This window comes from Streptomyces sp. NBC_01669, from assembly GCF_026339735.1.
GTDB classification, from domain to species: Bacteria; Actinomycetota; Actinomycetes; order Streptomycetales; family Streptomycetaceae; genus Streptomyces; species Streptomyces yanii.
On sequence record NZ_JAPEQG010000001.1, the window covers coordinates 7,850,654 to 7,965,996 of the forward strand.

95 protein-coding genes and 9 pseudogenes (1 of these 104 cut by a window edge) are annotated in these 115,343 nt (G+C 69.6%); 52 read left to right on the forward strand and 52 right to left on the reverse strand.

The window, feature by feature from the left end; all coding sequences use genetic code 11:
* Window positions 1–7: 7 nt before the first annotated feature.
* The gene (locus tag OG972_RS35245) at window positions 8–190 is read left to right on the forward strand and encodes a hypothetical protein (RefSeq protein WP_266991066.1); all 183 of its coding nucleotides are present in this window, start codon (window positions 8–10) and stop codon (window positions 188–190) included.
* A gap of 66 nt (window positions 191–256) precedes the next feature.
* On the opposite strand, the gene OG972_RS35250 is transcribed toward OG972_RS35245, so the two are convergent.
* From OG972_RS35250 to OG972_RS35270, 5 genes are all read right to left on the reverse strand, one after another.
* Window positions 257–415, reverse strand: a complete 159-nt coding sequence (locus OG972_RS35250; RefSeq protein WP_266988512.1) for a hypothetical protein — start codon at window positions 413–415, stop codon at window positions 257–259.
* A gap of 66 nt (window positions 416–481) precedes the next feature.
* Window positions 482–1,432 (reverse strand): cytochrome c oxidase assembly protein, encoded by a 951-nt coding sequence (locus tag OG972_RS35255; protein ID WP_266988514.1) that lies wholly within the window; start codon window positions 1,430–1,432, stop codon window positions 482–484.
* 111 nt (window positions 1,433–1,543) lie between these two features.
* Window positions 1,544–2,569: a 6-phosphofructokinase gene (locus tag OG972_RS35260; protein WP_266988516.1), complete on the reverse strand. Its 1,026-nt coding sequence runs from the start codon at window positions 2,567–2,569 to the stop codon at window positions 1,544–1,546.
* Window positions 2,570–2,727: 158 nt separating this feature from the next.
* Window positions 2,728–3,456 (reverse strand): type 1 glutamine amidotransferase, encoded by a 729-nt coding sequence (locus OG972_RS35265; RefSeq protein ID WP_266988518.1) that lies wholly within the window; start codon window positions 3,454–3,456, stop codon window positions 2,728–2,730.
* 34 nt (window positions 3,457–3,490) lie between these two features.
* On the reverse strand, window positions 3,491–4,729 hold the full coding sequence (locus OG972_RS35270; RefSeq protein WP_266988520.1) for a MurT ligase domain-containing protein: 1,239 nt from the start codon (window positions 4,727–4,729) through the stop codon (window positions 3,491–3,493).
* 114 nt (window positions 4,730–4,843) lie between these two features.
* Here OG972_RS35270 and def point away from each other — a divergent pair, with 114 nt between their 5' ends.
* Window positions 4,844–5,389 carry a peptide deformylase gene (gene def / locus OG972_RS35275; protein ID WP_266988522.1) on the forward strand — a complete coding sequence of 182 codons (546 nt, stop codon included), beginning with the start codon at window positions 4,844–4,846 and terminating at the stop codon, window positions 5,387–5,389.
* Between the two features lie 16 nt (window positions 5,390–5,405).
* Here def and OG972_RS35280 read toward each other — a convergent pair whose 3' ends face one another.
* Window positions 5,406–6,056, reverse strand: a complete 651-nt coding sequence (locus tag OG972_RS35280) for a TetR family transcriptional regulator (RefSeq protein ID WP_266988524.1) — start codon at window positions 6,054–6,056, stop codon at window positions 5,406–5,408.
* Between the two features lie 183 nt (window positions 6,057–6,239).
* Between OG972_RS35280 and OG972_RS35285 the strand changes: the two genes are divergently transcribed.
* Window positions 6,240–7,466 (forward strand): acyl-CoA dehydrogenase family protein, encoded by a 1,227-nt coding sequence (locus OG972_RS35285; protein WP_266988526.1) that lies wholly within the window; start codon window positions 6,240–6,242, stop codon window positions 7,464–7,466.
* A 162-nt stretch (window positions 7,467–7,628) separates the two neighbouring features.
* On the opposite strand, the gene OG972_RS35290 is transcribed toward OG972_RS35285, so the two are convergent.
* Window positions 7,629–8,117, reverse strand: a complete 489-nt coding sequence (locus tag OG972_RS35290) for a glutathione peroxidase (protein ID WP_266988528.1) — start codon at window positions 8,115–8,117, stop codon at window positions 7,629–7,631.
* Window positions 8,118–8,237: 120 nt separating this feature from the next.
* On the opposite strand from OG972_RS35290, the gene OG972_RS35295 reads away from it, so the two are divergent.
* Window positions 8,238–8,414, forward strand: a complete 177-nt coding sequence (locus tag OG972_RS35295; protein WP_266988530.1) for a hypothetical protein — start codon at window positions 8,238–8,240, stop codon at window positions 8,412–8,414.
* Here OG972_RS35295 and OG972_RS35300 read toward each other — a convergent pair.
* Together OG972_RS35300 and OG972_RS35305 are read right to left on the reverse strand one after the other, a co-directional pair.
* Window positions 8,345–8,914: a GNAT family N-acetyltransferase gene (locus tag OG972_RS35300; protein ID WP_266988532.1), complete on the reverse strand. Its 570-nt coding sequence runs from the start codon at window positions 8,912–8,914 to the stop codon at window positions 8,345–8,347. The genes OG972_RS35295 and OG972_RS35300 overlap by 70 nt on opposite strands.
* A gap of 12 nt (window positions 8,915–8,926) precedes the next feature.
* Window positions 8,927–9,481: a helix-turn-helix domain-containing protein gene (locus OG972_RS35305; protein WP_266990904.1), complete on the reverse strand. Its 555-nt coding sequence runs from the start codon at window positions 9,479–9,481 to the stop codon at window positions 8,927–8,929.
* Between the two features lie 272 nt (window positions 9,482–9,753).
* On the opposite strand from OG972_RS35305, the gene OG972_RS35310 reads away from it, so the two are divergent.
* The 3 genes from OG972_RS35310 to OG972_RS35320 all read left to right on the forward strand — a co-directional run bounded on the left by OG972_RS35310 (window position 9,754) and on the right by OG972_RS35320 (window position 12,739).
* Window positions 9,754–10,104, forward strand: a complete 351-nt coding sequence (locus tag OG972_RS35310; RefSeq protein ID WP_266990906.1) for a hypothetical protein — start codon at window positions 9,754–9,756, stop codon at window positions 10,102–10,104.
* Window positions 10,105–10,218: 114 nt separating this feature from the next.
* On the forward strand, window positions 10,219–11,745 hold the full coding sequence (locus OG972_RS35315) for an MFS transporter (protein WP_266988534.1): 1,527 nt from the start codon (window positions 10,219–10,221) through the stop codon (window positions 11,743–11,745).
* Entirely contained in the window at window positions 11,723–12,739 is a 1,017-nt protein-coding gene (locus OG972_RS35320; RefSeq protein ID WP_266988536.1) for a glutathione S-transferase family protein, read from the forward strand. The genes OG972_RS35315 and OG972_RS35320 overlap by 23 nt, the downstream gene beginning before the upstream one ends.
* 30 nt (window positions 12,740–12,769) lie before the next feature.
* On the opposite strand, the gene OG972_RS35325 is transcribed toward OG972_RS35320, so the two are convergent.
* The 3 genes from OG972_RS35325 to OG972_RS35335 form a co-directional block, all read right to left on the reverse strand.
* A complete protein-coding gene (locus OG972_RS35325) occupies window positions 12,770–14,119 on the reverse strand; it encodes a chloride channel protein (RefSeq protein WP_266988538.1) in 1,350 nt (449 codons plus the stop codon).
* 2 nt (window positions 14,120–14,121) lie between these two features.
* Window positions 14,122–15,597 (reverse strand): DUF2252 domain-containing protein, encoded by a 1,476-nt coding sequence (locus OG972_RS35330; protein ID WP_266988540.1) that lies wholly within the window; start codon window positions 15,595–15,597, stop codon window positions 14,122–14,124.
* A gap of 389 nt (window positions 15,598–15,986) precedes the next feature.
* Complete coding sequence (locus tag OG972_RS35335; protein ID WP_266988542.1) at window positions 15,987–16,670, reverse strand: hypothetical protein; 684 nt, start codon at window positions 16,668–16,670, stop codon at window positions 15,987–15,989.
* Window positions 16,671–16,772: 102 nt separating this feature from the next.
* On the opposite strand from OG972_RS35335, the gene OG972_RS35340 reads away from it, so the two are divergent.
* On the forward strand, window positions 16,773–16,970 hold the full coding sequence (locus OG972_RS35340) for a DUF6011 domain-containing protein (RefSeq protein ID WP_266990908.1): 198 nt from the start codon (window positions 16,773–16,775) through the stop codon (window positions 16,968–16,970).
* A gap of 6 nt (window positions 16,971–16,976) precedes the next feature.
* Here the strand turns inward: OG972_RS35340 and OG972_RS35345 are convergent, their stop codons facing one another.
* Together OG972_RS35345 and OG972_RS35350 are read right to left on the reverse strand one after the other, a co-directional pair.
* Complete coding sequence (locus tag OG972_RS35345) at window positions 16,977–17,849, reverse strand: acyl-CoA thioesterase II (RefSeq protein WP_266988544.1); 873 nt, start codon at window positions 17,847–17,849, stop codon at window positions 16,977–16,979.
* Window positions 17,850–17,895: 46 nt separating this feature from the next.
* A complete protein-coding gene (locus OG972_RS35350; RefSeq protein ID WP_266988546.1) occupies window positions 17,896–20,409 on the reverse strand; it encodes an RNA helicase in 2,514 nt (837 codons plus the stop codon).
* A 138-nt stretch (window positions 20,410–20,547) separates the two neighbouring features.
* Between OG972_RS35350 and OG972_RS35355 the strand changes: the two genes are divergently transcribed.
* Window positions 20,548–21,339 (forward strand): metal-dependent hydrolase, encoded by a 792-nt coding sequence (locus OG972_RS35355; protein ID WP_266988548.1) that lies wholly within the window; start codon window positions 20,548–20,550, stop codon window positions 21,337–21,339.
* 24 nt (window positions 21,340–21,363) lie between these two features.
* On the opposite strand, the gene OG972_RS35360 is transcribed toward OG972_RS35355, so the two are convergent.
* Window positions 21,364–22,422 (reverse strand): LacI family DNA-binding transcriptional regulator, encoded by a 1,059-nt coding sequence (locus tag OG972_RS35360; protein ID WP_266988550.1) that lies wholly within the window; start codon window positions 22,420–22,422, stop codon window positions 21,364–21,366.
* Between the two features lie 117 nt (window positions 22,423–22,539).
* On the opposite strand from OG972_RS35360, the gene OG972_RS35365 reads away from it, so the two are divergent.
* The 7 genes and pseudogenes from OG972_RS35365 to OG972_RS35395 all read left to right on the forward strand — a co-directional run bounded on the left by OG972_RS35365 (window position 22,540) and on the right by OG972_RS35395 (window position 27,524).
* Window positions 22,540–23,835, forward strand: coding sequence for a sugar ABC transporter substrate-binding protein (locus OG972_RS35365; RefSeq protein WP_266988551.1), 1,296 nt, complete (start codon window positions 22,540–22,542; stop codon window positions 23,833–23,835).
* Entirely contained in the window at window positions 23,832–24,740 is a 909-nt protein-coding gene (locus OG972_RS35370; protein WP_266988553.1) for a carbohydrate ABC transporter permease, read from the forward strand. Before OG972_RS35365 ends, OG972_RS35370 begins: the two co-directional genes overlap by 4 nt.
* Before the next feature lie 4 nt (window positions 24,741–24,744).
* Complete coding sequence (locus tag OG972_RS35375; protein ID WP_266988555.1) at window positions 24,745–25,611, forward strand: carbohydrate ABC transporter permease; 867 nt, start codon at window positions 24,745–24,747, stop codon at window positions 25,609–25,611.
* Between the two features lie 35 nt (window positions 25,612–25,646).
* Window positions 25,647–26,528 (forward strand): nucleoside hydrolase, encoded by an 882-nt coding sequence (locus OG972_RS35380; RefSeq protein WP_266988557.1) that lies wholly within the window; start codon window positions 25,647–25,649, stop codon window positions 26,526–26,528.
* A gap of 71 nt (window positions 26,529–26,599) precedes the next feature.
* A pseudogene (locus tag OG972_RS49315) lies at window positions 26,600–26,712 on the forward strand (ribokinase); the annotation flags it as partial.
* 50 nt (window positions 26,713–26,762) lie between these two features.
* Window positions 26,763–26,825 (forward strand): annotated as a pseudogene (locus OG972_RS35390) (hypothetical protein); the annotation flags it as partial.
* A 165-nt stretch (window positions 26,826–26,990) separates the two neighbouring features.
* Entirely contained in the window at window positions 26,991–27,524 is a 534-nt protein-coding gene (locus tag OG972_RS35395; protein WP_266990910.1) for an HAD domain-containing protein, read from the forward strand.
* Between the two features lie 30 nt (window positions 27,525–27,554).
* On the opposite strand, the gene OG972_RS35400 is transcribed toward OG972_RS35395, so the two are convergent.
* The 5 genes from OG972_RS35400 to OG972_RS35420 all read right to left on the reverse strand — a co-directional run bounded on the left by OG972_RS35400 (window position 27,555) and on the right by OG972_RS35420 (window position 36,633).
* Window positions 27,555–29,336, reverse strand: coding sequence for an ABC transporter ATP-binding protein (locus OG972_RS35400; RefSeq protein ID WP_266988559.1), 1,782 nt, complete (start codon window positions 29,334–29,336; stop codon window positions 27,555–27,557).
* Window positions 29,333–31,216, reverse strand: a complete 1,884-nt coding sequence (locus tag OG972_RS35405; protein WP_266988561.1) for an ABC transporter ATP-binding protein — start codon at window positions 31,214–31,216, stop codon at window positions 29,333–29,335. The genes OG972_RS35400 and OG972_RS35405 overlap by 4 nt, the downstream gene beginning before the upstream one ends.
* A 199-nt stretch (window positions 31,217–31,415) precedes the next feature.
* The gene (locus tag OG972_RS35410) at window positions 31,416–32,876 is read right to left on the reverse strand and encodes a Gfo/Idh/MocA family protein (protein WP_266988563.1); all 1,461 of its coding nucleotides are present in this window, start codon (window positions 32,874–32,876) and stop codon (window positions 31,416–31,418) included.
* A 223-nt stretch (window positions 32,877–33,099) separates the two neighbouring features.
* Window positions 33,100–36,024, reverse strand: coding sequence for an FAD-binding and (Fe-S)-binding domain-containing protein (locus tag OG972_RS35415; protein ID WP_266988565.1), 2,925 nt, complete (start codon window positions 36,022–36,024; stop codon window positions 33,100–33,102).
* Between the two features lie 165 nt (window positions 36,025–36,189).
* The gene (locus tag OG972_RS35420; protein WP_266988567.1) at window positions 36,190–36,633 is read right to left on the reverse strand and encodes a MarR family winged helix-turn-helix transcriptional regulator; all 444 of its coding nucleotides are present in this window, start codon (window positions 36,631–36,633) and stop codon (window positions 36,190–36,192) included.
* 117 nt (window positions 36,634–36,750) lie between these two features.
* Between OG972_RS35420 and OG972_RS35425 the strand changes: the two genes are divergently transcribed.
* The 3 genes from OG972_RS35425 to mltG all read left to right on the forward strand — a co-directional run bounded on the left by OG972_RS35425 (window position 36,751) and on the right by mltG (window position 40,437).
* Complete coding sequence (locus OG972_RS35425) at window positions 36,751–38,556, forward strand: ABC transporter ATP-binding protein (RefSeq protein ID WP_266988569.1); 1,806 nt, start codon at window positions 36,751–36,753, stop codon at window positions 38,554–38,556.
* A 66-nt stretch (window positions 38,557–38,622) separates the two neighbouring features.
* Window positions 38,623–39,231, forward strand: a complete 609-nt coding sequence (locus tag OG972_RS35430; protein WP_266988571.1) for a hypothetical protein — start codon at window positions 38,623–38,625, stop codon at window positions 39,229–39,231.
* A gap of 357 nt (window positions 39,232–39,588) precedes the next feature.
* Complete coding sequence (gene mltG / locus OG972_RS35435) at window positions 39,589–40,437, forward strand: endolytic transglycosylase MltG (RefSeq protein ID WP_266988573.1); 849 nt, start codon at window positions 39,589–39,591, stop codon at window positions 40,435–40,437.
* A 9-nt stretch (window positions 40,438–40,446) separates the two neighbouring features.
* On the opposite strand, the gene OG972_RS35440 is transcribed toward mltG, so the two are convergent.
* From OG972_RS35440 to OG972_RS49625, 6 genes and pseudogenes are all read right to left on the reverse strand, one after another.
* The gene (locus OG972_RS35440) at window positions 40,447–41,574 is read right to left on the reverse strand and encodes an NAD(P)-binding domain-containing protein (RefSeq protein WP_266988575.1); all 1,128 of its coding nucleotides are present in this window, start codon (window positions 41,572–41,574) and stop codon (window positions 40,447–40,449) included.
* 38 nt (window positions 41,575–41,612) lie between these two features.
* A complete protein-coding gene (locus OG972_RS35445) occupies window positions 41,613–42,821 on the reverse strand; it encodes an LLM class flavin-dependent oxidoreductase (RefSeq protein ID WP_266990912.1) in 1,209 nt (402 codons plus the stop codon).
* Window positions 42,822–42,835: 14 nt separating this feature from the next.
* Window positions 42,836–43,047 (reverse strand): annotated as a pseudogene (locus tag OG972_RS35450) (ABC transporter substrate-binding protein); the annotation flags it as partial.
* A gap of 1 nt (window position 43,048) precedes the next feature.
* Window positions 43,049–43,404: pseudogene (locus OG972_RS35455) on the reverse strand (ATP-binding cassette domain-containing protein); the annotation flags it as partial.
* Window positions 43,398–43,649: pseudogene (locus OG972_RS35460) on the reverse strand (ABC transporter permease); the annotation flags it as partial. The pseudogenes OG972_RS35455 and OG972_RS35460, both read right to left, overlap by 7 nt.
* Before the next feature lie 209 nt (window positions 43,650–43,858).
* Window positions 43,859–43,942, reverse strand: a complete 84-nt coding sequence (locus OG972_RS49625) for a putative leader peptide (protein WP_353961654.1) — start codon at window positions 43,940–43,942, stop codon at window positions 43,859–43,861.
* A gap of 92 nt (window positions 43,943–44,034) precedes the next feature.
* On the opposite strand from OG972_RS49625, the gene OG972_RS35465 reads away from it, so the two are divergent.
* Window positions 44,035–44,460, forward strand: a complete 426-nt coding sequence (locus OG972_RS35465) for a secondary thiamine-phosphate synthase enzyme YjbQ (RefSeq protein WP_266988577.1) — start codon at window positions 44,035–44,037, stop codon at window positions 44,458–44,460.
* Between the two features lie 631 nt (window positions 44,461–45,091).
* Here the strand turns inward: OG972_RS35465 and OG972_RS35470 are convergent.
* A complete protein-coding gene (locus OG972_RS35470; RefSeq protein ID WP_266988579.1) occupies window positions 45,092–46,312 on the reverse strand; it encodes a metallophosphoesterase in 1,221 nt (406 codons plus the stop codon).
* Between OG972_RS35470 and OG972_RS35475 the strand changes: the two genes are divergently transcribed.
* The 3 genes and pseudogenes from OG972_RS35475 to OG972_RS35485 form a co-directional block, all read left to right on the forward strand.
* A complete protein-coding gene (locus OG972_RS35475) occupies window positions 46,244–46,681 on the forward strand; it encodes a hypothetical protein (protein ID WP_266988581.1) in 438 nt (145 codons plus the stop codon). The genes OG972_RS35470 and OG972_RS35475 overlap by 69 nt on opposite strands.
* A complete protein-coding gene (gene dmpG / locus OG972_RS35480; RefSeq protein WP_266988583.1) occupies window positions 46,678–47,688 on the forward strand; it encodes a 4-hydroxy-2-oxovalerate aldolase in 1,011 nt (336 codons plus the stop codon). Before OG972_RS35475 ends, dmpG begins: the two co-directional genes overlap by 4 nt.
* 389 nt (window positions 47,689–48,077) lie before the next feature.
* Window positions 48,078–48,473, forward strand: a pseudogene (locus OG972_RS35485) (transposase); the annotation flags it as partial.
* 15 nt (window positions 48,474–48,488) lie between these two features.
* On the opposite strand, the gene OG972_RS35490 reads toward OG972_RS35485, so the two are convergent.
* Entirely contained in the window at window positions 48,489–48,677 is a 189-nt protein-coding gene (locus OG972_RS35490) for a hypothetical protein (protein WP_266988585.1), read from the reverse strand.
* 506 nt (window positions 48,678–49,183) lie between these two features.
* Between OG972_RS35490 and OG972_RS35495 the strand changes: the two genes are divergently transcribed.
* The 3 genes from OG972_RS35495 to OG972_RS35505 all read left to right on the forward strand — a co-directional run bounded on the left by OG972_RS35495 (window position 49,184) and on the right by OG972_RS35505 (window position 55,472).
* Window positions 49,184–51,061, forward strand: a complete 1,878-nt coding sequence (locus tag OG972_RS35495) for a CocE/NonD family hydrolase (protein ID WP_266988587.1) — start codon at window positions 49,184–49,186, stop codon at window positions 51,059–51,061.
* 649 nt (window positions 51,062–51,710) lie between these two features.
* Complete coding sequence (locus OG972_RS35500; RefSeq protein WP_266988589.1) at window positions 51,711–53,954, forward strand: serine/threonine-protein kinase; 2,244 nt, start codon at window positions 51,711–51,713, stop codon at window positions 53,952–53,954.
* A gap of 495 nt (window positions 53,955–54,449) precedes the next feature.
* Window positions 54,450–55,472 carry a glycoside hydrolase family 3 N-terminal domain-containing protein gene (locus OG972_RS35505; RefSeq protein WP_266988591.1) on the forward strand — a complete coding sequence of 341 codons (1,023 nt, stop codon included), beginning with the start codon at window positions 54,450–54,452 and terminating at the stop codon, window positions 55,470–55,472.
* A 469-nt stretch (window positions 55,473–55,941) separates the two neighbouring features.
* Here the strand turns inward: OG972_RS35505 and OG972_RS35510 are convergent, their stop codons facing one another.
* Window positions 55,942–56,502 (reverse strand): nucleoside-triphosphatase, encoded by a 561-nt coding sequence (locus OG972_RS35510; RefSeq protein ID WP_266988593.1) that lies wholly within the window; start codon window positions 56,500–56,502, stop codon window positions 55,942–55,944.
* 110 nt (window positions 56,503–56,612) lie between these two features.
* Between OG972_RS35510 and OG972_RS35515 the strand changes: the two genes are divergently transcribed.
* Window positions 56,613–57,065, forward strand: coding sequence for a YbhB/YbcL family Raf kinase inhibitor-like protein (locus OG972_RS35515; protein ID WP_266988595.1), 453 nt, complete (start codon window positions 56,613–56,615; stop codon window positions 57,063–57,065).
* A 141-nt stretch (window positions 57,066–57,206) separates the two neighbouring features.
* On the opposite strand, the gene OG972_RS35520 is transcribed toward OG972_RS35515, so the two are convergent.
* From OG972_RS35520 to OG972_RS35545, 6 genes are all read right to left on the reverse strand, one after another.
* Window positions 57,207–57,398, reverse strand: a complete 192-nt coding sequence (locus OG972_RS35520; RefSeq protein WP_266988597.1) for a hypothetical protein — start codon at window positions 57,396–57,398, stop codon at window positions 57,207–57,209.
* A 130-nt stretch (window positions 57,399–57,528) separates the two neighbouring features.
* A complete protein-coding gene (locus OG972_RS35525; protein ID WP_266988599.1) occupies window positions 57,529–58,626 on the reverse strand; it encodes a hypothetical protein in 1,098 nt (365 codons plus the stop codon).
* A gap of 492 nt (window positions 58,627–59,118) precedes the next feature.
* Window positions 59,119–60,681: a DUF4139 domain-containing protein gene (locus OG972_RS35530; RefSeq protein ID WP_266988601.1), complete on the reverse strand. Its 1,563-nt coding sequence runs from the start codon at window positions 60,679–60,681 to the stop codon at window positions 59,119–59,121.
* An 8-nt stretch (window positions 60,682–60,689) separates the two neighbouring features.
* Complete coding sequence (locus OG972_RS35535) at window positions 60,690–62,774, reverse strand: DUF4139 domain-containing protein (RefSeq protein WP_266988603.1); 2,085 nt, start codon at window positions 62,772–62,774, stop codon at window positions 60,690–60,692.
* A 132-nt stretch (window positions 62,775–62,906) separates the two neighbouring features.
* On the reverse strand, window positions 62,907–63,452 hold the full coding sequence (locus OG972_RS35540) for a YceI family protein (RefSeq protein WP_266988605.1): 546 nt from the start codon (window positions 63,450–63,452) through the stop codon (window positions 62,907–62,909).
* Window positions 63,453–63,505: 53 nt separating this feature from the next.
* Window positions 63,506–63,970: a nuclear transport factor 2 family protein gene (locus OG972_RS35545; RefSeq protein ID WP_266988607.1), complete on the reverse strand. Its 465-nt coding sequence runs from the start codon at window positions 63,968–63,970 to the stop codon at window positions 63,506–63,508.
* Between the two features lie 159 nt (window positions 63,971–64,129).
* Here OG972_RS35545 and sigJ point away from each other — a divergent pair, with 159 nt between their 5' ends.
* The 3 genes and pseudogenes from sigJ to OG972_RS35560 all read left to right on the forward strand — a co-directional run.
* Window positions 64,130–65,071 (forward strand): RNA polymerase sigma factor SigJ, encoded by a 942-nt coding sequence (gene sigJ, locus OG972_RS35550; RefSeq protein WP_266988609.1) that lies wholly within the window; start codon window positions 64,130–64,132, stop codon window positions 65,069–65,071.
* A 552-nt stretch (window positions 65,072–65,623) separates the two neighbouring features.
* Window positions 65,624–65,986 carry an NAD(P)-dependent oxidoreductase gene (locus OG972_RS35555; protein ID WP_266988611.1) on the forward strand — a complete coding sequence of 121 codons (363 nt, stop codon included), beginning with the start codon at window positions 65,624–65,626 and terminating at the stop codon, window positions 65,984–65,986.
* Window positions 65,983–66,333 (forward strand): annotated as a pseudogene (locus OG972_RS35560) (sigma factor); the annotation flags it as partial. The gene OG972_RS35555 and the pseudogene OG972_RS35560, both read left to right, overlap by 4 nt.
* A gap of 217 nt (window positions 66,334–66,550) precedes the next feature.
* Here OG972_RS35560 and OG972_RS35565 read toward each other — a convergent pair.
* A complete protein-coding gene (locus tag OG972_RS35565; protein ID WP_266988613.1) occupies window positions 66,551–66,925 on the reverse strand; it encodes a peptidoglycan-binding protein in 375 nt (124 codons plus the stop codon).
* A gap of 379 nt (window positions 66,926–67,304) precedes the next feature.
* Here OG972_RS35565 and OG972_RS35570 point away from each other — a divergent pair, with 379 nt between their 5' ends.
* Window positions 67,305–67,676 carry a trehalase family glycosidase gene (locus OG972_RS35570; RefSeq protein WP_266990914.1) on the forward strand — a complete coding sequence of 124 codons (372 nt, stop codon included), beginning with the start codon at window positions 67,305–67,307 and terminating at the stop codon, window positions 67,674–67,676.
* 136 nt (window positions 67,677–67,812) lie between these two features.
* On the opposite strand, the gene OG972_RS35575 is transcribed toward OG972_RS35570, so the two are convergent.
* Together OG972_RS35575 and OG972_RS35580 are read right to left on the reverse strand one after the other, a co-directional pair.
* Window positions 67,813–68,037 carry a hypothetical protein gene (locus OG972_RS35575; RefSeq protein ID WP_323135914.1) on the reverse strand — a complete coding sequence of 75 codons (225 nt, stop codon included), beginning with the start codon at window positions 68,035–68,037 and terminating at the stop codon, window positions 67,813–67,815.
* A gap of 206 nt (window positions 68,038–68,243) precedes the next feature.
* On the reverse strand, window positions 68,244–68,615 hold the full coding sequence (locus OG972_RS35580; RefSeq protein WP_266988615.1) for a VOC family protein: 372 nt from the start codon (window positions 68,613–68,615) through the stop codon (window positions 68,244–68,246).
* A 171-nt stretch (window positions 68,616–68,786) separates the two neighbouring features.
* Between OG972_RS35580 and OG972_RS35585 the strand changes: the two genes are divergently transcribed.
* From OG972_RS35585 to OG972_RS35600, 3 genes are all read left to right on the forward strand, one after another.
* The gene (locus OG972_RS35585) at window positions 68,787–68,921 is read left to right on the forward strand and encodes a hypothetical protein (protein ID WP_266988617.1); all 135 of its coding nucleotides are present in this window, start codon (window positions 68,787–68,789) and stop codon (window positions 68,919–68,921) included.
* A 428-nt stretch (window positions 68,922–69,349) separates the two neighbouring features.
* Window positions 69,350–70,465 (forward strand): hypothetical protein, encoded by a 1,116-nt coding sequence (locus tag OG972_RS35590; RefSeq protein ID WP_266988619.1) that lies wholly within the window; start codon window positions 69,350–69,352, stop codon window positions 70,463–70,465.
* Between the two features lie 221 nt (window positions 70,466–70,686).
* Window positions 70,687–70,857, forward strand: coding sequence for a hypothetical protein (locus tag OG972_RS35600; RefSeq protein WP_266988621.1), 171 nt, complete (start codon window positions 70,687–70,689; stop codon window positions 70,855–70,857).
* Window positions 70,858–71,091: 234 nt separating this feature from the next.
* Here OG972_RS35600 and OG972_RS35605 read toward each other — a convergent pair whose 3' ends face one another.
* Window positions 71,092–72,075 (reverse strand): LuxR family transcriptional regulator, encoded by a 984-nt coding sequence (locus OG972_RS35605; RefSeq protein WP_266988623.1) that lies wholly within the window; start codon window positions 72,073–72,075, stop codon window positions 71,092–71,094.
* 241 nt (window positions 72,076–72,316) lie between these two features.
* Between OG972_RS35605 and OG972_RS35610 the strand changes: the two genes are divergently transcribed.
* From OG972_RS35610 to OG972_RS35620, 3 genes are all read left to right on the forward strand, one after another.
* On the forward strand, window positions 72,317–73,729 hold the full coding sequence (locus OG972_RS35610; protein WP_266988625.1) for an aminopeptidase P family protein: 1,413 nt from the start codon (window positions 72,317–72,319) through the stop codon (window positions 73,727–73,729).
* A 1,082-nt stretch (window positions 73,730–74,811) separates the two neighbouring features.
* Window positions 74,812–78,186, forward strand: a complete 3,375-nt coding sequence (locus tag OG972_RS35615; protein ID WP_266988627.1) for a pyruvate carboxylase — start codon at window positions 74,812–74,814, stop codon at window positions 78,184–78,186.
* A gap of 119 nt (window positions 78,187–78,305) precedes the next feature.
* Window positions 78,306–78,665: a hypothetical protein gene (locus tag OG972_RS35620; RefSeq protein WP_266988629.1), complete on the forward strand. Its 360-nt coding sequence runs from the start codon at window positions 78,306–78,308 to the stop codon at window positions 78,663–78,665.
* Between the two features lie 11 nt (window positions 78,666–78,676).
* Here OG972_RS35620 and OG972_RS35625 read toward each other — a convergent pair whose 3' ends face one another.
* Entirely contained in the window at window positions 78,677–79,897 is a 1,221-nt protein-coding gene (locus OG972_RS35625; protein WP_266988631.1) for a saccharopine dehydrogenase family protein, read from the reverse strand.
* Window positions 79,898–80,034: 137 nt separating this feature from the next.
* Here OG972_RS35625 and OG972_RS35630 point away from each other — a divergent pair, with 137 nt between their 5' ends.
* A complete protein-coding gene (locus OG972_RS35630) occupies window positions 80,035–80,748 on the forward strand; it encodes a TetR/AcrR family transcriptional regulator (protein ID WP_266988633.1) in 714 nt (237 codons plus the stop codon).
* A 349-nt stretch (window positions 80,749–81,097) separates the two neighbouring features.
* Here OG972_RS35630 and OG972_RS35635 read toward each other — a convergent pair whose 3' ends face one another.
* Window positions 81,098–81,520: an Hsp20/alpha crystallin family protein gene (locus OG972_RS35635; RefSeq protein ID WP_266988635.1), complete on the reverse strand. Its 423-nt coding sequence runs from the start codon at window positions 81,518–81,520 to the stop codon at window positions 81,098–81,100.
* 280 nt (window positions 81,521–81,800) lie between these two features.
* On the opposite strand from OG972_RS35635, the gene OG972_RS35640 reads away from it, so the two are divergent.
* Window positions 81,801–82,649 (forward strand): universal stress protein, encoded by an 849-nt coding sequence (locus OG972_RS35640; RefSeq protein ID WP_266988637.1) that lies wholly within the window; start codon window positions 81,801–81,803, stop codon window positions 82,647–82,649.
* Window positions 82,650–83,737: 1,088 nt separating this feature from the next.
* Entirely contained in the window at window positions 83,738–84,784 is a 1,047-nt protein-coding gene (locus tag OG972_RS35645) for a M4 family metallopeptidase (RefSeq protein WP_266988639.1), read from the forward strand.
* A gap of 154 nt (window positions 84,785–84,938) precedes the next feature.
* Here OG972_RS35645 and OG972_RS35650 read toward each other — a convergent pair whose 3' ends face one another.
* Window positions 84,939–86,465: a hypothetical protein gene (locus tag OG972_RS35650; protein WP_266988641.1), complete on the reverse strand. Its 1,527-nt coding sequence runs from the start codon at window positions 86,463–86,465 to the stop codon at window positions 84,939–84,941.
* A 607-nt stretch (window positions 86,466–87,072) separates the two neighbouring features.
* Between OG972_RS35650 and OG972_RS35655 the strand changes: the two genes are divergently transcribed.
* Entirely contained in the window at window positions 87,073–87,567 is a 495-nt protein-coding gene (locus tag OG972_RS35655) for a lamin tail domain-containing protein (protein WP_266988643.1), read from the forward strand.
* Window positions 87,568–88,226: 659 nt separating this feature from the next.
* On the opposite strand, the gene OG972_RS35660 is transcribed toward OG972_RS35655, so the two are convergent.
* Window positions 88,227–89,060, reverse strand: coding sequence for a pentapeptide repeat-containing protein (locus tag OG972_RS35660; RefSeq protein WP_266988645.1), 834 nt, complete (start codon window positions 89,058–89,060; stop codon window positions 88,227–88,229).
* A 474-nt stretch (window positions 89,061–89,534) separates the two neighbouring features.
* Here OG972_RS35660 and OG972_RS35670 point away from each other — a divergent pair, with 474 nt between their 5' ends.
* The 6 genes and pseudogenes from OG972_RS35670 to OG972_RS35695 form a co-directional block, all read left to right on the forward strand.
* Window positions 89,535–90,791, forward strand: coding sequence for a sensor histidine kinase (locus OG972_RS35670; protein WP_266988647.1), 1,257 nt, complete (start codon window positions 89,535–89,537; stop codon window positions 90,789–90,791).
* On the forward strand, window positions 90,763–91,458 hold the full coding sequence (locus OG972_RS35675) for a response regulator transcription factor (RefSeq protein WP_266988648.1): 696 nt from the start codon (window positions 90,763–90,765) through the stop codon (window positions 91,456–91,458). Before OG972_RS35670 ends, OG972_RS35675 begins: the two co-directional genes overlap by 29 nt.
* Window positions 91,459–91,607: 149 nt before the next feature.
* Window positions 91,608–92,546 carry an ABC transporter ATP-binding protein gene (locus tag OG972_RS35680; RefSeq protein ID WP_266988649.1) on the forward strand — a complete coding sequence of 313 codons (939 nt, stop codon included), beginning with the start codon at window positions 91,608–91,610 and terminating at the stop codon, window positions 92,544–92,546.
* Window positions 92,543–93,361, forward strand: a complete 819-nt coding sequence (locus OG972_RS35685) for an ABC transporter permease (protein WP_266988650.1) — start codon at window positions 92,543–92,545, stop codon at window positions 93,359–93,361. Before OG972_RS35680 ends, OG972_RS35685 begins: the two co-directional genes overlap by 4 nt.
* Before the next feature lie 455 nt (window positions 93,362–93,816).
* Window positions 93,817–94,287, forward strand: coding sequence for a zf-HC2 domain-containing protein (locus OG972_RS35690; RefSeq protein WP_266988652.1), 471 nt, complete (start codon window positions 93,817–93,819; stop codon window positions 94,285–94,287).
* A gap of 32 nt (window positions 94,288–94,319) precedes the next feature.
* A pseudogene (locus OG972_RS35695) lies at window positions 94,320–94,442 on the forward strand (undecaprenyl-diphosphatase); the annotation flags it as partial.
* Between the two features lie 3 nt (window positions 94,443–94,445).
* Here OG972_RS35695 and OG972_RS35700 read toward each other — a convergent pair.
* Window positions 94,446–94,964: a histidine phosphatase family protein gene (locus tag OG972_RS35700; RefSeq protein WP_266988654.1), complete on the reverse strand. Its 519-nt coding sequence runs from the start codon at window positions 94,962–94,964 to the stop codon at window positions 94,446–94,448.
* A gap of 338 nt (window positions 94,965–95,302) precedes the next feature.
* Here OG972_RS35700 and OG972_RS35705 point away from each other — a divergent pair, with 338 nt between their 5' ends.
* Entirely contained in the window at window positions 95,303–95,446 is a 144-nt protein-coding gene (locus OG972_RS35705; protein ID WP_266988656.1) for a hypothetical protein, read from the forward strand.
* A gap of 379 nt (window positions 95,447–95,825) precedes the next feature.
* Entirely contained in the window at window positions 95,826–96,932 is a 1,107-nt protein-coding gene (locus OG972_RS35710; protein ID WP_266988657.1) for an AI-2E family transporter, read from the forward strand.
* Window positions 96,933–97,039: 107 nt separating this feature from the next.
* Here OG972_RS35710 and OG972_RS35715 read toward each other — a convergent pair whose 3' ends face one another.
* Window positions 97,040–97,978, reverse strand: coding sequence for an oxidoreductase (locus tag OG972_RS35715; protein ID WP_266988658.1), 939 nt, complete (start codon window positions 97,976–97,978; stop codon window positions 97,040–97,042).
* 80 nt (window positions 97,979–98,058) lie between these two features.
* On the opposite strand from OG972_RS35715, the gene OG972_RS35720 reads away from it, so the two are divergent.
* Window positions 98,059–98,703 (forward strand): TetR family transcriptional regulator, encoded by a 645-nt coding sequence (locus tag OG972_RS35720; RefSeq protein ID WP_266988659.1) that lies wholly within the window; start codon window positions 98,059–98,061, stop codon window positions 98,701–98,703.
* A 537-nt stretch (window positions 98,704–99,240) separates the two neighbouring features.
* Here OG972_RS35720 and OG972_RS35725 read toward each other — a convergent pair.
* The 4 genes from OG972_RS35725 to OG972_RS35740 form a co-directional block, all read right to left on the reverse strand.
* On the reverse strand, window positions 99,241–99,408 hold the full coding sequence (locus OG972_RS35725; RefSeq protein WP_323135915.1) for a hypothetical protein: 168 nt from the start codon (window positions 99,406–99,408) through the stop codon (window positions 99,241–99,243).
* On the reverse strand, window positions 99,408–100,298 hold the full coding sequence (locus tag OG972_RS35730; protein WP_266988660.1) for an alpha/beta hydrolase: 891 nt from the start codon (window positions 100,296–100,298) through the stop codon (window positions 99,408–99,410). Before OG972_RS35730 ends, OG972_RS35725 begins: the two co-directional genes overlap by 1 nt.
* A 95-nt stretch (window positions 100,299–100,393) precedes the next feature.
* A complete protein-coding gene (locus OG972_RS35735; RefSeq protein WP_266988661.1) occupies window positions 100,394–101,206 on the reverse strand; it encodes an AraC family transcriptional regulator in 813 nt (270 codons plus the stop codon).
* A gap of 346 nt (window positions 101,207–101,552) precedes the next feature.
* Window positions 101,553–101,693, reverse strand: a complete 141-nt coding sequence (locus tag OG972_RS35740; protein ID WP_266988662.1) for a hypothetical protein — start codon at window positions 101,691–101,693, stop codon at window positions 101,553–101,555.
* A 1,331-nt stretch (window positions 101,694–103,024) separates the two neighbouring features.
* On the opposite strand from OG972_RS35740, the gene OG972_RS35745 reads away from it, so the two are divergent.
* Both OG972_RS35745 and OG972_RS35750 read left to right on the forward strand, forming a co-directional pair.
* A complete protein-coding gene (locus OG972_RS35745) occupies window positions 103,025–110,692 on the forward strand; it encodes a DNRLRE domain-containing protein (RefSeq protein WP_266990918.1) in 7,668 nt (2,555 codons plus the stop codon).
* Between the two features lie 31 nt (window positions 110,693–110,723).
* Complete coding sequence (locus OG972_RS35750; RefSeq protein WP_266988663.1) at window positions 110,724–111,371, forward strand: hypothetical protein; 648 nt, start codon at window positions 110,724–110,726, stop codon at window positions 111,369–111,371.
* A gap of 218 nt (window positions 111,372–111,589) precedes the next feature.
* Here the strand turns inward: OG972_RS35750 and OG972_RS35755 are convergent, their stop codons facing one another.
* From OG972_RS35755 to OG972_RS35765, 3 genes and pseudogenes are all read right to left on the reverse strand, one after another.
* Window positions 111,590–112,555 (reverse strand): aldo/keto reductase, encoded by a 966-nt coding sequence (locus tag OG972_RS35755; protein WP_266990920.1) that lies wholly within the window; start codon window positions 112,553–112,555, stop codon window positions 111,590–111,592.
* Window positions 112,556–113,272: 717 nt separating this feature from the next.
* Window positions 113,273–113,740: a DUF5709 domain-containing protein gene (locus tag OG972_RS35760; protein WP_266988664.1), complete on the reverse strand. Its 468-nt coding sequence runs from the start codon at window positions 113,738–113,740 to the stop codon at window positions 113,273–113,275.
* A 219-nt stretch (window positions 113,741–113,959) separates the two neighbouring features.
* Window positions 113,960–115,343, reverse strand: a pseudogene (locus tag OG972_RS35765) (amino acid transporter) (it continues 585 nt past the right edge of the window).

The following is a 115,343-nucleotide window of genomic DNA, read 5'->3' on the forward strand; positions in this document are numbered from 1 at the left end:
GGAACCCGTGCCGTCGACCGTGCGCGCCACACTGGAACTCCCTCGCGGCGCCCAGGGCACATACCGGATCGGACTCGCTCTGCCCGACGCCCGCTTCGATGGGGTGGCCGGCGCGGTGCGCTGCGCGAACGCGACGACGCGCTGGGTGAACGGGGTGAACGTTCTGGCCGAAGTCCCGATCGGGCGCTGAAACCCGGTCGACGGGTGGGCCCGCGACCGGCCGGGCCCGCTCGTCGTACCGGGAAAAGGGCCCCGCTCAGGTGTCGCGCGTGGCGACCATTCCCAGAGTGATCAGCCCGAGCACCACCCAGCCGAACCAGAGCCAGCCGTTGCTCCCCAGCGCCACCGTGTAGGCGGTGACCGCCACCAGGGCCCCGACGGTGAGCATCCCCATCGTCTTCGTCGATCCGGACATGCGCGCACCCTCCTCGTCGGCCGCGCGGCCGTGGACCCCATCGTCACCCGGAAGGTGTCTCCACCGCTACTGTCCGCGCGCCTGCAGCGAGGCGAGATAGGCGTTGTACGCCTTCAGCTCCTGGTCCCCGTCGCGGTCCGCGGCGCGGTCCGCACGCTTCGCGGTCCGCTGCTCGGAGCGGTACCACTGGAAGACCAGCGCGATCAGCACCAGCACCGACGGGATCTCGCTGAACGCCCAGGCGATGCCGCCCGCCCAGTTCTGGTCGCTCAGCGCGTCGATGCCCAGCGAGGCCGGCGGATGCTTGTACGTCTCCACCATCGGAGAGGTCGCCATCATCAGCGCGATACCGAAGAACGCGTGGAACGGCATCCCCGCGAACAGCTCCAGCATCCGGATCACATAGCCGGGCCGGTGTGGTCCCGGGTCGACGCCCATGATCGGCCAGAAGAAGACCAGTCCGACGGCGAGGAAGTGCACCATCATCGCGAGGTGACCGGTCCTCGAGCCCATGAGGAAGTCGAAGAGCGGGGTGAAGTACAGCGCGTACAGGCTGGCGATGAAGAGCGGGATGGTGAAGACCGGATGCGTGATGATCTTCATGTACCGGCTGTGCAGCAGCAGGAGCAGCAACTCGCGCGGGCCCGTACGGTCACGGCCCGCGACCGGCAGTGCGCGCAGCGCCAGGGTCACGGGGGCACCCAGCAACAGCAGGATCGGCGACAGCATGCTGATCACCATGTGCTGCACCATGTGCACGCTGAACATGACCATGCCGTAGTCGTTGAGCTTCGTGCACATCACCAACGCGATGCTCAGCACGCCGACCGTGAAGAAGATGACCCGGTTGACCGGCCAGCCGTCCCCGCGGCTGCGCAGGCGCAGCACCGCGTAGCCGTACAGGCCGAGCGCGAGGACGCAGCCGATCAGGAATACGGGGTCCGCGGAGAAGTGGAGCCCACGTCCCAGCGTGAACGGCGGCAGATCCATGTTCATGCCGTGCCCGCTGTGATCCATCTGTTCACTCCCGATGGGGACGTCCCCGTTTCGCGCCGGTTGTCCCGACCAGAGTAGAACTGCCCCCGGCCGCAGCTGCGGCCGGGGGCAGTTCTCAGGTGCTGGTGTTGCTCAGAGCACGCACTCGGCCTCGGCGTACCGCTCGGCCGGGACCGTCTTCAGGGTCTCCACGGCCTGGGCCAGCGGCACCATGGTGATGTCCGTGCCGCGCAGCGCCGTCATCATGCCGAACTCGCTACGGTGCGCCGCCTCGACCGCGTGCCAGCCGAAGCGGGTCGCCAGGACCCGGTCGTACGCGGTCGGGGTGCCGCCGCGCTGGACATGGCCGAGTATCACCGGGCGGGCCTCCTTGCCCAGGCGCTGCTCCAGCTCGATGGAGAGCTGCGTGGCGATCCCGGTGAACCGCTCGTGGCCGTAGATGTCCTTGGTGCCCTGCTCGAACTCCATGGAGCCCGCGCGCGGCTTGGCGCCCTCGGCGACGACGACGATCGCGAACTTCTTGCCCGCCGAGAAGCGCTTGCCGACCAGCTCGGTCAGCTCGTCCATGTCGAAGGGGCGCTCCGGCACGACGATGGCGTGCGCACCGGCCGCCATGCCCGAGTGGAGTGCGATCCAGCCGGTGTGGCGGCCCATGACCTCGACGATCAGGACCCGCTGGTGCGACTCGGCGGTGGTCTTCAGCCGGTCGAGGGCCTCGGTGGCCACGCCGACCGCGGTGTCGAAGCCGAAGGTCACATCGGTCGACGCGATGTCGTTGTCGATGGTCTTCGGCACGCCGACGATCGGCAGCCCCGCCTCGGAGAGCAGATGAGCCGCCTTCAGCGTGCCCTCGCCGCCGATCGGGATGATCGCGTCGAGACCGAGATCGGCGACATGGCCCTTGGCCTGTTCGACGCCGCCCCGCAGGTGTGCGGGCTGGACCCGGGACGAGCCGAGGATCGTACCGCCGCGGGCGAGAATGCCGCCGACCGCGTCGAGGTCGAGCTTCCGGTAGTCGCACTCGAGGAGGCCCTTCCACCCGTCGTGGAAGCCGATGACCTCGTCGCCGTGGTCGACCACCGCGCGGTGCACGACGGAACGGATGACGGCATTGAGGCCGGGGCAGTCGCCGCCGGAGGTGAGCACACCAATACGCATTGCCCGGGAAACCTTTGCAACGTGGGCCGACGACCGGACCACGTCGTCCGGTTGGATCCCTGCCACCCTACCGGCGCAGGGTGGCGGGACCGAACCAGGCGTCCGCCTGCTGGACTCCGCTCAGTTGAGCGAAATATGCGTCATGCGGGCCATGCGGGTCACGCGGGCTGGGTGGCCGACGCGATGCGCTCGGCGCGCAGCGCCTCGTACCAGCGGTCGTCCGTCGGCGGCAGCGCGTTGACGTCCAGGGCCAGCTTCAGGAGCAGGTCCGCGATCATCGGGTTACGGGCCATCACGGGCCCGTGCATGTACGTACCGAAGACCGTGTCGTTGTACGCACCCTCGGTGCCGTCACCCGTGCCGTTGCCCCGGCCGAGCTTCACCCGGGCGAACGGCCGCGCCGTCGGGCCGAGATGAGTGACGCCCTGGTGGTTCTCGAAACCGGTGAGCGGCGGCAGGCCCAGCTGCGGATCGATGTCGGCCAGTACGTCACCGACGCACCGGGCACCCTCGCCACGCGTGGAGACCACGTCGAGCAGACCGAGACCGGGCTCGCGCTCACCGAGGTCGTTGATGAACTCGTGGCCGAGGATCTGGTATCCGGCGCAGACCGAGAAGATGATCGCGCCGTTGGACGCGGCCCGGCTGAGGCCGCCGTCACGGCGCAGCCGCTCCGCGGCGAGGCGCTGCGGCCGGTCCTCACCGCCGCCGATCAGATAGATGTCGCCGGACGTCGGGATCGGCTGGTCGCTGCGGACGTCGACGCGCTGCACGTCGAGACCGCGCTGCCGCGCCCGGCGCTCCACCACCAGGGCGTTGCCCTGGTCGCCGTAGGTGCTCAGCAGGTCGGGGTAGACCCAGACCAGACGCAGACCGTTGTTGCTCATGCTTCGTCCTCTCCGGAGGTGGCCGGGGCCGGGGTCAGTTGCCGACACGACGGCGCAGATCCTGGAAGGCGGTGTAGTTGGCGATGACCTCGATACGGCCGGGCGGGGCCTGCTGCACGGCCTCGTCGAGGTTCTCGCAGACCCGGAAGTCGAGACCGGCCACTTCGAGGCGGACCGCGAGGTCCAGCTTGCGGTCGCCGAGCACGAAGATCGGGTGGCCCGCGAGCTGGGTGTAGTCGACGTCCCACAGCCAGGAGGTGTCCGTGCCGTCCGCGCCCCGGGCGTTGACGGAGAGGATCACCGGCGTGGGCGGCGGGTCGATCAGGGAAAACGTTTCGAGCCAGCCCGCCGGGTTCTTCGCCAGCAGGAGCCGCAGCTCACGGCCGAGGAAGGAGACCACGTCGTAGCGGCCGGCGACGGCCTGCACCTGATACATGCGCTCCAGGGCGACCTGCGGCGGCACACCGAAGACGGCCGCGACGGCGGCCGAGCTGGTGGCGTTCGCCTTGTTCGCGCGGCCGGGGAGCTGCAGGTGGATCGGCCACGCCGAGCCGTGCGGGTCCAGGACGTAGTCGCCGTGCAGCACCCAGCTCGGGGTGGGACGGCGGAAACCGCATTCGCCGCAGAACCAGTCGTCTCCGGGGCGCTGCATCACACCGCCGCAGGACGGGCAGGACCAGGCGTCGTCCTTCCACGCCTGCCCGGCCGCGACCCACACCACGTTGGGGGAGGAGGACGCCGCCCAGACGATCAGCGGGTCGTCGGCGTTGGCGACGATCACGGCCTTCGAGCCAGTCAGCCCCTCACGCCACTTCTCGGCCAGCATCCGGGTTTCCGCGGCGCGGTCCAGCTGGTCGCGCGAGAGGTTGAGCAGCGCGATCACCTTGGGTGTGGTGTCCCGCGCGACGCCGGCGAGGTATTTCTCGTCGACCTCGATCACGCCGTACTTCGCGTCCGAGCCACCGGCCAGGGCCGAGGTGATACCCGCGGGCATGTTGGCGCCGAGCGCGTTCGACACGACCGGGCCGGCGGCCCGCAGTGCCTCGGCGATCAGCCGGGTCGTCGTGGTCTTGCCGTTCGTCGCCGACACGAGGATCACGTCCAGGTGCTGCGCCAGCCGCCCCAGCAGGTCGGGGTCGAGCTTGAGCGCCACCCGGCCGCCGATCACCGATCCGCTGCCGCGCCCCGCAGCGCGCGACACCGCCGCTGCGGCCTTGCCCGCCGTCACCGCCAGCTTGGCCCGCGGCGACAACGGCTCCGTGTTGCCTGCCATCGTCCTAGATCCTCCTTGCATCGGTCCGTGCCCAGCCTATCGATGTCCGGCGCGGCGACCGCACCACGGCACCACCAGGAAGGCGGAGGTCACGTGGAACGTACGATGGCGGCCATGCGAAACCGCCCGATCCCCGGCAGTTCCGGACTCGTCCGCGCCATGACTCTGCTCGGTGACCCGGTGCTCCACGGCGCCTGCGAGGACGTCACCGACTTCGGTCCGTCGCTCGCCCGGCTCGTCGAGGACATGTTCGCCACGATGTATGCGGCGCAGGGGGTCGGTTTCGCTGCCAATCAGATCGGCATACCGCTGCGGGTGTTCGTTTACGACTGTCCCGACGACGACGACGTCCGTCACCTCGGCCATCTCGTCAATCCGAAGCTGGTCGAGGCGGACGGCATCACGGTACGCGGACCGGAGGGCTGCCTCTCGCTTCCCGGCCTGGAAGCCGGTACCCCACGCTTCGACCATGCGGTGGTGGAGGGCGTGACCGTCGACGGGGAGCCGGTGCGGGTCGACGGCACGGGCTGGTTCGCGCGCTGTCTCCAGCACGAGTGCGACCACCTCGAAGGAACCGTCTACACGGACCGGCTGACCGGGCTGCGCCGGGCGAGGGCACTGCGCGCGGCCCGCCGGGCGCCCTGGGGACGTACCGACTGACCACGCTCTCCCGCCGTCAGAAGCCGGGCCCGCCCGGAAGGTCGCCCGCGGCGGCCAGCCTGCCCCACAGCAGATCGGCCAGGCTGCGTACCAACTGGGCGCGTGAGCAGGGGCGTTCGCCCAGCCACCAGTCGCCCGCCGCGTGCATCATGCCGACGATGCCATGGCCCCAGATGCGGGCCATCTCCTCGCTGTCCGGGCCCAGGTCCACCCGCTCGGCGATGACCAGGGCGAGCTCTTCGCCGAGCCGGCGCAACAGCGGGGCGGAGTGGCGCCCGACGTCGAAGCCCTGCTCGGGGGAGGGGGCGGCGTCGTCGGACGGGTGCATCAGGAAGCGGTAGACCTGCGGGCGGGCCTCGATGGCCGCGAGATAGGTGTCGAGCGTCGCCTCCACCCTCTGGCGGCGCTCGGCGGGGGCGTCGAGTGCGGCCCGCAGCGCGCTCAGCAGCGCGTCGGTGTGGCGCTTGGCGAGCGCGCGGTAGAGGCCGCCCTTGTCGCCGAAGTGCCGGTACAGGATGGGCTTGGTGATCCCGGCCTCCGCCGCGATGGCGTTCATCGAGGCCTTGGGCCCGTCTCTGAGCACCACGCGGTCGGCGGCCTCCAGCAGCTCCCGGCGGCGCTGCTCGGCCGCGGTCCGCTGTCTTTCGGCCTGTCGTGTGGTCTCCATGTCGCCTCTCCCCACCCTGGCCGTGCAATTGGCCATGCAAGTCCGTTACGCCTGCGCAACGTAACACCCTGACCATCGGTGGTGCCGATCGGAGTCTGACCGGTTGACAGAGGCTACTTGTCGGTAACAGACTTCGGTTACCGCAAGTAACGGTGATTTTTACGGTAGTGCATGGAGGGGAACATGACCGAGTTCACGCTCGATCTCAACGACGACCAGAAGCAGGTCCGTGACTGGCTTCACGGCTTCGCCGCGGATGTGATCCGTCCGGCTGCTTCGGAGTGGGACGAGCGTGAGGAAACGCCCTGGCCCGTCATTCAGGAGGCGGCCAAGGTCGGCATCTACTCCCTCGACTTCTACGCCCAGCAGTTCTTCGACCCGACGGGGCTCGGCATCCCGATGGCGATGGAGGAACTGTTCTGGGGCGACGCGGGCATCGCCCTGTCGATCGTGGGTACGGGCCTGGCGGCCGTCGGCGTCCTCGCCAACGGCACCGAGGAGCAGATCGGCACCTGGATCCCCCAGATGTACGGCGATGCGAACGATGTGAAGGTCGCCGCCTTCTGCTCCTCGGAGCCGGACGCCGGCTCCGACGTCGCCTCGATGCGGACCCGTGCGGTGTACGACCAGGCCAAGGACGAGTGGGTGCTGAACGGCACCAAGACCTGGGCGACCAACGGCGGCATCGCCAATGTCCACGTCGTCGTCGCCGTGGTCGACTCGGAGCTCGGATCCAAGGGCCACGCCTCCTTCATCGTGCCGCCGAACACCCCGGGGCTCTCGCAGGGCCAGAAGTTCAAGAAGCACGGCATCAGGGCCTCTCACACGGCCGAGGTCGTTCTGGAGGACGTCCGTGTCCCGGGTCACTGCCTGCTCGGCGGCAAGGAGAAGTTGGACCAGCGCCTGGCCCGGGCCCGCGAGCGCGCCCAGTCCGGTGGCGAGCGCGTGAAGAACGCGGCGATGGCCACGTTCGAGGCGTCCCGCCCGGCGGTCGGCGCGATGGCGGTCGGCACCGCGCGCGCCGCGTACGAGGTCGCGCTGGACTACGCGATGACCCGGACCCAGTTCGGCCGTCCGATCATCGACAACCAGGGCGTCGCGTTCCAGCTCGCGGACATGCGGACGCAGATCGACGCGGCCAGGCTGCTCGTCTGGCGGGCGTCCTGGATGGCGACCACAGGGAAGCCGTTCGAGTCGGCCGAGGGCTCCATGTCCAAGCTGTACGCGAGCGAAACGGCGAAGAAGGTCACCGCGCAGGCGATCCAGATCCTCGGCGGCAACGGCTTCACCCGTGAATACCCGGTGGAGCGGATGCACCGGGACGCGGCCATCTACACGATCTTCGAGGGTACGAGCGAGATTCAGCGGCTGGTGATTGCGCGCACGCTGTCGGGCATGCCGATTCGCTAGCGCTGTGCCGCGGGGGTTGGGTGTGCGGGGGCGCCGGAGCGGTTGCGGTGCCTCCGGCGCCGCTTTGTCCTCAATCGCCGGACGGGCTTGATCGTGTGTCCGGCCGGGGTGAGGTCGTGCCGGGCGGGCCGGCCATCAGGCCGCCCGGCACAACACCGCCCGTCAGGCGGGCAGCAGGGCCTCGATTGCCGCAACGAGCTCCGGCGCCTCCGGTTCCGTGCGGGGGCGGATGCGGGCCACCGGCTCGCCGGACGGGGAGATCAGGAACTTCTCGAAGTTCCACTGCACGTCACCCGCCTCGCCGTCCGCGTCCGCGAGCTGCGTCAGCTCCGCATACAGCGGGTGCCGTCCGTCACCGTTGACGTCGACCTTCTCCAGGAGCGGGAAGCTGACTCCGTACGTCGTCGAGCAGAACGTCTGGATCTCCTCCGCGCTGCCCGGCTCCTGGCCCGCGAACTGGTTGCACGGAACACCGAGCACGGTGAAGCCCCGGTCCCCGTACTCCTTCTGCAGCCGCTCCAGGCCCGCGTACTGCGGGGTGAGCCCGCACTTGGAGGCGACGTTCACCAGCAGGACCGCCTGGCCGCGGTAGGCGCCGAGGGTGGTCGGCTCGCCGGTGAGCGTGTGGAGCGGAATGTCGTACAGCGTCATGAGGGTCTCCTTGTAAGTCGCTTCCGACGCCATTCTTACGCCCACAGGTTCATCGGCACGAAGCCGACGGCCCGATCGCGACATCCGTCCGGTCTCGCCGATCGACGTCACCAGATCGGCGTGCTCGGCCGCGCCGATGTCGTCATCGCCCGCGGCAACCCGCTCACCGACGTCCACGCACTCGGCGACCCGGCGAACATCCTGCTCGTCATGAAGGACGGCGTCGCCTACAAGGACGTCGAAGGACTCGTTGCCCGACCGTCCGTACCGGCGCCCGCCGCGCCGATCACCTTGTAGTAGAAGGTGGTCGGCTTCAGAACCCCGGCGGGGTCTCCGGCGTAGTCCGGAATGGACCCGCACTCCATCCAGCCCGCCGAGCGGTAGAGCCGCTCGGCGGGGCTGCCGGTTTCGGTGTCCAGGACGAGCAGCGTCAGACCGGTGCTTGCTGCCGCCTGCTCGGCGGTGGCCAGCAGCGCCCGGCCCAGCCCCCGGCCGCGCACCGAGGGGCGCACCATCACCTTCGTCACCTCGGCGCGATGCCGGGCGTTCGGCAGCGGAGCCAGGTTCAGGCCGATGGTCCCGGCCAGCCGCTCGCCGTCGCGGGCGAGCCAGACGCGCTGATGTCCGGCATCGACGGCCGCGGCACGCCCCCGCCACCAGGCGGCGGCCGCATCGCGGTCCAGGGGCGCAAGGAACCCCACCGACGCACCGCCCTCCACCGTCTCCACCAGGAGAGCGGCGAGCTCATCGGCGTATGTGACCAGCTCGGGGCCGGACACGGGGACGATCTCGGTCATGACAGGGTCCTCTCACGGCAGAACGATCATCAGGGCATAGCGGACCGGGTTCGGGCCCGGGCAGTGGAAATGCGAGGGTCCGCGCAGCCGGAACCGCAGACAGTCGCCCTGGTGCACGGTGTGCACGGTGTTCTCGACGGTGATCTCGACCGTCCCGTGCAGCACCCAGATGTGCTGCTCAAGACCGGGCACGGGGGCGTCGTCGTAGGCGATGGCGGCGCCCGCGTCGAGCGTTCCCTCGATGATCTCGGCGCGCAGTCCGGCGTGCGGCGGTGAGACCGAGCGGCGGACGAATCCCGACGCCTCGTCCCGCCACACCGGCTGGCGCTCGGCCGGCACCAGCTGCGGCGGTTCCGCCTCCACCTCCGTCAGCAGCCTCGACATCGTCCGCCCGTACACCGTGCACAGCCGTCCCAGCTGGGCGGCGGTCGGACTCAGCTCGCCGCGCTCCAGGCGCGACAGTGTCGAGCGGCTGACGCCGCTGCGCCGGGACAGTTCGTCCAGCGACCAGCCGCGCTCGGTGCGGAGCTCACCCAGCCGGGCGGCAAGCCGGGCATCGACGGACATCGGCTCCACCACGTCAGACTGTCTCACATGAGAGATCTTATCCCTGATGTGAGAGGAGCTGGGCGTCGTCGGCCGAAGTGCCTACGGGGAGCCGCCGTGTCAGGCTGAGACGGGGGATCCCGCCCGGTCCGGCCTGCTCGGCCGGACCGAGGGCACCGCCACTCAAGGAGGCCGACATGGCCAGCGACACCACCGGACCCCGAGCGGCCCGCGCCTACCCGAGCCCCACGCACGCGCCCACATCGGGGACCACCGTCCTGGCATCATCCCTGATGATCTTCGGTGGAGCGATGGCGATCCTCGAGGGGATCGCGGCCATCTCCAAGGACGACATCTTCCTCGCGACGCGCCACTACGTGTTCCAGTTCAGCCTGACGGGCTGGGGCTGGGTCCACCTCATACTCGGCATCGTTATCGTCCTCGCCGGCTGCGCCGTGCTCAGCGGAGCCCTGTGGGCACGCTACTTCGGTGTCGCCGTCGCCGGGCTGGGCGCGATCGCCAACTTCCTGTGGATCCCGTACTACCCCCTGTGGGCCATAGTGCTGGTCGCCGTCAACATCTTCATCGTCTGGGCGCTGTGCACGGGCATGCACCGAGAAGCGGACGAGGCTCTGAGGGCCTGACTCCGACCCGGGGCCTGCCCGGCGGCCTGGCACCTTCTCCCGGGCGGCGAACGATTACGGCAGTCGGCCCTGTCGGGCCGACGGAACCCGGAAACGCCGCCTAAGGTGCGAATCATGCCGGAGAGCACAATGTCCAAGGAAGGTGTGGCGGGGGGCGGGGCGGCCCCGGCGCCCGACCCCCGCCGCTGGCAGGCACTCGGTGTGTGCCTGGTGGCGGGCTTCATGACGCTGTTGGACATTTCCATCGTCAACGTCGCCCTGCCGTCCATTCGGAACGGCCTGCGAAGCCCGGAATCCGATCTGCAATGGGTTCTCTCCGGCTACTCCCTCGTCTTCGGACTCCTTCTCATCCCCGCCGGACGGCTCGGCGACGCCCGGGGGCGCCGTGTGGTGTTCCTGGCGGGACTGGCGGTGTTCACGCTGGCGTCGGCGGCCTGTGGAGCCGCCCCGACCAGTTTCTGGCTGGTGGTCGCCCGAGTGATTCAGGGCATCGGTGGAGCCTTGATCTCGCCGCAGATCTCCGCGTTGATCCAGCAGATGTTCTCAGGCCAGGAGCGGGGCCGCGCCTTCGGCATGTTCAGCACGGTGGTCGGTATCTCAACCGCCGTCGGCCCCCTGCTGGGCGGGCTGTTGATCCAGGCTGCCGGACCGACCGACGGTTGGCGCTGGGTGTTCTACGTCAACCTGCCGCTCGGCGTCGTCTGCTTCCTGCTCGCCCGGCGCCTCCTGCCGGACACCCCGTCGGCCGGCCGCGTGCGGCCGCGCGACCTGGACCCCGTCGGCGTCCTCCTTCTCGGCGCGGGCCTGCTGGCCCTGCTGCTGCCCTTCGTCCAGCAACAGCAGTGGCCCGGAAACGAGAAGTGGCTGCTGCTGGCCGTGGCCGCGGTTCTGCTCACCGCCTTCGTCGGCTGGGAGTCCCGGTGCGGCAGACGCGGCACCGCGCCGGTCCTCGACATGTCGCTGTTCCGGCTGCACTCCTACTGGCTGGGCTGCCTGTTGAGCCTGCTGTACTTCGCCGGATTCACCTCGATCTTCTTCATCAGCACGCTCTATCTGCAGGCCGGCCTGCACTGCACCGCCCTCGAGGCCGGACTGGCCATCACACCGTTCGCTCTGGGGGCGGCGGCGGCCGCGGGACCAGGCGGCCGGATGGTCGGCCGCTACGGCCGACCGCTGGTCGTTGTGGGGCTGTCCATGGTGGTCGTCGGACTCGGGGCCACCGCGTTCGCCGTGCACGTCGTCCCGGGCCGCGGCGTTGCCTGGGCGATGGCGGCCCCATTGCTCCTGGCGGGCGTGGGCAGCGGCCTTGTCATCGCCCCGAACCTGACCCTGACTCTGTCCCAGGTGCCGGTGGTCGGCGGCGGGAGCGCCGGGGGCACGCTCCAGACCGGGCAGCGCGTCGGCTCCGCGATCGGGATCGCCGCGGTCGGCTCGGTCTTCTTCGCCCAGCTGGCCTCCGAGGGCTGGACCACCGCGTTCGACCTCGGGCTCGTCGTCTCCGTCGCCTTCGTCATGGGGGCACTCGTCGTGGCTCTGGCCGATGTGGCGGCATCCCGGCGGGGCGGAAGACATAGGGCGACGTGTCCGACCCGTCCGTCCGCCCGGAAGGGAGACCACAATGAGCAACCCGACCGGCAGTGAGCCGCACGGCAACGCCGCGTACGGACGCACGACCTTCAAACGGTCCAGGAGCCATTTCGCCGACCGGATCACGGCCGACGGGAGGGACGGCTGGCCGGTCGAGGCGGGCCGCTACCGGCTGGTCGTCAGCCGCGCCTGCCCCTGGGCGAGCCGGGCACTCGTCTCCCGGCGGCTCCTGGGCCTGGAAGACGCCCTGTCGCTCGCCGTCGCCGACCCGATCCAGGACGACCGCAGCTGGCGCTTCACTCTGAACGAGGGCGGACGGGACCCGGTGCTCGGCATCGTGTACCTGAGCGAGGCGTACGAAGCGCGCGAACGCGGCTACCCCGGTGGCGTCAGCGTGCCCGCGATCGTGGACGTACCCAGCGGGAAGCTCGTCACCAACGACTTCCAGCAGATCACCCTGGACTTCGCGACCGAGTGGACCGCGCTGCACCGGTCCGGGGCCCCCGATCTCTACCCCGAACGGCTGCGAGACGAGATCGACGAGGTCATGGACGGTATCTACCGCGATGTGAACAACGGTGTCTACCGGGCCGGATTCGCCACTGAACAGGACGAGTACGAGGCCGCATACCGCGCGGTGTTCCGCCGGCTCGACCTGGTCTCCGAACGCCTCGCGGACCGGCGCTATCTGGTCGGGGACACTCTCACGGAGGCGGACATCCGGCTGTTCACCACGCTCGTCCGCTTCGACGCCGTCTACCACGGGCACTTCAAGTGCAACCGCTCGAAACTGACCGAGGACCCGGTGCTGTGGGCCTACGCCAGGGACCTGTTCCAGACCCCCGGATTCGGCGACACGGTCGACTTCGACCACATCAAGCAGCACTACTACCGGGTCCACACGGGGATCAACCCCACCGGCATCGTGCCCCTGGGACCCGATCTCTCCGGGTGGGGGACACCGCACCGTCGCGAGCAGCTCGGGGGCCGCCCGTTCGGGGACGGCACCCCGCCGGAGCCGAGTCCGTCCGGCCGCACCCGGCTGTGAAGGACACGTCGCGGTCCCTGAAGCGCACGTTCACGGCAGTGGACCGGCGGGCGGCCCGTGCGGGACGGTGGCCGGGTCCGCGGCGAGCCGGAGCGAGACGACGTACGCGACCACCACCGAGAGGATCACCAGCGGCATGACGGTGAGCCCCGGCGACCCCAGCAGCAGGGTGGCCAGCAGCACCGAGGTCATCGGGAGCTTCAGCATCGCCACGCACATCGCCCCGATACCCATGGCGAACCCGGCCGTCGGATTCAGCCCCGGGAGATGGGAGAGCGCGATTCCGCCCGCCGCTCCCACGAACATCGCGGGAAAGACGGGACCACCCCGGAAACTGCTCAGCGACGCGCAGTACGCCAGCGCCTTGCAGACGATGAGCAGGAGCAGCGCGCCCACCGAGTACCCGGTGCCGGCGGCAAGAAGGGGGTCCAGAGCGTTCTGCCCCGAGTACAGCATCTCGGACGCGTCCTTTCCCGAACCTTCCGCATACACCAGGGCCAGGACACCGACCGCCAGGCCCATCAGCACGGTGCCCACCACCGTCCTTCGCTCGACCCGCCCCTGCAGGTGGAGGGCGAGCCGCCGGATCCCTTCGCCGACGACGGCCGCCGCCAGCCCGATGACAAGGGCCCAGCCGAACTGCGCGATGTCGGGCGGTTCGGCCCGCGGCACATGGTGCAGTGCCAGGGAGTATGTCCCCAGACCGGTCCACGAGCCGAGACCGATGAAGATGAGCGAACCGATACCGGCGGCGAGCAGTCCCGGCACGAGCACCATCCCGAGCATCGCCCCGGCCAGGCCCGACGCCTCCATCAGGAGAAACGCACCTAGAAGCGGCGACCCCAGCAGCGCGCTGACAGCGGCGAAACTGCCGGCAGCCCCCACGAGCGCACGTGCGCTCGGCGCGATGTCCCGCTTCAGCAGCCGCACGGTCCACACGGCCAGCCCGCCGCCGAGGGCGATGAGTGGCGCCTCGGGCCCGAGGACGGCACCGGCACCGAGGGAGGCCAGGGCCGCGATCGCGATGCCGGGCAGCTCCACCGCCGGTGGGGGCCCGGCGAGCGCCAGGCCCTCCGCCGGTCTGTGACCGCCCGTGCCCGGAAGGAAGCGGATCGTCACACCGACCAGCAGGCCGGCGACGACCAGCAGCGGCAGCGGCCACCACGACGGCGTGGCGTGGAAGCCCAGAGCCTTCGGCAGATCGGAGTAGGTCAGCGCCTGGAGTTCGTGCGTGAGCGCCAGGAAACCGAAGGCCACGGCCGAGATCGGGACTCCGAGCAGAGCCGCCATCAGCAGCAGTCCCACGTATCGACGGGAACGGATGAGCGCGAGGGGATCGGGTGGCGCCGTGGCGGATGCTCCGGCGGGCTCGGCCGACATGGTCATGGTTTCCTCGTCGTCGGAGCGTCCGGTGCGCGCGGGGCTGCGACCGGGCCGTTCGGCTCGGACGCGGGAAGGCGCCCCGTGCGGACCGCGTCGACCAGAGCCAGGTGGTCCCGCTCGTTCAGGTCGGCGTACGTCTCCGCGAACCGTGCGATCGCACGGTCGAAGGAGTCGCCGCGTCCCAGATACGTGGCGATAGCGATCCGGTCGCCGGACCTCGCGTGGGCGCGGGCCAAGGTGCTGCCGCAGACCTCACCGAACGTCCGCATCCCGACCGGCACCATCGACTCCGGCTCGATGGCGCCCTTCCAGTCGCGCAGCTGCCGCACATAGAAGTCGCGGCGCCGCCCGTCGGTCCCTTCCGTGCGTTGCCAGCCGAGGAAGATGTCGCTCGCCGCCTGCATCAACCGCTGCCCGGCGACCACCCGCTCGCCCTGGTTCCGGTACGTGCTGGGGCCGACGGATGGGGCGAGCACGGAGGTCCCGGCCTCCTTGGCCTGAAGGAAGAGCGGATCGCGGTCGTCCCTGCCGAGCAGCAGGATGATCCAGCACCGCGTGCCGACGCTGCCGACCCCGACCACCTTGCGGGCCACGTCCACGAGCCGGAAGTCCTGGAGCAGAAACCGCCGGTCCGACGGGAGACTCAGCGCGTAGCTCCCGATCAGCTCGCGGAACCAGTCCATCGTCGCATCGAGCTCCTCACCGGGCAGCAGATCGGCGAGCGGTGCGAGCAGGGGCGGATCCGCGGCGATCCGGAGCCGGCCGTCGACCATCTCGGTCAGCTTGCCGAAGGCCTGCAGACTGTCCCGGGTACGGGCCTTGGCCATGGCACGGTTCAGGCTCTCGCGGCCACGTTTCGCCAGCTGCTGCGACGCCACGGTCCGGAGGCGTTCCACATCAGTCTTCGTGTACCAGACGTCGAGGTTGCGCATGCCCGCGAACCGGATCATCGACTCGCGGTACGACCGCACCGCTGCCGGCACGATGTCGGCGCTCTCCCGCTCCGTGAAGCCGTTCGCCCGCCCTGCGACGACAAGGCTGACCGCCAGCCGTTTGACGTCCCACTCCCAGGGGCCCGGCAGCGTTTCGTCGAAGTCGTTGATGTCGAACAGCAGGTGACGTTCCGGGGAGGCGAGCAGCCCGAAGTTCAACAGGTGTGCGTCGCCGCACAGTTGGGCCCTGATCCCGGAATCGGGGGTGGCGGCAAGATCGGCTGCCATGATCGCGGCGGCGCCCCGGTAGAAGTGGAACGGCGACTCGGCCATCCGGCTGTGGCGGATCGGGACGAGCTCCGGAACCCTGGTCGCGGACTGGGCCTCGAGGATGCCCATCGGGTCGGGCCGGTCGGCCGGCGGTGCGAACGAGGCGTGGCTCGAACGGGGGGTGCGTCGGCGGGCGGCCTTTCCGGCGGCCGCCCGTTCCTCGGGTGTCAGGTGCGGCGCGGCGCGGTGGGTCGACGTGGCGTCCTGGGGCATCGAAGACTCTCCTGACTGCCGCAGGCGCCTCACCGCCCGGACGTGTGCTGCCCCTCGACGTGTGCTGCCCCTCTCCGATTATCACGGGTAGCCCCGGCCTCCGGCATCATCTGGTGGGCCAACGGGCTGGGGGACGGTGCCACCGCAGTCGGAGGACCGCGTGTGCCGCACAGCGGGGGTATGGACCCGTCCCGGGGCGGCGCGCGGTGGCTCCGGAACCGCGACCGGCCGGCACATCCGGGCAGGGGCCTCCCGCGCCGAGCGAGGGACCGTACGGTTCGCCCCGGGCCGCCGGCCCCGGTTCGACCATGGCCGTGCCATCCGCGCGGACCCTCGACGGGCCACGCGACGCCCGCGACCGCCGGCGCGACCCGGGTATGCCGTCCGCGTCACGCCCGCTTGTCGTCCCAGGGGGTCCCCAGCCAGCTGTCGAAGGTGCGCAGGAGCGCCACCAGAGCCGCGCCCAGCCGCCAGTCGCACCACTGCGCGTGCTGAAAGAGGTGGTCGTCCTGGAACTCCAGCGGGGTCTCCGTGGCGGTCCGCCAGAAGATGCGACGCGGCCCGCGGGCGACATCACCGCTGCCGCTGAGGAGGCTGCCCACGATGATGACCGCCTGAACGGGGGACAGCAGCCACCACACGTACCACCAGAAGATCCGCCCCTTGTAGCCGACGGCCTCGGGGCAACCCGTCTGCGTGACCGTCCAACGGGTCCGCAGCCCGCTGCCGGAGAGTGCCTTCTCGCGGACGAACGTACCGATGGGCTCGCCCTGGGCCCCGAGTACCTCATACGTCGCCACGCCGTCGCCGGCGGACGTGGTGATCACCGTGGCCAGCCGCGCCCGGCGCTGCGGATCGTCCCACAGGACGAAGGAACGCGTCCCGTTCTTACGGGCCGCCAGGTACGCCGGTATGCCGCCCGGGGGCAGTTCGCGCTCCACGTAGGCGACGTTCCGGGCCGGGTCGCCGAGCGTGTCCGCGTACGTGATGACATGCCCGACAGAATCGACGGCGCCCGGTGCCGCGCTCTTCTTGTCCCGGGGGACCGGTTCCATGGTCAGCACGCTGCTCATCCGCGAACTCCTCCGTTGCGCTTCGTTCGGAAGTCGCAGGGTAGACCGCGGACTTGAGAAGATCGATTCGTGGAGAATCCTGAGCCGTTCCCCGGGCACGACATCGAGGCCCCGGCCGAGCCCGACCGGGCGACCGGCCGCCGTCCGGTCCGCTGCCGCCTGTGCGGTCGCCCGCTCACCGGCAGGGAATCACGCCGCACCGGGCTCGGCCCCGCCTGCGACGCCAAACTGCACCCTGCCGCGCCGGACATCCGCACCCGCCGGCACGAGGTCGAACAGGACCCGCTGCCCGGCACATGAGCCGGGCTACGTGCCCAGCCGGCGGAACAACCCCTCCTGCACCACGGACACCAGCAGATTGCCGCTCCGGTCGTAGATCCGGCCGCGCGCCAGTCCCCGCCCGCCCGTCGCGATGGGCGACTCCTGGTCGTACAGGAACCATTCGTCGGCCCGGAACGGACGGTGGAACCACATCGCGTGGTCCAGCGACGCCATGTCGAATCCGCGCGGCCCCCACAGGGGTTCCACCGGGATACGGACCGCGTCGAGGAGCGTCATGTCGCTGGCGTACGTCAGCGCGCAGGTGTGCACGAGCGGATCGTCGCCCAGCGGGCCGACCGCACGCATCCAGACCGCGCTGCGCGGGTCCGCGTCCTTGATCTCCTCCTGCGTCCAGCGCAGCCGGTCCACGTACCGGATGTCGAACGGCTGGCGTCTGGCCATCCGCTCCAGTGCGTCCGGCAGCGCCCCGAGATGCTCGCGCACCTCTTCGGCGACGGTGGGCAGCTGCTCGGGGTCCGGAACGGTCCGGGCGGGCGGCAACTGGTGCTCGAAGCCCGCCCCCTCCTGCCGGTGGAAGGACGCCGTCAGATTGAAGATCGTCCGGCCCTCCTGCACGGCGGTGACCCGGCGCGTGGTGAACGACCGCCCGTCCCGGACCCGCTCGACCTCGTAGACGATCGGCACGCCGGGGCGGCCCGGCCGCAGGAAGTAGGCGTGCAGCGAATGGACCGGCCGGTCCCCGTCGGTGGTCCGGCCGGCCGCCACCAGTGCCTGCCCGGCGACCTGGCCGCCGAAGACCCGCTGCAGCGACTCCTCGGGACTGCGCCCCCGGAAGATGTTGACCTCGATCCGCTCCAGGTCGAGCAGGTCGACCAGGCGCTCGGCGGGGTTCGTCATGCCGTTCGTCTCCACTCTCGCAAAGGTGCCGTCGCGGCGGTCACGCTCACAGCTGGCCGACCGAGGTGACCCGGACGACCGCCCGGCCCTCTTCGTCGGAGGCCGCCAGATCGACCTCCGCGCTGATGCCCCAGTCGTGGTCGCCGTTCGGGTCGGCGAACGTCTGCCGCACCCGCCACAGGCCGTGCGCGGCGTCCTCGTCGATCTTCAGCAGCTTCGGACCGCGGGCGTCCGGGCCGGTGCCCAGATCCTCGTACTCGTCCCAGTACGCGTCCATGGCCTCGCCCCACGCGTCCTCGTCCCAGCCCGCCTCGCCGTCCAGCTCGCCGAGCTCGGCGACCTTGTCCAGCGCGGCCAGCTCCACCCGGCGGAACATCGCGTTGCGGACCAGCACCCGGAAGGCGCGGGCATTGGCGGTGACCGGCTTGACCTCGTCGGCCCGCTCCTGTGCCTGCTCGGCGGTCTCCACCTCCGGGTTGGCGAGCTGCTCCCACTCGTCGAGAAGACTGGAGTCCACCTGCCGGACCATCTCGCCGAGCCAGGCGATCAGATCCTCCAGGTCCTCGGACTTCAGGTCGTCCGGGATGGTGTGCTCAAGAGCCTTGTACGCGCTCGCCAGGTAGCGCAGCACGATCCCCTCGGTGCGGGCCAGCTCGTAGTTCGAGGTGAACTCCGTGAAGGTCATGGCCCGTTCGTACATGTCCCGGATCACGGACTTCGGCGAGACCGGGTGGTCGCCCACCCACGGGTGGCTCTTTCGGTACACGTCGTACGCGTGCCACAGCAGCTCGCTCAGCGGCTTCGGGTACGTGACGTCCTGGAGCCGCTCCATCCGCTCCTCGTACTCGACACCGTCCGCTTTCATCTGGCCGACCGCTTCGCCGCGCGCCTTGTTCTGCTGGGCGGCGAGGATCTGCCGCGGGTCGTCGAGCGTCGACTCGACGACGGAGACCATGTCCAGGGCGTACGACGGCGATTCGGTGTCGAGCAGGTCGAACGCGGCCAGCGCGAACGTGGACAGTGGCTGGCTGAGCGCGAAGTCCTGCTGGAGATCGACGGTGAGCCGCACGATGCGCCCCTCCGTGTCCGGCTTGTCGAGCTGCTCCACGACGCCGCCGTCCAGCAGGGAGCGGTAGATCGCGATGGCCCGGCGGATGTGGCGCAGCTGCGCGCGGCGCGGCTCGTGGTTGTCCTCCAGCAGCCGCCGCATCGCCTCGAAGGCGTTGCCGGGACGTGCGATCACGGACAGCAGCATGGTGTGTGTCACCCGGAAGCGGGAGGTCAGCGGCTCCGGATCGGACTGGATCAGCTTGTCGAACGTGGTCTCCGACCAGGCGACGAAGCCCTCAGGAGCCTTCTTGCGGACGACCTTGCGCTTCTTCTTCGGGTCGTCGCCCGCCTTCTTGACGGCCTTCTCGTTCTCGATGACGTGCTCGGGCGCCTGCGCGACGACGAAGCCCGCCGTGTCGAAGCCGGCCCGGCCCGCGCGGCCGGCGATCTGGTGGAACTCACGGGCGCGCAGCGTACGCACCCGGGTGCCGTCGTACTTGGTGAGCGCCGTGAACAGCACTGTGCGGATCGGGACGTTGACGCCGACGCCGAGCGTGTCCGTACCACAGATCACCTTCAGCAGACCCGCCTGGGCGAGCTTCTCCACCAGGCGGCGGTACTTCGGGAGCATGCCCGCGTGATGCACCCCGATGCCGTGCCGCACATAGCGGGAGAGGTTCTGGCCGAACTTCGTGGTGAAGCGGAAGTTGCCGATCAGATCGGCGATCTTCTCCTTCTCCTCCTTGGTGCACATGTTGATGCTCATCAGCGACTGCGCCCGCTCGACGGCCGCGGCCTGCGTGAAGTGCACGATGTAGACGGGCGACTGCCGGGTGTCCAGCAGCTCGGTGAGCGTCTCGGTGATCGGGGTCAGCCGGTACTCGTAGCTCAGCGGTACCGGCCGGGTCGCCGAGCGGATCACGGAGGTGGGACGGCCGGTGCGCCGGGTGAGGTCCTGCTCGAACATCTTGACGTCACCGAGCGTGGCCGACATCAGGATGAACTGGGCCTGCGGCAGCTCCAGGAGCGGGATCTGCCAGGCCCAGCCGCGGTCCGCTTCCGCATAGAAGTGGAACTCGTCCATCACGACCTGGCCGATGTCGGCGTACTTCCCGTCGCGCAGCGCGATGGAGGCCAGCACCTCGGCGGTGCAGCAGATCACCGGGGCGTCCGCGTTGACGGAGGCGTCGCCCGTGAGCATGCCGACATTCTCCGTACCGAACAGCTTGCACAGATCGAAGAACTTCTCCGAGACCAGCGCCTTGATCGGGGCGGTGTAGAAGGTGACCTTGTCCTGGGCCAGAGCCGTGAAGTGTGCACCCGCCGCGACCAGGCTCTTTCCGGAACCCGTGGGGGTGGAAAGGATCACGTTCGCCCCGGAGACCACCTCGATCAGCGCCTCCTCCTGAGCAGGGTAGAGGGTGATGCCCTGGGTCTCGGTCCATGACGAGAAGGCCTCGAAGAGGGCGTCCGGGTCGTCGGTCGGGGGCAGCTGATCGATAAGGGTCACGCCCCCATCTTGCCTGCCTTCCGCCCGGATGCGGGAACCGGACGACCGTACGAAGATCACGGACGGTACGCTGCCCACTCAACTCGGCCGCATCGCAACGGCGATGGCGGCCGGACAAACTTTGGGGGCGGAAGAACCATGATGGGACCGGCACACTCGCTGTCCGGGGCGGCGGCCTGGCTGGGGGTGGGCGCGGCGGCGGCAGCCGCGGGTCATACGATGCCGTGGCCCGTCCTGGTCGTCGGTGCACTGATCACCGCGGGCGCCGCGCTCGCTCCGGACCTCGACCACAAGTCCGCGACCATCTCGCGCGCCTTCGGACCGGTCTCCCGCGGACTCTGCGAGATCGTCGACAAGCTCTCGCACGCCGTCTACAAGGCGACCCGGGGCTCCGGCGACCCGCGCCGCAACGGCGGTCACCGGACTCTGACGCACACCTGGCTCTGGGCGGTGCTGATCGGCGCCGGGGCTTCCGCCGCGGCGATCACCGGCGGCCGGTGGGCAGTCCTGGCCATTCTCTTCGTCCACCTCGTGCTCGCCGTCGAAGGACTGCTGTGGCGGGCCGCCCGGATGTCCAGCGACGTCCTGGTGTGGCTGCTCGGCGCGACCAGCGCCTGGATACTGGCCGGCGTCCTCGACAAGCCGGGCAACGGCTCGGACTGGCTCTTCAGCGCCCCCGGCCAGGAGTACCTCTGGCTCGGGCTGCCGATCGTCCTCGGCGCCCTCGTCCATGACATCGGCGACGCGCTGACCGTCTCCGGCTGCCCGATCCTGTGGCCGATCCCGCTGGGCCGCAAGCGCTGGTACCCGATCGGGCCGCCGAAGGGCATGCGGTTCCGCGCCGGAAGCTGGGTGGAGCTGAAGGTGCTGACGCCCGCGTTCATGGTGCTCGGGGGAGTGGGCGGGGCGGCCGCCCTCAACTTCATCTGAGCGCCCCACCCGGCCGCCGGGGGATCAGGCCGATTCGCGCGGCACCAGACGGTGCGCGAGAACGATCTCCCGGGCCGGGCCCGAGCCCTCGCCCTCCAGCCGGTCCAGCAGCAGCTGCGCCGCCGAACGGCCGATCTCCCGGGCCGGGTTGAGCACGGTGGTCAGCGCGGGCGAGACCAGTGACGCCGCCTCGATGTCGTCGTACCCGGTGATCGCCACCCGGTCCGGCACCCGCAGCCCAGCCGCCCGTGCGGTGTCCAGCGCGCCGATCGCGATCAGATCGTTGGCGCACACCACGGCGTCCGGCGGCTCCGTGGCGGTCAGTACCGCCGTCGCCCCGGCCCGTCCGCCCTCGCGGGTGAAGCTGGTCCAGGCGACCAGCTCCTGGTGCACCGGCAGCCCGGCCGCCTCCAGAGCCTTCCGGTAGCCGACGAATCGCTCCTCGCCCGGCTCCACCCCCCGCGCGCCCCCGATGTAGGCGATCCGCCGGTAGCCGCGCCCCACCAGATGGCTGACCAGGTCGTACATGCCCTCCGTCTCGGCGGCCCGCACCACATCGCCGAGCCCGGGCGCCAGCGGTCCGCCGAGCCGTACGAGCTTGGATCCCGAGGCCGTGATGCGGTCCAGATCCTGCCGCGTGGCGCCGTACCGGCCGACCACGATGCCGTCGATACGGCGCGCCACCAGCTGCCGGATCACCGCGGGCAGGTGCGGGCCGTCCATCGGCGCCTCGCAGACCACGGTGAGGTACTCGTGGGCCAGTGCGATCTCCTGCATGCCCGCCGCGATGGCGGTATTGAACGGGTTGGTGATGTCCGGGACGACCAGGCCCAGGGTGCGGGTGCGTTGCGTACGCAGTCCGCGCGCCGAGGGATCCGCCTGATAGCCGAGCCGCTGTATGACGTCCTCGACCCGGGCGCGGGTGGTGGCCGAGACCGGGCGGCGGCCGCTCAGCACATGGGAGACCGTGGTGACGCTGACGCCCGCTTCGGATGCCACATCCACGATCTTGATCCGGCCGGCGCCGTGCACCATCAGCCTCCCGTTGTTGTCCAGGGCTGTTGTCCTGGTGTTCGAGGTCACTCTATCCAATGTGCAAAACGTTTTGTATGGTGCTTCCGATCGTGCCGCACGGAGGCCGAGCCAGGTTATGCAAAACGATTTGGAGAACGCGATGTCCATCGCAGGCAGGAGAGCCGCATGACGAGCTCTCCCAGCCGCAGAACCGTGCTCGGCGCCGCCCTCGGCGTGGCCTCGGCGGCGGCCCTGGCCGGCTGCTCGGGCGGCCGACCGGCGGACGGCAGAACAGCGGTGCGGTTCCTCGGCCCGGAGACCCCCGAGACGTTCCGGGCGGTCATCCGCGGCTTCGAACGGGCCAACCCCGGTATACGGATCGACTACACGCCGGTCCCGCCCGACCAGCTCGGCGACGTCCTGCAACTGCGGCTCTCCGCGAAGGACAGCGCGATCGACGTGTACGCGGTCGACCAGCCGCGCGTCCCGGCGCTGACCGCCCGCGGCTTCCTCACCGACCTGAACCGGATCGCGGACCGCACCAAGGCCGCTGTCACCCCCGAGCAGTACGCCGTCAGCTCCTGGGACGGCACGCTCCGCTCGCTGCCGATCTGGACGTCCACCCAGTACCTCTTCTACAACGCGGACCTGCTGGCCAAGGCCGGGGTGGCACTCCCCGACGCGGCACCGGCCGACCGCTGGAGCTGGGAGCGGACCAGGGCCGCGGGACGCCGGGCGATGGACCGGGCCGGAGCCGACTACGCGCTGCTGCTGGAGCAGACGGACCTCTACTACGGGCTGCAGCCGCTCATCGAGTCCCTCCACGGCGGATCAGGCATCACCGGAAAGGACATGCTCACGCCCGCCGTCACCACCCAGGGCTGGATCGACGCGCTCGACTGGTACCGCACGCTCTTCGCCGACGGCTCGTCGCCCCGCGGCATCCCGTCGTACCAGCTCTCCTCCCTCTTCACCTCGGGCCGCGTGCCGTTCTTCGTCGGCGGCCCGTGGAACCTCGGTGCCTTCGCCGGACTCAAGGACTTCACCTGGGGCACGGCCCCGCAGCCGAAGTTCGCCCACGGCCGCGCCGTCACCCCCACCGACTCCTGGTCCTGGGGCGTCAACCCGTACGCCGAACACCCCGAAGCGGGCCTGCGATTCATGGAGTACGCCGCACTGACCACCGAGGGCAGCCTCTCCACCGTCGAGGCGTCCCCGCTCATCCCGTCGAACCGCAAGGCCTTCGACCGGTACGCGGCGGACCTGGCGGACAAGGCGACGAAGAGCACCGCCGGGGTCGCCACGATCATGCGGTACGAACTCGCTCACACCGCCGTCAGCCGGCCACGCAGCATCGGTTACACGCAGTTCGAGACCGTCATGGGCTCCGCCTTCTCCGACATCCGCAACGGTTCCGCCGTGGAACCCCGGCTGGCGAAGGCCTCCGGTGAACTGGTGCGTACCTGGGAGCGCCTGCGATGACCACCTCACCACCCCGCACCCCGCCGCGGCCCGCACGCCGCCGCGCATCGCAGGGCCGGACCGCCCTGTACTTCCTGGCACCCGCGCTGCTCGCCCTTGTGGTGCTGCGTCTGCTGCCCGCCGCGATGGCCCTGGTCAGCAGCGCGCGCCACCACAGCCTCGTCGACGGCACCACCACGTTCGTCGGCCTCGGCAACTACACGGACCTCCTCTCGGACTCCCAGTTCTGGCAGAGCGTCCGGGTCACGCTGCTGTTCAGCCTGGTCATCAACCCGCTCCAGGTGCTGATCGCGCTCGGCCTCGCCGTACTTCTGGGCCGCAGGTTCGCGGGCGTCCGCTTCTGGCGCTCGCTGGTCTTCGCACCCATCGCCGTGCCGCCCGCCGTGTCCGCCGTCATCTGGGGCATCCTCTACCGCCCCGAGGGACCGCTCAACGCGATCCTCGGCGCCCTGGGGATCCCGCCGCAGCCCTTCCTCACCAGCTCCGAGCAGGCGCTCTTCGCGCTCATCGTGCTGATGTCCTGGGTCGGCGTCGGCTACTGGATGATGTTCCTGATCGCCGGGCTCCAGGACATTCCGCAGGAGTGCTACGACGCGGCCGCCGTCGACGGCGCCTCCGCCTGGCAGCGCTTCTTCCATGTCACGCTGCCGCTGCTGCGCCGCCCGCTCGCCTTTGTGCTGGTCGCCGACACCGTCGCCAACTTCCTGGTGTTCGCGCCCGTGCAGCTGCTCACCCGCGGCGGCCCCGACGGCTCCACCAATCTCATGATGTACGACGTGTTCCGCCGCGCCTACAGCGTCGGCGACATCAACTTCGCCCAGGCCGAAGTGGTGGTGCTCGTCGCCATCACGCTCGCCGTCGTCGTCGTCCAGTTCCGGATGATGCAGGGCAAGGGCGAGGAGTGACCCAGTGAAGACCACGAACGCGCCGGTGCCCTCGACCCCGCGCCGCCTCTCCGCTCTGCGGCACATGCCGCTCGTCACCGCCGTCGTCATGGGCGTGCTGTTCGCGCTGCCCCTGCTGTGGGTGCTCGCCGGCTCGCTGCGCCCCGGTGACAAGGTGCTCGCCGGGCTCGACCGGGTGTCCTGGCACAGCCTGATTCCGACCGATGCCACGCTGCACAACTATGTGACCCTGTTCCGGGGCGACTTCGGCCGAGCAGTACTCAACTCCATCGGCGTCGCCGTCGCCACCGTCCTGCTCGGCCTGGTGCTCTCCGCGATGGCGGCCTTCGCCCTCTCGGTCTTCCGGTTCCGCGGGCGCGGGCTCGTCTTCGCCGTGATCCTGCTCAGCTTCATGATCCCGTTCGACGCGATCGCGATCCCGCTGTCCGACATCTTCCGGGACTGGGGACTGCAGAACACGTACGCCGGTCTGATCCTGCCCGGCATAGGCAACGGCCTGGCGATCTTCCTGCTGCGTCAGTTCTTCCTCGCCATCCCGCGCGAACTCGTCGAGGCCGCGCGGATGGACGGGCTCAGCTGGTGGGGCGTCTTCACGAAGATCTACGTACCCCTGTCGCGGCCCGCCCTGATCGGCGCCGGCCTGACCCTGTTCACCTTCCAGTGGCAGTCCTACATGTGGCCGCTGCTCGTCGGCACCGAACCGGACAAGCAGCTCGGCCCGATCGCCCTCGGCACCCTGCAGGGACAGATGGTCGTCGACTACGGCCAGGTGTTCGCCGCCGCCGTCGTCCTGACCGTCATCCCGCTCCTCGTACTGCTGCGCCTGCAGCGGTACTTCACGCAGTCCATCGCGGGCAGCGGCCTGAAGTGACCATCGATCCACCCGCCAACGACCCCAGGAGCAAAGTGAACCAGCCCACGGCAGACGTCCTCCTCGACACCGACATCGGCAGCGACGTCGACGACGCCCTCGCCCTCGGTGTGCTGCTCGGCTCGCCCGAGGCGCACATCGCCGGCATCACCACCGTCTACGGCGACACCCTGCTCAGGGCCCGCCTCGCCCACCGGCTCGGCGCCCTCGCCGGACGCGACCTCACCGTCGTGCCCGGAGCCACCGAGACCCTCTCCGGCAAGGCCGTCTGGTGGGCCGGACACGAAGGCCGGGCCTTCCCCGACCTGGAGACGGAACCGGTACGCGACGACATCGCCGCCGACCGCTTCCTGGTCGACACCGTGCTTGCCGAGCCCGGCGCGAGCGATGTCATCGCCATCGCCCCGCTCACCAACATCGCCCGCGCGATCCGCCTCGACGACCGCTTCGCCCCCGGGGTACGCACCCTGTACATGATGGGCGGAGACTTCGGCCCGCGCGCCAAGGCCGAGCACAACATCGTCAGCGACATCACCGCTGCCCGCATCGTCTTCGGCTCGGCCGTGCGCATCGTGGTCACCGGGCTGGACATCACCACCCGGCTGCGCATCGAGCGGGACGGCGTCGAGACGATCCGGGCGGCCGGCCCGTACGGGGAGGCGCTGGCCCGCGAGATCGACGGCTGGACCGGCTTCACCGGCGAATCGTGGAGCGTGCCGCACGACCCGATCACGGCGCTGTCCCTGCTCCGCCCCGACCTCTACACCACCGAACGCGGCACGGTCGAGGTCACCGACGAAGGGCTGACCCTGTTCACGTCCGACCCGGAGGGCAATGTGGACCTCGTCGTCGACGCCGATGTGCAGGCGATCGCCGAGCAGATCGTCGCCCGGATCGTACGGGCCCGGGGCCTCTGAGAGGGGGCGCCATGTCCACCCGGCCGGCCTCCACCGACGCGGTCGTGGGCGGCTGGTGCGACGCGTACCTCATGGCCGCGTCGCACGCCGCCCCGCCACCGGGGAGACCGTGCTCGGCAGCGACCTGACGGCCCATCCGGGCGGCAAGGGTGCCAACCGGGCCGTCGCCGCCCGGCTCGGCGCCGATGCCACCCTCGGTCGACGTGGTGGAGACGACCGGGGGCGGGCGACGCCATGACCGGCGCACTCGCCCACCGCCCGGCCCGGAGCGACGACCTGGTGACCGCGGTGCGGTACGCGGTCAGGGTCGGCGCTGCCGCCGTGCGGGGCGCAGGTGCGCAGAGCGCGTACCCCACGGAAGGGGACCTGGCGGGACTGTGGCCACGACGGTGCCCGTGGTGGAAGGCGATCCACGACGGGCGCCCTCGTCGCGTCCGCCCGGAGAGCGGGTACCGTGCAGCCGTGACCGGTTCCGCGCAGCGCCCGCTTCTCTTCCTCGACGTCGACGGGCCGCTCATTCCGTTCGGAGCGACTCCGCAACAACGCCCGGACGGGTATCCGACGTACCGCACGGGGGCCGCGCCCGGGCCGGCCGAGTCGAATCCCCTTCTGAGCAGGATCGATCCCGCGCTCGGGCCCCGGCTGACGGCGCTGGGCTGCGACCTCGTCTGGGCCACGACCTGGTTGGACGAGGCCAACGAGTGCATCGCACCGTGGCTCGGCCTGCCGGAGCTGCCCATGGTGGCCTGGCCGGATCCGGCGTACGAGGACGAACTCGACCGGCGGGACGGGCTGCACTGGAAGACGCGCCCCCTCGTCGACCGCGCGGCAGGGCGCCCCTTCGTCTGGGTGGACGACGAGATCACCGGCACCGACCGGGCCTGGGTGGCCGCACATCACCCGGGGCCGGCCCTCCTCCATCGCGTCGACCCCGCCCAGGGGCTCACCGACGCGGACTTCGCCGCTCTCGACGCGTGGCTGCGCGCGAACCGGTGACGGTCCGCGCACCACCTTCGCCTTCTCCGCTCAGCCGTGCCAGGACCGCCACAGCGCCGCATACGCGCCGTCCGCCGCAACCAGCTCGTCATGGCTGCCCAGTTCGCTGATCCTGCCGCTCTCGACCACCGCGATCACATCCGCGTCATGCGCGGTGTGCAGCCGGTGCGCGATCGCCACGACCGTACGGCCGTCGAGCACCCGCGCCAGCGAGCGTTCCAGATGGCGGGCCGCCCGCGGGTCCAGCAGCGAGGTCGCCTCGTCCAGCACCAGCGTGTGCGGATCGGCCAGCACCAGCCGGGCCAGGGCGATCTGCTGCGCCTGCGCCGGGGTCAGGGCCAGACCGCCCGAACCGACCTCGGTGTCCAGACCCTCGTCCAGCGCCTTCGCCCAGCCGTCCGCGTCGACCGCGGCGAGCGACGCCCACAGCTCCGCGTCCTGCGCGCCGTCACGGGCCAGCAGCAGGTTGTCGCGGAGCGAACCGACGAACACATGGTGCTCCTGGTTGACCAGCGCCACATGCGTACGCACCTGCTCCGCCGTCATCTGCGACAACTGCGCACCACCCAGGGTGACTTCACCGCTGCGCGGGGCGTAGATCCCGGCCAGCAGCCGGCCGAGCGTGGACTTGCCCGCACCGGACGGGCCGACCAGCGCGAGGCGCGTGCCCGGGGCGACGTCGAGGGACACCTTGTGCAGCACGTCGACCCCGGCGCGGTAGCCGAAGTGCACACCGTCCGCCCGGACGTCCCGGCCGTCCGGGGCGACCTCCGCGTCGCCCGCGTCCGGTTCGATGTCCCGCACGCCGACCAGCCGGGCCAGCGACACCTGTGCGACCTGCAACTCGTCGTACCAGCGCAGGATCAGACCGATCGGGTCGACCATCATCTGCGCCAGCAGCGCACCCGTCGTCAGCTGTCCGACAGTGAGCCATCCCTCGATGACGAACCAGCCGCCGAGCATCAGCACCGCGCCGAGGATCGTCACGTACGTGACATTGATGACGGGGAAGAGCACCGAACGCAGGAACAGCGTGTACCGTTCCCAGGCTGTCCACTCCTTGATCCGCCGGTCCGACAGCGCCACCCGGCGCGCGCCGAGACGGTGCGCCTCCACCGTCCGTCCGGCGTCCACGGTCTCCGCCAGCATCGCGGCGACCGCCGCGTACCCGGCGGCTTCCGAGCGGTACGCGGACGGCGCCCGGCGGAAGTACCAGCGACAGCCGAGGATCAGCACCGGCAGGGCGATCAGTACGGAGAGTGCCAGCGGGGGAGCGGTCACGGTGAGCGCACCGAGCAGCAGCCCCGCCCACACCACACCGATCGCCAACTGCGGCACGGCCTCCCGCATCGCGTTGGCCAGCCGGTCGATGTCGGTAGTGATCCTGGAGAGCAGATCACCGGTTCCGGCCCGCTCCAGCACGCCCGGCGGCAGCCCGACCGACCGCACGAGGAAGTCCTCGCGCAGATCGGCCAGCATCTCCTCACCGAGCATCGCGCTGCGCAGCCGCATCATCCGGGTGAACACGGTCTGTACGAGCAGTGCGAGCCCGAACACCGCGGCGGTGCGCTCCAGATGGAGGTCGGCGACCCCGTTCGACAGGTCCTCGACCAGTCCGCCCAGCAGATACGGCCCGACGATCGAGGCGATCACCGCGACGGCGTTGACCGAGATGAGTACGGCGAACGGCCTGCGGTGGCGCCGCATCAGATCCCGTACATAGCTGCGTACGGTGGTGGGGGTGCCGACCGGCAGCGTTGTCGCCGACTCCGGGGCGGCCGGGTCGTACGCCGGTTGTGCGACGCCGATCATGCCCTCTCCTCGATTCCTTCGATCTCTTCGATCGCCTTGATCCCGCTGACTTCGCTGATCCCGTCGATCTCGTCCGATGCGGTCAGTGCCGCGATCTCGTCGTCGGTCTCCCGGGTGACGACAGCCCGGTACCGCGGTTCGGTGTGCAGCAGTTCGCGGTGCGTACCGACCGCTGTCACGGTGCCCCGGTGCACCAGTACCACCCGGTCCGCGAGGTCCAGGAGCAGCGGTGACGAGGCGAACGCGACGGTCGTACGCCCCTGGCGCAGCGCCTTGATGCCGGCGGCGACCCGGGCCTCGGTGTGCGAGTCGACGGCGGACGTCGGCTCGTCGAGAACCAGTGCCTCCGGATCGGTGACCAGGGAGCGGGCCAGGGCGAGCCGCTGCCGCTGGCCGCCGGAGAGCGACCGGCCGCGCTCGGTGATCCTGGTCGTCATCGGATCGCCGTCCCTGGTCACCGAGGCCTGTGCCAGCGCGTCGAGCACGTCACCGCACTGGGCGGCGGCAAGCGCCTCCTCAGCGGTCACCTGGCCGGACGACGGCACGTCCAGGAGCTCCCGGAGCGTCCCGGAAAGCAGCACCGGGTCCTTGTCCTGGACCAGCACCGCGGTCCTGGCGGCCGCCAGCGACAGCTCGTCCAGCGGGACGCCGCCGAGCAGGACGGACGGATTCTTCTCCGGCGACGGCGAGCCCTCGGGAGCGTCGTCCGTCGTGTCCTGCTCCGCGGCCGGCTCGGCGTGCCCACCGAGCCGTTCGGCCAGTCGGCCGGCCTCGTCCGGGTCTCCGCAGACCACCGCGGTGAACCTGCCCGCGGGGGCCATCAGCCCGGTGACCGGGTCGTACAGATCACCGGAGGGCACCACGTCGACGGTCGACGGCTCGACGGTGCGGTGCAACGACAGCACCCGCACGGCCCGCTTGGCGGACGGCCGCGAGAAGGAGTACGCCATCGCGATCTCCTCGAAGTGCCGCAACGGGAACAGCATCAGCGTCGCCGCGCTGTACACCGTGACCAGTTGGCCGACCTCGATCCGGCCCTCGCGGGCCAGCGTCGCTCCGTACACGACCAGCGAGATGAGCAGCACGCCCGGCAGCAGCACCTGGATCGCCGAGATCAGTGACCACATCTGCGCGCTGCGGACGGCCGCCCTGCGGACCTCCTGCGAGGCACGCCGGTAGCGGCCGAGGAACAGCTCCTCGCCGCCGATCCCGCGCAGCACCCGCAGCCCGGCCACGGTGTCCGACGCCAGTTCGGTGGCCTTTCCGGCCTTCTCGCGCTGAAGATCCGCGCGCCGGGTGGCGCGAGGGAGCAGCGGCAGCACGGCCAGTGCCAGGAGCGGCATGGCGAGTGCCACCAGCACCCCCAGCGACGGCAGATAGAGGACGAGTCCGACACAGATCAGCACGAGAGCGACGGCGGCAGCGGCGAAGCGGGAGAGTGCCTCGACGAACCAGCCGATCTTCTCGACGTCGCCGGTGGACACCGCGACGACCTCGCCCGCGGCGACCCGGCGGGTCAGTGCGGACCCGAGTTCCGCGGTCTTGCGGGCCAGTAGCTGCTGGACGCGGGCGGCGGCGGTGATCCAGTTGGTGACGGCGGTCCGGTGGAGCATGGTGTCGCCGACCGCGATCAGCACACCGAGGACGGCGATCAGCCCGCCGGCCAGCGCGAGGCGGCTGCCGGAACGGTCGACGACGGCCTGCACGGCGAAGCCGACGGCCAGCGGCAGCCCGGCGACGGAGCACTGGTGCAGCAGGCCCCAGGACAGGGACTTGAGCTGTCCGCGGATCTGGTTGCGGCCGAGCCAGAGCAGGAAGCGTGGGCCTGACCGGACATCGGGATCGCCAGGATCCGAGTAGGGAAGATCGCGAATGTGCATGACGTCCCATGGTTCTGAGGATCGGTTTTTGTTCGGTGACTGACTCAAACCGTGCAAGGTTCACCCGGGGGCCCCGGTCGAAGCAAAGGGTTTTCTCCACGGAATGCGTATTTCGCGCCAAGGTCACCGAGCGGGCCGTGGGAGGTCGCACTGCGGGGCCCGGCCTGTGCGGCCGGGCCCCGCAGCGTCGCGCCGGCCGTCAGGCCTTCGCGGGCTTCGCCGAGTCCATGCCGGGGCGGGCGTTCTTCCACTCGCCGCGGGTGAAGTCCGGGATCTGCTGCGGCGCGCCCTTCGCCTTGATGGAGAGGTGGCTGAGCGGTACCGGAGATGTCCAGGTCGCCGCGTCATACACATCGAAGTCGGGAACGAGCCCCAGACGCATGCACTGCATCAGCCGGAACACCAGCATGTAGTCCATTCCACCGTGCCCGCCGGGCGGGTTGGCGTGTTCCTTCCACAGCCAGTGGTCCCAGTCGGCGTACGCGCCGAAGTCGCCCCAGGCGTCGTTGGTGTGGTCGGGCTCGATATAGATGCGGGCCGGATAGTCCTCGAAGAGCCCCTTCGTGCCGCCGAGACTGTTGATCCGCGAGTACGGATGCGGTGTGGACACGTCGTGCTCCAGCCGGATCACCCGTCCCTTGGCGGTCTGGACGAGACTGATCGTGCGGTCGCTCTCGATATAGGTCTCCTTCCAGCTCGGGTCACCTGCCGGCATGTGCTTCTTCCGGTACTCGGCGAGACCCAGGGACGGCGAACCGACGCTGGTGATGCTCACCGCACGGTCCCCGCGGTTGAGGTCCATGTAGTTGGCGACCGGACCGAACCCGTGGTTGGGGTAGAGGTCGCCGCGCAGCCGGGTGTGCCACAGCCGGCGCCATGGACCCTCGTAGTAGTCCGGATCGAACATCAGGCCGCGCAGATCGTGGTTGTACGCGCCCGCGCCGTGCAGCAGGTCGCCGAAGAGACCGGCGTGCGCCATGCGGAGCACCCGCATCTCGTTCCGCCCGTAACAGCAGTTCTCCAACTGCATGCAGTGCCGTCTGGTGCGCTCGGAGAGATTGACCAGCTCCCAGAGCTGATCGAGCTGGAGAGCGATCGGACACTCCACCCCAACATGCTTGCCGTGGAGCATGGCGGTCTTCGCCATCTCGAAGTGTAAGTCCCAGGGAGTCGCCACATAGACGAAGTCGATGTCCCCGCGCTTGCAGAGATTCTCGTAGTCGTCCTCACCGTTGGTGTAGACGGCGGGCGCCGGCTGACCGGCGGCGGTCACCTTCGCGGCGGCCCGCTGGGCCTTCTCCTTGACCGGGTCGCACACGGCGACGACCTGCACTCCGGGGACGGCGAGATAGAGATCGATCATGCTGCCGCCGCGGTTGCCGAGGCCGACCAGGCCGACCCGGACGGTGGAACGCCCTTCGAACGGCACTCCCACCATGGTGGCGCCCTGGCGCTGCGGCGAGGCCGTCTGCGCCTGTGCACCGGCGGCGGATTCGGAGCCGAGGGGGGTAGCGGCGGATGCGGTGCCGCTGCCGAGACCGCCCAGTCCGAGCCCGGCACCGGCCACGCCGGCGGCGGTCGTCCACAGGACCGAACGACGGCTCATCGAGCCGTCGTCACCGTCCTCCGTACCGTGGTTCTGCTGTGCTGCGTCGTTCATCGATCCTCCAGGAGGGGGGTCTGACGTGCGCGGCTGTTGCTCTGAACCTCGGTCACGACCTTGATAGTTGAGACTGCTGATACGCAAGGGGAGGGTTTGGACTCTCGACACCGAAACCATGGACTTTCGTACGCGGCCCGCGGATGCCCAGGAGAACGCCGACCACCGGGCGGCCCGGCCGGTCCCGGTGGTCGGTTGCGTACGCGGTCGTGCGAGAGACGGGTCAGGGGCGCGTCGCCCGCTCCAGTTCCATCAGGACGGAGTGGTACGTGCGCCCCGTGGCCCGGTCCATGCCGATCTCGCACATCCGGTTCGCGGAGAGATAGGCGTCGTACTCACGGGAGTTGACCTCGGCCGCCTCCTTCGCGGTGGCCGACGCGGTCAGCTCCTTGTGCAGCATCCCGCGGTCGCCCGCGAACGCGCAGCACCCGGCGTCGTCCGGTACGACGACCTCCTCCGCACACGCCTCGGCGACTGTACGCAACTGCTCCACGTCGCCGAGATGCTGCATGGAGCACGTCGGGTGCAGCACCGCCGAGCCGGTCTTCCGCAGGATCGTCAGTTCCGGCAGCAGCTCGTCGGCCGCCCAGACGAGGGAGTCGACGACCGTCAGCTCCCGGTGCAACTCCCGGTTGTCCTCGGTGAGATAGGGCACCACCTCATGGGCGATGCCCAGCGTGCACGACGAGGCGTCGACGACCAGGGGCAGCTTTCCGCCCGCTGTCCAGCCCCAGGCGGCCTCGACGATGCGGTTGGCCATCACGACGTTGCCCTCGTCGTAGCCCTTGGAGTGCCAGATCGTCGAGCAGCAGGTCTCCGCGACGTCCTCCGGGATCCACACCGGCTTTCCGGCACGGGCCGAGACGGCGACGACGGCCTGCGGCAGCGACGGGCCACGGTGGCCTTCCGGACCGCCGAAGATCCGGTTCACGCACGCCGGGTAGTAGACGGCGCTCGCCCCGACCCGCGAGGTGCGTGGCAGCTTGCGGGGCGCCGCGCCGGGGATCTCGGGGAGCCACTCGGGCACCAGATCGGGGCGTACGGCCTTGCGGGCGAGCCCGGTGACGGTTTCCAGCAGCCGGTCGCCGATCCTGTCGGCCGCGGCGACCGCGAGCCGCGCCGAGGCCTCCACCGCCTTGAAGTTCCTCGCGGTGAGTGCCGCGATCCGTTCCTCACGCGGTGAGTGCCGCTGGTGGCGGAAGTCCTTCATCATGGCGCCGGTGTCGATGCCGACCGGGCAGGCGAGTTTGCAGGTGGAGTCACCGGCACAGGTGTCAACGGCCTCGTACCCGTACGCGTCGAGGAGCCCGGTCTCCACCGGCGAACCGCCGGGCTGGCGCATCATCTCCCGTCGCAGCACGATCCGTTGACGCGGGGTGGTGGTGAGGTCGCGACTGGGACAGGTCGGTTCGCAGAACCCGCACTCGATGCATGGGTCGGCGATCAGCTCGACCTCGGGAATGGTCTTCAGCCCGCGCAGATGGGCCTTCGGGTCACGGTCGAGGACGATCCGCGGCGCGAGCACCCCGTCGGGGTCGATGACCTGCTTCGTACGCCACATCAGCTCGGTCGCCTTCGGGCCCCACTCCAGCTCCAGGAAGGGCGCGATATTGCGACCGGTGGCGTGCTCCGCCTTGAGCGAGCCGTCGAAGCGCTCCACAGTCAGCCGGCAGAAGTCGTCCATGAACGCGGCGTACCGGTCGACATCGGACGGCTTCGCCGCGTCGAACGCGAGCAGGAAGTGCAGATTGCCGTGCGCGGCATGGCCCGCGACGGCGGCGTCGAAACCGTGCTCCGCCTGGAGCCGGAGGAGGGCTTCGCAGGCGTCGGCGAGCAGCGACGGCGGGACCGCGAAGTCCTCCGTGATCAGAGTCGTACCGGACGGGCGGGAGCCGCCGACCGCGGTGACGAACGCCTTCCGGGCCTTCCAGTAACCCGAGATGACCTTGGCCTCGCGGGTGAACTCATTGGTCACCGAGGCGACCGGCACGACAAGGTCCAGCCCCTCGGCGACCGCGGCCGCCGCCCGCTCGTACGCCTCCTGCCCCGGCTCGTCCGGAGCCCGGAACTCCACCAGCAGCGCCGCGGTCTCCTTCGGCAGCTCGGCCCAGTCCGCGGGCACGCCCTGGACGCTCACCGACGCCCGCAGCGTGTTGCCGTCCATCAGCTCGACGGCGATCGCCCCCGCCTCGTTGAAACGGGGCACGGCAGCGGCGGCGGCGGTCAGTGAGGGGAAGAAGAGCAGGGCGCTGGAGACCTTCCGGTCCAGCGGCAGCGTGTCGAAGACGACCTCGGAGATGAAACCGAAGGTGCCCTCCGAGCCGACCATCAGTCCGCGCAGGATCTGTACGGGGGTCGAGCCGTCCAGGAACGCGTCGAGCCGGTAGCCGTTGGTGTTCTTGATCTCGTACTTGGCGCGGATCCGGGCGGTCAGTTCCGCGTCCGCCTCGATCTCCGCCTTCAGGGCCAGCAGCCCCTCGCACAGCTGTGGTTCGGCGTGGGCGAGCAGTTCGTCCGCCGCCGGATCGGCCGTGTCGACGACCGTGCCGCTCGGCAGCACGAAGGTGAGCGAGGCGACGGTGCGGTACGAATTGCGGGTGGTGCCCGCGGTCATTCCGGAGGCGTTGTTGGCGACGACCCCGCCGATCGTGCACGCGATGGCGCTGGCCGGGTCGGGGCCCAGCAGCCTGCCGTACCGGGCGAGGGTGGCATTGGCGCGCATGACCGTGGTCCCGGGGCGGATCCGGGCCCGCGCACCGTCGTCCAGCACCTCGATGCCCGCCCAGTGGTGGCGGACGTCGACAAGGATGTCCTCGCCCTGCGCCTGGCCGTTCAGGCTGGTGCCCGCGGCCCGGAAGACGACTTCGCGGCCCTTGCCGTGCGCGTACGACAGGATCGCCGAGATGTCGTCGATGTCCTCCGGGACGACGACGACCTGCGGGACGAACCGGTAGGGGCTGGCGTCGGAGGCGTATTTCACCAGGTCGGAGACGGTCCACAACACCTTCTTGGGCCCGAGCAGCGCGGTCAGTTCGCCGCGCAGCGGCTCGGGTGTGCCCGTGGCCCGCGCGTCGGGGACCCGGTCGGGGGACGGGGTGCGTGCCGCACCCGGGCGGAGGACTTCCGGCTTCGGCTCCAACAGCGGCATGGCGATGGTCCCCTCGGTGGTTCGGTGCGGTACTCCCACCTTTCTACCAGCGAGATTTCACACCGCTCATGATCGGTGCAAGGCCTCGAGGCCGGCCGGCGAACCGGCCCGGCACGGGCTGCGCCGACTCGCCGCGGCACCCGGCACCATCCGAAGGCGGGAGCCTCAGCAGCGACGCTCCGGCATTCCCGCGACCAGAGCGGACAGCAGCCCGCCCAGCACCTCGCGCTGATCGGTGGTCAATGGAGCCAGGATCTCCTCCGCGGCCGCCCTGCGCGCGTCGCGCAGCGAGCGCAGCGTGGCGCGGCCCTCGTCGGTGATCTCGATCCGGACCACCCGGCGGCTGTCCGGATCCGGGGCGCGGCGCACCCGGCCGCTCGCCTCCAACGCGTCGACCAGGCTGGTCACGGCGCGCGGCACGACATCCAGGCGCTGCGCGAGATCCGCCATCCGGGGCGGCCCGTCGTAGTGGGCGACCGTGCGCAGTAGCCGGAACTGGGCCGGCGTGATGCCGATCGGCTCCAGCTGGCGGCTCTGGATGCGCTGGAGCCGGCGGGTGAGCCGCAGCAGCTGCTCGGCCAGCAGGCCGTCGGAGTCGGGGGAGTCCATGGGGGAACAATATCAGGACGACGTTCATTGTGAGTATAGGTAACAATGAGCTATGCTCGCAAAGGTCGGACAGCCGCCTGCGGCCGTCTCCCTCCGTCACGCCTGCCGAAGGAGCCCATGAAACCCGACGAACCCACGTGGACACCCCCGCCCAGGGACGGCGCGCGGCCACCCGCCGAGCTGCGCCGCATCCTCCGCCTCTTCCACCCGTACCGCGGTCGGCTCGCGCTGGTCGGACTGCTCGTCGGCGCCTCGTCGCTGGTGTCGGTCGCCTCGCCGTTCCTGCTCCGCGAGATCCTCGACACGGCCATTCCCCAGGGGCGGACGGGACTGCTCTCGCTGCTCGCCCTCGGCATGATTCTCACCGCCGTGATGAACAGCGTCTTCGGCGTCCTGCAGACCCTGATCTCCACCACGGTCGGCCAGCGCGTCATGCATGACCTGCGCACGTCGGTCTACGCCCAGCTGCAGCGGATGCCGCTCGCCTTCTTCACGAAGACCCGTACCGGCGAGGTGCAGTCCCGTATCGCCAATGACATCGGCGGCATGCAGGCCACCGTCACCTCCACCGCCACCTCGCTGGTCTCCAACCTCACGGCGGTCATCGCCACCGTTGTCGCCATGCTGGCGCTCGACTGGCGGCTCACTCTCGTCTCGCTCCTCCTGCTGCCGGTCTTCGTCTGGATCAGCCGCCGGGTCGGCCGCGAGCGCAAGAAGATCACCACCCAGCGCCAGAAGCAGATGGCTGCCATGGCGGCCACGGTCACCGAGTCCCTCTCCGTGAGCGGCATCCTGCTCGGCCGGACGATGGGCCGCGCGGACTCCCTCACCCAGGGCTTCGCCGACGAGTCCGAGCGCCTGGTCGACCTCGAAGTGCGCTCCAGCATGGCCGGACGGTGGCGGATGTCGACGATCGGCATCGTCATGGCCGCCATGCCCGCCGTCATCTACTGGGCCGCGGGACTCGCCCTGCAGTCCGGCGGACCCGCTGTCTCCATCGGCACGCTCGTTGCCTTCGTCTCGCTCCAGCAGGGCCTCTTCCGGCCCGCCGTGAGCCTGCTCTCCACCGGGGTGCAGATGCAGACGTCCCTCGCACTCTTCCAGCGGATCTTCGAGTACCTCGACCTCAGGGTGGACATCACCGAATCCGAGTGGCCCGTCCGGCTGGAGAAGGTCCGCGGCGAGATCCGCTTCGAGGACGTGGACTTCAGTTACGACGAGAAGAGCGGCCCGACCCTCAGCGGTGTCGATGTCACCGTGCCGGCCGGCGGCAGCCTCGCCGTTGTCGGACCGACCGGTTCCGGCAAGTCCACGCTCAGCTACCTGGTGCCACGGCTGTACGACGTCACCGGCGGCCGGGTCACGCTCGACGGCGTCGACGTACGCGAACTGGACTTCGACACGCTCGCCCGGGCCGTCGGTGTGGTCTCTCAGGAGACGTACCTCTTCCATGCCTCCGTCGCCGAGAACCTGCGCTTCGCCAAGCCGGACGCGACGGACGCCGAGATCGAGGCGGCCGCCCGCGCGGCACAGATCCACGACCACATCGCCTCGCTGCCCGACGGCTACGACACCCTGGTCGGCGAGCGCGGCTACCGCTTCTCCGGCGGCGAGAAACAGCGACTGGCCATCGCCCGCACCATCCTGCGCGACCCGCCCGTCCTGATCCTCGACGAGGCGACCAGCGCCCTCGACACCCGTACCGAATTCGCCGTACAGGAGGCGATCGACGCACTGTCCGCAGGGCGCACCACGATCACCATCGCTCATCGCCTCTCCACCGTTCGTGACGCGGACCAGATCGTCGTCCTCGACGGCGGCCGGACCGCCGAGCGCGGCAGCCACGAGGAGCTGCTCCAACAGGACGGCCGCTATGCCGCGCTTGTCCGCCGGGACACCCAACTCGACCCAGTGACAAGCTGATCGGGACGCGGAGAAGTGAGCGCTGGAGGTGCGGGGCCGGTTCTCCGTCCGGCATGATCGCCGCCCATGAGAGCGCTGCTCGGGGTGGAACTCCCCGGATTCCGGCCCGTGGACCACGACACATGGGCGAACGACGACGGCGATGTGCTGTCGGTGCATTTCTTCGGACTGCCGCCGGACCTGCCGGCGGGTCTCGACGACGGCCCCACGCTGCGGGAGTCGCTCACCCACTACACCGCGCAGGCGGGCGGCGGCCTGATCGAGGCGTCGGTGAAGCGTCTGGGCGAGCTGCCCGCGCTGCGTCAGATACTCAAGCTGCCTCTGCCGGGGCAGCAGCACGGACAGGCGTTCATCGGAAGCTTCACCGTGCCGCGTGCCGGGTGCAGCACGGTGGTGAAGGTCCAGGCGGCCGAGCATGGCATGACAGGGATGCGGGAAGCGGTGGTGCTGGCGAAGGTGGGCCATGAACACTACTTCCGGCCCCACCCCTACGCTCCTGACGTCCAGGGCGGGCTGCCGTTCCACGCGGCGGACCACGAGCGGTGGGACGCCGAGTTCCCCGACCATCCCCTGACCCGGGTCCGCCGTACCCTCGGCGTGCTCGCGGAGGCGGTCACCGTGGTACCCGAGTTCGCCGCCCTCCCCGAGTTCACCGGGCCGGGGAGCCCAGGCTGAGACCGCACACGCGACGGCGCCGCCGCTCCCGTGGGACGGGGAGTGACGGCGCCGGGGCGGAACAGAGGTCAGACGAGCCAACCCACGAAGTGGACGAGGCCGGCAAGCAGGTTGGTCAAGACGTTCATCAGGTGTTTCTCCTCGTACATGGTGCATCTCTGGGACAGCGCAGTCGCGGTCTGCAGCCCGTTGCTTGCGCCCTGTAATCATCAGCTGTCGCAGATGAGTTGAGCAACGATCGGCCAAACGATCACGCGTTCCAGCGAACACCCGATCCCCTGTTCGTGTGTTCTGTCCTCGCGGTGTGGAGCCGTGTCGTCCGTCCGAGCCGCCCACGGCCCGGGATAGCGTGCCCGCATGGCGAACGAGTCCCCGACCACCCGTCCCCACCGCAGACTCCGCCCCACCCGTCGCGGCCGCCTGGTGCTGTTCCTCGGCATCGTCCTCGTCCTCGGTGTCGCCGCAGCCGTCCTCGTGCCGCTGCTGACCAGGGAAGCCAAAGTCGGCCCGGAACGTACTCTCGTCATCCCGGAAGGATGGCGGGCCTCCCAGGTGTACGCGGCAGTCGACAAGGCGCTCGATGTGGCACCCGGCACGGCCGAGAAGGCTGTCGGAGCGGCGGAGCTCGCACTGCCGGCCGAGGCGAAGGGCAACCCCGAGGGCTACCTCTTCCCGGCGACGTACCCGCTCGCCTCCGGCGCCACCCCGGCAGGCCTGCTGACCTACATGGTCGACACGGCAGGGCGGCGATTCGGTGGGGATCACATCGCCGCGGGGGCCCGTCGCAACAACGTCTCCGTCCACCGGACCGTGACGATCGCCAGCATGGTGCAGGCCGAGGCGGACACCACGGACGACATGGCCAAGGTCGCCCGGGTCATCTACAACCGGCTGGCCAAGGACATGCCGCTCCAGATGGACTCGACGCTCAACTACGCACTGAACCGCAGCACCTTGGACACCACCGTCGGCGACACCAGGATCGACAGCCCGTACAACAGCTACGAACGCAAAGGGCTGCCGCCCACCCCCATCGGCAACCCGGGGGAGCAGGCGATGGAAGCGGCGATCACGCCGACGCCGGGTCCCTGGCTGTACTTCGTGACGGTCGCACCCGGGGACACCCGGTTCACCGACAGCTATGCCGAGCAGCAGAAGAACGTCGAGGAGTTCAACCGCAACCGGCGCACCGCGAGCGGCAGCTGAAGGGCGATGTCACACCAGAGCGGCGGTGTGCTCACCCCCGCGGCCGACGACGTCGTCCTCATCGGCCTTCAGCAGCTGTCTGATGGCACGCACCGCCGCCCGCCCCGCCCGATTGGCGCCGATGGTGCTCGCCGACGGCCCGTACCCGACCAGATGGATCCGCGGGTCCCGTACGGCCTGCGTGCCTTCGACCTGGATGCCACCGCCGGGCTCGCGCAGCCGCAGCGGCGCGAGATGGTCGATGGCCGCGCGGAACCCGGTCGCCCAGAGGATCACATCGGCGTCCACCGTCCGCCCGTCGTCCCAGGCCACCCCGGTCGGAGTGATCCGGTCGAACATCGGCAGCCGGTCGAGCACCCCCTCCTCCCGGGCGCGCCGCACGGCGTCGGTGACCGGCAGCCCGGTCACGCTCACCACGCTCTGCGGCGGCAGTCCCCGTCGTACGCGCTCCTCCACCATGGCGACGGCGGCCCGCCCCTGGTCCTCGCCGAACGGCCCCTCCCGGAAGACCGGAGACCGGCGCGTCACCCAGAAGGTGTCCGCCGCGACCTCGGCGATCTCGATCAGATGCTGCGTGCCGGAGGCGCCGCCGCCGACCACGACCACTCGCTGTCCGGCGAACTCCTGGGGCCCCGGATAGTTCGCGGTGTGCAGTTGACGCCCCCGGAAGGTCTCCTGGCCCGGGTAGCGCGGCCAGAACGGCCGGTCCCAGGTGCCGGTGGCATTGATCAGGGCGCGCGTGGCATACGTACCCTCGGAGGTCTCGACGAGCAACCTCCCGCCGTCGCCATCGCGCACCGCACTCACGTCCACGGGCCGGTGGACCCTCAGGTCGAAGGTGTGCTCGTACGTGTCGAAGTACTCGCCGATCACTTCGGACGACGGGCGGCTGTCGTCGGCGCCGGACAGTTCCATGCCGGGCAGCGCGTGCATGCCGTGGACCTTGCCGTACGTCAGTGAGGGCCACCGGAACTGCCAGGCGCCGCCCGGATGGGGCGCGTGGTCGAGCACGACGAAGTCGCGGTCGGGCTCCAGACCTGCGCGGCGCAGATGATAGGCGCCGGACAGACCAGCCTGTCCGGCGCCGATCACGACCACGTCCACTTCGCGTGCTGCCCCGACCCCAAAGTTGTTCACGCTTCTACCAACGACTTCGGGCTCAGGGATCTTCCCGGTCAGCGGCCCCCGGCGATCAGCAGGGGCGCCCCGCCCGGAGCGGACGCCGGGCGCCCGTTCGCGGCAGGAATCCCCAGCATCGGCGATGCCGGAACGGTCGACAGCAGACCGCGCGCCGCCAGCTCCGGTGTCACGCCCTCGCCGAACCAGTACGCCTCCTCCAGATGCGGGTAGCCGGAGAGCACGAAGTGGTCCACGCCCAGCGCGTGATACTCCTCGATCCGGTCCGCGACATCCGCATGGCTGCCGACCAGCGCCGTGCCCGCGCCGCCTCGCACCAGACCGACGCCCGCCCACAGGTTGGGCGCGATCTCCAGCCGGTCGCGCGAGCCGCCGTGCAGGGCCAGCATCCGCTGCTGCCCCACCGACTCGCTCCGTCCCAGTGCCTGCTGCGCCGCGGCGATCGTCTCGGGATCGAGATCGCCCAGCAGCCGGTCCGCGGTCGCCCACGCCTCCTTCGCCGAGTCGCGCGAGATGGTGTGCAGCCGGATCCCGAACCGGACCGTACGGCCCTGTTCCTCCGCGAGCCCGCGGATCCAGTCGATCTTCTCCTTCACGGCGGCCGGCGGCTCGCCCCAGGTCAGATAGACATCGGCGTGCGCGGCGGCCACGGGCCCGGCCGCCGCTGACGACCCGCCGAAGAAGATCTCCGGCAGCGGGTCCGGCGGCAGCGCCGTCAGACCGCCCTCCACCTGGTAGTGCTCACCGTCGAAGTCGTACGGCTGCCCACGCCACGCGCCCCGCACCACCGAAAGGAACTCGGCGGTCCGTGCATAGCGCCGGTCGTGATCCAGATGGTCACCGAACCGCCGCTGCTCGGTGGAGTCGCCGCCCGTCACCACATTGAGCAGCAGCCGCCCCCGGGTGATCCGCTGATACGTGGCGGCCATCTGCGCGGCCAGTACCGGCGAGATCACCCCCGGCCGGAACGCCACCAGGAACTTCAGCCGCTCGGTGTGCTGCGCCAGCGCCACCGTCGTCAGCCAGGCGTCCTCGCACCACGTACCCGTCGGCGTCAGTACCGCCTCGAAGCCGAGCTGTTCGGCTGCCTTGGCGATCTGCGCCAGATACTCGATGTCCGGCGCCCGCACCCCGCTCACCGGCGTGACGCGGTCCCGCTTGATCCCGCCGTCGGTGTACGCGTGCCGGTCGACGAGCGTGCGGCCGTCACCGCCCGTGGGCAGGAACCAGTGCAGATGAACAGTCATGACGAGGCCTTTCCTTACGAGCGGGGGTTGCCGAGGACGCGGGCAGATCGCGGTTGAACCGGGTGTCGGCGAAGTCCTTGAAGGCGAAGCGGCGCGGAATGAGCTTCGGATCGGCGAACGTGTCGGCGATCTCCTGCTCCGACGTGATGGCCGCCGGATCGATGGCGACGGGCACCCGCGTCCCGTAACTGCGCTTCACCGCGTCCAACGCCACGGCGTACGGCAGTATGCGTGACGAGCAGCACCGCGCAGCCGCGCCGCTGCCAGGGCTCGGCGACCAGCTGCTGCGCCTTGATCCGGGTCAGCGCGTCGAGCGCACCGAACAGCTCGTCGAGCAGCGGCAGATCGGGTTCGCGCGCCAGAGCCCGAGCCCGACCTCTTCCAACGCCCGTTCGGCCACCGCCCGTTCGGGCTTGCCCGGCAACCCGAGCAGTACATTGCGCCAGACCCGCTTCCACGGCATCAGCCGATTCGCCTGGAAGGCAACAGCGCGCCGTTTGGGCACCAGTACCGTGCCCGTGATGTCGCGGTCGAGCCCGGCCGGCACGCGTAGCAGAGTCGACTTCCCGCAGCCGCTCCGGCCCGGGCGATGGTTCCGGGCGACGAGAGCACATCGGGATGCAGGACACCGGTCGCACTGAGCACCTGCCGCAGCACGAGAAGCAGCAACGGGCCGATGGTGCGCCGTAGTGTACGGGGTACGGACCGCAGTCGTGAGCCGCGGGCGGACGTCGGCGCGACGGGCTCGAGTTCGACTTCCCGGTATGAATCGGCTGTATTGATTTCCCCTGATACATCCGGCGGGGCGAGGGCATGGCCAAGGGGCATGAAAGCTCCACGAGCAGTCCACGGACGGGGAGAAGGCACGGCTCGACAGCCCGGCACCCGGACGGCGGACCCGTTACGGCACGGGAGCTACGACAGGGGAAGGGCGCGGCGGCGTTCGACGAGGCGCCTTACGGCAACAGAGCGGTGCGCGAGTCAGGTGCGGGACAAGGGAACCCTCGGCCACCTGCGGAATACGTGCTGAAGGAACGTCAGCAGCCGTGACAACACACGGCAGAGGCCACCCGCAGCAGGTCGATGTGACCGCGCGAAGTGAGCAGAGCTGAACGGAACATGTCGCCGAACGTAGCGACGCACCCCGGAACCGGTCAATGCTGTCTCGGCACGTGGACGCGCCATCTCGTGTCACGAGCGAGAAGATGGGGGCATGCCCGATGCCTTCATCACCAGCGTTCTGCACATCACGACCGGTGCCGCCGAGACGGTCACCGACCTGACGGACGACTGCGTACGGTTCCTCACCCGCGCTGCCGTCGGCCGGGACGGCCTACTCAACATTTTCGTGCCCCATGCCACCGCCGGAATCGCCATCCTGGAAACCGGAGCGGGCAGCGACGACGACCTCCTCGCCACCCTCCACACATTGCTACCCGCGGACGACCGCTATCAGCACCGCCACGGCAGCCCCGGCCACGGTCGCGACCACGTCCTGCCGGCCCTCATCGCACCGCACGCCACATTGCCGGTGATCGGCGGACGGCTGGAACTGGGTACGTGGCAGTCGGTGTGCCTGGTCGACACGAACAGGAGCAACACCAACCGTAACGTCCGGTTGAGCTTCCTCGGTCAGTGAGTCGCCTTGGTGGCACTGTAGGGGGGAAGCCCGGCCTCGCCAACTGAGTGATGCGCACAGTTGTCCGCCGGCCCGCGGGTAACTGGGCTTCGCCCCACCTCAGGCGCAGGGAAAAATCCCTTCCGCGTCGTCCACCTGTTCCCTATGACGCACCACGTGGAGTGCGTCGCGATCCTGGAGCCGGCCGCGAAGGGCCTCTGACCTGCAGGTTCGAGTGGTGTATGTTATGTGCGCTATGGGCGTTGCGGGCGATATCTTGACGCTGAAATGACGCTCTACGAGGCATCGTGAGGCTCATTTGACGCTCGTTCTGATGGTCCATCAGGTGCATTGTGCCGCTGGTCAGGAGGTCTCCTGGCTACGCAGGTGTGGCAAGTTGCCGGGAATTTTGTGGTGACAAGCGGTCCCACTCAGCCACATGCCCGTAGTACCAGTAGGTTCTTCGTCTGCTGGTGGTACAGGCGTCACGCGTCGCTGACCTGTGTAAAACGTGGCCACGTATGGCTCGTTGGAGCCGTCGGCCCGGGAATGGTCCGGATCTTGTCCTCAGCGAGACGGGCCTGGTCATCTGTCGACGCCGCATCCCTCGGCTCGTGGACTGCTCCCAGCGGATGTGTCGGCCCGTCGAGTGCTACATCGAGGTGGGCAGGTGCGGGGAGCGGAGCACTAGCAGGGTGATCTCGCTGGGGGCGAAGACGCGGAACGGCGGGCCCCAGAAGCCGGTGCCGCGGCTGGTGTAGAGGAGGGTGCGGGGGCCGTGGTGGCTGAGGCCGGCGAGGGCGGGCTGGTCGATGCGGACCAGGTGGTGGAAGGGCCAGATCTGGCCGCCGTGGGTGTGGCCGGAGAGCTGGAGGTCGATGCCGTCGGCTGCCGCCCGGTCGATGAACTTGGGCTGGTGTGCCAAGAGCAGGACGGGTAGGTCGGGGTCGGCGCCGTTCAAGGCTCCGGCGAGGTGGGCGCGGTGGCCTGTCAGGCCGGAGGACTCGGCGGTGACGTCATCCACGCCGGCGACCACGAGGGTGTCGCCTCCGCGTTCGAGCAGCAGATGGCGGTTGCGCAGAGGCTCCCAGCCCAGCTCGTCCATCAGGTCGACCCAGCCCTGGGCCTCGCTGTAGTACTCGTGGTTGCCGGTGACGTATACACGGGCCCGGGTGGCCCGCACGGTTCCGAGTGGAGTGGCCTGGGCGCGGCGGCGTTCGGCCGTGCCGTCCGCGATGTCACCGGTGTGGCAGACCAGGTCGGCTTCCAGGGTGTTCACCGTCTCGCATACCTGTGCCGACCAGCGAGTGCGATCGAGGGGGCCGTAGTGGGTGTCGGTGATGAGGACGACGCGGGTGCCGTCCAACCCGGCACCCAGCCGTGGGAGTTGCACGTCGAGTCGGCGCACGCGTGGCACGCGGCGGGCTTCGGCGTACCCCCAGGCGAGTAGTGCGGCGGTTATGCCGAGGACGGCCCAAGTGACAATTCGAGCCCGGTCCTGACTCTCGTCGACGCCGGCCACGGTCAGGACGAGCCGCAATGGGACGCCGAGCAGAATGGACCAGGTGAACAGAACCCAACTGGTGCCCAGCAGGGTGTCACCGACGATCGCCGCCCGGTCCTGCTGGCGCCGGCCGTGGCCGCGCACCATCGCGAGCGGCATACCGACGAGGCCGAGGGCGAACAGGGCGGTGCCGGCGAGCGTGACGGGCAGCGGCCAGTGTTGGCCGCTGTGCAGGAGCACCCAGCAGGGCACGGCCCACAGCAGGACGGGGGCGATCAGGGGGATGTAGCGCATCAGGCGGTGCAGTCGGCTCTGCCGCGGCGCTTGCGCTTCACTGTCGGCGGGTCGGGTGTCGCTGGTGTCGGTCACGCTTCCCCTCACAAACCAGGCTGCCGTCCCGCGCACTGTATCCGGTCGCCCTCGGGCCGGCCGGACCGGCGTTCATGGGCGCGGATCACCGAGTCGGTTCGCAAGATGGTCGCCGAGGTCTCGGCATACGTCCCGGGCTACCGGATGGTCCAGGACATTCAGATCACCGAGATCCCGGCCGACCAGCCGGTCGAGACGCTCCTGGCCGAGGGTGCGACCGCACGGCCGACCCACCAGGTGTCGGTCTTCCTCAGGGTCGGGGGCGCGGGCATGTACCTCCCGGCGTATGCCGGAAACCTCGACATCATGACCTCGGCCGCGGTGCAGATGGCCGAGAAGATCGCCGCCGCGAAGGAGGCCACGAAGTGAGCACCCCGATCTTTGTACAGGACGTCACCCTCCGTGACGGAATGCGCGCCGTCAGGCACCGCATCACGCCCGAGGACGTCAAGCGCATCGTCGTGGCCCTGGAGGAGGCCGGCGTCGACGCGATCGAGGTCGCGCACGGTGACGGCCTCGCCGGCGGCTCGCTCAACTACGGCCCGGGCTCGAACACCGACTGGGAGTGGATCGAGGCCGCCGCCTCGGTCCTGAAGAACGCCCGTCTCACCACTCTGCTACTGCCGGGTGTGGGCACCATCCACGAGCTGAAGCACGCCTACGACCTCGGCGTTCGCTCAGTGCGGGTGGCCACCCACTGCACCAAGGCCGACATCTCCGCGCAACACATCGCCGCCGCCCGTGAGCTGGGCATGGACGTCTCCGGCTTCCTGATGCTCTCCCACATGGCCGAGCCCGAACAGCTCGCGAAGCAAGCCAAGTTGATGGAGTCCTATGGCGCCCAGTGCGTCTACGTCACCGACTCCGGCGGCCGACTGACGATGAACGATGTCGCCGCCCGGGTGCGCGCCTACCGCGACGTCCTCGACCCGGCGACCGAGATCGGCATCCACGCCCACGAGAACCTCTCGCTCTCCGTTGCCAACTCGGTGGTCGCGGTCGAGAACGGCGTCTACCGCGTCGACGCCTCGCTCGCGGGACACGGAGCGGGCGCGGGCAACTGCCCCATCGAGGCCTTCGTCGCCGTCGCGAACCTGTCGGGCTTCAAGCACAACTGCGACCTGTTCAGACTGCAGGACGCCGCCGATGATATCGTCCGCCCCCTGCAGGACCGCCCGGTCCGGGTCGACCGCGAGACCCTCACGCTGGGCTACGCGGGTGTCTATTCCAGCTTCCTGCGGCACGCGGAGACCGCCGCGCAGCGGTACGAAGTCGACGTGCGCGACATCCTGATGGAATGCGGTCGGCGACGACTGGTCGGCGGCCAGGAGGACATGATCGTCGACATCGCCCTCGGCCTGGCGGCCGGCCGCTGAGGTCTGCGACGGTCGGTCGGTTCACGGTCGACTCCGTCGCCGTGAACCGACCGACCGGGAACGGGAGTCGCCGCGCCGCAGGGACACCTTCCCGGTGCCATGGGCGGGATCCGGACATCGGCATACCGCCCGACCACGACCTGCGCAGCCTGCTGGACACACCTCTCCCCGAAAAAGGGTGGAAGCAGCCTACGCGGGAAATGTGTAGCAGCAGAGGATGGCGGCGAGACGGTCCGTTCGACGACCCATCTGCGGCGTCCCAATCGCTCGCTCGACTCGATTCCTTTGCGGGCGATGCGGACTCCGATGCGCTTGCCGCGGAGTCATTTGCGCAGGTCGGCCCGGGCATAGGCTTTGTCAACGGGCAGCAGGCCCCCTGTATCCCCACCATCCTGAGCATGCCCGGTCTCGGCCCCGTCCTGGGAGCCGAGTTCATCGCCCTCACCGGCGGCGACATGGGCGTCTTCGGCAGCCCCGACCGCCTCGCCGGCGTTTCGGGACTGGCACCCGTCCCGAAAGACTCAGGACGGATCAGCGACAACATGCGCCGACCTCGCCGCTACTGCCGCCCGCTGATGCAGGTCTTCTACATGTCCGCCCAGGTCGCTGCCCAGCACTGCCCCGTCTCAAAGGCGTTCTACGAACGCAAGAGGGCCGAGAGAAAGACCCACAAGCAAGCTGTCATCGCCCTCGCGCGCCGCCGCCTGAACGTCCTGTGGGCGCTCCTCCGCGACGGTCGCCCCTTCGAGAGCAGTTCACCCACCCGTGCTGCCCGCCTTGGATGAGGTGACCACACCCAGTCACGAGCCAAGTTTGACAACCACATGGGGAATCAGTAGGAGCATCTCGTCGATGAAGCCCTCCACCCGCTTCAGCACGCTCACCCTGGGCGGAGACGATTTTCGCACCGGCGGTACCGGATGGTTCAGGGCCTTGACGACCGTCTTGCGCAACACCCGGTAGCGCCGCGCCGGCGTCCGCTGCGCCACCGTCGGATCCAGTCGGCGGTTCCGGGCGGATCCGCCCGAAGATCCATTCACGCGACCTGTATACGAAAAGGTCTCCTGATGCGACCTTGATCAACGTACACAGCGTGACCGGCCGAACGGTCCAAGACCTCGATGACGCCGAAAGCGGAATGTCGCACACCGTCAAACTCGGGACAGCCAATCTCGTTGCCCAATCCGCTGTCGCTGTCAAGGACGATGACGGCGCCCACAGCAGCCGGCACTCCCACCGTTGTCACAAACAACTGCCCCTAGCGAAAACAGACTTGTCCCCATCGCATCACTAACACAGCGGATACACAGCACCGTTGACGCGTTTCACTGCTGACCTTAGGCTCGCTCACCATTGGTTCCGGCCAGGGTTCGCACAGACGGTCCCGTTCCTGACGTACGTGCGACCGTCCGTCGTCGCTTCGGCTACGGCGGGCTGGGGCTGCCGCTCTGCCGGAACCGCCGCTCCACTCCGTACCGACGACTCTGGAGAGCATGTGAACAGACGTCGCGCGCCCGGCTGGGCCGCCTCGGCACTCGTCACCACTCTGGCGCTGACCGGTGCACTCGCCGGCCCTGCCGTCGCGTCACCGACCGCCACTTCCGCTCGGACCCCGACCACCGCGGTCGCCACCGCGACCGACGGCATCACGCACGAGCAGAACGACCGTGTCCCGGAGGGCTCGGTCTGGACCCAGCACTACTTCCCGTCCTCGGACGGCTCCGGTACCGAACTGCACGGCGACCTACTGATGCCCGAGGGCGTGTCTGCCGGGCAGAAGGTGCCGGTCATCCTCTCCATCGGCCCGTACTTCGGACACATGGGCCAGACGGGCCCCGAGGGCTGGACCCACACGGGTCCCTCGAACCGTTTCCAGGACTTCATCGAGGGCAGCGACCTCTTCGCCCACGGGTACGCGTTCCTCATGGTCGACCTGCGCGGCTTCGGCGGCTCGACGGGCTGCCTCGACTGGGGCGGTCCCGGCGAGCAGGCCGACGTAAAGGCCGCGATCAACTGGGCCGCGAGCCAGCCGTGGTCGACCGGCGCGGTGGGCATGTACGGCAAGTCCTACGACGCCGTCACCGGCCTCATCGGCAACGACCTGAAGCAGTCCGCGCTGAAGGCCGTCGTTGCCCAGGAGCCCCTCTGGGACATGTACCAGTACATCTACTCCAACGGTGTCCCCCGCCCGAATGTGACCGGAACCGCCAATGCCTACAACGGCATTGCCACGCTGGCCCCGCTGTCGGACGACGACGCGCACTACCAGGCCAACGCCCGGTACGAGAACTCCCACCCCCAGTGCCTGACCGAGAACTCGGCCGGCTACCGGATTTCAGACCAGAACGACCCGTTCTGGACCTCCCGTGACCTGGCCAAGATGGCTCAGGGCACCAACACGCCGCTCTTCGTCACCCAGGGCTTCATCGAGAACAACACCAAGCCCGAGGAGATGCAGGAGTACCTCACCAACCACACCGGCCCGGAGCGCGGTTGGGTCGGACAGTGGGACCATGTGCGTGGTGGAGACCGGGTGAGGGACGGCCGCCTGGCTATGGGCCGCGAGGGCTGGTACGACGAGACGCTGTCCTTCTACGACCAGTACATCAAGGGAGTTGAGCCCGCGGTCGACTACCCGACGTACTCCGTCGAGGACTCCACCGGTCACTGGCGGGCCCAGGACACCTGGCCGGTGGTGGAGCGCAACGTCACCCTCCCACTGGGGAACGGCAGCTACCTCGACGACGGCGGCGCCTCCGCCCGCGCCGCCCTGGCCGCAGCCGGCGCGCCGGCGCCCAAGGCGGTCCAGCCGTCGGGCAACTGGGACATGGAGAACGCCCCGGCGACCGAGCAGCCGGCGCCCAAGGGTCTGGCCAAGGGGATCGCGAAGAGGCAGCAGGCCGGTGAGGTCGGCTCCAGCTTCTTCGTCTGGTCACAGCCGCTCACCCAGGACGTGCGGCTGACCGCCACGCCGAACATCTCGCTGACCGCGAAGGGCGAGGGCAACGTCATGCTCAAGCTCTACGACGTCGGCCCGGACGGCAAGGCCGTGATGTTCAACGAGCAAGTCTCCCTGCTGAAGAAGGGCCGGATGAGCGTCGACCTCAAGGCGACCGACTGGACGCTGGCGGCCGGGCATGTCCTGGCCGTGGAGATCGGCTCGATCCGGACCGGGTCGTGGCGTGACACCCCGTCGGGCCGGACCATCGACATCTCGGGCGCCGTGCTGAGGCTGTCCCTGGACGACCCGTTCGACGACGTGGCCACCCAGGGCGACCGCTCACCGTACCTGGACACCTACCTGCGCCAGTACACCGCGGACCTGCCGGCCGGTCCGGCGTCCATCACCGTGACGCCCGGCGGCCACATCTGATCCCACGCCCACAGGCCGGCGCCGGCGGCACGGCTCCCGGACTCGCTCCGGAGCGCCGTCCGGCGCCGGCCCAGGCACCAGGGGTTGCCGAGTACCAGCGCTTCTCACGGACATCGAAAAAAGGGGCGGGTGGGGCCCGCGGCTGCCGGAGGTGGGTCGAGTGAGGGCCACGGGGGCACGTTCGGTCACCGACGCGCAGTTGCGCATCATGGTGGAACGGCACGGTGAGGGCGTCGCGGTCAACGTGGCTGCCAACCCCGGCACATCGCCCGGTCTCCTGGAGGACCTGACCCGGTGGCTGTCCCTTGGCCGGAAGCTCCTGCGAGTTGTCGCGCGGCATCCCCCGGCCCCGGCCGGGGCCCTGGAGGCCGGTGTCGACGACCAGCGGGCGCACCCTCTGGCCGCCCGGCATCCGAATCTGCCCGCGCGGACGATCGTCAGGCTTCTGGCCGTGCGGTGTTCCACGACACGACGAAGCCCCGCCATGCTCTTGGCGGGGCTTCGTCGTGTGCGGCACGGGAGCAGCCCTGGGCTCCCTGTTCGTCACCCGCTTTGCTCTGCCGTACTGCCCTGCGGCTAGTTTGTGTGCAGGACAGGTACGCAGGCCCGTGGGGGCAGGGGTGCACGGGGTGACGGGAGGTCGGGAAGAGTGTTGCTGCGCGGAGGTGATCCAGCCGAGATCGGCGGTTATCCGCTTGAGGCGCGGCTCGGCTCGGGTGGCATGGGCACGGTCTTTCTGGCCCGTACGAGTTCGGGGCGGCCTGTCGCGATCAAACTGATCCACCAGCAGTTCGCGGGGGACGACGAGTTCCGCATCCGTTTCCGGCAGGAGGTGGCGGCGGCGAGGCGGGTGAGCGGCGCGTTCACCGCCGCCGTGGTCGACGCTGCCCCTGAGGCCGAGCAGCCGTGGATGGCGACGACCTATATCGAGGGGCACACGCTCGCCCAGCGCATCGCCACGAAGGGCCCGCTGAACGGAGCGGAGCTGAGGAGGCTTGCCATCGGGCTGGCGGAGGCGCTGCGCGACATCCACCGGGTGGGGGTCGTCCACCGTGACCTGAAGCCCTCGAACGTCGTGCTCTCGCCCGAGGGCCCGCGCGTGATCGACTTCGGCATTTCGCGCGCCGTGGACCAGCAGACGCTGACGATGACAGGGCGGGTCATCGGTACGCCGCCCTTCATGTCGCCGGAGCAGTTGCAGGCGCCGCGTGGTGTGGGGCCGCGGTCCGATGTCTTCTCGCTGGGGACGCTGCTGGTGTACGCAGCGACGGGCCACGGGCCCTTCGACGCGGACAGCCCATACATGACGGCGTATCAGGTGGTGCACGAGGAGCCGTCGCTGGGTGCCGTGCCGGTGGCCTTGCGCGCGGTCGTTGAGTCGTGCCTGGACAAGGAGCCCAAGGGGCGCCCCTCGGCGGACGAACTCCTGGTGCTGCTGCGGGACCTGCCGGCCGACCTCGGCGGGACCGACGTGAACGGGGCCGGCGCGGGCCGCACCCGTGACGTGATCACCCAGCATCACTTCGCGACGCGGGCCACCCCGGCGCCGACTGCCCCGACCACCGCCCCGGCCGGTCCCGATACAGGGAGCACTGGCACCCCCATCGGCCGCCGTCTGCGTCGCCGATGGCGTCCTGTGCTCGCGGCCGCGGTCGCGGTGGCAGCGATCGGCGGGGGAGCCGCCGCGCTGAAGGCGGGCGGCTTTGGGGAGAACAGCGGCGGCGACAAGGGCAACAGCGTTGCGGCGCCGGGTGCCGCACTTCCGGACGGCTTCGAGCCGTGGCGCAAGACCGTGGAGGGCGGTCGCGAGGACATCCCCGACGAACTGCGTTGCGTCGCGCGCGGCGATGCGCTGTTCTGCGGGGGCGGCGGTGTTGTCGCGACCCGTATCAGGGCCCTGGACGGCTCGCGGGTGTGGACGGCGAAGAGCCCGGGCGTCCCCGTCCAGGGCATGCACTTGGTGGGCGCCACCGACGACACGGTGCTCGGTTACCGCTTCGCCGCCCAGGACGCCCCGCAGGACCCTCCCACCGAGGTGGTGGCCATCGACGCGAATAATGGCCGGGAGCTGTGGTCTGTGCCGTCCGGCGCCCAGTCGACGGCCGTCACGGGTCGGACTCAGGACGCCATAGTGGTCGGCTCCGCCGTCGTGACGGTCGACGCTTCCAACTCCCGCTTCGAGGCCCGGGACGCGCACAGCGGTAAGGTCACCTGGACGACGTCGTTCCCCGCGGGTACGCAGTGCGCTCCCGTCCCGGTGGGCCCACAGCTCTTCGCGATGTGCGCGACGTATGCGGAGGTGGATGCCTCAGAGGTGCGCCACCCCACCCTGTACACGGTCGACCGCGCCTCGGGGACGCTGGGCAGGCCCATCGCGGTCAACGGTCCCGCCGTGCCGATAGGCGTCGCCAACGGCAGGCTCGTACTCCTTCAGGAGCACAGGGAGGGAACGGCGCTGGCCGGCTACGACGGGGTGGCGCGGGTCGACCCGGCCTCGCGGAAGGTCACGTACTCCCGACTGGCCAAGACATACGCGGGGACGCCCGGCATGGCGGACGGCACCGTCTACGTGAGCGGGCAGACCGGTCTCGTCACGGCGCTCGACCCCGCGACCGGCCGGAAGAAGTGGTCGCGGCAGACAAGCGTGGAGGGTGCATCGGGTCCCGTTGCGGGAGCCGACGCGCTGTATTTCAGCTCGGCCACCGGCCGGGTGGTCGCGCTGTCGCCGTACGACGGCAAACCCCTGTGGACAACAGATCCGCAGGCCGATGGTTTGACGGGCGAGCAGGGCGCAAGCCCGCGCGTGACCGTTGCGGGGCGTGCGGTGATCGTGGCCGCGGCCAAGAACACCCTCTTCGCCTTCGACGCGCAGAACCCGCCGAAGTCGGGCTGACCGGGGCGGCACCGGACGCCGGCCGCTTTCCTTGCCGTGCGGACACCTCAGCGGCTCACTCGGTCGCCTACGCAGCCGGGCTCCACTCCGTCAAGGGGCGAACAAATGCCCAATAACGTAGCGTGTGATGGACGCAGCAAGCCGGGCTCGCCGTGACGGAAGCGGCTGCGCAGCGCGTGGTACTCCCGGCTCGTCCAGGCCGGGAGAAGAAGCATGACAATACGAGTCCGGCAGCAGCCCAGCCGCCGCTGCACAGCTCTGCGCACCGGGGTCCCGCTGGTCGCTCTGGCGCTCGCCGTCACAGGCTGCGGTGCATCGGTCCCGCCCGGGGCAATAGCCGACTCCCCCCGATCCCTCGCTGCCAGCCATGGCACACGAGGCCCGGGTGCCGCCAGTGCACTTCCGAGCCGTACCAGCACTGATGCTGCCCCGGCACCCGCGAGTACCACCCCGTCGGCACCTGCCGCCACCTGTACCGACCGATACCTGTCCGGCATGACCACTGCTCAACGGGCCGGACAGCTTTTCATGGGGGGAATCTCAGCGGCCCACCCCGATCAAGCTCAGCTGCGCACTCTACGCGACAACCATGTGGGGTCAGTCATGCTGACCGGCCGCAGCGCCGCCGGTACGACGGCGACCAGAAAGCTCGTCGACGGTTTCCGAGGCCAAGCGGATCGGATCGCCGACCGGCGGGTCGGCCTCCTGGTCGCGACCGATCAGGAGGGCGGCCGGGTGCAGGTGCTCAACGGCCCCGGCTTCTCGGCCATGCCCAGCGGCCTGACCCAGGGCAGCTGGCCGACCGCGACGCTGCGTACTCAGGCCGCCGGATGGGCCAAGCAGCTCAAGGCTGCCGGGGTCAACCTGAACCTGGCACCGGTCGCCGACGTGGTTCCGGCCGCTCTGGGCACCCGCAACATCCCCATCGGTTCCTTCCAGCGCGAGTACGGCCATACCGCGGACACCGTGACCTCCCACACCGGCGCCTTCGCCGCCGGCTTCGCGCAGTCGGGCGTGATGACCTCGCTCAAGCACTTTCCCGGGCTGGGCCAGGTGATCGGCAACACCGACACCACCGCCAACGTCGTGGACTCGGTGACGACCGTCGGCAGTTCCAGCCTCACGCCGTTCCGGGCCGGGATCCGGGCCGGGTCACCTTTCGTGATGGTCTCGTCGGCCACCTACACCAAGATCGACCCCAAGCACCTGGCGGCCTTCTCACCGACGGTCATCGATCACCTGCTGCGCAGCCAACTCGGCTTCAAGGGAGTGGTCATCTCGGATGACCTCGGGAACGCGGTCGCGGTACGGTCCTTCAGCCCTGCCCAGCGGGCCGTGAACTTCATCGCGGCCGGCGGAGACATGATCCTCACGGTGCGGCCGAGCACCGTACCCGCGATGACACAGGCCATCCAGACCCGGATGCGGCAGGACGCTTCGTTCCGGGCCAAGGTCAACGACAGCGTGCGGCGGATACTCGATGCCAAGCGCAACGCGGGCCTGCTCGACTGCCGCTGAGGCCTTGAAGCAACAGCACGGTGCGAAGCGCTGTGTGCATCCACCCGGGATCAATGGCCACGCCCACAGTGCGTTCCATGGGAGCGAAGGACTCCTCGCGCAGGGTCCCCATGTGGAAGGCGACCCCTTATGCCCAGACGGGAACTCCGGTTCCGGATCCATCCGGGCCGCGAACCGCGACGGCAGGCCGGACACGTCCGTCTGGTGTCCGTTCTCGGCCGAAGTGCCACATGTGAATTTTCCACCTGGTTGCTGTGCCCAGGCTTCAGCCCGGGACCTGCGAGTGAACGCCTGGAGCCAGAGGGTGGCTTGATGGCGGTTGAGCCCACGGAGACCGATTGGCGCATTCAGGAAGCCGTTGCGGATTGGACAGTTTTTGGTGGTGGGCGCCGCCGGTTGCACCGACCGGGCGACTTCCTATTCTGTCGCCCCGACTCTGCTTTCGGCAGGTCGGAGGTGGGCCGGTCTCTCATCCGTGAGAGGGAGGCCTTCCGTGCGGCCGGGGCTGCTGCAGCCGGGCCGCGAGCTCACCCGGCAGGACGTCCCGGTTTGCCGGAGTGAGCTGGACGACCTCGATGTCGGCGCGCCGCTTGAGGGCGTCGGTGAACGGATCGCGGTGCGTGTGGACCGTGGCGACGACGTCGACCTCTGCGACGAACAGCGCGTCGACCGCGTGCCGGAACGCCGTGCACGCAAGTTCCATCCGCCCCAGCTCGTCGATGAGCACCAGCCGCCCTGTTGCCTCCTCCGTTGCTGCCGACCGAAGCGACGGCAGCGCCAGTCGTTCCAGGACGCCCAGGTCGACGCCGTATTTCCCTACCCGTGGCGGACCGGGCAGGTCGACATGGGCGAGCACCTCCCGCCGGCCTGTCAGGGTCTCCAGGGCGAAACCGACGCGGGCGCCGGATTGCCGGATCTCCTCCGTGGTGAAGCCGGTGGCCGCGTGGGTGGGCAGCAGCGCGGCGAGCCGACGGAGGGCGGTCGTCTTGCCCGCGCCAGGGCGGCCCGCGAGCAGAATCCTTGTCGGCACACTGCCATCTTCACCCCCGCTTCCGGAGGCGGGCCGGGTGGGCTCGGCCGAACGGGGGTTTTGGGGTGGGGACCGGTGCCGGTGCCGCCGTTGCGGGTATGGCGGCGGGCATGAGCGGAATTGAACTCAGCAGCACCGCGTTCGACGACAAAACGGTGATCCCCCGTCGGTACAGCGGGGAGGGTGAGAACATCTCACCGCCCCTGACCTGGTCGGGGGTGCCCCACGAGGCCACGGAGCTGGTGCTCCTGTGCGAGGACCCGGACGCGCCGGGGACGACCTTCCTGCACTGGCTGGTGACCGGCATCGATCCGGGGACCACCGGGGCGGCGGAGGGCCAGAAGCCCCACGGGGGCCTGCCGTGGCCCAACGGCTTCGGCCGCGTGGGCTGGGGAGGGCCGATGCCTCCACCGGGGCACGGGCCGCACCGCTACTTCTTCCGCCTGTACGCCCTGTCCGAGCCGCTGCCGCTGCACGACCACCCGGGCGCCGAGGACGTGCACCGTGCACTGAAGGGCAGGGAGCTGGCCTCCGGCACCCTGGTCGGGACCTATCAGCGCTGAGCGCGTCACCGCTGGTCGTAGCCATGGGCGCCGTACAGCCGGACGAACCGGGCCCCTGTGACCGTCCTGCGCTGCACCAGGCCGCGGGCCCGCCGCTCGTACTTACTCGTTGCGGTGCCGGTGAGCGGGGTCCGGTTCCGGTCAGGCGCAGCCCGGGCAGTCGAAGCCCTTGGTCTGGTTGAGGTTGAGCAGCGTCAGCACCGCACGGCGGACCGTCGTCCGTTCCAGGGAGTGCCGTAGCGGGTTGGCCGCCGCCGGCACGCCTACCGCCCAGGTCTTGGGCGGGGTGATCGAGACGTCCGTCTCCTCCGCGCCGCTCCTGCTCCTGTCCATGTGTCCCATCCGCTGCTCATCCGCCGCGCTGCCGCTCCGGCCCGGTGTCGGCACGTCCCGCGCGCGGCGCGGTCCGGGGCGGTCGCGCGCAAGGGGCGACCCGTGATCCGGGAGGCGCAGGGCGCCGGCGTCAGGACGGGGTCCCCGGGTCGGTGTACCGCAGCAGGGCGCCCACGCCCTCGTACAGCCTCAGCTCGCTCTCCGGTACGACGACCAGCTCGGCACCGGTGCCGACGAGGGCCCGGACGAGGGCCTCGTCGGCGCGTTCCTCGCGCGGGGCCCGCACGCCGAAGGACATCAGCTCCGCCTCGGTCAGGGCGAGATGGGTGGGCTGGGAGCCCGTCCAGAGCCGCAGCGAAGACCCTGGCGGCCGGTTCAGCAGCAGTGCCGCGACCTGGCCGCGCTGGAGGGCGGCGACGGTGGCGGCCAGCCCCTCCGTCATGGGTCCGTCCAGGGCACGCCGGCCAATGAAGATGTCCACGAGTTTCCGGTCGTGCGCGGCCATGCGGCCGCGGAAGACGCCATCGAGCTGCGGCTCCAACAGGGCGCGTCCGGTGTCGGTGGGGGTCCGGCCGCCCACGCGTACGACCTTGTCCCGCAGGGTGTGTGGCAGGCGGCGGATCAGTACGTTGCACGCCCACTCGTCCCCGCCCACGACGACGGCGTCGGCGTGGGCGCGCCGCGCACGTTCGTCCAGCCGGTGGCCGAGCCGTAGGCAGGTGCGGTGCCAGGTCGCCACCGCGACTCTGCGGTGCAGCCGCTCACCCGGGGTGACGGTGGATGCCGGCCAGGTGCCGGTCTCCGCCTCCAGAGTTACCCAGCCGTGGGTCTCGGCGGTCGGAAGGCCGCCGTAGTGGACGACTACGGCCATGTAGGGGATCTCCGGAACATGCTGGGTGACCAGGGGCATCGCGTCCGGCAGGGTGCTGTAGCGCGCGGAGTCGTGCTCGGGCGGCCTGGGTAGCTCCCCGTCCAGGACGAGCGTGCCGTGGGCGGCGAAGATGGCCTGACCGTGCGCCCCCGGCACCTCGGTGTCGGCGCCGACCACTTCCTCCAGCACGTGCAGCAGTGCCCGGTCCGAGCCCTGACGGGAGAGACTCTCGCGCAGCCGCCGCCAGCGCAGCGCGATCGCCCGCTCGGGATGCTCGACGTCTCGGGAGGTGTCCAGGTACACAGAGGCGAACGGGCCCGGCTCCGCGTAGAGGGGATCAAGGAACGACAACCTCATCGCCACTCCTCGTCGATGGTCTCCCCTCCTTTCATGATGCGCGCCCCGGGAGGCGATGGAGTTCGACGAGCGGCAAAGCGGTACGGAACGCGGGGCGGTCGGGCTCCGGCCGGCGGCAACCGGCCCATCGTGAGCATGGTGGCGGCGACCGGGCCGTCCAGCACCGCCAAGTCGCGGGCCGGGACAGCAGGCCGCTGAGCAGCCGGGCTCCGTAGCCGAGGGTGGAACCAGGTCAGGCCGGACAGGCCGGTGGAAGGCTGTTCGACCCACCTCGGTCGACAGCTGTGGCAGATCTTGTCGTCGAAGGCGAAGACGGACTCGCCGTGCCCGTTGTGACCAGGCCCCTCTGGTGCCCGTCCGGAGGCGGCCACGTGCAGGCCACGGACCCCGGGGTGCGCAGCACCTTCGGGTGTGCGAGACGGCCCCCGACAGGCTCTGAGGGGGGAGCCGAGATCACGCCTGCACCTGCAGGCGTGCAGCGGACCACCGAACTCAGAGCCCGGTGACTTTGGCGCTCGCCGACAGCTCGTAGACCAGGGTCACCGTGCGGCGGCTGCCGGGCGGGAGGGTGACGTCCCAGCGGGCGATGCCCTCGGCGTCGACCACGTCGGGCGCCGGGGAGCATGAATCCTTGTGCAGGCGTATCTCCACTGCCGAGACCTCCGAGACCGGGATCCGCTCCCGAAGGACGACCACCCGCTCGCCGTGCTCCCCGGGGGCGGAGAACCGGGACAGGTGCAGCCGGACCGTGCGGGTGACCACGGTCCGCTGGGTGATACCGGCGGAGTCGCGGGACTCTTCGGCATGCCGGACCACCCTGTAGTCGTCGCAGCTGCCGAAGGCCAGCTCGACGGGGGCGCCGGGGGCAGTGAAGCCCAGCGTGCCGCGGCCGCTGAATGCGCTGCCGCGGACCAGGTCCACGGGCCCGGCGAGCAGCGCGTGGCCGGACAGGTTGTCGAACCGCACCACCTGGGTGACCAGGGGGGACAACTCCGGTGAGCAGGCGTACTCACTGGCCGCGGCCGTGGTGAATGCGGAGAGCAGCACTCGGTGGGCGCGGCCGTCACCGGGCACCGAGACCGGCGCGGGGGGTCTCAACACCCGCGCCTCGCCACCGTCGTCCACTCCCGGCAGGCCGAGCACCGGAGCCGGGCCGAGGGCCCCGATCTCCTCCTCGCGCAGTTCGACGTCGACCGTGCGGCGCTCCGCTGCGGAGCGGTCCTTGAGTGTCAGCCGGTCCTCGCCCAGCCGTGGCGGATCGGTGGCCAGCGCCGAGCGGGCCGTCGACAATGTCAGCCGTACGTCCGACCAGTCCTCACCGGTGCGCTGCCAGACCATCGCGTCGGTCTCCAGTGTCAGGGAGTCCCCGTCGAGCACGGCCCGGTAGGCGGGCCGCCACAGCGCACAGGGGGTGAGGTGGCTCAGGCGCAGCCCGACCGGCCCGGCGACCGTGGTCTCCACGGTCAACTCGATGTGGCCGACCAGCTCGGCGGGCTCCTCCTCGGAGAGATGCATGGCCCGCTGGGCTTCCCCGAGTTCGACAGCGAGGGCGGCCAGCCGGGCCTCCACGGCGCGGAGTTGCTCGCCGTGCGCGTCGCGCTCGTCGTCCACCCGGTCCAGTTCGCGGGCCCAGCGAGGCCGTTCGGTCTCCCCGGAGCCGGCGCCTTCGCCGATCTCCCGCAGCAGATCGGCGGCGAGGCGGCCGAGCAGGTCAAGGCGGGCATGCAGCCGGTCGCGTCGCTGCCCCAGGGCCAGCCGCTCCTCTTCGAGGGTGTGTACGCGGTGGCGCAGGGCGGAGTCGTCGTCGGTGGACGGCAGCGGCCCGCGCGGCGTCCAGCTGCGGACGATCCGCACGTCGAGCACGGTCGCGGGGTGATCGGCGGTCAGCTCGGCATGGAGGGTCCGGTCGACGGCCAGCGCACTGACCGGCCCGAGACGCAGCCGCTGGACCCCGGCCTCCAGGTCGAGCACGACGGCGCGTTCGATGTGGGCGCGATCCTCAAGGCACGTGACGGCGGTGACGGGGAGGGCGATCGGCTTCGGGGCCGTGGACATGGCGTGTGTCAGCTCCTGCGGTTGCCGCCGACCAGGGCCTTGCCGGTCGGGATGCGGATCTCGTAGCCGCCGTCGAGGGCGGCAGTGGCGCCTGCGGGCAGGTCCAGTCGCCAGACGCGGGTGCCCGGAGCATGTCGATCGGGCCCCGTGCCTTCCTCGGGTGCCGTCCAGTCGGCCCGTTCCTCGATCCGGACGTCCGGGTCGGAGCTGACCGGCACCCGCTCGCGGACTTCCACGGTCACGGGCCTCGCGAGCCGGTTGGCCAGCTCCACGTGGACGCGGTGGTCGAGCACGGTGGTGTTGTTGCGCAGGCCGGAGGTCGACTCGTGCAGGTTCGTACGGTGGGTGACCCGGATGCCCTCGGCCGGCCCGAGCCCCACCCGGCGGACACCGCCGGGGGCAAGCGTGGGCAGTGCGGCGGTCAGGAGGAAGTCGTCGTCGACGGTGACCTCCACCGGGCCGGCCAGCAGTGCCTGGTCGGTGGCGTTGGAGAGCACCAACGTCGCGTACACGGTCTGCTCCACGGACGGCACGCAGAGGTACTCGGTCCGCAGGCCGACCGGGATCTCGCCGATGGTGACGGTGTGCCAGGTGCCGTCCGACGGAATGTCGGCGCGGGCGGTGGCATCGAAGCGGTGGTCGAAGGAACCCGCCGACTCGCGGGGCCGCACGGCCTGTCCGGGCAACGGCAGCGCGGCCACCGCTTCGGCGCGGCGGCGGTACTCGGCCGCCACCGGGTCGAAGGGAGAGTCGGGAAACAGCCGGCCTCTGCGACCCCCCTGCTCGTCGGGGCCGCACAGCACAAGGGCGGCATAGTCGAGCTCGGCGCCGCTCGGTTGCGGCGGACCGGCTACCGGCGCGGGAGGGGGTGGCGGCGCAGCCCGGCCCGGAGCCGCGGGCGCCATGGCGGCGGGGGCACCCGCGAAGGACCTGCCGCCGGTACGCGGCCTGTCGCCCGGTCGCGACCCGGCCGGCTGCGCGAGGGCGGGCATCCCGTCGCCGAAGACTTCCGGGGGAGCGCCGTCTGCGCCGCCGGGCACCGGGACTGCGGCCGGCGAACCGCCGTACCTCTGCGGTGCCGGCGGCGGGGGAGGCGGTGATGGCGGAACGGGACCGGGTGCGGAGCCGGCCCCGACAGCCGCGGATGCGGCGGTCGTGGCTGGGCCAGGGCCTGCCGCGTCGTACCCGGAGAACAGGTCGACGAGCCCGGCCGGGGGCTCGCGCCAGCCAGAAGGCGCGGGGGCGGGCTGACTGCGTCCGATCCGGATCGAGCTGAGCCTCGGCAGGTCGGTGCGGCGCCGAAGATCGGCGGTGGCCAAGGCGATGCGCACGCCGGTCCAGTCCTCGCCGGTCCGCTGGGCGACCGAGGCGCGCAGCACCAGACGGCCGCTGCCGTCGCCCTGACGGTGAGTGAGACGGTAGGTCGGCACCCAGACGGCGCCCGGCACCCCGTATTCCAGCTCCAGCTCCAGCTCCACCTCCGGCTCACCGGTGCCCTCGAGGGTCAGGACCGCGCAGACCGTGGTCTCCACCTGCGTTGACGGCGCGTCGGTGGAGGCGCGGGCGAGCCTGTCGGCGGCGACGGTGAGCTCGTGCTCGACGTTGTGCAGTGCCTCCTCCAGCTCGACGAGGCGGTTGTGCAGTCCCGTCAGCCGCTCGTCGACGAAGTCGGCGAGCTCCAGCCACGCGTCGACCGGGGCGCGGCGGTGCGGGTCCTCGCGCCTGCGGGCGGGTGGGACCGGGTGGAGAGCCCTGACCTCCTCGATCAGGCTCAGCTGTCGGTCCCGGCGTCCCTGCGCCGCCGCGCACTCGTCGCTCAACCGCTCGACCTCGTGCCGCAACTCGTCGGGCGTGCCCGTGCCGAGCAGCTCGGCCTCGACTTCCAACCGGACCTCGGTGACGCGCACCCCGGGGGCACCCAGGACACGGGCCCGTAGCGAACCCGGGTCCAGCGAGCGGGGCAGTCCCGTCACCCGCACCCGGCCGTCAGGCGACACGCTGCCCCGGGCCAGGCGTCGGCAGACCGCGCCCTGCGCGTACACCACGACCGAATCGAGGGTCGATCCCCACCTCTGTGTCGACTCAGCCGTCATGTGCTCCGCCCCCCGCCGCATCCATGCTGAGCGAAGCCTACGCCCGGGCGGTCTGCGCGTCCGCGTCGAATCAGGAGGACGGCTTCCAGGACCACACGTCCTGTTGGCTGAGCAGCCGTTTCAGCGGGGCCGTCAGGTCTGCATAACCACGGCGATGTCGAGCTCCAGTACCACCTTCTGGCTGACCAGAACCCTGGTCGCCGCGTTCCAGTTCACGCCCCAGTTGTCGCGGTTGATCGTGATGCCGCCCTTGAAGCCGACCCGGTAGCCGCCCCGTGGGCCGTTCTCGGCGCCGGTCAGTTCGAGGTCGACGGTGACCGGCTTGGTCACACCGCGGAGGGTCAGGTCACCGGTGACCCTGAAAACGGTGTCGGCGAGCTGTTGCACCGTGGTCGAGGTGAAGACGAGGGTGGGGTGGTGGTCCACGTCCAGGAAGGTGTCACGCAGCTGGTCGTCACGCTGCTGGTTGCGGGTCTGGATGCTCTTCGCCTGGATCGTGAGCCGGGTGCTGGACTTCGACGGGTCTTCGCCGTCGATGTGCGCACTGCCCTCGTACTGCTCGAACTGCCCGCGCACTCTGGTGCCCATCGTGTGCCGGGCGACGAAGCCGATTCGCGTACCGGAGGGGTCGAGGACGTAGTCGCCGGTCAGCTCGCTGAGTGTGGTCATGATGGACATGCCAGGTCGCTCCTGGTGGGAAAAGGGTGGTTGATCTTTCAGTTCCGAGACGGTCACGGTTCGCGGACAGACCCGGGCACTGTGCGGGGCTCCGAGCCGGCCAGCGGGGTGGTGTCGAGGTACCTGACCTCGTAGACGCGCTCGGTGAACTTCCAGCCGCTCTGGGTACGCCGGTAGCGGTCGTGGTAGAGGGAGTGGTTCAGGTGCGAAGAGCCGTCGCGCATGCGCCCGAACTCCGCGACGTAGGCACGGCCGACCGCGGTGTCGCCCTCGATCCGGATCGTGCCCGGGTGCACGGTCTGCACGAAGTACTCCCAGTGGTCCTGCAGTCGCTCGATCGCGGCGCGGATCTCGCCCCGGCCGACGAACTCAGCGGGAATGTGGGGCATCCGCCACGCGCCGTCGTGGGTGAACAGCGACGCGAACCGGTCGTGGTCGTGCATCATCCCCGCGTCGGTGAACTCGCCGCGTAGCGCCTCGATCTCGACGCGATCCGCGATGGCCTGAATGTCGGTCATGGTGTCGACCGATCTTCCTGTTCGATGGCTGGCGTTCGTCTCAGCAGTCCGACGAGACGACCGCCCGGAATGTCAGGTCGACGTGCCGCCTCACATTCCCAGGGGGTGGCTCGTCGTACTGGTGTGAGCAAGATGCGATCAAGGAAAGTCGGTAACTCCATGAACACCTCGTCCGAGCCGGGACTCGGCCGGCCCGATCCGGGTCTGAGCGCGATCATGAGTGAGCGGCGTCAGCTGATCGGCGTGGCGTACCGGCTCCTCGGCTCGCTGGCCGATGCAGAGGACGTCGTACAGGAGACGTACGCGCGCTGGTACGCGATGTCCCGGCAGGAGCAGGAGGCCGTCAACCATCCCGGCGCCTGGCTGACGAAGGTAGCCAGTCGTATCTGTCTCGACCTGCTCCGCTCGGCACGGGCACGGCGCGAGCGCTACGTGGGCGAATGGATCCCCGAACCGCTGCCCGGACGTCCGGAGTGGATCGATGTGAGGCCGGGCGACACCACTGCCGACCCGGCCGACCGGGTCACCCTCGACGAGTCGGTCCACATGGCCTTCCTCGTCGTCCTCGACTCGATGACCCCGGCTGAGCGCGTCGCCTTCATCCTGCACGACGTATTCCGCTACTCCTTCGCCGAAGTGGCCGAGATCGTCGGCCGCACTCCCGCGGCATGCCGCCAGCTGGCCTCCTCGGCCCGCCGACGCCTCCACACGTCGCAGACCCCCGCTGCTCCCGCAGCTCAACGTGCCGCCCTCGTCAGGCACTTCAAACGGGCCTGGGAAGCCAAGGACATCGACGCCCTCGTCGGCCTGCTCGCCTCCGACGCCACGGCGGTCGGCGATGGTGGCGGCCTCGTCAGCGCCGCGCCGCGCCCCGTCGAAGGCGACGAGCACATCGCGCGCTACCTGGTCGATCTCGCCGGCAAGGTACCCGACCTGACGATCCAGGAGCGCACGGTCAATGCTCAGCCCGGTCTGATCGCTCAGCAGGCGGAAGTCACCGTCGCGGTGTTCGCGTTCGACGTCGATGGCGCCCGGATCACGCGCATCTGGGCAGTCCGGAACCCCGAGAAGCTCCGGCCCTGGACGGCCCGAACGGCGTAGCCGTCGATCCGGGCCGAGGCGGAGCGTCACCAGCTCCCGCGTCGCGGGCGGGCACGGGATTCAGCTCCGCATGCGGTTCGTCTCGCCCGCCCATCCGCGCTCCGCGCCACGCTTGCGGGCGGTGGGCGGCTCCGTCGGACCCCGGGTACGCCGGTCCGAGGCCCGGTCAGACGGGTGAGCTCCCTATGGCTGCGGCGGCGCAACACCCGTGGCGCGCAGGGCGCGTGTGGCTCCTGGTGGTCGTGCCACCACCGGCACGATCCGGCTCCGGTCCTGACGCGGCCGCCCGAGTGACCTACGCCTTGGGGCGCGGGTGCACCAGGTGCCGTGCAACCCGCGCGCCGGTCGGGCCGGCGAGCCGTTGCTCCGTCGTGTCGGCGGGCGCTGTTCGCTCCCACCGCGATGCTCCTCCGCCTTTCTTCGCCGCCCATGTCACAGACGGCGGGGCTGTCTCGTCTCGGGTCTCAGAGAAGGCTTTGAGCGGGAGCCGGCGGCGCGGTCCTGCGCTACGGCGGGCTCTACGGGCCGGGCGCCACCGACGACCAGGTCGGGTTGATCCGGAAGCGGCAGTTCCCGCTGGTGGGGCGCGCCACCGGCTACAGCTCGTGGGTGCATCTCGACGACGCGGCGAGTGCGACCGTCCTGGCCGTGGAGCAGAAGGCGAGGGGCGTGTTCAACATCGTCGACGACGAGCCGGCCCCGGCCGCCGAGTGGCTGCCGTATGTGGCCGCGTGTGCGGGGGCGAAGCCGCCGATGCGGGTCCCGGTGTGGCTGGCCCGGCTGCTGGCCGGGGAGGTGGCCGTGGTGATGACGACCGAGGGGCGCGCCTTCTCCAACGCCAAGGCCAAGCGGGAGCTCGGCTGGGAGCTGCGCTACCCCTCGTGGCGACAGGGCTTCAAGGAGGAGCTGTCGTGACCCGGACCGAGGAGTTCGAGGACCTGCGGCCGCTGCTGTTCGCGATCGCGTACCGAATCCTCGGCAGTGTGACCGAGGCGGAGGACGCCGTCCAGGACACCTGGCTGCGCTACGCAGCATCCCCGACCCGGCCCGCCTCGGCCAAGGCGTTCCTGTCGGCCGTGGTCACCCGCATCTCGATCGACACGCCGCGCTCGGCCCGGGTCCGACGCGAGGAGTACGTCGGGCCCCGGTTCCCCGAGTCGCTGCTCACCGACCCGTACGAGAACCCGGAGCGCTCGGCAGAACTGGCCGACTCCCTGTCCATGGCGGCCCTGTTGCTGCTGGAACGGCTGACCCCGCTGGAGCCTCGGTCTGTCGACGGGCACATCATCGGCCGGGCCGAGGACTGGGAGGTCTCGGGTGCCACGAACCCGATGTCACACCCCAGGCTCGGCCCCTGGCTCCGTGGTGAGCGCGGCCCTCACGACGGCCCGGTGCCCGGCGGCAGGGAAGACGGTCACGAATGACACGGACAGTGAGAGCGAAAGTGACGGGCCGCGTACGAGGCACGCGCTTCGTGGCTCAGCCCGGGTACGGGTCGTAGCAGTCGAGGGCCGGGTGGTAGAGCACTCTCCAGGTGCTCGGGTCGACGACGCCGCTTGCGGGCAGGCCGTGGCAGCCCTGGATCCAGCGGATCTTGTCGCGCAGGCGGAGGTCGAAGACGCCGTCGACGGTGAGTTTGGGCGGGACACCTCCCCACCGGTTGCTCAGGCACTGCGCCTGCATGACCGCGCTGCCGCTCTGGCCGAAGCTGAGGACGGGGCGAGCCGTGGACGGCGTGTGGGAACACCCTCCGTCCGTGGACTCGGCGCCCGATGCGAACTGTGGCGCCGCCATGCTCAGTGATGCGGCCACGCACAGGGTGGCGCTCCAGGTGAGGAGTCTGAGACGGCTCATCCGGCCTCCTCTTTCGTGTGATCGGCCCCGGTGGGCTTGCGCTGCCGGGAGCCGGAGTGCGACGTATCTCCCATCCTCTCCGGGTTGGATGTGGTTCGCGACCCTTGCGGGCTGCGTCGCAGGTGGCACTCACGTAGCGCGGTGGAGGGCGCCGTGCGAGCCCGCCGGGGCCGTCTCGCCCTCTACGCGATCGTGTCGTCGTCGATCTCGCTGAGCGAGCCCTCCTGGGCGCGCGGGGCGCCCGCGAAGTAGCGGAGGTGTTCGATGGCGAGCGGGATGTCGGCGGCCGGCGTTTTCCGACGGCTGGTTCCACGACACCGCGCTCGGCACCGGCGCGCCGCTCACGGCCCGCGGCCGCGGCATCGAGGGTGCGGTCCCGCTGTGGACCGGCACTGCGTCCAGGACGCAGGCCCGCGCCGTGCGCGACAAGCTGACGGACCCGGCGGAGTTCGCGACGACCGTCCCGTTCCCGACCGTGTCGAAGAGCTCCCTCTACTTCTCGCCGACCGCGTACTGGCGCGGCCCCGTCTGGTTCGACCAGGCCTACTTCGCCCTCGGCGGGCTGCGCCGCTACGGCTATGACAAGGACGCGAATGCCCTGACGGAGCAACTCCTCACCCGAGCGTCGGGCCTCACCGGCAACGGGTCGATCATGGAGAACTACGACCCGATGACGGGAGCCCCACTCAACTCGCCCAACTTCAGCTGGTCGGCGGCTCTGCTGCTGCCGATGCTGACGCGGGACAACTAGGCTCTGTCTCTCCGATCACCTGTTCAGGAAATGCGCAACGGGCGGGATCTCGCGGGTGCTGAGGTACCACCCGGACAGCCCCGTTCTCCTCAACGGCAGTGCTGCACGGGCGGGTGTCCAACGAAGGCCAGACCGCCTACAGCACAAGCAATGCCTGGTCTACATCACGTTCGCGTCTGGCCAGCGCATGCAATACGGCCTGATCACCGTGCCTTTCGCGGGCAGCCGCGACAAGCACGTCAACCGCGACAGCGAGTGCGGCTTCGGGCGCCGGGCAGCGAGCGCCCACACTCAATGCCAAGTCATCGAGGTGAACCGTCAGTTCCACACAGCGGGTCTGGAGATAGCCGTCGAGCAGCATTTCCTCTCCTGGTCGGTGAAGGATGGCCACTCGCCGATCGGCAGGCTCCTTGTCCAACCGCCGCGCCAGCCGTTGCCACGCAGCCTGCGCCTGCTCACCCACGAACGGAGCCAGATCAGCGGCGCAGCGGCGATCACGTCTTTCTCGGCACCGCGACAGCAGTCGCAGTCGTCATCTGGCTCCGAACATGACCGCACGAACAAGCCCTACCCGATGAGGGTCTCCTTCGGGCGGACCACACAGAACTCGTTCCCCTCCGGATCGGCGAGCACGGTCCACGACTCGTTGCCGCTCTGCCCGACGTCCGCCCTGCGGGCGCCGAGTGCAAGAATGCGCTCGATCTCGGCCTCCCGATCCCCTGCGGCGGACGTCAGATCAAGATGGAGGCGGTTCTTGACAACCTTACGATCCGTCACCGGCATGAAGCAGATACCCACCGGCGCCGTCTCGTCCGGCCCGATCACCACCTCCCGCTCCCGCTCGGACAGGATCCGCCAGCGCAACACCTCAGCCCAGAACCGGGCCAGGGCGGACAGGTCGTGGGCATCGACAACGATGTGGTGCAGAGATAAGGGCATGTCGGTCAGTGTGCCCCGTGATCGGCCGGACAAGTCCTAGCCGGCCTGCGGCGGCCGTTCGTCGCGCGCGGGGCGCCGCTCGGTGCGTGGTCCAGTGTGTGAGCTGTCGCCGTCCCGTCGGCCCCGGGACGCTGCTTCCACCTCACTCACAGGGGGCACGGCGAAGGCCCCGTGATCCACCTGCTCGCAGCCCGCGCGGAGCGCCGCTTCTCCGGCAAGGAACGGGCGGGGGTGCAGGCTTTCGAGGACATGTGTGAGGTGTGGCGGCCGGTGGTCGACGCGATCGCGGAGGACCTGAACGACTGAGTCCGGTCACGTCGCGCGGGAGCGGAGGCTGGCACGGCTTCGCCTTCCGAGGGTCGGGTCCTGCCGGGTGCGGAGGGCGTGCAGCGCGGGGAGGCGGGCGGGTGGGGCCGGCGTGGACCCCCGCGGGGGATCGGCTTGCGATGGCGAGCCTGTGTGCGCGACAGCCGGGCGTAGGATCACTGGAATACCTGCAGGTCGGAGGCGTCCGACGGGTTTCGCCCCGCCTGGCAGGGAATTCCTCGGAGTCCGACGGGAGTCGGCTTCGAGGGGCACGTGCGACACATGCAAGTGAAGAATGGGGTGCCGTGGGAAGCCACACCCGTCGTCCTGGAGAGTACGTCAGGCCAGTCGGCCGAATACTGCTCGACGACTACTGTCAGGCGTCCGGGGAGTTCTATGCCTCAGGGGCGTACTACCTTCAGGAATCGTTGAGCAGATTCCGTGCGGGCCAGAAGGTCGAGGCCGAGCTCGTGCCCGAGCCCCACAACCCGTGGGACGCTCGGGCGGTCGCTCTTGATGTGGAAGGGCAGCGAGCCGCTTACCTGCCCGCAACCTCGGCGAAAATGTGGCACGACGTCGTGAGGGCGTGGAATTCCGCCGGTTTCGCGGTGTACATCGGCGCCGAGATCAACCGTTGGGACGGGTATGACGAGGGGGGCCGCTTCGGCCTCACCGTGCCCAAGTGGGACTGGGAAACCCTGTTGGACCTGGCGGAGGCGGCGGAACTGCGCGTCGCCTGGGAAGCGGCCATGGCCGACCTGACCGAGGAGCAGCGGCTGCTGCTGCGCAAGGACGGGGGCTACAGCCCCGACGAGTCCGTCCTGAAGGCGATGTGGCAGAGGCGTCCGAAGCATCCCATGTTCAGGTGGGGGGCGAAGAGCGACGGAGACCTGACCGATCGGATGCCGTTCTGGTGCGGCTACTTCGTCCGCGAGCAGATGCGGGAGGAGCGGGAGCGCGTCCGGTTTGCCCGTTCCGTCAAATCGGCCCTGCTCCGCGAGTTCAAGGGTGAGATCAAGAGGAGGCGGGAGCGGGAGCGCGAGCAGTCGCGTCTCCTGTGTCAGGAGCAGGACGAACGGGTTCTGCGGTTGCAACGCGAGGGCTTGCGTGTTTCGGACATCGCCGCCGAGGTGGGCTTGACCCACAAGCAGGCCGAAAATGCCCTGTCTCGTGCTCGTAGCGCCGCGGGAATCACATCTCGGCGGCAGGAGGACCTTCAGACCGAGCGCCGCCGTAACGCGGCCGAGGCCGTCCGTCTCAAGAGGTCCGGGATGGCAAGGGCGCAGATCGCGAGAGCCATGGGCCGGTCCGCAGACACCGTTGACGAACTGCTGAAGGACGGACTCTTCTATGAGGCGCCCGAAGTCCATCCGGAGCGGCTGAAGTTGGCGCGACGGTGTGTCGAGCTCCGGGCTGCGGGGCTGGTGAAGGAAGAGACCCTGGGGAGGCTGGGAGTCAGTCGTAAGCAGGCGCTGAGAGCCTTTCGGGACGCCTCCTTCCTTGAAGCTGAAAGGTGCGAAGAGCCCATCGGTTCCGCGGTATGACACGGAGGGGCGCGGGGGCCGAGGGGTATCGGGTGCCCTCCCTTCGGCCCCCGGCTCGCCGCCCTGGCCCGCTGGCGTACCGAGCCGACGGCGAGTGACCGCCGCTGGGCGTTTCTCAAGGCGTCGACCCGGGGCCAGGCGGTCACCGGCACGGTTGCCGGGATCACCTCCTTCCACATGACGTTCGCCGTCATCGGTGGTTCCTGGCGGTGCTCAATAGGGTGATCAGGACCCGGTTCGGGATTGCCCGGGTCATCGCGATGACCGGGGACGTGGCCACAGCCGTGGACCAGTTGCGCGGGGTCAGGGACGACTGTGCCCGGGTTCTCGGCGAGGAGCACCCCGACACGCTGGCCACGCAGGCGGAACTGGAGGCGCTGCTCGCTGGTTGACCGGACGGATGGCGGGACGACGGAACCGACCGGGTCATCGCTGCCGGGCGATGACCCACGTTGGGGGCTGCCGGCGCGCAACGTGCACCGTGATGGCTCCGCCGGCCAGGGTCCCGAGCAATGCACTCGGACGCCGCGGCGCGCTTTGGCACGACGCCGAATCACTACCGACGAGCAGCGTGACCGGTCAGGGGCGACGCGTCGTCCCTGCCGGGGCGGACGGGCACGCTCCAGTCACAGCCATCCGCAACGTTGCGCCTGCAGAGCCATCTGGAACCGGCTCGTCGCACCCAGCCGGGCCATCAGGATCTGCACCCGGCGGAACAGCGTGCGGCGGCTGATTCCGATCTCCCGGGCGATGACCTCGTCGCTCGCACCGCCGGCCAGGAGCCACAGCAGGCGGCGGTCGGCGGGCAGCAGGCCGCCCGGCCGGGCGGTGCGGCCGTGGAAGGGCAGTGCGTTCTGCCATGCCTGCTCGAACAGTGCCACGAGCGCGGAGAGCAGCCCGCACGGCTGCACGACCAGCATGGTGTTGTGCACATCGGCCTCCTTGATCGACAACGACACGAGCGCGTACGCCTCGTCGATGATCACGAGCTTGACCGGCACCGACGGCAGTACCCTGGCCTGCTCACCGGCCTCGATGCACGGTTCGATGACTGCCTCCAGCTGGCCCGGATGCTCCAACGACTCCCGCGAGTACACGACACGCTGCGTCACACCGCGGGCGAGGGTGGCCAGCGCATCGTCGGTGGCGCCGGCGAGGGGGAAGTACGGCGGTGAGTCGAACTGCCGGATCTGTTCGCGGGCACTGGCCCAGGCTTGGCGCATCCTGGGACCGATGGCTTCCCCGGTGACGACTTCGACGAGATCGTCGTTGTACGCGGCGAGCCGCTGCCGCCGGAACGACTCGAACGCGCCCCCGACGGTGATGCGCGACTCGTCGAGCTCGGCCGCCCGGTGCCGGCCGAGGATCTCCAGCCCTGCGGCGGGCGGAACCGGGGCCACCACATCCCCGCCCTCCACGGCGGCACTGGCCAGGCCTGCGTCGACCAGTTCGCCGTACGCCGCGGCGAGTTCCGCGCCGTCCAAAGCGGCCGCGGCCCCGATCGCGCTCAGCGGAGCGGGCGCCAGCTCCAGCAGAGCCATATAGACCCGTCCTGCCTCGTGATCGATCCCCAGAAGCCGAAGAGCCTCGCTGAGTTTTGCATTCGCCATGTGCCACATTATCGACGGCTCCCGTTGGGTCCGGGCAGGCGGTTCGGATGTCCGGTGGCCGATCTGTGCCACTGGCAGTCTTCGGCACCCGTTGGGCGCGGTGCGGGGTACCGTCCGGGAGTCGCCGACGATCGGTGGCAGCGAGCGGGCCTGGGGCTGCACCGGGACGGAGTTCGGCCTGTGCGGACGCGCCTCTCTTCCCCCCGCCCCTGAGGAACCCACCCAGAAGAAGGTGTATGAAGTGGCGAAACGTCGAAAGAACGGTCTCTACCAGGGGATCTCCGAGGAGCTGTCCGCCCTGATGCGGACGGGGTGGGCGGACACCGAGCGGCACGGTCTGCAGCCCAGCGAGCAGGCTCCGTACGCGGCCCGCCGGCGCGCCGCGCTCTCCGAGCGCTTTCCCGGCGAACGCCTGGTGATCCCCTCGGGGAACCTCAAGACCCGCTCGAACGATGACAGTTACCCGTTCCGGCCGTACACGGGCTATGTGCACATGACCGGGGACCAGGCCCGTGACGGCGCTCTCGTGCTCGAACCCCGCGCGGACGGTGGCCACGACGCGTACTGCTACCAGCTGCCACGGGACAGCAGGGACAACGACGACTTCTGGACAGGCGCGACGGCAGAGCTGTGGATGGGCCGGCGCCGTTCCCTCACCGAGTCGGAGCGCGTGCTCGGACTGCCCTGCCGAGACGTTCGCACGGCCGCCCGTGACCTGGCCGCTGCCTCCGGCGCACCGACGCGGATCGTCCGTGGTCACGACCCGTCCCTTGAGGCCGCTGTCACCACTGATGAAGAGCGTGACGCCGCGCTGGAGGAGGCGCTCAGCGATCTCCGCCTCGTGAAGGACGAGTGGGAGACGGCCGAGATCCGCAAGGCTGTGGACTCCACCGTGCGCGGATTCACCGACGTCATCGGGGAGCTTTCCCGGGCGATGGCGTCGTCCGAGCGGTGGATCGAGGGAACCTTCTTCCGCCGGGCACGTCTCGAGGGCAACGCCGTCGGCTACGGCTCGATCTGTGCCGCGGGCGAGCATGCCACGATCATGCACTGGACGGACAACGACGGTCCGGTGCGCCCGGGCGATCTGCTCCTGCTCGACGCGGGTGTGGAGACGCACTCCCTCTACACTGCCGACATCACCCGCACGCTTCCGATCAACGGAACCTTCACGCCACTGCAGCGCGAGATCTACGACGCGGTGTACGAGGCCCAGGAGGCCGGCATGGCGGCGGTCAAGCCGGGTGCCCGGTACCGCGACTTCCACGAGGCGTCGCAACGCTACCTGGCGGCGCGGTTGGTCGAGTGGGGCTTCATCGACGGCCCCGTCGACCGCGCGTACGAACTCGGCCTGCAGCGCCGCTTCACCATGGCCGGAACCGGCCACATGCTCGGTCTGGACGTCCATGACTGCGCGAAGGCCCGCAACGAGGAGTATGTCGACGGCGTGTTGGAGCCGGGCATGGTGCTCACCGTCGAGCCAGGCCTGTACTTCCAGGCGGACGATCTGACCGTGCCCGAGGAATGGCGCGGCATCGGCGTCCGGATCGAGGACGACCTGCTCGTCACCGACGGCGGGCACGAGAACCTGTCGGCCGGCCTGCCGCGCGCCGCGGACGAAGTCGAGGTGTGGATGGCCCGGTTCGCGGGCTGAGCGGGTCGTCGACGTGGCGGTTCGCGCTTCCCGTGACCTGAGCCGTCCAGTCGAGTCCGAGGCCGGTCAGGTGCGGGAGCTTGTGCTCGGTCTCGTGTCGTGGCGCCCTGGTCCTGGCCGGGGCGCAGGAACACTCCGGCGTCGACTCACCACAGAGAGCCACTCCCGTGCAGACCTCGGCCCCGGCTCCGAACAGCAGAGGGAACGCGCCCGGGCGAGGTCATCCAGCAGCAGGCCGAGGGCGGCACAGGCAGACGGGGGCATGCCTCCGCTCACGAATGTCCCCAACAGCGACCGTCGTGTCCGGTTGAGCTTCCTGGGTGACTTCAGCTGCGAGGGTGCAGGCGCAGTTGTCGCCGGTCGCTGCCCGCCGCCGCACTGGTTACGGCTTCGGCGTGGGAGGCCAGCGTTGGGTCGCCGAAGCCGTCATCGCCCTGCTGGACGGGTTCCGCTGCTTTCGCTTCGACCGGGAAATCCGGTCGGGGGGCGATCGTGACGTCCTCGTCGTCCTGGATGCCGGCTACGACGCTCCGCGCATGACCCGTCCCATCTCCTTCGCGGCCCGCCGGTGGAGGTTCTTGGGAGGGGCTGGACGGGGCGCCCGGGCAGGTCACCGCACCGACCGCTACGAGCCCGCGCAGACGATGGCGTGGGACCGTATCCCCCCAGGCTCACCCACCGCTCGGCCCGGATCGTCCACGGCCGCAACTCCCCGTCATCGAGGACACGTTGATCCGCCTGCAGTTCGACCGTCTGTCCGGCGAGGACCTTGACCGGCGCCGGCAGGCATTCCTGTGCGGATTCGACCTGGAACGCGTTCCGCATGGTCAAGCAGACGCTCGGCCGGAACCACCCGGAGATCCGTCCCACAGGCGGCAGGTCGCTGGACGTGGCTGATCAGCACCGTGTACACCGAGCCGTGGTTTGCCCGACCGCTCAATGAAGACCTTCGTGAACCTGCCGATGAGCGACCGGCCGGTGACGATTCGACCCGAGCCGCACTTGTACGGGTGTAGACAGGGCATCAGTCACGAGGGCGCCCGTCGGGCGCGCACGTCGCGAACGTCAGGAAGGGACTGTGCATGTTCCGGAAGGTACTTGTCGCGAACCGTGGTGAGATCGCCGTCCGCGCGTTCCGGGCCGCTTACGAACTGGGCGCCGGAACGGCGGCGGTTTTTCCGTACGAGGACCGCGGCTCGCTGCATCGTCTCAAGGCCGACGAGGCCTACGAGATCGGCCGGAGAGGGCACCCGGTGCGCGCCTACCTGTCGGTCGAGGAGATCGTGGGCGCGGCGCGCAGGGCCGGGGCGGACGCCGTGTACCCCGGGTACGGCTTCCTGTCCGAGAACCCGGATCTGGCCCGGGCCTGCGAGGACGCCGGGATCACGTTCATCGGTCCCAGTGTCGGGGTGCTGGAACTCACCGGCAACAAGGCGCGCGCGGTCGCGGCGGCCCGTGCGGCGGGTGTGCCGGTCCTGGGATCGTCGCAGCCGTCGACCGACGTGGACGAGCTGGCGGTGGCCGCGGAGGAGATCGGCTTCCCGTTGTTCGTCAAGGCGGTTGCCGGAGGCGGCGGGCGCGGAATGCGGCGAGTGGACGACCCCGCGCACCTGCGCGAGGCCATCGAGGCGGCCTCCCGCGAGGCCGAGTCCGCCTTCGGCGACGCCACGGTGTTCCTGGAGAAGGCCGTCGTCGACCCCCGCCACATCGAGGTGCAGATTCTCGCCGACGGACACGGCGACGTCATCCACCTGTTCGAGCGGGACTGCTCGGTACAGCGGCGCCATCAGAAGGTCGTCGAACTGGCCCCGGCGCCCAACCTCGACCCCGCGATCCGGGACCGCATCTGCGCCGACGCGGTCGCCTTCGCGCACAGCATCGGCTACCGCAACGCCGGCACCGTCGAGTTCCTGCTCGACCGGGAAGGCAACCACGTCTTCATCGAGATGAACCCGCGCATCCAGGTCGAGCACACGGTGACCGAGGAGGTCACCGACGTCGACCTGGTCCAGGCGCAACTGCGCATCGCCGCCGGCGAGACCCTGGCCGACCTCGGTCTCGCGCAGGACAGGATCTCCCTGCGGGGTGCCGCACTGCAGTGCCGGATCACCAGCGAGGACCCGGCCAACGGGTTCCGGCCGGACACCGGCACCATCAGCGCGTACCGCTCGCCGGGCGGCTCAGGCATCCGGCTGGACGGCGGCACCGCCTTCGTCGGCTCGGAGATCAGCGCCCACTTCGACTCCATGCTGGTGAAACTGACGTGCCGGGGCCACGACTTCGCCACCGCGGTGCGACGCGCCCGGCGCGCGGTGGCCGAGTTCCGCATCCGCGGCGTGGCCACCAACATTCCGTTCCTGCAGGCGGTCCTCGACGACCCGGACTTCCAGGAGGGCCGGGTCACCACGTCGTTCATCGAGGAGCGCCCGCAGCTGCTGACCTCGCGCCACTCCGCCGACCGTGGCACCCGCCTGCTCACCTACCTCGCCGACGTCACGGTCAACAAGCCGCACGGCGAGCGCCCGCACCTGATCGACCCCACGACCAAACTGCCGGGCATCGCGAACGGCGTACCGCCCGCCGGGTCGAAGCAGCAGTTGACCGAGCTGGGGCCGGAGGGCTTCGCACGGTGGCTGCGGGCGTCACCCGCGGTGGCCGTCACCGACACGACCTTCCGGGACGCCCACCAGTCCCTGCTGGCCACCCGGGTGCGGACGAAGGACCTGCTGGCCGTCGCTCCGGCCGTGGCCCGGACTCTGCCGCAGCTGCTGTCGCTGGAGTGCTGGGGCGGCGCCACCTACGACGTGGCCCTGCGCTTCCTGGCCGAGGACCCATGGGACCGCCTCGCCCGTCTGCGTGAGGCGGTGCCCAACATCTGCCTGCAGATGCTGCTGCGTGGCCGCAACACGGTCGGCTACACCCCATACCCCACGGAGGTCACCACCGCCTTCGTCGAGGAGGCCACCCGGACCGGCGTCGACATCTTCCGCATCTTCGACGCTCTCAACGACGTCGGCCGGATGCGGCCGGCGATCGACGCCGTACGCGAGACCGGAGCGGCCGTCGCCGAGGTGGCCCTGTGCTACACCTCGGACCTGTCCGACCCGGCAGAGAAGCTCTACACCCTCGACTACTACCTCCGGCTCGCCGAGCAGATCGTCGAGGCCGGCGCGCACGTCCTGGCGATCAAGGACATGGCGGGGCTGCTCCGGGCACCCGCCGCCGCGAAGCTGGTGACCGCGCTGCGCAGGGAGTTCGAGCTACCCGTCCACCTCCACACCCACGACACGGCCGGCGGTCAGCTGGCCACCTACCTGGCCGCGATCAATGCGGGCGCCGACGCCGTGGACGGAGCGGTGGCCTCGATGGCGGGCACCACCTCGCAGCCCTCGCTGTCGGCGATCGTCGCGGCCACCGACCACTCCGAGCGGCCGACCGGGCTGAGTCTGCGGGCGGTCGGCGACCTCGAACCGTACTGGGAGATCGTGCGCAGGATCTACGCGCCGTTCGAGGCCGGCCCGGCCTCGCCCACCGGGCGCGTGTACGACCACGGGATCCCTGGCGGTCAGCTGTCCAACCTGCGTGTCCAGGCGCGGGAGTTGGGCCTCGGCGACCGGTTCGAGGAGATCGAGGCGATGTACGCCGCGGCCGACCGCATGCTCGGCCGCCTGGTCAAGGTCACACCGTCGTCCAAAGTGGTCGGCGACCTCGCCCTGCACCTCGTGGGCGCGGGCGTCCCACCCGAGCGGTTCGCCGCCGAGCCCGGCGCGTACGACATTCCGGACTCCGTGATCGGGTTCCTGCGCGGCGAGTTGGGCGACCCGCCCGGCGGCTGGCCGGAGCCGTTCCGCAGCAAGGCCCTCAAGGGCCGTGCCGCCCCCAGGCCGGTCGCCGAACTGTCCGCCGAGGACCACGACGGACTGGAGAAGGACCGGCGGGCCACCCTCAACCGGCTGCTGTTCCCCGGGCCGGCGAAGGAGTTCGAGGCGCATCGCGACGCCTACGGCGACACCGGAGTCCTGCCGAGCAAGGACTTCTTCTACGGTCTGCGGCCGGGGGAGGAGCATGAGGTGGACCTCGAGCCCGGAGTGCGGCTGCTCATCGCACTGGAGGCGATCGGCGAAGCGGATGAGCGCGGCATGCGCACCGTGATGGCCACGCTCAACGGCCAGCTCCGGCCGATCCAGGTGCGCGACCGCTCGGTGGCCTCGGAGCTGCCGGCCGCGGAGAAGGCCGACAAGTCCGACCCGAAACACGTTGCCGCGCCGTTCGCCGGGGTGGTGACGCTGTCGGTCGCAGCCGGAGACCGCGTCGAGGCGGGTGCGACCATCGCGACGATCGAGGCGATGAAGATGGAGGCCGCCATCACCGCTCCGGTCGCCGGAGCGGTCAACCGACTGGCCATCAGCTCCGTTCAGCAGGTCGAGGCGGGCGACCTCTTGATCGTGATCATCTAGACCCTCCGGGGGCGATCGCCCGGGCCCCGGGCCGTGCAGTCGCCCGGCCCGGCTCCGGGACTCCATGGCCCGGAGGTCCACCGGCCGGGAGGGTTCACCGTGCGTGCGACGATTCCGCGGTGAACCCTCCCGACCGTCTTTCCGACGCAGAGCGCGCCTTCATGATCAACGCGTTCGAGATCGACATCCTGCCCGGTGTACGAGGTGACCTGGACGAGCCACTGGTATCCGCACCTGCCGCGGAGCTGGCAGCCGTCCTGCTGCCCCTCGTCGACCGGGGCTGGATCGAGGTCTGCCGTGTCATTCCCTGGACCGCTCCCGACGGGAGGCACGGATTCCAGCCCGGCACGCCCATGGTGCGGGAGGAGCTGCCGAGGCTCCTGGCCGACGCCGACAACTGGGAGTACCCCGACAGCGGCGAGTGGATCGGCTGTCTGACGCTTGCCCTCACCGAGGAGGGACGTCGGATCCCCTGGTGAGCCGGGGACGGTCACTGCTCCCGCATGCCCCACGGAGAGCCGTACGCGTTGAGCAGGTCCAGGAAGGGGCGGGCGGGGAAGGCCTCAGGGCCGAGGACTCCCGAACCGGTCCACGCACCCGTGGCCAGGAGTTCGAGGGCGACGACCGGGTTGACGGCCGTCTGCCACACCACCGCCTGGGAGCCGTACTCGGCCATCGACCACTGGTTGTCGACCACGTGGTAGAGGTAGACCTCGCGCGGCGCGCCGTCCTTGGTGCCGCGCACCCAGGTGCCCGCGCAGGTCTTGCCGTGCATGCGCTCGCCCAGCGTCGCCGGGTCGGGCAGGCAGGCGGCCACGACGTCGCGGGGCGACACGCCCACCGGGCCCGTGGCGCTCGGCACGGTCACCGGGTCGGTGCGGTCCAGGCCCAGGAGGTGCAGCGTCCTGAGGGTCTGGATGAACTCCTCGCCCAGGCCGTATTTGAAGGTCACGCGCCGTGCGTCGATCCAGCGGGGGACGAGCAGCACCTCCTCGTGCTCCACGTTCACGCACTCGACCGGGCCGATGCCCTCGGGGAAGTCGAACACCTCCGGCTCGCTGAAGGGCGCGGTGGTGAACCAGCCGCGATCCGCCTCGTAGACGACCGGCGGATTGAGGCACTCCTCGATGGTGGTCCAGATGCTGAAGGAGGGTGCGAACTCGTAGCCGTCGACGGTGAGGTTCGCGCCGTCGCGGATGCCGATCTCCTCGATCTCGTCGAAGAGTTCGTCGGCCGCGTACCGCGCGAAGACATCGGACAGCCCCGGCTCCACACCCATGCCGACGAGGGCCAGCGCGCCCGCCTTCTCCCAGTCGGCGGCCTGCGCGAACTGCGTGTCGCCGAGCATGACCCCGCACTCCTCGTACGGCCGCTCGGGGTGCGGGCGCGACAGAGACATTGCCATGTCGAGGTAGGTTGCGCCGGCCGCGAGCGCCGCCCGGAAGAGGGGCATCACGAACCGCGGGTCGGTGGCATTGAGCAGGACGTCGCACCCGTGCCGCATCAGCAGCGCGGTCACCGCCGCCTGATCGGACGCGTCGACGTGCTCGGCACGGAAGCGGCCCTCGGTGTCCGAGAGGGCAGCGACCGCCGCCTCGGCCCGGCTCAGGTCGTAGTCGGCCACGACCATCTCGTCGAAGAACGAGCGCCGGGCCGCGATCCGGGTGATCGCGGTGCCCACACCGCCGGCTCCCACAAGCAGAACACGCATGACACGGACTTCCTCTCTGTGGAGACGGGGCGTGCCCGCGCGGACCGAAGGTGCGGCGCCCCTGCCGGGAGATCCAACGCCGCGTGCTCGGATAAGGTCAATGGTGTTGGCATAAGGCGCGCGGCGAGGAGGCGGCAGTGGCGAAAGCTGTGGTGCCCGAGGAGAAACGACGGCGGCGCCGTCCCACCAGGAGTGGCACCGTGCTGTCCGAGCAACTGATCGTCGAGACCGCCCTGCGGATGCTGCGTGAGCACGGCAGCGCGGGACTCAGCGCCCGCCGTCTCGGCCTGGCCCTGGACGCCGATCCCAGCACCCTCTACCGGTACTTCCGCGGCATGGACGATCTGACCCTCGCCATCGGCGACGCACTCATCGGGCAGGCCCTGCAAGGCTGGCGGCCCACGGGGGAGTGGCGGTCGGATCTGCGGGGCCTCGGGTTGCGCATCCACGCCGTGTATGTCGGGCATCCGCAGGCGGCACTGCTGACCGCGAACCGGGTCACCGGCCGGGCCCACGAGCTGGCGGCCGACGAGGCCATCCTCGACGTACTCCGCACGGCGGGGTTCCCGCTGCCGGACACGGTACGGATCTACCAGGCCTTCATCGACCAGACCCTGGCCTTCGCCGCGCTTGACGCCGCCTCGCTGGCCCTGCCACGCGAAAGTCTCAGCGCCGACGAGGACATGTGGCGCTCGACGTACGCCCGCCTGCCGCGCACCACACACCCCCGGATCGCCGAGGCGGCGCACCTCCTGGCGACCCGCATGGTCGACAGCGCCTATCCGACGGCCCTGGAGATGCTGCTGGACGGTGCCGCAGCGCAGTGGGAGGCCCTGCGCTCCCGGGGATAAAGGATTGTCCGGGGTCGTTGCGGGGAGCAGGGGCTTGCGGGCCTGGTACGGGAGGAGGCGGAGAAGTAGTCCAAGCATTCGGCCACTTCATCAGGTCCATGCCGACATGAGCCGTGGCGGAGAACTGGTGCTTGTCCCAGACGTCGTAGCTGCCGAGCCGGCGGACGGCGGCAGCGGACGACTTCTGGGTCAGTGCAGGCATATGCGGGCGGCGGTGCGCTCCTGGCGGACCTCATGGCGACGGCCACGACCGTGTGGGAGGTCGTGTTGCGACGGTGCCCACGGCCGGGCCCGACGTGGGTCGCCCGGACGGCAGCGCATGTCCGTCCGGGCGACCACGCGGTGCGGGTCACGTGGGGTGCTTGATTTCGATGTGCTTCGCCTCCGCCTTCTCCTCGCCGAGGCCGACGCTGACGGTCAGCATGCCGTCGATGTACTCGGCATGGACGTCGTTCTCGTCCGCGCTCTTGGGCAGGGTGACACTGCGGGTGAGGGAGCCGTAACGGATCTCGCTGCGATTCTTGTCCACCTCGCGCTCGGTGCGCTCTGCCCTGATGGTGAGGTTGCCGTCCTCGACCGTGACGTCCAGATCCTTGACCTCGATGCCCGGGAGTTCCGCTCGAATGACGTACCGGCCGTCCTCGGTGAACTCCTCGATCCTCATGGTGTGCAGATCGGCCATGGCCGGCATGGTGAATCGAGTGGGGAAGGCCTCGAACCAGTCCGGCAGATCCGGGAACGGGAACTTCTGCTTGCGTGCGAGTACAGCCATGCCCAGACCTCCTCGGTCCTGCGGTTACGACGTGTCCAGTCCACCGCGCCACGCTCCCGGACGCAGGGGCCGAACAGTCCGCAACGGGGGTCCGAAGGTCCCTGGAGCTCACCCTTTCCCTGGGGAACAGCTCTCTGAACGGGGGCCGCTCGGTCCTCCGCCTCGCCGTCCATGTGCGTACCGTGCAGGTATGAGCTGCGGCCGCAGCCCACGGCTGCTGCCCCGCGCACGCAGACAGGTGGAGGAAGCCATGACAGCTGCCAGTGAACCACTCCCGATCATGCTCGGCATCGACGCCGTGGAGCCGGCCGATGCGGCCCTGGCCTGGGCCGCCGACGAAGCCGCCCGCCGTGGGGTGCGCCTTCATCTGGTCCACGCCGTGTTGCCCGTGACCCATCACATACGCGGCGTCGAGGAGACGGCACACCACAAGGCCCTGCGCCAGCTGGGCGACGAGGCACTCGACAAGGCGGCGGCTCGTTCCCATGAGCGGCAGCCGGGTGTTGAGGTGACGACCTTCATCACGGACGGCAATCCGGCCCAGGTCCTGGTTCGGAGGTCCGCTCACGCGCGGCTGGTGGTCCTCGGCTCGCGCCGACTGGGCCGGCTGGGGGAGGTGCTCAGTGCTGCCTCGACGACCATTCCGGTCAGTGCGCACGCTGCCTGCCCGGTGGTCGTGGTGCCGGAAGCCGGGCGCACTCAGGAGGAGCCGCCGTACCTGGTGGTCGGGGTGGACGCCAGCCGGTCGGCCGATGCCGCGCTGGATCACGCCTTGGAGGCCGCTGCCTCGCAAGGCGCCTCCGTGCGTGCGGTGTGGGTGTGGCAGCGGCGGCTGCCAGGGCTTTTCGACGAGGACTCTGCGCTCGAGGCGTGCCACAGGCAGCTGCATGAAGCAACCGCGGCGCGGTCCAGTGCCTACCAAGATGTTCCCCTGAGTCACGCGGTGCTGCGGGGGCATCCTGTCGAGGCGTTGGCGGAGGCTTCGGAGCATGCGCTCGCTGTGGTCGTCGGCCGCCGTGGTCGGGAGGGTTTCACCGGTATGCGGCTGGGCTCCGTCCCGCACGGGCTGCTGCACAGGGCAGCCTGCCCCGTGATCACTGTGCCCCCGCCGGCCGACGAAGGGATCTGAGACCGGGAGACCGGGCCGAACCGCATACCGTTCCGGCCGATTGCGCGAGCCTTTCGCCCAGCGACTGCGCACCGGGTCTCCGTGCTCCGGCTGTTCCGGAGCCGACTCCACTGCGGCCGGCTCCCGCGTCAGCCGGGGGATCCGGCGGCGACGCAGGGCACGTACCCGTGGACCACCTGCAGGGGGTGCGCCACTCGTCCCAGCAATCTCGGGCTCCGTCGAACATCCCTGATGTCCTGGTGGCGGTGTTCCTGTCCCGGCTTGCCGAGGGTATAACGCCGATCTCGCGGCGCTGAGCGAGGCGGCCCTCTGCGCTGCACAGGCTCCGGAAACCGTGGTCTGCCTCAGCATCGCGCCGGGCTTCGGCGCCGGAATCGTCCTGGGGACCACGGTGAAGGTCACCGTACGCGACGGCGTGGTGGACCCCGGTGGCCAGATGGTGGAAGCCGATGTCCCGCGGCTCCTTGCGCATCAAGGGCATCGGCGACATGACAGAAGTGATCGATCACGTGAGCCGTGTGTGAGGCAGCGCGGTCCGGAAGCGGTGCTCGCCCGGCCAGGCATGGGTGAAGGGTCTGGTTGTGTGGCGTGCCAAGCCCCGGCTGGCCGGCTGCCGAGGCCGGGGCCGAGGCCGCGATCGTCGCGCACGTCGACGCGGACCGTGTCGGTCGCGGCGGACGGCAGAAGCAGCGGTCTTCGCGATCCGGCGGAACGTGCCGGGCAGTTGGGGGTCGAGCGTGACGCGCGGGGCCGTCGCCCGTACACGGTGATGGTCGCCGGCGATCCGTAGAGCCACCGACACACCGCCGGAAAAGCCCTGCCCTTCAGTGATGCGGATCCTCATGCTCGTGGAACTGAGCCGCGATGACCGCCGCTTGTACGTGGCGTTCCCAACGGCGACCTGACGCCCACCGTCCCGGCACACGAACGGAGCGCCACCGCACGGTGGGGGCCCTCGCCGCTGTGAGTCGCAAACGCGTTCAAGGCCTGGCCAAAGAAGGGCCGGTGCGCAAGGATCACGCTCGCACCACGCCATCCCCCGCAATTCGACACACGACCGCACCACATCTCAGCACGGGAGGATGTACATGACTCGCCGCACACCCCGCGGCCTGATCGCCGCGGCCACCGCCACCGTGGCTCTGCTCGCTCCGGCCGGAGCGGCCTCGGCCTCGGGCGCCGTCCCTGCCCCGGCCGAACCACAGGCCCGGGTATTCATGGTCAACCCCGTCCAGTCCTCGGGCGACCAGTCGCTCTCCGACGCCAAGGACTCGGCCGACGCCGTCCCCGCCTCGAGCTATGCCTCCGCCGCGTTGCGCAATCTCGACGGCAGTGGCGGACTCTCCGGACGGTGGGCGTACATCAGGTCGGACACCGGTGCCTCCGCAAAGACCGCCGACGTCGGCACGTACACCCGGCACGACGACCAGTTCGAGCAGGTCATGGCCTATTTCTGGGTCAACGAGGCACAGGAGTACCTGCAGGGCCTCGGCTTCGGCAGCGAACTGCCCGGCGCCAACAACCGTGCGCAGCCCGTCCGTATCAACCAGTGGGGGGCGGACAACTCCTTCTTCACCGACAAGAAGGCCGAGATCCGCTTCGGTAAGGGCGGCGTGGACGATGCCGAGGACGCCGAGGTGATCGTTCACGAGTACGGGCACGCGGTGCACAACGCCCAGGTGCCCGGCTTCGGCACCTCCCCGGAGGCCGGGGCGATCGGCGAGGCCTTCGGCGACTACCTGGCAGTCGAGGTCGGCGCCCATGCGGACGCCCGGTACGGCTGGCCCCTGAAGGCCGACCTGGCGTGCGTCGCCGACTGGGACTCGGTCGCCTACAGCGCTGCCCCGCACTGCCTGCGCCGGATCGACGGGAACAAGGTGTACGGGGACCGGGTGGGCGAGGTGCACGCGGACGGTGAGATCTGGTCCCGCGCGCTCCTGGACATCCGGGGGGCGCTCGGCGCCAGGGTCGCCGACCGCATCATCGTCAACGCTCAGTTCGGCTTCGCACCCGACACCAGCTTCGAGGACGCCGCGTTGACGACGATTGCGACAGCGCAACGCATGTACGGCAAGAGCGCGGCGGACGCGGTCCGTGCCGCGTTCAAGGCCCGCGAGATCCCTGGCATCCAGTAGGCAGAGTCACGGCGGTTTCCCCCTTCCCAGGGTGGCCCTCAGCGTGGCCTCGCGTCGGCCTTGAGTCCGTTGCGAGGCCTCGCGTCGGCCGGATCGATCACCGAGCGCCGCTACGGAAGATGAGGCAAGTGCAGGCCGGCACCCGGGGATTGCATCATGGGGGCAGCCTTTCTGACGGGGCGCCGTCCCTTGGTTCGGTGGGCGCCACGTAGACGGAGAGGCCTGTGCTCCCGCGCAGCGGTGGCAGGGACTCGGGCCGCCAGGCCCGGGCGTAGGTGGGTGGCCTGTGCCCGGGAGCCACAATCACCGCGACAGGTGTGCGACGCGCTGCCGCGCGCAGACCGTCGGCTGTGATACTCCCGTCGTGGCCGCCGACCTGTCGCGACGCGCAGCGGGCGTAGTAGCCGATCGGTACCGCGTCGAAACCGGTGACCGTGCACGGCGGGCGTACTCCCAGAAGGCGCAGCTGGTCGGCGATCGCCGTGTACTCCTGCCGCGCCGCGCGGCTGCGGGCGACGGCATGGCCGAGTACCCAGTACTGGACGGCGAAGTGACCGGCCAGGGCGAGCGTGAGCAACACGCCGACCGACGGCCGCCATCCGGGGCGGGTGGAGGTGAACAGAGCGCGCAGGCACTCGGCGACAGGCAGCGCCAGCAGAGCGTAGGTGGGAAGCAGGAAACGGGGGGCAGCGTAGTCGATCATGAACAGGTAGGGCGTCGCCATGGACGCCGCGACGAGGGTCACGAGGACGGCGGCAGGGCGGCGCGCGCGGGCGGCGACGATGCCGCCCGCCGTGAGCAGTGGGAGTGCGAACCACCACGCCGCGGTGACCGGGTCCTTCCAGGGCACCTCGCACGGACGGCACAGAGTCCGCCCGTCGAGGGCTCGAATCTGATCGTCGACGGCGAGGTGCCGGCCCAGGCCGCCCTGAATCTCGCCGGCGCGGTGCAACCGGGCGACAACGCCGCCGTAGTGCAGATGGGCTTCGACGATCCACGGTGCGCAGCCGAGGAGAAGGGCGGCCACGAGCACGGTCGCCACGGCCGGGCGTCGCCGGCCCGGGACCGCCAGGGCTGCCACGGCCAGAGGCAGGACCAGGTAGCAGGCGTCCGGGGGCCGCATGAGGGCGACCAGGGCCACACCGGCGCCGAGGCCGGCGAGCGCCTTGCCGTCGGCCGTTTCCCTGACGGCTCGTAGAAAGCACCCCACGGCGGCCAACGACCCCAAGGCGCACCACAGGTTGGGCATCGCCTGCGGGCCGTAGTACAGGGTGATCCACAGCCCGGCGAACATCGCACCCGCCCCGGCGAGAACCGCGGGCGGCAGGAGAGGACGCCAGACCCACAGGGCGAGGAAGAGCCCGCATCCGGAGCACAGCGCCAGATACACGTGCAGCGCAGCCATCGAGGACGTCAGCGCGGCCACGGGCGCGACCAGATACGAAATCCCCCGAGCCCGGGGCGCACTGAAGAACGCGGCCGGGACGTCCCGGCTGACCTGGCTGACGTAGACGGTCTCGTCCCAGCCGAGCCCCGAGCCGGGCACCACCAGCACCAACTGCACGAAAACAAAAGCAGCGGCGACGGCCGCGAGCCAGGGAAACGGGCGGCCGTACGCGTGGTCGACACCAGCGAGCCGCATCTGCGCCACTCGCGGGCCGACGGCCAGTCGGTCGGGCATGGATCAGTCCTCCACGGCACCGGGCAGCGGGCCGGGCTCTCGGCGCAACTCTGCGAGTGCCGGGCGCAACTGACCAACTTCGATCGGCCATGTGGAGCACACGTCCTGCGGAACATCACCCTCGCCGTGCCCGCCCACGCCTTCCTCGCCGTCCGGGCCACCGGCACCGACAAGGAGGCCGTGGACACGCTTCCGCCGGCCTCAACCCGCGCACCGTGGCGGAAATCGGCGTCTTCTCGCAGCTCTCCGGCCCTCGCCCGGACCGCCTCGCGACGCCTTCACCCACGCACTGACCCGGTCCGCCTGGAGACGACACCACCAAGCCACCGCACGCCGCAGCCACGACCGAAGACGCGGGTCAGGAGACGAAACACTCCTGCAGATTGTCGTCGCGCCCTGGTGCGAGGTGGAGGTCCGCATGTCCACCGAATACCCGGCGTCGACCTGTGTGCGGCGCCGTCAATTCATCAGCTACGCCTCGCACTTGAGTCGTTCCGGTTGTGTGCCACACGACTGCCTTCACATATACATCACCTTTTCTTCAACTTTCCATCACGAATTGTGTATGCTCCAGGCGCTTCATCCGCACCACTGGGGGGAATTCCTCATGCGCATACGCCATGTCATAGCCACCGTCGCCGCTGCCGGAACCATCGCGGTTGTTGCCGTCGCCCCGGCACAGGCAGCCGAATACTCGTCGGCGCTGAAGATCAAGGGTGTCCAGTACGACGCGCCGGGCTCGGACTCCAACAGGTGTTCCACCGGGAACACCAAGGACGAGTACCTGACGATCAAGAACTACTCGTCGACGGCGACCGTCAATCTCAGGGGCTACGTCGTCAAGGACGCCGCCGGCAACCGCTTCACCTTCTCGGCGAGCCACTACCTCCAGCCCGGCGACTACGTGAAGCTGCGGGGAGGCCACGGCACCGACTCCGACGCCAAGAACGTCGTCTACCGCCAGAACTGCAACTTCATCTGGAACAACGACAAGGACACCATCTACCTGTACAAGCCGTCGGGCAGCCGGGCCGACGTCCACGCCTACACCAAGACCGGCTCCGACCCCGACCGCAACGGCTACATCAACTACCACGGCTGACGCACCATCACTGCGTACCGAGGAGAACGGCGGCAGAGGACGAGTGCTCTGCCGCCGGTTCGCCCGCGGGACCTCCCGCTGTCATCCGGCGCTCCTGTCAGTGGCCGGCGGCGCTCTCCTTGCGACAGGGGTCCGGAGCGGCACCAGTGATCCTGCGCAACAGGCCTGCGCCGATCGAATCGTTGCTGCCGTGTTCCGGGCAGTCGCCTGTGCCTCGCCGGCTGTGCGGAGGACGCCGGCCCGGCGCGGGGCGGCACCGAGGCCCATCGTGCCCGCCCGGGACGGGCCGCCCTGGGCCGGCCGTGCGCCGAGCCGGCCCGGAGGCATCGTCGGGAGCATGACGCACGGCGACGGCCATCACGCGGCGGCGGTGGGCCCGCAGTGCCGAGATCGCCTCGATCGGCGTGGATGCGGAGCCGAACGAACCCGTCCCCGAGAGGGGCCAGGAGCTTGTGACGCTCCCCGAGGAGCGACCCACCCTGGCCCGGCTCGACGCTCACGCACACTGGTTAGGAACGGTACCTTCACCGGAAGCCTGAAGATTCGGGCCCCGGTCGTAGGCGGAGTGTGCCTGGACTGTTTCACCGGAACGTGGCAGACCCTGGCCTGGGACGGCGCAAGCATCGTGGCGACCGCGGTCGTGGTGACCCCGCCGCGGGCTACCAGTGCGCGGGACGGGTGAGGGCGGCAGGCAGCTTGGTGGCCGAGTCGCCCTTGGCCGCGTTGAGCTGGGCCTGGGTGAGAAAGATGCTCCCGGTGAGGTCGGCTCCGCTCAGGTCGGCGCCGCGCAAGTCCGCCCCGATCAGGTCGGCCATGCGCAGGTCGGCCTTCTTGAGGTCGGCCCCGATGAGGCAGGCCCCGCGGAGACTGGCCCCCCGCAGCCGGGCGCCGCTCAGCCTGGCCCCGATCAGCTGGGCACCCCGGTGGTTCTTCTTGCGGCCGGGCACCTCGGCCCGCACCAGGTCACTGGTCCGCAGCAGCAGGGCGTTCACATCGTCGCGCTGCGCCGCCACGTCGAGGTCCATGAGCGATGCAGCGTCCCCCCGGGTGAGGCCGTCGACGCGCTTCAGCGCACGGCGCAGATCCGGGTGGACGGGGCGGGCCGGCGCGAGATCGAGGGCCTCGGTGACGTACCACAGCAGTTCGTGGAGCTGCCGCATGACCGGCAGGACCTCGAACATCGGGCGGGCGCTCTCAGGCGCCTGCCGCCAGTCCGTTCCACCGAAGGTGACCTGTGAGACCTTCTGGCCCGCACCGAAGCAGTCGAACACGGTGCAGCCCTGGAAGCCCTTCTCCCGAAGACGTGTGTGGATGCCGCAACGGAAGTCCACCTGAAGGTTCGCGCACGGCTGCCCGGCGTCCTTGTCCACCGCGAAGTCTGCGGAACGGGCGAAGGGCAGCGCGACGCAGCACAGCCCGAAGCAGTTCGCGCAGTCGGCCTGCAGGTCGTTGCGGCCGCTGCCGCCGGACGGGGCCGCGTGCTTCTGGGGCAACTGCGTGCTCTCCTGTGACGGGACGAGCACGGCGGTCCGCCACGCTCCGAGGTGAGCGTCCATTGTCTCAGACGGCGCGCGCCTGCCGTCCGCGGGAGTACGGCCCCGGGGGTGGCGGCGGGTTCAGCCCGCATGGATCGGTGGGCGGCGCTCCTTCCAGGGGACGGTCTGCTCCAGCTGGGCGGCCACCTGGAGCAGCAGGTCTCCCGGCCGTGCGCGGCGACGAGCTGCACCCGGATCGGCAGGCCCTCCCGGCTCTGCCCCAGCGGCAGGCTGATCGCGGGATTGCCGGAGACGTTGAAAGTGGCGGTGAACGGACCGGACTCGAAGATGGCCCGCAGCCAGGAGCGGACGGTGTGGCGGGAACTGTGGCCTTCAAGCCCTTGCGCAACCCGGTCAACAGCCCCGTGCCCGGGGACTGCCCTGCCGAACCGACACGATGCCTGGCCCGGTCTCCGCACTTACGGTGGAGGGATGGCAGTGATCAACGGTTGGAGGCGGGAAGCGCGAGCCCGGCCCGGCGTGGTGGACGCGCTGATGTCGGCCGTGCTGTTCGTGCTGTCGGCTGCGGCTTCTGCTGTTGTGCCGGACGAGCACCGGATTGAGTTCCGGTGGCAGGGCGTGGTGCTGGCGGCGGTCGGCTGCTCGGCGTTGATGTGGCGACGTCGTCACCCGTTCGGCGTACTGGCGGTCGCGGTCGCCTGCGGGGTGTTTTTTCAGGTGCTCGGATTCCGGGAGAGCCCGCTGGTGGCAAGCCCGGTCGATGTGTCCGTGTACACCATGGCGGTGCAGACCGACCGGCGCACCACCTGGACCACCACGGCGGTCACGGCCGCCGTCCTGGTGGGGGCGGCCGTGGCGTTCGCCCCGGGCTCGTGGCTGGAGCCGGAGAAGGCGGTGATGCTGGCGTGGACGGCTCTGTCGGCCGCCATCGGGGACGCGGTGCGGTCACGCCGTGCCTATGTGGCAGCCGTGGAGGAACGGGCGGAGAACGCGGAGCGGACCCGTGAGCAGGAGGCACAGCAGCGAGTGGCGGCCGAGCGGGTCCGGATCGCGCGCGAGCTGCACGACGTCGTCGCGCACCACATCGCCTTGATCAACGCTCAGGCAGGCGTCGCCGTCCATCTTGCGGAGCGGCAGCCGGAGCAGACACTCGCCGCGCTGGAGAACATCCGGGACACCAGCGGGTCGGCGCTGGATGAACTGCGCGCGACCGTAGGCCTGCTACGGCAGTCGGGTGATCCGGCGGCGCCGCGCGATCCGATGCCGGGTCTGACGCAGCTACCGGCCCTGCTGGCGTCGTTCGAAGGCGCCGGCCTGGCGGTCAGGCACAGTCAGCGCGGAATCAGTGAACCTCTGGCGCCGGCGGTCGACCTGGCCGCGTACCGCATCGTGCAGGAGGCCCTGACCAATGTGCACAAGCATGCCGGCGCGGACCACGCCCGATTGTTCCTGCATTACCGCCCCGAATGGCTGACGATCACCGTCGAGGACGACGGAAGCGTCGGACCGCACCACCAGCCGACCCAGGGGACGGGGCACGGGCTGATCGGGATGCGCGAGCGGGCTGCCATCGTCGGGGGCACGCTGTATGCGGGAGCCCGCCCGCAGGGCGGCTTCGCTGTGACTGCCGATCTGCCCCTGCGAGCCGCAACGGCCACGGGCGGTCCGGCAACGAACGGACCGCCGAGGAGAGATGGGTATGACGATCCGCGTACTGCTCGCCGATGACCAGGCCCTGCTGAGGGGCACCTTCAGGATGCTGTTCGATGCTGCGGACGACATGGAGACCGTGGGCGAGGCATCCAACGGCCGCGAGGCAGTGGAGCTGGCCCATGCGCAGCACCCGGATGTGCTCCTGATGGACATCCGCATGCCCGAGATGGACGGCCTCGCCGCGACGCGGCTGATCGGCGAGTCGGAGGACCTCGCAGGGGTGAAGGTCCTCATCCTGACCACCTTTGAGGACGACGAGTACGTCGCCGAGGCGCTGCGCGCGGGTGCGAGCGGCTTTCTCGGCAAGGGTGCGCGGCCCGAGGAGCTTCTCGAGGCCGTGCGCACAGTCGCCGCCGGGGAAGCGCTGCTGGGCCCGTCTGCCGCCCGAGCGCTGATCACGCGATTTCTGACGCAGCCGGAAGCGTGCCCGGCAGCCATGCACCAGCGGCTGGAGTGCCTTACACCACGGGAACGCGATGTCCTGGGGCTTGTCGCGCTGGGCCTGTCGAACGAAGAGATCGCCGATCGCCTGTTCATCAGCCCGCTGACCGCCAAAACCCACGTCAACCGGGCCATGACCAAGCTGGCGGCTCGTGACCGGGCCCAGCTCGTCGTCATCGCCTACCAGAGCGGCCTGGTCAGCCCGGCGATGGAGCCGAGTCGCTCAGCAACATCCGCCTGATGGTCGGCGCAGGTACGTGTCGCGTTCCGTCCCCGCGGTAGGCCGGCGGACCCCGTACCACGGACGTGGTAGCCGGGAATCGCTGCACGGGGACGATGTGCGAGGGGCCGGTCACGGGCGAGAGTGAGGTGGTGAACGGAGGTTTCGCAATGATCGAAGCCCACTGCCTTACCAAGAGGTACGGCAGCAAGACAGCCGTCGAGGATTTGTCCTTCACGGTCCGCCCCGGCATCGTGACGGGGTTCCTCGGTCCCAACGGGGCCGGTAAATCCACCACCATGCGGCTGATCCTCGGCCTGGACGCCCCAACCGCAGGGCACGTCACCGTCAACGGCCGCCCTTACGCAATGCACGAAGCGCCCCTGCGCGAGGTCGGGGCGATGCTGGAGGCCCGCGCCATCCACACCGGCCGCACCGCCTACCACCACCTGCTGGCCCTGGCCGCCACGACGGGCATCCCCCGCCAGCGCGTGAACGAGGTCATCGACCTCGTAGGCCTGCGCGAGGTCGCCAGTAAAAGGGCCGGCGGTTTCTCCCTGGGTATGGGCCAGCGCCTCGGCATCGCCAGCGCGCTTCTCGGCGACCCTGCCACGGTCATCCTCGACGAGCCGGTCAACGGCCTCGACCCGGAGGGCATCCGGTGGATCCGGAATCTTCTCAAGAGCCTGGCGGGGGAGGGGCGAACGGTGTTCGTCTCGTCGCATCTGATGAGCGAGATGGCGCTCACCGCCGAACATCTCGTCGTCATCGGCCGCGGCCGGCTCATCGCCGACACCTCGGTCGAGGAATTCACCCGCAGCGCGGCCCGCACCGTGGTGCGCGTGCGCTGCCCGGACATCGACCGCTTGAAAGGTCTGCTCGCGGGTCCGGACGTCACCCTCACTGCCTGCGCGCCCTACACCTTGGAAGTAGTCGGCCTGACGACTGACCAGATCGGCTACACCGCCGCCGACCACGGCCTCACCCTGCTCGAACTCTCTCCCCAGCGGATCTCCCTGGAAGAGGCGTTCATGGAACTGACCCGGGACGCGGTCGAGTACCGCTCCACCGCCGCCGGGGAACCGGTCGCAGCAAGGAGCGCGTCATGACCACGATCCTCACGCGCCCGCTCGGCGCGACAGTGCGCCCCGGCAAGGTGACCCTGCTCCGGGTCCTCAGGTCCGAATGGATCAAGCTGCGCACCGTGCGCTCCACGTCGATCACCTTGCTGACCGCCGTGGCCGCGATGGTCGGGTTGGGCATGCTGGTCACGCACCTGCGGGCAGGCGACCTCAACGCCCGGGAAGTGGCGCACTTCAACGGAGCCGAGGTCAGCCTGAGCATGTACCGGCCCGCGCAGTTGGCCGTCGGTGTCCTCGGCGTCCTGATGTTCACGGGCGAGTACTCCACCGGAATGATCCATGCGACACTCACGGCCGTCCCCAGGCGGCTGCCCATGCTCGTGGCCAAGGCCGCCGTATTCACCGGCGTCGTCCTCGTCCTGATGACTGCGGCCTCTTTCGCCGCCTACTTCGGTGGCCAGGCTGTCCTGTCCTCCACTCACGCTCACCTGTCCACGCATCTGTCCGACCCCGGCGTGACTCGTGTGGTTTTCGGTACCGCGCTCTACCTCACCGTCGTCGGACTGTTCGGCGTCGCCCTGGGTGCCATCATCCGCAGCTCTGCGGGAGCCATCGCCACGCTGGTGGGCATCCTGCTCGTCCTGCCCGGACTGGGCGCCCTGCTTCCGGCCGACTGGGCTCAGCACATCGACCCCTACCTGCCCAGCAACGCCGGACAAGCCGTGCTCTCCGTCGTCCCCGATCCCGCGATGGCCCCCTGGACAGGTCTCTCACTCTTCGCCGGATACGCAGCCGCCCTCCTCGGTCTCGCCGCCTGGCTCCTCAAGCGACGCGACGCCTGACCGGCGCAGGACGAAGCCGCACCGCTGTCACCGCTCTTTCGGGCCGCGGCCCTGGCCTCGGGCACACCCGGACGCGCCGCCCGCCACGGAGCCCCAAGGAAGCGGTGGTGCGGAGGGCAAGGAGGCCAGAAGACGCCACTGCATGCGTAACCCTCCGAGCCACGACCGGATCGACATGCCGCGGACAGAGCCCGCCCACCGTATCCCCGATCCACGGCTGAACCTCCTGGATCTTCCCGTTGCTGTTCGCAGCTCTCGTCCTCCTCGCCCGGCGCCGGGCCGGCCCGCAGAGCGGCGGCCCCGCCGATCGAAGGCGAACCACACCCGTCAGGACAGCACCGCCGAACAGACCACATCCACCATGGACGTCACCGAGCAGGACCAGGATGACGCCACCGCCTGAACCCCATGGCCGCGCCGACCGCGCGACCCCCCGCCCCGAGAGGACACCCGCCATGTTCACCACACCCCAGGAATGCAGCACGATCCGTGAGCTGCTGGCCGGATACGCACTCAATGCCCTCGCCGCCGAGGAAACCGCCCAGGTCCGCGACCACCTGACAACCTGCCCCACCTGCCGGGACGAACACGACTGCCTCGCAGCGGTAAGCGCGCACCTGCCCCTGCTCCGCGACGCGCTCGCCCGCGACACCGGCCGACGGCAGCACATATACGTGCCCGCCCCGGCGGAGGGCTGCCACACGCCCCGTCACCAGCCCCGTCGGCGTCGGCCGGCCCGGGGGGGAACGGCCAGGCAGCTCACGCTCACCCAGTTGGTGAGCAGGACGCGTGCGTCAGGCGAACCCGGCGAGCGCGCAGGAAGGAAGGCCCAGGGCCCCCGGGCAACGGCGGACGGCGCGGAGGGGCGGGCCGCGCCTCAGCCTCTCCGCCGGGTGGCCACACCCCGGCCGGCCGCGTCAGGCTGAGGTGGGCCGACCGGGCCTCGTGGTCGCAAAACGCCCCCATCGCCTGGCCGTTGAGGTTTGTTGCCCAGCACTCCTCCCATGCCTTCGTCATCAACCGGATCGTCTTCGGAGTGCTGGTGTTCGGCCTGCTGGGGGCGGGGGTGGTCAACGCCTGACGGTCAGCCGCGGGGAACTGTGAAGGCGGTGAGCGCCGCGGTGCCGGGTCCGAGCCGGGACCACGGGCCCGGGAACAGGAGCACGGCGATGCCCGAGGTCGGGAACTTACCTTGGACCCGTGCGAGTGCCTGGTCGTCGCCTTCTCCGGCCAGGGACAGGACAAGGTCCTGCACGCCAGGCTGATGGCCGATCAGCAGAACGGTCCGCCGCCGCTCCGGGACCGCACGCACCACATCGAGCAGGGCGGAGGCGGTTGCCTCATGGACCCGCTGCTCGAAGACCACCTTCGGTGACACACCGAGTTCCGCCGCGACAAGCTCCCACGTCTCACGGGTACGCCTGGAGGTAGAGCAGATGACCAGGTCGGGCACACACCGAGCATCGCGCAGCCACCGCCCGGCCGCCGGGGCGTCCCGGCGGCCCCGCCCGGCGAGTGGACGCTCATGGTCGGGTACACCCTCCGGCCAGGCCGACTTGGCGTGCCGCAGCACGATCAACCGGGTGTGCGCGGACCTGGGCACGGTCTCATCTCGCTTCCGCCGGCTGCACGCGACCGACTCCGCGACCGGCGTCCGCCGTTACTTGCCCGGATGCCGACAGCACGCGGGGAGCGCTCCGCGGTACGAGCGTGCAGCTCCCGAGGGCGAGGAACAGCCGCTTGCCCTGACCGGCTCGCAGAATCGTGAGGCCCACGGGCGCTCCCTCGAACTCGATGGGTCGGTTCCCCCGAGGCAGGCCGGAAACCGGCCGGCCCTGACGCGACCAGTCTTGGTCGGCATCCGGCACCAAGCCAGTCCATTGCTCCACCCGGCGGACCGCGCTTCGTCAACTGCCTGCCCCTGCTCGCCTCGACGGAACCGTGGTCAACATCGGCCGACTCGGTCAGGCCGCTTCCACCATCGACCTGGATGCCGGCACGCTCGCCTTCGAGGAGGGTACCCGGGCTGCCCGGCGCCCGCGGTCCCACCAGGCGCACGGCGAGATCGTTCTCACCGTGCCCTGAGCGCCTCGGCGCGCGGATCCGTCCCGGCCTACGACCCGCCCCGGGCCTGCACAGGAGAACCGGTCGAGTTGCGCGCGCCGATGCCCGCTGCACTGCGGCGATGAAGATCTCTGCCGGGAACCAGCGACTGCGCCTGTTGGGTGACTTCGCGAGTGTGCAGCCGCGGGAGCCGGGAGGATTCGGCGCCGTCTGGTACCAGCAAGGAATGCCCAGGCGATCGCATCTCCAGTCCGACAACCCGGACCCCGGCTCCCGGCCTGGAAGGCGGAGGTACCCGATCCGTGCGGCGTCGCGCCAGGCGATGCGTGGCATCAGGGGCCCCGCGCCCCGGGGCCTGGGCTCGCAGCGAGCACCGGCCGGCCCGACGCAGGAACTGCATGTGCCCCTCGCGCTGCGGACGGCCGCTGCCTACGCCTGGCGGACGCTCGTCGTGGGAGCTGTCGTCTACGCCGTCTTTTCCGTGCTGGGACGGTTCCACGAGGTTGCGGTAGCAGTCTTCCTCGGCCTGGTCGTCACAGCGTTGTTGCGCCCGGCGGCTGACCTCCTGGCTCGTGTGATGCCTCGGCCACTCGCCGTGGCAGTGACGCTCCTCGGCAGTATCGTCCTGGTCCTCGGCGTGCTGTCCCTGGTCGGCGAGGCGGTTGCCGGAGAACGTGCCGGGCTGGAGCGGCAGTTCAGAGAGGGCCTCGCCAGGATCGAGCGCTGGCTGGAGGAGCCACCCTTCCGGTTGAACCCCGGGGCGCTGAGCGACTTGCAGGTCCGGATCGGACAGTACCTGTCCAGCCATCGGTCCACCCTGGTCAGTACGGCGCTCAGTGGCGTGGGCCGACTGGTGGAGGTGATGACCGTGTTCGCTCTCGCGCTGTTCTGCTCGGTCTTCTTCATCCACTCGGGCGACCGGCAGTGGGACTGGTTGTGCGAACAGCTTCCGGCGACGGCGCGGGAGCGAACGGAGATCGCGGGCCGGGCGGCGTGGCGGACGTTCACCGGGTACACCCACGGCATCGTCGTGGTGGCCACCACCAACTCCGTACTCGTGGGGCTTGCCCTCTTCGTACTCGGAGTGCCGCTGGCGTTTCCGCTGGCGCTGCTGGAGTTCTTCGCTGCCTTCGTCCCACTGATCGGCTCACCCATCGCCCTCGGAGTGGCTGCCGTCGTGGCTCTGGCGTCAAAGGGGCCGATCGTAGCGGTCGTTGTCATCGCGCTGATCGTCGTCATCGGCCAGATCGAGGGGCACCTGCTGCACCCGATCGTGATGAGCTGGGCAGTCCGCCTGCATCCAGTCGTGGTCGCACTCTCGGTGATCGGTGGCGCGATCGCGGCGGGGGTGCTGGGAGCGGTGGTGATTGTTCCGCTGGTATCCGTCGTCTGGTCGGTCCATCAGGCTCTCCAGCGGGCACGGAGATCCACGCAGGCGAAGGCCACCCCTACGCGGTCGGCGACCGGCATGCGCAGAGGACGAGGGCCGAACCGTCCCGGCGTGTAGCGACCCGGGACCGGATTTTCGACATCCTCTCCAGCGAAAACCTCCACCGCTGAGCTGTGCCCCGGCCCGCCGCTCCTCGTGCGGGCCGGGGTGAGTGCCCCGACTGATCAATCAGGAGTCGGAAACACGAACTGCACATCGGTGAGGTGTTCCGACAGCTCCCACAGGCGGCGGCCTGTCTCGGCGTCGGCCGCCGCGGGGGACAACTGCACCCTCGTCGGTCCGCCGCGCAGCTCGGCCAGGCCGTCCGGCCCGATGAATTGACCGCTCTCCGCATTCGGGTCGGTCGCCGCATACAGCTGTGGCAAAGCGCCGTTGGCCGCGGTCTGGGCGAACAGCGGGTTGCCCATGCGCCCCAGGACCACCCGCCACAGGCCGACCGGCGCACTCGTCTGCAGGTTGGTGGCGGCATAGCCGGGATGGGCGAGCAAGCTGCGCACCGGGCTGCCGACTGAGGTCAGCCGCCGGTGGAGTTCCCGTCCGAAGACGGAATTGGCGAACTTCGACTGGTTGTAGAAGGCCATGGGCGAGTAGCTGCGCTCACCGGCGAGGTCATCGAAGTGGATGCGTCCCTGTCGGTGGTTGATCGAACTCACCGTGACCACGCGGGGGTCGCGCCCGACGGTCAGCAGATCGAGCAGCAACCCGGTGAGCGCGAAGTGGCCGAGGTGGTTGCAGGCGAACTGCAACTCGTGGCCCTGCGCGCTCAGCGATCGCGGCGGCGCCATCACACCGGCGTTGTTGACGAGCACATCCAGCCGCGCATGGTCGGTATGCAACTGATCGGCGAAGGCGCGGACCGAGTCGAGATCGGCGAGGTCGAGGTGGCGCACTTCGAGGCAGGCGCCCGGCTGCTCGGCGGTGATCTCCGCGACCGCTCGGTGACCTTTTCCCTCGTCGCGCACCGCAAGGATCACGTGCCCGCCCCGGCGGGCGAGCGCCCGGGTGGTCGCCAGACCGAGGCCGCTGTTGGCCCCGGTGACGACGAACACCCGCTTGGTCTGGTCCGGGATCTGATCGACAGTCCAGCGCTGCTCCTGTGTCATATGGCATACGCTGCCGTGCATGGCACTTGGTGTCAAGGTGATACTTGGTGTCATGTACGGCATGGCGCTACGATTGCTGGGTGAGTGCCCACCCCGAAATCAGCCTGGCTCAGCGCAAACGTCAGCTCGTGGCCGACGAGCTGACCGAAGCGGCGCTGCAGTTGCTGGCGTTGAAGGGGTTCGACGCGGTCACCATCGACGAGATCGTGGCTACGGCCGGAGTGTCCAAGCGCACCTTCTTCCGGTACTTCGCGTCCAAGGAGGACGTGGTCGTCCAATTTCTGGCCGACATGGGCATCGGCATGCACGCAGAGTTGGCGGCCCGCCCCATCGAGGAGCGGCCCTCCGTGGCGCTGCAGCACGCCGTCTGGGTCTCCATGGCTGCCTGCGGCGACCCCTCCGACCGGGCGCTGCGAGTGGTGCAGCTGATTCTGCGTACCCCCGCCCTGCACGCACGCTTTCTGGAGCGCCAGGCGCAGTGGCGCGACGACCTGACGGCGGAGTTGGCGCGTCGCCTGGAGCTCGACCCCGACACCGATCTGTACCCGCAGCTGGCCGCCGGGATGGCGCTGACCGCCTTCGGCGCCGTGCTGCAACGGTGGAGCGGCAGCGAGGGTGCCGAGGACCCCGCCGAGCTGACCGACCGGGCCTTCAAGGTGATCGCCCCGGCGTTGGACGCCGTCGAACGGCGGGCCTCCCCCGGGCACATGCCCCACGGGGCCTGAGCCGGCTGCTCCGGCGGTCCCCGTGGGTCTGCCGATGCACCGGCTGCGCAACACCGCACCTCACCCGCAGGGCCGGAAACCAGCATGCCGCTGACCTCGGCACCCTGGCCGATGTCCGGCCGCGAGTGCACGTGTCCGGAAGCGCTGCAGCTCCGCACGTCCCCGACGGTCGCCACCCTGGAGGCGGATCTCTGCGCAAAAAACTTCAGGTAGACGTCGACGTGCTCGGCGACGCACGGATGAACGGGTTGCGTCGCTGATGCGGTGATGCCTAACCGGACGAGTCCATAGCCCCGGGTATGTCGTCGACGGGCTCGTGTCGGTCCGCGAGCTCGCACGGTTCGCCGATGAACCGGCCGGCCGGCGAGGCTGGTCCGGAGACGGAAGAACTCACTCCTGGTCCCGGCCCGGCAGCTACGGGACACCCTCAGGAAAGGCGGCCGTGCACCTGCCTTCCACTGGGCCCGTACACGAAGTCGGCGGTGGTATCCAGGATGAACTCCAGTGGGAAGCCCAATTCGATCGCGCTGGCCTTGTTCAACTGGCTGACCGCGTCACGTTCCCGCCCGCCTCCGCGTAGGCGGTGAACATCGCGCGGCATTCCTCCACCGACGCGCCCCACCCCCAGTCCTCTCCGAAGGTCATCGTTCCCAGAAACGCTTCGGAGACCCGCAGCCCGGCACGGCCCAGCAGCCGATACGTCATCACATGTTCCTGTCGAAGAAGGACACGGTCCGATCGATGGCCGGCAGTACGTAGTTGTCGTCGTCGTACAACTCGATGTGGTTGCTCGTGTCCAGCAGCAGAAGTTCCTTGGGCTCGGGCGCCGCCGCGAAGGCGGCCTCCGCGTCGGCCACGGGAATGGCCTGGTCGCCGCTGCCGTGCACGATCAGCAGGGGAGCGGTGACCAGCGGCAGGAAGGCATCCACATCCAGCGTCAGCTCCTGCAGCACGGACAGTGCGGTGCAACGGTTCTCCCACCCGGAGCCGGCGCCCCGCACGGTCCCGTAGTACTCGAACGGTTCCGGGCCGGGGTTCCCCGCGGGCATGCCTTCGGGATTGACCGCGGGCCAGTACTCGATCTCGCCGGTCTCGAACTGCCGTTGCGCGATCTGCGCGAACTGGCCCATCAGCGCCGCGAAGTTCTCCGCGCCGAACCGGTCACGGATCAGCCCCGGATTGTTGTAGGCGGCCGCGATGAGTGCCACAGCCTTGACCCGGGGGTCGAACGCGGCGAGCTGCACCGAGTAGATCCCACCCAGGCACACCCCACAGACCGCGATCTTCTCCGGGTCGACCTCCGGCCGGGCGGCCAGGAAGCTGACCGCGTTACGCAGGTCGGACACCTTCGCGGAGGCGTCCTCGTGCTGACGCGGTTCTCCTTCGCTGTCGCCCCAGTTCCGGTGGTCGAAGGCCAGAGCCAGGTAGCCGCGCTGTGCGAACCGCTTCGCGTAACAGCCGGTGACCTGTTCCTTCACGCCGGAGAACGGGCCGGTCAGCACCACTGCGCCCCGCTCGGTCCCGGGTTCGGGCAGATGGAGGTCACCGACCAACCGGTACCCGTCGCTGCTGAACTCGACCTTCTCCACAGTCATCACGAATCCCCTTACGTTCATGCCGAGTTGGCGTCGAAGAGGAACCTACGCGCGGCGGCTCCCCGGCGTATTGCACGTTCTTGCCGCCATCCGGATCAGCGCGGGGCCAAGTCCGTCCACGCCGTACCCCGATAGGTCGACTGGTACACGGCGGGGGTCACCCCGTATGCCTTGGCGAACACACGGGTCAGATGGGGCTGATCGTGGAAACCCGTCTCGTGTGAGACCTCGGCGATCCCTGTGCCGCGCCGGAGCAGCACCCTGGCCCGATCGAGCCGGAGACGCAGATGCAGCTGGTGCGGAGACAGGCCGAACCACGCCGTACACACGCGTACGAGCCGGTACTTGCTCACCCCCGTTACCACGCTGAGCTCGTCCAGCGTCACATTGCGGGCCAGGTTCTCCCGCAGATACTCACGTGCGACCTCGGGGGCGCGCCGCGCCGTGCCCGTCCCGTCTCCGTCGGCCCCGGCACGGTACGAGTGCCGCGCCAGCGCCGAGACGAACTCCAGCACCTCGGTCTCCCGCCTCAGCGCGGAACCGGGATCCTCCGAAGGCCGGTGGAGGGAGCTGTGTACGGACCGGAAGCGGCCGGCCAGCCCGCCGTGCGAGATCACCGGATCCCCGAACCGAACGGCCTCGGACGCGGTGACCTCGGTGATCAACGACGGTGACACACACATGATGAGCCAGCGTGCCCGGCCGAAGTCGTCCGGCGTCCCGGAATGCGCGTCGTCCGGATGAAGGGCGATCAACTGGCCGGGGGCAGCCCGGAAGGTCGTGCCACGCCTGCGCACGGTGAACCCGGAGTCGATCACGAGAACCAGTTTGAGCTCTTCATGAAGATTGCCGCTGTAGGACTGCGCCTGCCCGTCCACCACGACGACGTCTGCCACGTCGTCCGACACTCGTGGAACCCCTGCCTGATCCGCCCCGGACATGGCCGCCACACTAGCGCTTCGCCCCTGTACTGCCGGGGGGCGCACATCGGTGTCGAGCGGACGTCGGCCGGCCCCATTGCCGTCCGCCCGGGTGCGTACCTGTGCTGTACCGCCGAGTTGAGCGTTTCGATCGTTCCAGGTGACGCCGACCATGCTGAAGGGCTTCGTCGTGCGGGCCGGGGTCGGTGCCGGGATGGCAATGGTCCGGACGCTGCCCGAACCGGTGGTGGACGTGGATGCGGCGGGGGCAGCAGGGAGGCCGATGACCACCGCGGCTGCGAGGCGGTGAGGTTCCCAGAACGCACGACGGAGGCTATCCGTTGGCGCTCTCTTCCGCCTTCGGCGCAGCTGTGACGACCGCAGGAGTCCCGGCCGGTTCGGCCGCCTCGGCGGAACCGGAGCCGTCATCGGCCTCGGCGCCGTCGGTCGCTTTCGGTGTCTCCGTAGGTGACATGGCAGTCCGGCTTTCGGGTCGGTACGTGTTCCTTGAGTGGTTGTACTCGGTGCAGAACTCGGGGTTATACACCATCCGAATCCACACAGTCGAGCGGACGGAAATATCGGGCGAATATCGTTCGGGCCGAGGGTCAAGTGTCTGGAATGTTACGAGGGTTGACGGGCCGAATGGTCACCCGATATGAATCACGCCGCCACGGTCGACTTCTGTCGGAGTGAGGGGACAGGTGTCTCTCGGTGCGCCGCTGACCAGTGGTTTGCCCTGAACGTGCACCTTTTCCTTTCGGTCGTGGCTCGCATGCGCAGAAATGCGCAGAGAAGCAGAGAGGGAAAGGCGTGAAAGTTCCGTACAGGAGATATCTCTCCTGTCTGATTGTGTCGGCGGTGGCAGGTACGTTGCTGCCGCAGGTCGCGTATGCGGCCCCGGTATCGTCAGCCAAGGACGATGACAAAGGTGTCGTGGACACCATCGCCGGGTGGTTCTCCGACGGTGATCACGAAGAGTCCAAGGCGCCTGTCGGCGGCACGTTGGAGATACCCAGCCGTCAGAAGCTTTCCAAGGGCAAGAAGCTTCCGAAGCCGGAGCGGGTGAAGGAGCTGACGGGGCGGCGTACGTCGCAGGCGCGGTTCTGGCAGTTGTCGGACGGGCGGGTGGAGGCCGAGCTGTCGGCGGTTCCTCTGTCGTACCGGTCCGGGACGTCGTGGAAGCCGATCGACACGTCGGTGCGTGCCACGGAGGACAAGGGTTTCGACTTCGCGAACACGGCCAACACCGGGCGTACGTGGTTCGGTTCGGACGCGAAGAAGCTGGTGCGTTTCAAGGCTCCGGACGGCCGTTCGGTCACCTTGGGCCTGGAGGGTGCGAAGGGCGGGCTGACGCCGCACGCCAAGGGCGACACCGTCACGTACAAGGACGCCGCTGCCGGTGCTGATCTGCAGTATGTGGTGGGCCGGGGGCAGGTCAAGGAGAACATTGTTCTGGACGCCGCGCCGCCGGGGCCGGTGTCGTACACGTTCACGCTGGACACCGAGGGACTGGTCCCGAAGGCCCGTAAGGACGGGTCGGTCGCGCTGTTCGGTGAGCTGCCGAACACTCCGGTGCTGGTGATTCCGGCGCCGTACATGACCGATGCCAAGAAGGATGCGCTGTCGCCGACCGGTGGCACGTACTCCACGAAGGTCCGTCAGAAGCTGAGCCGGGACGGCAAGGGCTGGAAGCTGACGGTCACCCCGGACGCGAAGTGGCTTGCGTCGAAGGCGCGGCAGTACCCGGTGGTGATCGACCCGACGATCACGATCGCGCCGTCACCGGCGGCTTCGCAGGACACCATGGTCCTGTCGGACCAGCCAGCGGTGAATTTCAACAACACCTGGAAGATGTCGGCGGGCAAGACCGACACGGGTATCTCGCGTTCGCTGGTGAAGTTCCCGCTGACGGAGATCCCGTCGGGTGTCAAGGTCGACTACGCGCGGCTGGGGATGTATTTCGACCAGTCGCACACCACCAATGCCAACGATGTCACCATCGAGGCGCACCGGGCGACCGGTGCGTGGGACGAGACGACGGCGACGTGGTCCAACACCTCGGCGCTGGTCGGTGAGTTGTCGGGGACGACGGTTCAGCAGGACGACGGGGACGTGGGGACCGCGGCGGTCGGTGAGTGGCCCCGGGGGACCACGACCGGCGGGGCGGCGACCAACGACGACTTCGCGTACAACAAGAACACCGCGACGGGTGAGACGTACACCTGGCAGCCTCAGGTGGCCGAGTCCGCGACCTACCGCGTGGACGTGCATTACCCGGCGGCCTCGGACGCGGCGACCGCGGCCCCGTACGCGGTGACGTACAACGGCGGCACGAAGAACTACACGGTCGACCAGACGGGCACGGCCGGTACGTGGAAGACCCTGGATGCCACCCAGTACGACTTCGCCAAGGGCAACACCGGCAAGATCGTCCTCGGTGACACCGGCTCGTCGACGACGCGGACGCTCGCGGATTCGGTCCGTCTGGTCAACCCCAGCCAGATCGTGAAGAACACCGGTGAGTACAACCAGTGGCACAACTTCCCGGTCACCGACACCGTCCAGAAGTGGGTGTCGGGCACTGCGACGAACTACGGCTTTGTGCTGCAGGCCAAGGACGACACGCTGGCCGCGACGCCGACCGGTGGTCCGCGCTACGAGGCCGGTGACGGCAGCGTGTACGGGGGTGAGACCTCGACGATTCCCCGGCTGACGGTGACGTACGGCAAGGTCGGCACCACCCTCAACTCGCCGACCGTGGTGCATTCCACCGGTCCTGAGCTGTCGTGGCCGAAGTACACCAACGCAACCGGCGACACGAACCTGGACATCGTCGAGTACCAGCTGCACCGCTCCACGCAGCAGGTCTTCACCCCGTCGGCGGCCACCCTGGTCGCACCGGTCGACAAGGCCGCGACCACCTACACGGACACCACCGCTGTACCGACCCCGGACTCCAGCTCGGCGGAGATCGGGAAGTCGTACTACTACCAGCTCGCGGTCAAGACCAAGGACGGCCAGCTCCTCGGCTCACCGACCAGGACGGTCGGCATCCCGAAGGCCGGCCGCACGATGAAGATCATCCAGGGCGGTCAGGGAGGTGTCACCGACACCACGCTGTCCTCCCAGCAGCCGACCGTCAACCAGGACAAGATCCAGTCCTTCGGCGTCGGCCAGACCTGGCTCAGCGTCGGCAACAACTCCACCACCTACGGCAAGACCCGCGCCGTCCTGAAGTTCCCCACCACCGGCATCCCCTCCACCGCCACCGTGCTGGAGAACAAGATGTACATGTGGGGCGCGGAGACCACCACCGGAACCGACGGCGCGATCTACGAACTCCACGCCCTGACCAAGGACTTCGACGAGACCACCGCCACCTGGAACAACGCCAACGCCACCACCGCATGGACCGCAGCCGGCGGCGACATGTCGGCCACCGTCTCCGACACCGTCGCCACCGTCAGCGACGTCGGCCGCCACTGGTGGGACGCCACCGGACTCATGCAGTCCTGGGTCAAGACCCCCACCTCCAACAAGGGCGTCGCGGTCAAGCTCAAGGACGAGACCACCACCGGACCCCAGGAACGCACCCTCTTCCTGTCCGGTGAGGCAGCCGACCCGCAGCTGCGGCCGTACATGCAGGTCATCTACGTCGACTCGACCACCGAGGACACGTACTACGCGCCGACCACCCCGGCGCGGATGACGCCGAATTCCACCTACACGGTGGACTTCACGGTCACCAACACCACCGCGACCGCGTGGGCGGCCGGTGAGCGCGAGCTGTCCTACACCTGGAAGCTGCCCGACGGCACGGACGTCACCACCGGCGGCAACCAGCTCAGGACCGCCGTTCCGGCCCTGCTGCCGGGCAAGTCCGCTACCATCCAGGCCCAGGTCAAGACCCCCATCAACTCCGATGAGGGCAACAAGCGCACCGACTACGTGCTGGGCTGGGACGTCCGCAAGATCTCCGACGGCACCTGGCTGTCGGCGGGCACCGGGGGCATTCCGCCGCTGAAGCAGAACGTGGCGGTCGAGGACCCGACCTCCAACTCGCTGGGCCTGGAGAAGTTCTACTCCTACACGGGCAAGAACACGGGCGCCGGCTCGACGGTCATGAACAACCTCGCCTCCGGTAACAGCGTGTGGTCCTACAACGCCTTCACCAACCCCGGCCGTGGGCTGAACACCTTCGCCCGCTTCGCCTACAACTCCCTCGACACCAGTGACACGGTCCTCGGCGCAGGCTGGTCCGCACAGGCGGCGGGCCCCATCCGGATGGGTGCGCCCCTGGACTTCCACCCCAACCCGAACCCGACGGAGATCCGCCTCCCGGACGGCGACGGCACGACGCACATCTTCAGCAAGCAGCCGGACGGGACCTGGAAGGCCCCGGCAGGAGTCCACTACAAGCTCACCCCCAAGGCGAACCTGGACTGCACTCCGGCGAAGGATCCGATCCCTGACGCCTGGACGATGACCCGTCCCGACGGCACCCGTTTCCTGTTCGGCTGCGACGGCTACATGACATCCGTTGTCGACAAGAACGGCAACACGCAGACGTACACATACGAGGAGCGCAAGTCCAACAACAAGCCGACCAAGTTCCTCATCTACATCACCGACCCGGCCGGGCGGCAGTCGCTGACCGTCGAGTACTACTCGAAGACCGACTCGAGCAACCCGAAGATCATTGACCACGTCAAGTCGATGACCGACATCTCGGGACGGAAGGTCACCTTCGAGTACTCGGACAAGGGCCTGCTGACCAAGCTGACGGACGGCGCCGGTTCCACCCAGCCGAAGGTCTTCGTCCTCGACTACGACGCGACCCAAGGCAACAAGAACGTCAAGCTGGTCAAGGTCACCGACCCGCGCGGCAACGCGACGTCGCTCGACTACTTCTCGCCGCAGACCGGGGACGACCCCAAGTACCACTGGTGGACGAAGACGATCACGGACCGGCTGCAGGGCAGCACGGGCTTCACGTACGCCGTGAACGCGGGGAACGCCAAGTTCACCGACTCCAAGGTCACCGACGCCGAGGCGCACACCACGACCTATGTGACGGACGACTTCGGCCGAGCGGTCCAGACCACCAACGCCAAGGGCCAGTACTCCAAGCTGGCGTGGGACGCGGACAACAACGTCACCTACCTGGAGGAGAACAACGGCGCCAAGACGGCCTACTGCTACGACCAGAAGACCGGCTACCCGCTGTGGGAGCGCGACGCCGAGAACAACAAGGCGGGCGTCCCGCCGTCGAGCGACTGCGCACCGGGCACCTACCCGGCCAACGCGGCGAAGTACGAGTACCAGACGCGGCTCGACGGCTACTCGGCCGACATCTTCCGCAAGACCTCGCCCGAGGGCCACGCCTACCTGTTCGGCTATGACTCCTTCGGCAACCTGAAGTCGGTCACCGACCCCAAGGGCGTGGCGACTTCGACGGCCGGCGACTACACGGTCTCCTACGAATACGACACCTACGGCGAACTCGCCAAGGTCACCGATGCCAATGGCAACGCCACCGTCAACAGCGGCTTCGGCGCCGACGGCTACCCGGCGACGATCACCGATCCGCTCGGCAAGGCCACCCGGTTCACGTACGACGTGGCCGGCCGGGTCACCGAGGTCACCGACGCACTGGGGAAGAAGAAGACGCAGGCATACGACGTCTACGGGCGACTGCTCGCGGGCACAGTTCCGCAGAACCAGGACACCGGCGTCCTCATCACGACCCCGGCCCCGGTGTACGACGCGAATGACAACGTGATCCAGTCGACGTCGCCGAACGGTGCGGTCGCCACCGGCGTCTACGACGCCGCGGATCAGGTCAAGTCTTCGACGGCGCCGAAGGACACCAGCACCCAGGAGCCCCGGACCACGACCTACAGCTACGACAAGGTCGGCAACCTGCGGACGACCACCGAGCCCAAGGGGAATGTGGCGGGCGCGGTGGCGGGTTCGTACACCACCACCGACAACTACAACGAGATCTACCAGCTGATGTCCGTCGTCAACAGCGATGGCGACAAGATCAGTTACGAGTACGACCCCGCGGGGAACATGGTCAAGACCATCTCTCCGAAGAAGAACGCGACCGCCGCCACGGACGACTACGCGGCCATCACCGGCTATGACCTGAACCACCGGGTCGTCACGATCACGGACGCGCTCGGCAAGACCATGTCGCGCAAGTACGACAAGGACTCCCGGGTCGTCGAGTCGACGGACGCGGAGAACAACACCTCGTACATCAGCTACGACGAGCGGGGCAAGCAGACCGAGGTCAAGGTTCCCTACTCCGGCGGGCCTTCGGTCACCTACCGCTCGACCAAGTTCGAGTACGACCAGGTCGGCAACACCACCAAGGTCATCTCGCCGCGTGGCGTGGAGACCACCACCAACGCCGACGACTTCACTTCACGCACGGAGTACGACGCGCTCAACCGGCCGGTCAAGCAGTACCAGCCGTACAGCTCCACGGACTCCCGCTACAACAAGGCGGACGTCTACACGCAGACCACCTACGACGCGGTCGGCCGGGTCTCCAAGGTGTCGGCGCCGCCGTCGCAGGGCCAGACGGTCCGCAACGACAGCACGATGACCTACTTCGACAACGGCTGGACCAGGTCGTCGACGGACCCGTGGGACATCGTCACCACGTACGACTACAACGTGCTCGGCGAGCAGACCAAGCGCACGCTGACCTCGGCGGGCGGCTCCTCCGACCGCACCATGACGTGGGACTACTTCCCTGACGGCAAGCTGAAGTCCAAGTCGGACGACGGTGTGCCGCTCGGCAAGTCGGTGGTTCTGGTCGACAACACCGACACCCAGAACGTGTCGTCGACGGGAACCTGGACGAAGGGCGACGTCGTCGGCCAGCAGGGCTACGACCACCAGGTTCACGCCTCCGGCGCCGGCACCGATGCCTTCACCTGGACCCTGAACATCCCGAAGGACGGCACGTACACCGCGTATGTGAAGTTCCCGAAGGTGACGGGCGCCGCCACGGCCGCCAAGTACACGGTGACCGACTCCGCGGGTCCGCACGACAGGACGCTCGACCAGAACACCGGAACCGACAACTGGGTCTCGCTCGGCTCGTACAGCTTCAAGCAGGGCAATGACGGCAAGCTCCAGTTGTTCCAGAACAGCGCGGGCGCGGTCGTCGCCGACGGTGTGCAGCTGGTACGCGACACGACGGGCGAGACGGACACCGAGCAGAAGTCGTACACCTACACCTACGACGTCAACGGCAACATGACCTCGATCGGGGACACGTCGTCCGGGGCCAGGATCGACGCCTACACGATGACCTACACCGGACTCAACCAGGTCCAGAAGGTCACCGAGGCGCTCGCCGGGCAGGAGAAGAAGTCCACCTCCTACACCTACGATGTCAACGGGCAGTTCAAGACAGTCAGCCACCCCGATCAGTTCGCCGAGTACACCTATGACGAACGGGAGTTGGCGAAGTCTGTCTCCGTCGGGGACAGTGCGACCGACCCGAGCCCGAAGGTCACCGGCTACACCTACACCGACAACGGCCGCAAACTCAAGGAGACCAAGGCCAACGGCAACACCGTCGATTACAGCTACTTCCTCAACGGCTCGCCGAAGAGCACGGCTGAGAAGAAGTCCAACGGGACGCTCGTCTCCTCGCACGCCTATACCTACGACGCCAACGGCAACAAGGCGCAGGATGTCGCGAAGAAGATGAACGCAGACAACCACGCGGCGTACCTCGACTCCACCACCGACTTCACCTACGACCCGGCCGACCGGCTGACCTCCGCGGTGAAGACGGGCAATGGCGCGGGCACCGAGAGCTACGTCCACGACGACAACGCCAATGTTGTCTCACAGACGGTCAAGGGCGTCTCGTCCACCTTCACCTACGACCGCAACAGGCTGCTGTCGGCCTCCACCGGCGGCACCTCGTTCAGCTACAACTACGACCCGTTCGGCCGCCAGGAGTCGGTCACCTCGGGCGGAAAGGTCATCGAGCGCAGCGCCTACGACGGGTTCGACCATGTCGTGGAGTCCAGCAAGATGGTCGACACGGGTGCGCTGAAGACCACCAGCTACACCTTCGACCCGCTGGACCGTACGTCGTCGAAGACGGCAGAAGGGAAGACCACCGGCTTCACCTATCTGGGTCTGTCCGACGAGGTCCTCAATGAGGACGTCGCCGGCAAGATCACCAAGGCGTACCAGTACACCCCCTGGGGCGAGCGGCTCTCGCAGGTCACCAAGAACAGCGACGGGACCAGCGAGGACGGCTACTACGGCTACAACAGCCACACCGACGTCGAGTCCGTCACCACCAAGGACGGCGACGCCAAGGCGACGTACGGCTACACCGCCTACGGGTCCGACGACAAGGACGAGTTCACCGGCGTCGACAAGCCCGACACGGCCGACCCGACGAAGGAGGCGTACAACCCCTACCGCTTCAACTCCAAGCGCTGGGACGCCAATTCGGGTACGTACGACATGGGGTTCCGGGACTACAACCCGGGTCTGAACCGGTTCACCACGCGAGACATGTACAACGGTGCCCTCGCAGACATGGACCTCGGCACCGACCCGATGACCGGCAACCGGTACGCGTTCGCGGGCGGCAACCCCACCAGCTTCGTGGAGCTCGACGGCCACGACTTCGGGTTCCCGTTCGACGACATGTGGAACACCATCCGCCAGATGATCAAGGATGCCAAGGCGGCCCGGAAGGCGCTGGGGCTCCAGCACGCGAAGGACTTCACGTACGCCCACAACCAGGCGCAGGCCGTGGCCGCGGGCGAGATCAAGAAGCAGGCGGCCTCGCTCGGGGTCGCCGACTTCGAGGTCATCCAGGGTCCGAGTGTCGCCAACGGCAGCAAGAAGTGCATGGGTGACCCCACCGCGTACTGCCCCAACCCGGGATACATCGACATCCTCGGCCACGACAAGAAGACCGACATCTACTTCGTGTGGGAGGTCAAGTCCGCGGGCCAGGCCGCCAAGGCCGTTCCCGAGGCGCAGTGGTACGTCGACCGGCTGAAGGCCAACGGTGAGAAGGCCGTCCTCGGCTGGGCCATCGGCGGTCCGTACGACGTGGCCACCACCGGCGACAAGGTCGTCGGGCCCGCCGAAGGAGCCGTCATCTACGGAAAGCAGCAGAACAAGAAGTTCAACAAGGTGCTGACGTCCAGCCCCGCGCTGGCCTCCCAGCAGAACCAGTCGCAGCCGACGCCCACGCCGAGTGCGGGCCCCGGCCCCGGTGACTACCCCGGTATCGCCTACCAGCCGGGTCTGGGGCATCTACCGCAGCCCGCGAACGGGTCCAGCGCCTGGCCGCTCCTCGTGCCGATGGCCGTGCTGACTCTCCCCCTGTGGGTGGAGGGCGGCGCCGCCGCGACCGGCACCGCGGTCACGGTGGGGGTCACCGCCGCGATGTTCGAACTGGCAGCATGATGCGAGACACATGGGAACAGAAGGAGAAGAGTTGATCTCGCAGAGTGCCTGGCGACGCCGTTACGTCGTGCCGGTGGCGAAGGAAGAAGGGCTCACCCAGGACGGCAAGGTGTTCCGCCTCGCAGGTACCCACGGTGACTGCGCCCTCCTGGAATTCCATCCGTACCGCATCGACCTGCGGCGGGAAGTCTTCTTCGTCAGGGCTTCCATCGTCCTGGCTCCCCAGCGCGGCTGGCTGTACCGCAAGCACTGGGAGCAGGCGCGAGAGCGGCCCGCGCTCCCGGCCGAGGCCGTGGTCGAGTGGGAGCTGGTCCCGCCGGTCGCGGTCGCGCAGGAGCCCGGGGCGGACATGCCGGCCCGGAGCTACTGGGCGTACGGGGCAGGGATCGAGCCGGAAGGCTGCGCTCGTGAACTGACCCGGATGCTGCGCGAGGAGACCGTTCCCCGGATGCGGCGGCTGCTCGACCGGGCCGCACTGCTCGCGGAAATCAAGGACCCGGCGCCGGACATCCGCCGCCGGCGTCCACCGGGCTGGGCCGAGGTCCTTTTGAACGTGGACCAGGTGGCCCCGGCCGACCTGGAACCGCTGTTTGAGAAGGTCGAGACGGACTATCCGCTCGCGGACGAGTTCATCGACTGGGCCCGCGCGTATGCGACGGCCCAGACCGCGAACCGGTAGAAGCCGGTCGGCGGGACGCGTCACTCTGTGGCCGTCCACTGAGCACATGCTTGGTGGACGGCCACAGGCCATTGGCGACCTGGTGCACGATAGAGAGTGGATGAGCGAGCGGCGTCATGCGGCTTCGAATCCAAGGCGGCAGAGGGAGGCGAACCGGCCCGTGGAATCGCTTCCGCGGGCCGGTTCGCATGCCGGGGCGGGCGACGCCCGCCCGCGGATCAGGAGTAGAAGTTGCGCTGCCACCGGTGCTTGGCCAGCACGGCGAGCTGGTCGGTGGTGAGCGGCCGCCCGTCGCTCAGGGCCGTGTTGCGCTCGACGTTGCGAACGGTGCGCATGCCGGGGATGACGGTGGAAACCGCCGGCGAACTCAGCACGAAGCGCAACGCGGTCTCGGCGATCTCATCGGGGGCGATAGCGAGGTCGGCGACGATCGCGGCCACCCGCTGTTCGACCTGTGCCGGGCGGTCATCGCGGAAGTAGCGGTTGCGCCAGTCACCCTCGGGGAACGTCGTGCCCGCGGTGATCCGACCGGTGAGGCCGCCCTCGTCCAGGGCCACCCGCACGATGACACCGACGCCGTGTTCCTCACAGGCCGGCAGCAGCGTGTCGGCGGGCGCCTGGTCGAAGACGTTGTAGATGACCTGCACGCTGTCCACGACGCCGCTGCGTACGAGTGCGAGTGCACTGTCGGGCTGGTGGTCGTTGATGGAGACGCCGAACAGGCGGATCTTTCCCTCCTGCTTCAGTTCGGCGATCGTCTCCAGCCAGTCGCCACGGCCGACCCAGTCGTCGCTCCACACATGGAACTGCAGTACGTCGAAGTGGTCCAGGCCGCTGGTCCGCAGGCTGGTCTCCAGGCTTGCGCGGATGTGCTCGCCCGGGAACGTCTCTGCCGGGTCAAGGCCGTTCGGCGCCGGCCACGTGCGGTTCTTCGGCGGCACTTTGGTCGCGACGCGTACCTCGTCGCCGGCCCGCTCACGGACGACCCGGCCGACGATCCGCTCGCTCTCGCCGTAGCCGCGGGCGGTATCGATGAAGTTCACGCCGAGGTCGATGGCGCGGTGCAGGGCCCGTACGGACTCGTCCTCCGTGGCACCCACCCAGCTGGACTCACCGATGCCCCACGCGCCATAACCGATCTCGGACACGGACAGTCCACTTCGCCCCAGCTCGCGGTAGCGCACAATCATCCTCCACGTCTTGGTCCTCGTCCTGGCCGAGCCGAGGCTTCCGCCAGGAATCAGGTTGACGATAGGCGACACGGGTGGCAGGGGCAGGTGGATTTTGCGGGGCCGCTGTCGTGGTCACGGGCTCTCCGCTGTGACAGAGGTGTGACGGCTGCTGCTGTCGCGGAGCGAGGGAATCGGGCGGTCGCGGCCCCGGGAGGCCTGGGGGATACGGGAACGGCGGCGCTGCTGATTGTGCCGAGAGGGGGGATGGAGGTGGCCGACAAGTCGCGACGTGTCGGGCCGACAGCGTTCCTGCTCGGTGTGGTGATGGCACTGACATATGCCACTTCGATTATCTGGCCATGGGCGGTCGGCGCCCGGACGTGGATGTGGGGGACGTCATCGTCTTCCCGTTCATCGCGCTCATTGCGCACTCGGTCGTCCTCGGTGACCGCGCGCCCGACGATTCAACCGTTTTCCGGGGGCGGAGTCTGACGGTCCTGGAGGCCGGGGCGGAACGGCTGCGAGGGTGGGTGGCGAGGCGCATCGGCGAATCACTGACGATTCACAGGACAGGTTTGAGATGTTGCGCTCCGATTTCATCGACCGCGTTCACTGAACGTGGATCGTCTCCCTCTTCCATAGCGACAGGATCGAGCGCGCATGGTCCGAACTCTGCCGAGAGCCTGGGCACGGGCATCAGCGCTCGGGCTGCCCCTACGAGGGGCCGGCCTACTGGTTGTTCTGGTCGGGGACCACATGGACCGCCGCTTCCTCGGCGGAGGCCGCCGCGCCGTCGATTCCCATGTCGAGGGCGATCATGCACCTCTCATCGTCTCCGTGCGCGCCCTCGTCGGGCGCGACCAGTCGCCCCGCGCGCAGATCACCGACCTCCCCGTCACGGATCTCACCGTCCGTGTCGACGACATCACCGATCCCGTCCCCGTCCGGGGCGTACACGTCCGGCTCCTCCTCGCTGAGGCGCTGGTCGAGACTTTCTCCCTCTCGCTGCTCAGCCGCAGTGACACCATGGTGTTCCACGGCCCATGGCCGCTCAGGGGGTGAATAGCCTGTGTCGAGCGGGTCCTGGCCCGCCCTGTCGTCAAGGGTGTCGGCCGGGTCCAGCAGCCCGGCGTCGTCCTGCACCTCCGAGCCGTCCGGCTGGTAGACCTCGTCACCCATCGTGGTGTCGCCGTCCATGGCACCTCCACTGTCGCGAATGAATCGTCGGGACAAACGTCCCACTTCGCGCCATGTCCTCTCTATCATCATCTGGGGTGTCGGCCGTCGGGACGACCGGAAGCGCGCCGGCGCCCCGACGCACTGCTCAGGGGAATGCGCCGTCCACGGGCAGAATCTCTCACCGAGGCGCCGTATGGGGGGCCGGTCGGATACGCGCGGGAGCCGCCGGGCCCACGGTCAGCCGACGTGGACGCGGGGCCGCAGAGCGGGGTCCGGCTCCGCCCGGCGCAGCACCTCGCGGGTCACCGGGGCGACCTCGCCGTCGCCGAAGACGAGGAAGCGCAGCAGATGGCTGACCGGGTGGCCCTCGGTCCAGTTGAAGTAGGCGTGCGGGACCTGGCCGGTGCGGTCGCGCAGCTCCATCAGGACGGCCGCGATGGTGTTGGGCACCACCGCGCTCTCCATGCGCAGCCTGCGCACTCCGTGCTTCTCGTCGCCGTGCACGGCCACCGTGGCGGTGAAGTCGGAGGAGTCCTGGATGAAGACCTCCAGGAAGAGCACGGGGCGGCCGTCGGGGATATGGGTCTGCTCGCGCTGGCTGTACTCCTTCGCGCGATACGCGACCGTGCTGTGCTCCTGCGGCTCGTTGGCGATGATCCGGAGCGGTCCGGCCGCCGCGGCCTCGTCGATCAGCCGGACCGCGTTCTCGTCGAAGGTCACCGCCGCGGCGCGCAGCTCGAAGGCGCGGTGGATCCGCGAGGCGGAGGATGTCAGCAGGATGGCGATGATGAACAGCGAGGCGATCTTGATGCCGTCGGGCCGCTCGACCACGTTCGTGACCAGGGTGTATGCGAAGACCGCGGTGATCGTACCGAAGCCGATCATGGCCCACCGGTTGCCGCGGCGCTGCACGGCGACGGCAGACGCGAAGGAGGCCGACAGCATCAGCACCAGCACACCCGTCGCGTAGGCGCCGCTCTGGTCGTCGACATTGGCGTTGAACCAGACGGTGATGAACACCGCGATCGCCATGAAGACCAGCACCAGTGGCCGCACCGCACGCGTCCACTCCGGCGCCATCCCGTAGCGCGGCAGATAGCGCGGTACGAGGTTGAGCAGCCCGGCAAGTGCGGAGGCTCCGGCGAACCAGAGGATGGCGATGGTCGACACGTCGTACACAGTGCCGAAGGCTTCGCCGAGATGTTCGTGCGCGAGGTACGCCAGTGCGCGGCCGTTCGCCGCGCCGCCGCTCTTGAACTCGTCCTGTGGGATGAGGATCGTCGTGGCGAGGCTGGACAGCAGCAGGAAGCAGCTCATGATCACGGCGGCGGCGGTGAGCAGCTTGCGGGTGTCGCGGATCCGGCCCGCCGGATTCTCGTACGTGTCCGTTGCGTCGCCGCGCACCTGGGGCATGACGGCGACACCGGTTTCGAATCCGGACATGCCGAGCGCGAGCTTCGGGAAGACCAGCAGTGCGACACCGATCATGGCCAGCGGTGAGGAGTGCTCCAGGGTCATCGCGTCCGTCCAGTCGCCGATCCTGACCGGGTGGGTGAGGATCTGCCAGGCGGAGCCGGCCAGGACGACGACGTTGAGGAGCAGATACGTCGCGACGAGCACC

Excerpts from the sequence above, each read along its gene's own strand:
- OG972_RS35250 (WP_266988512.1), bottom strand. The coding sequence starts at position 415 with ATGTCCGGATCGACGAAGACGATGGGGATGCTCACCGTCGGGGCCCTG.
- OG972_RS35255 (WP_266988514.1), bottom strand. The coding sequence starts at position 1,432 with ATGGATCACAGCGGGCACGGCATGAACATGGATCTGCCGCCGTTCACG.
- OG972_RS35260 (WP_266988516.1), bottom strand. The coding sequence starts at position 2,569 with ATGCGTATTGGTGTGCTCACCTCCGGCGGCGACTGCCCCGGCCTCAAT.
- OG972_RS35265 (WP_266988518.1), bottom strand. The coding sequence starts at position 3,456 with ATGAGCAACAACGGTCTGCGTCTGGTCTGGGTCTACCCCGACCTGCTG.
- OG972_RS35270 (WP_266988520.1), bottom strand. The coding sequence starts at position 4,729 with ATGGCAGGCAACACGGAGCCGTTGTCGCCGCGGGCCAAGCTGGCGGTG.
- def (WP_266988522.1), top strand. The coding sequence starts at position 4,844 with ATGCGAAACCGCCCGATCCCCGGCAGTTCCGGACTCGTCCGCGCCATG.
- OG972_RS35280 (WP_266988524.1), bottom strand. The coding sequence starts at position 6,056 with ATGGAGACCACACGACAGGCCGAAAGACAGCGGACCGCGGCCGAGCAG.
- OG972_RS35285 (WP_266988526.1), top strand. The coding sequence starts at position 6,240 with ATGACCGAGTTCACGCTCGATCTCAACGACGACCAGAAGCAGGTCCGT.
- OG972_RS35290 (WP_266988528.1), bottom strand. The coding sequence starts at position 8,117 with ATGACGCTGTACGACATTCCGCTCCACACGCTCACCGGCGAGCCGACC.
- OG972_RS35300 (WP_266988532.1), bottom strand. The coding sequence starts at position 8,914 with ATGACCGAGATCGTCCCCGTGTCCGGCCCCGAGCTGGTCACATACGCC.
- OG972_RS35305 (WP_266990904.1), bottom strand. The coding sequence starts at position 9,481 with ATGTCCGTCGATGCCCGGCTTGCCGCCCGGCTGGGTGAGCTCCGCACC.
- OG972_RS35310 (WP_266990906.1), top strand. The coding sequence starts at position 9,754 with ATGATCTTCGGTGGAGCGATGGCGATCCTCGAGGGGATCGCGGCCATC.
- OG972_RS35315 (WP_266988534.1), top strand. The coding sequence starts at position 10,219 with ATGCCGGAGAGCACAATGTCCAAGGAAGGTGTGGCGGGGGGCGGGGCG.
- OG972_RS35320 (WP_266988536.1), top strand. The coding sequence starts at position 11,723 with ATGAGCAACCCGACCGGCAGTGAGCCGCACGGCAACGCCGCGTACGGA.
- OG972_RS35325 (WP_266988538.1), bottom strand. The coding sequence starts at position 14,119 with ATGTCGGCCGAGCCCGCCGGAGCATCCGCCACGGCGCCACCCGATCCC.
- OG972_RS35330 (WP_266988540.1), bottom strand. The coding sequence starts at position 15,597 with ATGCCCCAGGACGCCACGTCGACCCACCGCGCCGCGCCGCACCTGACA.
- OG972_RS35335 (WP_266988542.1), bottom strand. The coding sequence starts at position 16,670 with ATGAGCAGCGTGCTGACCATGGAACCGGTCCCCCGGGACAAGAAGAGC.
- OG972_RS35345 (WP_266988544.1), bottom strand. The coding sequence starts at position 17,849 with ATGACGAACCCCGCCGAGCGCCTGGTCGACCTGCTCGACCTGGAGCGG.
- OG972_RS35355 (WP_266988548.1), top strand. The coding sequence starts at position 20,548 with ATGATGGGACCGGCACACTCGCTGTCCGGGGCGGCGGCCTGGCTGGGG.
- OG972_RS35365 (WP_266988551.1), top strand. The coding sequence starts at position 22,540 with ATGACGAGCTCTCCCAGCCGCAGAACCGTGCTCGGCGCCGCCCTCGGC.
- OG972_RS35370 (WP_266988553.1), top strand. The coding sequence starts at position 23,832 with ATGACCACCTCACCACCCCGCACCCCGCCGCGGCCCGCACGCCGCCGC.
- OG972_RS35400 (WP_266988559.1), bottom strand. The coding sequence starts at position 29,336 with ATGATCGGCGTCGCACAACCGGCGTACGACCCGGCCGCCCCGGAGTCG.
- OG972_RS35405 (WP_266988561.1), bottom strand. The coding sequence starts at position 31,216 with ATGCACATTCGCGATCTTCCCTACTCGGATCCTGGCGATCCCGATGTC.
- OG972_RS35410 (WP_266988563.1), bottom strand. The coding sequence starts at position 32,876 with ATGAACGACGCAGCACAGCAGAACCACGGTACGGAGGACGGTGACGAC.
- OG972_RS35415 (WP_266988565.1), bottom strand. The coding sequence starts at position 36,024 with ATGCCGCTGTTGGAGCCGAAGCCGGAAGTCCTCCGCCCGGGTGCGGCA.
- OG972_RS35420 (WP_266988567.1), bottom strand. The coding sequence starts at position 36,633 with ATGGACTCCCCCGACTCCGACGGCCTGCTGGCCGAGCAGCTGCTGCGG.
- OG972_RS35425 (WP_266988569.1), top strand. The coding sequence starts at position 36,751 with ATGAAACCCGACGAACCCACGTGGACACCCCCGCCCAGGGACGGCGCG.
- OG972_RS35430 (WP_266988571.1), top strand. The coding sequence starts at position 38,623 with ATGAGAGCGCTGCTCGGGGTGGAACTCCCCGGATTCCGGCCCGTGGAC.
- mltG (WP_266988573.1), top strand. The coding sequence starts at position 39,589 with ATGGCGAACGAGTCCCCGACCACCCGTCCCCACCGCAGACTCCGCCCC.
- OG972_RS35445 (WP_266990912.1), bottom strand. The coding sequence starts at position 42,821 with ATGACTGTTCATCTGCACTGGTTCCTGCCCACGGGCGGTGACGGCCGC.
- OG972_RS49625 (WP_353961654.1), bottom strand. The coding sequence starts at position 43,942 with ATGTTCCGTTCAGCTCTGCTCACTTCGCGCGGTCACATCGACCTGCTG.
- OG972_RS35465 (WP_266988577.1), top strand. The coding sequence starts at position 44,035 with ATGCCCGATGCCTTCATCACCAGCGTTCTGCACATCACGACCGGTGCC.
- OG972_RS35505 (WP_266988591.1), top strand. The coding sequence starts at position 54,450 with ATGACCACTGCTCAACGGGCCGGACAGCTTTTCATGGGGGGAATCTCA.
- OG972_RS35515 (WP_266988595.1), top strand. The coding sequence starts at position 56,613 with ATGAGCGGAATTGAACTCAGCAGCACCGCGTTCGACGACAAAACGGTG.
- OG972_RS35520 (WP_266988597.1), bottom strand. The coding sequence starts at position 57,398 with ATGGACAGGAGCAGGAGCGGCGCGGAGGAGACGGACGTCTCGATCACC.
- OG972_RS35525 (WP_266988599.1), bottom strand. The coding sequence starts at position 58,626 with ATGAGGTTGTCGTTCCTTGATCCCCTCTACGCGGAGCCGGGCCCGTTC.
- OG972_RS35530 (WP_266988601.1), bottom strand. The coding sequence starts at position 60,681 with ATGTCCACGGCCCCGAAGCCGATCGCCCTCCCCGTCACCGCCGTCACG.
- OG972_RS35535 (WP_266988603.1), bottom strand. The coding sequence starts at position 62,774 with ATGACGGCTGAGTCGACACAGAGGTGGGGATCGACCCTCGATTCGGTC.
- OG972_RS35540 (WP_266988605.1), bottom strand. The coding sequence starts at position 63,452 with ATGTCCATCATGACCACACTCAGCGAGCTGACCGGCGACTACGTCCTC.
- OG972_RS35545 (WP_266988607.1), bottom strand. The coding sequence starts at position 63,970 with ATGACCGACATTCAGGCCATCGCGGATCGCGTCGAGATCGAGGCGCTA.
- sigJ (WP_266988609.1), top strand. The coding sequence starts at position 64,130 with ATGAACACCTCGTCCGAGCCGGGACTCGGCCGGCCCGATCCGGGTCTG.
- OG972_RS35565 (WP_266988613.1), bottom strand. The coding sequence starts at position 66,925 with ATGAGCCGTCTCAGACTCCTCACCTGGAGCGCCACCCTGTGCGTGGCC.
- OG972_RS35575 (WP_323135914.1), bottom strand. The coding sequence starts at position 68,037 with ATGCTGCTCGACGGCTATCTCCAGACCCGCTGTGTGGAACTGACGGTT.
- OG972_RS35580 (WP_266988615.1), bottom strand. The coding sequence starts at position 68,615 with ATGCCCTTATCTCTGCACCACATCGTTGTCGATGCCCACGACCTGTCC.
- OG972_RS35605 (WP_266988623.1), bottom strand. The coding sequence starts at position 72,075 with ATGGCGAATGCAAAACTCAGCGAGGCTCTTCGGCTTCTGGGGATCGAT.
- OG972_RS35615 (WP_266988627.1), top strand. The coding sequence starts at position 74,812 with ATGTTCCGGAAGGTACTTGTCGCGAACCGTGGTGAGATCGCCGTCCGC.
- OG972_RS35625 (WP_266988631.1), bottom strand. The coding sequence starts at position 79,897 with ATGCGTGTTCTGCTTGTGGGAGCCGGCGGTGTGGGCACCGCGATCACC.
- OG972_RS35635 (WP_266988635.1), bottom strand. The coding sequence starts at position 81,520 with ATGGCTGTACTCGCACGCAAGCAGAAGTTCCCGTTCCCGGATCTGCCG.
- OG972_RS35640 (WP_266988637.1), top strand. The coding sequence starts at position 81,801 with ATGCTCGGCATCGACGCCGTGGAGCCGGCCGATGCGGCCCTGGCCTGG.
- OG972_RS35645 (WP_266988639.1), top strand. The coding sequence starts at position 83,738 with ATGACTCGCCGCACACCCCGCGGCCTGATCGCCGCGGCCACCGCCACC.
- OG972_RS35650 (WP_266988641.1), bottom strand. The coding sequence starts at position 86,465 with ATGCCCGACCGACTGGCCGTCGGCCCGCGAGTGGCGCAGATGCGGCTC.
- OG972_RS35655 (WP_266988643.1), top strand. The coding sequence starts at position 87,073 with ATGCGCATACGCCATGTCATAGCCACCGTCGCCGCTGCCGGAACCATC.
- OG972_RS35670 (WP_266988647.1), top strand. The coding sequence starts at position 89,535 with ATGGCAGTGATCAACGGTTGGAGGCGGGAAGCGCGAGCCCGGCCCGGC.
- OG972_RS35675 (WP_266988648.1), top strand. The coding sequence starts at position 90,763 with ATGACGATCCGCGTACTGCTCGCCGATGACCAGGCCCTGCTGAGGGGC.
- OG972_RS35680 (WP_266988649.1), top strand. The coding sequence starts at position 91,608 with ATGATCGAAGCCCACTGCCTTACCAAGAGGTACGGCAGCAAGACAGCC.
- OG972_RS35685 (WP_266988650.1), top strand. The coding sequence starts at position 92,543 with ATGACCACGATCCTCACGCGCCCGCTCGGCGCGACAGTGCGCCCCGGC.
- OG972_RS35690 (WP_266988652.1), top strand. The coding sequence starts at position 93,817 with ATGTTCACCACACCCCAGGAATGCAGCACGATCCGTGAGCTGCTGGCC.
- OG972_RS35715 (WP_266988658.1), bottom strand. The coding sequence starts at position 97,978 with ATGACACAGGAGCAGCGCTGGACTGTCGATCAGATCCCGGACCAGACC.
- OG972_RS35725 (WP_323135915.1), bottom strand. The coding sequence starts at position 99,408 with ATGACGTATCGGCTGCTGGGCCGTGCCGGGCTGCGGGTCTCCGAAGCG.
- OG972_RS35730 (WP_266988660.1), bottom strand. The coding sequence starts at position 100,298 with ATGACTGTGGAGAAGGTCGAGTTCAGCAGCGACGGGTACCGGTTGGTC.
- OG972_RS35740 (WP_266988662.1), bottom strand. The coding sequence starts at position 101,693 with ATGTCACCTACGGAGACACCGAAAGCGACCGACGGCGCCGAGGCCGAT.
- OG972_RS35745 (WP_266990918.1), top strand. The coding sequence starts at position 103,025 with ATGGTCCTGTCGGACCAGCCAGCGGTGAATTTCAACAACACCTGGAAG.
- OG972_RS35760 (WP_266988664.1), bottom strand. The coding sequence starts at position 113,740 with ATGGACGGCGACACCACGATGGGTGACGAGGTCTACCAGCCGGACGGC.